Consider the following 113,183-nt stretch of genomic DNA (forward strand, 5'->3'; position numbering starts at 1 on the left):
GGAGGGTCGAACTGCTGTAGTCGGTGCAACACCGCCTCGACTTCGTCCATCTCGACATCCATGAACTCTTCAGGGTACTGCTCCTGACACTGCAGCAGAATATCGCCGCAGTCGGTTGTCAGGTAGCCGTCGCCGTCGATAGCATCAATGAAAGCCTCAGCGATAAAACGATCCAACTCGCTCATACGAGTCAAGTTGAGCTGCCAGCTTAGGTGATCTTGCAGCGTGTCTTGCAGCGTGTCGTTATCGCCGGGCGTCCAGTCATCGTCGCGCGTTGCCGTGCTTGTGGTGGTGCTGGTTTGGTAAGTGTCGTCCCATGAGCTATCTGTCGCCAGCTCATCGGGTATCCCCTCATTCCAGTCGCTATCGGTTTGACTAGAGTCCGGCTGATCATCCCAGTCATTGCTGCTCAGCTCGCTCTCTGCGGAGGAGTCAATTTCGTCACTGGCTTGCGTACTGACTTCGGCAGAGTCACTGCTGGCTACTGATTCTGATTCGCTGGAATTCGTTTGGACGTCGCCCTCATCCTCCTCAGCTACTTCAAGCAGCGGATTGGATTCAAGCGCATTCTGTATCTCAGTCTGTAGCTCCAGTGTGGAGAGCTGCAGCAGGCGGATCGCTTGCTGAAGCTGAGGCGTCATCGTTAATGACTGGCCTATTTTTAGCTGAAGAGACTGTTTCATAATTCTTTATTCACTTAAACGAGCCAGGACAATTACAGCCTAAACTCGTCCCCTAAATATGCCTGACGCACCTGCGGATTGGCTAATATCGCCTCAGCGTTGCCCTCAGCGAGAATGCGTCCCTCACTTACAATATAGGCGCGTTCACAGATATCGAGAGTCTCGCGCACGTTGTGGTCGGTAATTAGTACACCGATGCCGCGATCTTTCAGGTGGCGAATTGTCTGTTTTATGTCGCTGACTGAAATTGGATCGACGCCGGCAAAAGGTTCATCTAGTAAGATAAATTTCGGATCATTGGCCAACGCACGGGCTATCTCCACACGTCGGCGTTCACCGCCAGAGAGCACCATCCCTTTGGAGTCGCGTATATGGGTGATATGGAACTCTTCAAGTAGTGCTTGAGCCTTCTCTTCACGCTGCGCCTGAGTCAGATCTTTGCGTGTCTCCAGAATGGCCATTAGATTATCGTAGACACTTAGCTTGCGAAACACGGAAGCTTCTTGTGGCAGATAGCCGACGCCCAAGCGGGCGCGCTGATGTATGGGTAGGCGAGTGATGTCATCCTGCTGGAGTCGTATGGCACCTCGATCAGCAGAAATTAGACCGACGATCATGTAGAAACAGGTGGTTTTCCCAGCACCATTGGGACCAAGCAGCCCGATAATCTCGCCTTGCTCAACGCTGAGTGAGACATCTTTGATCACTTCACGGCCGCGGTAAGCTTTAGCCAGAGCGTTAGCTTCCAGTCTGATCATGAACCCGAATCACTGCGTGGCTGAATGACCATGCGAACACGTTTGTCGGATTTGCTGTCACTGAAGGCGTCTACCAGAGCTTTCTGCATATCGTAATTGATACGAGCACCGGTAAACTCATCGCCGGCCTGGGTTACCTTGGCGTCACCGATAATCTTCAGTAACTGCGTGCCGACCCCGTAATCGAGCTTATCGCCCGTCGCGACGGTGACGGCCTGCTCCTCAGAGGGCTGCTGCTCAAAATAGGCAGGTGTGCCATCTGAGATGATCTGATCCACATTGCCTTCGGCATCACGACGCAACTCAACGCGATCGCCTCGCAGGATCATGCTGCCTTGGGTTATATCAACATTGCCGGTGTAGACAGTGATGCCCGTATTGTCGTCGATACTGGCGCGGTCAGCTGCCACGTAGATCGGCTGGTCGCGATCGCTCTCAAGTGCGAAACTGCTGGCGCACAAACAGCCGAGAAGGGCAGCGGTAGAGAGTTTAACGGTTTTCAGTTGCAACATAGTTGCCCCTTACTGTTGATAACAGTTCCATGCGGTTCTCGGCAGTATAAAACTCCATACCAATTGCCCGCGTTTCACCCGAGCTACTGGTGATCTCTACAGGGTCTTCAGTGACCGCCAGCTCGCTATTCGGGAAATAGGTCAGGCTTGGCGTGAACATTGCAACAGCCTGATCTGTCTCTGGATTATGGTGAAGCTCCACCTGTTCCGCAAGGTCTAGGCGGCTGTTATCGTCCTGATAGGTTGCTCGCATCGCACTCAAGGTGTGCGTAACCTCTTGCGATGGCTTGAAACCGACAGAGTAGGGGCGTGTCAGTTCGCTTTCGCGCCGCCCCTCGAAATGGGTAATCGTCTGCGCATCAGTGACCGAGCTGCGTTTGCCGTTAAGGTCGTAGCGAGTTAGCAAAGCCTCGTTGACAAACCAGTCGATGCGTCGGTCGCTGTCTGTGAGGGTCTGCTGAGTCTCGCTACTTCGAAAGCCGAACTGCCACACCAGGAGCAGGGCAAGCACCAGCAGTGAGGCGACAATCAGACGCAGACGATTAAGTGAGATCAAAGATAGCGCTCCAGGGCTGCATCGAGCTTGCCTTGAGCGGCGAGGATTAGATCACAGAGCTCGCGAACAGCACCTGCTCCACCTGGTTTGTCGCTGATCCAGTCAGCATGTTGACGCACCAGCCAGTATCCATTGGGGACTGTTGCACCAAACTGACTCGCTCGAATGGCACTGAGGTCAGGAAGGTCGTCACCGATATAGGCGGTGTTACTGGCGCTGTAACCCGTACGCTCCCAGAGCTCCTGCAGTGCGATCAGTTTATCTTCACGGCCCTGCTGGGTGTAGTTGATCCCGAGGCTCTCAGCACGCAGTTTCACCTGCGGCGAGCTGCGACCGGTAATGATCGCTGTCTCAACACCGTTTTGCATCAGCAGTTTCAGGCCTAGGCCATCCAGAATGCTGAAGGTTTTCACCTCAGTGCCATCAGCTAGAAAACTGAGCGTGCCGTTGGTTAGTATGCCATCCACGTCCATAACAAGAAGTTTGATCGGCTCGAGTTTGGCCTTAAGTTCTGCGCTTACATCCATCAGATCACCCCTGCTGCGAGCATATCGTGCATGTTGAGCGCGCCCACCAGCTCGCCGCTGTCAGACAGCACAACCAGCGCGTTTATCTTGCGCTCCTGCATAATCTGGAGCGCTTCTGCGGCCAGAATATCCTGAGTCACGGTCGTGAAGTTGCGCGTCATAACGGTCTCAATCGATGTGCTGCTCAGGTCAATGCCCTGATCAATTGCGCGGCGAAGGTCACCATCAGTAAAAATACCGACAACTCTGTTGGCGTGGATAACTGTCGTCATACCCAAGCGTTTGCGAGTTACCTCGAGCAGCGCTGCAGGCACCAGTTCTGTTGGAGCCACCTGCGGAATCTCCTCACCCTGATGCATCAAATCGCTGACCTTGAGGAGGAGTCTGCGCCCCAGCGCACCACCTGGGTGGGAGAAGGCGAAGTCTTCAGCGCTGAAACCGCGTGCCTCTAACAACGCAGTGGCTAGCGCATCGCCGATAACCAGCTGCGCCGTAGTGCTTGACGTTGGCGCAAGGTTAAGTGGGCAGGCTTCGCGCTCAATCGGTATGTGCAGGACCACATCGGCAGCTTGCGCTAGCGGTGAACTATCACGCGCGGTAATTGCGATTAACTCAACTCCTTTGCGTTTGAGAAGTGGCAAAATCGCCACCACTTCGGCAGAGCTTCCGGAGTTTGACAGAGCTATAACGACATCATCGGGTGTGAACATCCCTAAATCGCCATGACTCGCCTCGCCCGGGTGAACAAAGAACGAGGGCGAGCCCGTGCTAGCGAGTGTTGCCGCTATTTTGGCACCAATATGTCCAGACTTACCCATGCCGGTCACCACTACGCGGCCTTTGCAATTCAGCATTAGCTTACAGGCCTCTGTGAAGGGTTCGCCGAGCGTATCGTGAAGGTCCTGTATCGCTTGGCGTTCTAGGTCGATAGTGCGTTTGCCGGCACTGACGAAATCAAAAGGGAGGTTCGGACTATTCATAGAAGCTGGGTTATACTCGTAGAATCTTAAGTTATTGTTAATCCGGCTGATCCTAAGATCGCGACTTAACCTAACAGAGCTGGTTCGAATGCCTACTAGTGTATCCAATCTCCAGCCAAGTGTCTCATCTCACTATCCATTCGTTATTCCACGACTTAGGTCGTTGGAGCGGGGATAGATTTGGAGCTGTAAAGCATAGCGAAGTGGAATTGTATTGAGCCAAATGAGTAACCCTGACTCACAAACTCACATCGAGGTACGCAACCTCAACTTCAGCCGCTCGGGTCGCCCGATTTTTCGCGACCTGAGTCTTAGTGTCGAACGCGGCAAAATTACCGCTATTATGGGGCCATCGGGCACCGGCAAAACGACCCTGCTGAAACTCATAGGCGGTCAACTGCAACCCGATTCGGGGCAGATCCTTGTGGATGATTTGGACGTTCACAAGCTTAACAGAAAGTGGCTATTCCATCTGCGTGCGCGTATGGGAATGCTGTTTCAGAGTGGCGCGCTCTTTACTGATATGTCGGTGTTCGAGAATGTGGCCTTTCCTCTTAGGGTGCATACTGACCTAGATGATGAGCTAGTGCGTGATCTGGTGCTGATGAAACTCAACGCAGTCGGACTGCGCGGTGCTGCAGAACTGATGCCGAGTGAACTTTCAGGTGGTATGGCCCGCCGTGCGGCGTTGGCGCGAGCCATCGCACTCGACCCAGATATCCTAATGTACGACGAGCCCTTTGCGGGGCAGGACCCAATCGCGATGGGTGTGCTGATCAAGCTGATTCGCCAACTTAATCAGGCGCTGGGCCACACCAGTATTATCGTGTCGCACGATATCAACGAGACCTTGTCGATTGCTGATTATGTCTATCTGATTGCCGACGGTGCGCTGCTGGCGCACGGCACACCTGACGAACTGGTAAATCAGGCAGATCCTCAGGTGCGTCAGTTCCTGCATGGCGAAGCGGACGGCCCGGTGCCTTTTCATTTCCCAGCGCCAGATTTGGCCACGCAACTCTTAGGAGGTGGTCAATGATCGATCAGCTTCAACGCATTGGACGTGGCACCCTTGATCGCCTTGCGGCGACCGGTCGCTCGGGGCAGATGCTGCTGCAGTCGCTCTTCGTGCCTCCCGCCCCGAAGGAGATGCTTCCGCTGCTGATTAAGCAGTTGCATTTTGTCGGGGTGCTGTCATTGGTGATTATTCTCGTCTCGGGTCTGTTTATCGGGATGGTGTTGGGGCTACAGGGTTACACGATCTTAGTTGATTATGGTTCCGAGCAGGCGGTCGGCCAGATGGTCGCGCTATCGTTGGTGCGGGAGTTAGCTCCTGTTGTTACGGCCCTGTTGTTTGCTGGGCGCGCAGGCTCGGCTGTGACCGCCGAAATAGGCTTGATGAAGGCGACCGAACAGCTCGCCAGCTACGAGATGATTGGCGTAGACCCCATGCGTCGGATTATTGCCCCGCGCCTGTGGGCTGGCTTTATCAGTTTGCCACTATTGACGATGATCTTTGCAGTCGTGGGTATTTGGGGAGGGTCATTGGTTGCCGTGGATTGGTTAGGTATCTATTCGGGATCCTTCTGGGCCAATATGCAGGCATCGGTGGATTTCTCCACTGATGTGCTCAATGGCATAGTTAAATCTCTGGTGTTTGGTTTTGTTGTTATCTGGATTGCAGTCTTCCAGGGCTATGACGCCGTACCGACTTCAGAGGGCATAAGTAAGGCGACCACACGTACAGTGGTCTACTCGTCGTTGGCTGTACTTGGCCTCGATTTTATTTTGACAGCAATGATGTTTGGAGAGATCTAGATGCAGATGCGGACCCTGGAAATTGGCGTCGGTGCACTAATTCTGGCTGGTGTGATTAGCCTAGTGACCTTAGCGATCAATGTGAGTGGGCTCAGCCTGACTGATCGTGCCGGCGGGTACACAATCTACGCGCGCTTTGAAAATATTGGCGGATTGACCGAGCGCGCAAAGGTGTCACTGTCCGGCGTACAGATCGGCGAGGTCAGCGCGATCCGTATAGATTCTCGTATGCTGATGGCTGATGTGGAGATGCGAATCTTCAGTGAGGTGGATTACCTCAGTATCGATAGTTCCGCGCAGATCCTGACGGCCGGTCTGCTGGGAGAGAAATATATTGGCATTACTCCAGGCTTCGAGGAGGAAACTTTGCAAGAAGGTTCTAGAATTGAAGATACCCAGTCGGCTCTGGTGCTTGAAGAGTTGATCGGAAAATTCCTGTTTAACAAGGTGAGTGAATAATGATGGAGCCACTTTCTCTGAAACAGCTGCTGAGCCCGGTAGCTAAAGCGTTCTTGGGTCTCTCTCTGCTGATTGCAGCGCTCGCGGCACCGCTGGCGCAGGCGAATTGGGAGAGTGCCAGCCAGTCGATGGAGAAGGTCACTGACCAGATGCTGGTTTTAGTTGCTGACGAGGAGCTGCGTAAACCCGAAAATATCGGGCCCCTGATGCAGGGTGTCGACGAGATTCTGGGGGAGCAAGTAGATTACGACTACATCGGTAAATCGGTAATGGGTAAGTATGTACGCCGTGCCTCAGATGAAGAGGTGAGCCGATTCTCTGGCGTGTTTAAAGATACGATTTTGCGCACTTTTGCCAAAGCGGTGTCAGGCTTTGATTTCAAAGGGTACGAGACCCTACCGCCCGTGTCTGAAAGTCCTGACCCGGACAAGCAGATTGTTAGCGTTAACCTAATGTCCAACAACGGTCAGATCTACTCGCTGGTTTTTTATGTGGTGCGTGACGGTGATAACTGGAAACTGGTCAATGTGCTGATTGATGGCATCAACTTGCGTGTTACCTTCCGCAATCAGTTCGCTAACTTGATGGAGAAGTACTCCAAGGTGGGTGCTGCGATAGAGCACTGGGAAGAGGCGATGAGCAGTGTCGCCGAGGGTGGTGCGTGATACACAAAGTCGAGGGTGAGTTGACCCGTGATACCTGTACTCATCAGATTGGATTGGCTCATATAGCGATAGAGCGCGGTGCTCGCGAGATTGATCTGTCAGAGGTAGATAGAGTGGATAGCACGGCGCTTGCTTACTGGACCTCTCTGCAGCGCTGGAGTCGCGCGCGCGATATCGAGTTAAGCTGGAGCGGTTTGCCGCAACAGATGCTCAGCATCGCCCAACTTGTCGGTGTTGATGAGTTGATTGGGGCTAGTTGAGCCTGTAAACAGCTAGATTACGGATATTAGGGCTCTGTTTGGATCGCCAACAGGGCCCTTTTTCGTTATCATACGCGGCCAAATTTAAACCCTTTTTTTGCTTAGAACGCTGGAGAGACGCGATGCACGCCGATGAGGTTAAACAGCTAGTAGAGAGTCAGTTAGAAGGCAGCACTGTTATTACCGCTGGCGAGGGCTGTGATTTTCAAATTACTGTCGTCTCAGATCAGTTCACTGGTATGAGCCCGGTCAAAAAACAGCAGGCAGTTTACGCCTGTTTGACAGAGCAGATCGCCTCAGGTGCCATTCACGCCGTCTCTATCAAAGCACTGACACCCGAACAGTGGCAAGCTCAGCAGGGCTAAGCAGCAAGGAACACTATGGATAGTTTAGTTATTGAGGGCGGTAAACGCCTAGATGGTGAAGTCTGGATTTCGGGCGCGAAGAACGCTGCGCTGCCAATCCTAGCCGCGGCGATTTTGCCAAGCGCGCCAATCACGATCTGCAATCTGCCCCACCTGCACGATATCACTACGATGCTGGAGCTGCTGCGCCGCATGGGTATCGAGCTAACCATTGGTGACAAGCTCAGTGTTGAGCTCGACCCAACAACCATCACTGAGTACGTGGCACCTTATGAGCTAGTGAAGACCATGCGTGCCTCAATTCTTGTGCTGGGTCCTCTATTGGCACGTCATGGCCGTGCACAGGTTTCACTGCCGGGCGGCTGTGCCATCGGCTCTCGTCCGGTGGATCTGCATATCCGTGGCTTGGAAGCGATGGGAGCGCAGATTACCGTAGAGAACGGCTACATTGACGCCCGCGTTGACGGTCGCCTCAAAGGTGGTCGAGTATTTTTCGACACGGTGACTGTCACAGGTACTGAAAATATCTTGATGGCTGCAGCACTGGCTGATGGAGAGACCATCATTGAAAACGCCGCGCGGGAGCCAGAGGTCGTAGATCTGGCTGAGTGTCTGATCGCCATGGGTGCCAAAATAGAGGGCGCCGGAACCGATACGATTCGCGTGCAGGGTGTTGAGAAACTGAACGGCTGTACCTTCTCAGTGATGCCGGATCGAATCGAAACCGGTACCTACCTCATTGCGGGTGCAATTACCTCGGGACGAGTGCGTACCCGTAACACCCGTGCAGACATCCTCGATGCTGTGTTGCAGAAGTTGCAAGAGGCGGGGGCCAAAATCACCACCGGTGATGATTGGATCGAGCTAGATATGGAGGGGCGCAAGCCTAAAGCGGTCAACATTACGACAGCGCCTTACCCGGCCTTTCCTACCGATATGCAGGCCCAGTTTGCAGCACTGAACTCAGTTGCCGAGGGGGTAGGACGGATCAAGGAGACCATCTTTGAGAATCGTTTCATGCATATGCAGGAGATGATTCGCCTTGGCGCTAAGGTCGCGATTGAAGGGAATACTGCGATTATTGAGGGTGTGGACAACCTCAAAGGTGCTCGAGTGATGGCTACAGACCTGCGTGCATCGGCGAGTTTGGTTCTAGCCGCTTTGGTTGCCGAGGGTGAAACGCCGATCGATCGGATTTACCACATTGACCGTGGTTACGAGTGTATCGAAGAGAAAATGCAGTTGATCGGCGCTCAGATTCGCCGTGTACCCGCTTAACTAGGATATCCCAGTTTTATGAAGGAACAGTTGACCATCGCTCTGTCTAAGGGGCGTATACTGAAAGAGACGCTACCGCTATTTGCGGCGGCGGGTATTCATCCTGCTGAGGATATCTTCAGTAGTCGTAAACTGATCTTTGACACCAACCATGACAATATCAAGCTGGTCGTAATCCGCGCCACTGACGTACCAACCTACGTTGAATATGGCGGTGCCGACATGGGTGTTGCTGGCAAAGATGTGCTGATGGAACACGGTGGTGCAGGGCTCTACGAACCGCTGGACCTTGAGATCTCCAAGTGTCAGTTGCGTGTCGCTGGTATGAAGGATGCGCAGCAGGTTGAGGGTCGAATGCGTGTTGCGACCAAGTTCGTCAACGTGACCAAGGAGTACTTTGCTCGCCAGGGGCGTCAGGTCGACATCATCAAGCTTTACGGTGCTATGGAGCTCGCGCCAATTATGGGGCTAGCTGATCGGATCGTCGATATTGTCGACACCGGCAATACCTTGCGCGCTAACGGTCTTGAGGCGATGGATCACATCGCCGATATCAGTTCGCGTTTAGTCGTTGGTCAGCCATCAATGAAGATGAAGTACGCCCAGATACAACCGATCCTTGATCAGCTAGCTGATGCGGTTGTCGCTAAACGCCAATAGAGCGTCAGAGAATAGTTTTTTAAAGTTTAAGAGATACAGACAGTGGGTGAGTCGTTGAACATTCGTCGCCTCAAAGCGGGACAAGCCGATTTTGACCAGCAGCTAAAAGTGATGCTGGCCTGGGAGTCAGTTTCAGACAGAGCGGTCAATGAGCGGGTCGATCAGATCCTGCAACAGGTGCGTGAACAGGGTGATGCGGCTGTGGTTGAATTGACCAACCGCTTCGATGCAACCCGTGCATCAACTATGGCGGATCTGGAGCTGTCTCAGGCTCGACTGCAGCAGGCGCTAGAAGCGATTACGCCAGAGCAGCGCTCGGCCTTGGAAACGGCGGCACAGCGCGTGCGCGACTATCACGAGAAGCAGCTGGCAACTTCATGGCAGTATGAAGAGGCCGATGGCACTCTGCTGGGCCAGCAGGTTACACCGATGGATCGTGTTGGTATCTACGTGCCGGGTGGCAAAGCAGCCTACCCGTCATCCGTACTGATGAATGCGATGCCTGCGAAAGTAGCCGGTGTCGAAGAGATTATCATGGTGGTGCCAACACCTCAGGGTGTTATCAATGAGATGGTGCTCGCCGCTGCGGCAATCGCAGGGGTAACACGGGTATTTACCATTGGCGGAGCGCAAGCTGTTGCGGCATTGGCCTACGGTACGGAGACAGTTCCTGCAGTCGATAAAATCGTGGGGCCGGGCAATATCTATGTTGCAACGGCAAAGCGCGCTGTCTTTGGTCTGGTAGGCATCGATATGATCGCCGGTCCATCAGAGATCCTAGTGATCTGTGATGGCGAGACTGACCCTGATTGGGTCGCGATGGATCTCTTTTCTCAAGCGGAGCATGATGAAGATGCACAGCCGATTCTGATTGCAACCAGTGGCGACTACATCGACCGGGTTGAAACGAGTATAGCTAAGCTATTGCCGACGATGGAGCGCCGCGACATCATCGCAGCTTCGATGATGAACAGGGCTCTGTTGATAGAAGTGGCTGACTTGGATGAGGCGGCTCAGATCTCAAATCGCATTGCGCCCGAGCACTTGGAGCTCTCGGTGGCTGATCCTAAAGCGATGCTACCTAAGATACGTCATGCGGGGGCAATCTTTATGGGGCGCTACACAGCCGAAGCTTTAGGTGACTACTGTGCCGGTCCTAATCACGTTCTGCCCACTTCGGGTACAGCACGCTTCTCATCGCCTCTGGGTGTCTATGACTTCCAGAAACGCTCGTCGCTGATCATGTTCTCAGCCGAAGGCGCATCTCAGATGGGCAAGGTAGCCTCCGTGCTTGCACGCGGTGAGGGATTAACGGCTCACGCTCGCTCAGCTGAATATCGCATTCTCGATAAAGATTAACAGACCGCGGGAGAGCGCCCTGTGGTTATCGGCTGCGCGGGCGTTCACTGGTCAGAATCTCGAGTCTCAGAGTCTCTCCAGCTCGGTACACAGTAAAGTAGGTGATCTCTCCCGGCGTGACCTTCGCAATATAGTTCATCGCCTCCAGACCATTGCCTTTTACCGGACGATCATTGATCTCTAGGATAACGTCGCCTGGTCTCAGGCCTGCGCGCTGTGCCGGGCTGTCGCGGAATATCCCGCTAATCATCAGCCCTGGCTGTGTCTCGGGTAGGCCAACATCCCTTGCTTCTGTTGCCGCCAGTCCGTGTGCTTCAACACCGACCCAACCGCGTACAACTCGGCCGTTACGGATCAGTTCGTTCATCACCTGTACAACCTGATCAGAGGGGATCGCAAAGCCTATTCCTTGAGAACCACCCGTCTTGGAAAAGATCGCGGTATTGATGCCCACTAGGTCTCCCCTCGCTGTGATCAGTGCGCCCCCAGAGTTACCCGGGTTAATGGCAGCATCAGTCTGAATGAAGTCCTCATAGGTGTTGAGACCGAGTTGGTTACGATCCAAGCCAGAGATAATGCCTTGAGTCACAGTTTGGCCAACACCAAAGGGGTTGCCGATCGCCAATACGACATCGCCAACCTTCAACGTGGTGCTGCTCACTAACTTTAGGCTGGGTAGGCCGTCGAGATCGACTTTTAACAGCGCTAAGTCGCTCTCTGGATCAGTGCCTACAATTGCAGCGACCCGTTCGCGGCCGTCTCGCAGCGATACGATCACCTTGTCGGCCGCCGCAACCACATGATTGTTAGTCACAATATAGCCATCTGCGGTGAGGATTACCCCTGAGCCTAGATTCAACAGAATCGGTGAGCTATTTGCCTCGCTGTTTGAATCTGATGCTTTAGATTGGGTGAACAGGCTGACCACCGATGGTGCAGCTTGCGCCACGGCGGCGGCAAAACTGGGGATGGCATTGGCCGCAATACGCTCGTCAGTTACATCAACGACTTCGAGACGACTAGCAGGTGCGCTCAGCAGTGTCGGAAACTGCTGCAAAATCAGAACAGCAGCCAGTATACCGGCCAGGCTCGGCCATATAAGTTGGGTGGGGCGTAGACTCATAACTCAATCATCCTATGCTGCATGGGCTGATTATATGAAGGACCGGCGGTAGAATGCGAGGAGAGTTGAGAATTTTTCTGGAGCTATAGCGATGGGCGTGCCGCTGCAACACCTTGTAACCTACACCGATACCGCGTTGGCGGTGGATAAGTTTCGTGACTACTGCCCTAATGGTTTGCAGGTAGAGGGGCGTACAGAGGTCAAAAAAATTGTTGCAGGCGTTACAGCCTGCCAAGCGCTTATTGACGCTGCTGTTGAAGCTCAGGCTGATCTGGTTTTAGTCCACCATGGCTACTTCTGGAAAGGTGAAGCCCAACAACTAACCGGCATCAAAGGTAATCGCATTCGCACGCTGATGCAGAATGGTCTTAGTCTGTTGGCCTACCACCTGCCTCTCGATGCACACCCTCAGTGGGGCAACAATGTGCAGTTAGCGCGCGTGCTTGGGATCGAAGTTGAAGATGGCCTTGAGAAGGGTAATCCTCTCAGTGTCGGCAACATTGGCACCCTAGCCCAGCCCACTGAAGCTGAGCTTTTTGCTCAGGAAGTTGGACAGGCATTAGGACGCGAACCTCAGTTTATCTCGGGTGGAGGTCGATTGGTGCACCGTGTAGCCTGGTGCACGGGATCTGCTGAACGCATGATTGAACAGGCCGATCAGCTGGGTGCTGATATGTTCATTAGTGGCGAGATTTCAGAACCTGTGGTGCACTACGCTCGTGAGGCGGGAGTTCACTACTTAGGTGCGGGACACCATGCAACGGAGCGGTACGGCGTTCAGGCGCTCGGCGAGCACCTTGCGTCGCACTTCGGGTTGGAGTACCAGTTTATCGATATCGATAACCCGGTCTGATCTACTGTGTGAGACGCATCAGGCTGGACGTTTGTCGTCCTCTTCGGCAAATTTTGGACGATCTGCTGGTTGCTCTTCAGCATCGTTTTTCAGACCAAAGCGATCCGACAGGGTACCTGGCTCGTCCGCTTCACGTTTAGGCGCGTAATCGAGCGGCATGCTGTAGCTGCTCTCAGACTCAGCCGCTGTCCCTGTAGCGAGAGTCTCAGGCTCAGCCGGCTGGCTCTGCTGCTCAATTCCCGCCTGACGCTGCAGACTCTCAACCAACTTCTCATCACGACAAAGCGTTGATGCGCTCGACGCCAGGTGTTGGTGAACTTTTTGGTACTGGTTGGTTAGGTCGTTAACCAGATCTGCCGTTACACTGAAGTGCTCGTTCACCTCATCACGGTATTTGGCCAGCTCCAGCTGAGTGCGATCAAGCTCTTCGGCGAGGCGCACTTCACGCGAGCCATTGCTGCCGTTGCGACCAAATAGAAAACCCAGCAATGCGCCAACGATAAGCGCAGCAATTGCGATAACCCAAACAGTATTCTGATCCACACTAACTCCAACAATCGATCTAGCTCTATGTCTCTTTATAGAATAAAACAAAGACTGACACTTGCACATGCTAGAATCGTCGAATTATAAAGTTAATCCCATTCATGTCATGAAGATCTGTTCGCTGCGCTACCTCTCTCTCATATTTGCTCTGTGCTGTGCACCTTCTCTAGCGCAGGAGCAATTGCGTTTAGTCTCGCTCGCGCCGGATATCACCCGCAATTTGATAGCTATCGGTGCAGAGTCACAGATCGTTGGAATTATTGAGCATAATCAGCTTCAGCTTGAGCTGCCGCAAGCTCAGGTGGTCGGTGATTACCAGTTGTTGAATATCGAAGCGATTTTGGCCCTGCAACCGGACTATGTACTGGTCTGGCAGGGCGGTAATCCAGAGGCTCAGCTCCAACGCCTTGAATCACTTGGGCTACAAGTCGTCAGGGTAAAGAGTGACCGCTTGGCCGATCTGCCGAACCAGTGGCGCCTGTTTGGCGAGCTATTAAATCGCGAAGATCAGGCTGAGAGTTTAATCGAGCAGTTCTCTAGTGCTCTCGAATCATATCGGGTTGAAGCTGAGCGCCCCGTACGAACCTTCTATCAGCTCTGGCATCAGCCGCTGATGAGCATCAACAATTCGGGTTATCAGGCAGAAATCCTGCAACTTTGTGGTGCCAACAATGTGCTAGCTGAGGCTTATGAAGCTTTTCCGCAGGTTGGTATTGAAGCGGTATTGGCGGCAGACGTAGAGCTGATCTTGGCCAGTGATGAGTTGCCGCAGGATTGGCGCGAAAGATGGAGTGATTGGCCCCAGATACCGGCAGTTAAGCGAGATCAGCTCTATACTGTAGAGGCTGACTACCTTCATCAACTGACCCTCGATACGCTGAAGGGTGTCTCTCAGGTGTGTAGCGCAGTAGAGCGGGCACGATAGTCACGTCTAAGCCCGCTCAAAATCTTGCGGGAGAAGTGCTTGGACTACAAACAGACGCTCAACGAGATCGTTAATCGACTGCACAAGCTCGGCGACTTGCCGGTGTTCAGTGCCACCGTCAATCAAATTCGGCAGCTCTCTAGCTCAGAAGAGGCCGACGCCATGGCGTTGGCTATGGCGGTGATGAAGGATGTGAACCTCTCTGTTCGCGTCTTGAAGCTTGCCAATACACCCATGTTTAATCCCAAGAATCGCGAGATTGCATCGCTCTCCCGAGCCGTTGTGCTGTTGGGGTTTGAGCGTATTCTAAATTTGGCGATGACAATCAAACTGGTAGAGAGTCTGCGCGCTGAGAAGCCGGATAAGGTGCTCGATCAACTGCTAGTGCAGGCCTTTCTGAACGCTTCTATCGCCAGAGAGCTTGCTGAGGCAGCAAATTTGAGGAAAGCAGAGGGTGTATATTTGAACGGGTTGCTGCATAACCTAGGTGAGATTTTAGTTGCATATACCCTACCTGATCGACACAAGCAGCTCCGCGATCTCTGGCTAAAGGGTGAAGCCGGCTGGTCCGAAGCTCAGCTTCAGCTTTTGGGTGCTGAGTTTTCTGACATTGGCCAGGAGTTTGCCGAGAGCTGGGGTTTCCCGGGTCCCCTAGTACAGTCGATGGACTCATACACTGCTAACAAACTAAAGGGGCGGGATAAGAGTGCCCATCAGATCGCGGTCGGCAGTTCAGAGGTACTGGCAAAGCTCTATCAGCAGGGTAGAAACAGTGGCGAGTCTCTAGGCCAGATTTTTAGCCGTTTGAGTGATCAGCTCGATATACGCGCCAATCAGGTTGAAGAGTCGGTGCATCAGGCCTACAAATTGGCAGCACACCTCGCGGAAGAGGTTGGGGTGCCTACTGCATCCCTTAAGCCCAAGCCGGCAGATGAGGATGACGATCAGTTGCAAGAGCTCGCCGAAGAGGTTGGGTTCTTTCTGCACTCGAGAGACGAAAAGCATCGAGCGGAGGCGGTTCATAGCCCCGCGCCCGCGGTATCTCAGCGCAGTTCCGTCGATCTTATTGAGGCACTCGCTGCATTTAACTCATTGATCGCCGAGGATACACCAGCGACTCCGTTAGTTGAGGCGCTGATGAGGGCAGTCCTAGCTAATTCGGGTTTGGAGCGCTCTCTATTTTTGATGAAGGACTCCAATCAAAAAGGCGTTTTCATACCACGGCTAGCTGCAGGAGTCGGAGTGCAGGCCCTAGGGGCTAAGCTAGAAAGATTAAATGATTCAACGACATCTAGACTGCTACAGGCAGTTGCGCAGAAGGGAACAACCTTGATGGTAAGTGACTTGAGCTCGGCCCAATGGCGTGATCGGCTACCCACTGAGTTGGTAAAATCTACAGAGGCGAGGGGCTTAATACTCAGCGGATTGAGTGTGAACGGTCGCTCGCTGGGGGTGTTATATTTCGATACTCAGTTAGAAGCGTTAGCAGATACCGATTATGCGATTTTAAACCAGTTTATGCTGCTGTTACGCAACGCTTTGGAAGCGCGCGCCAGAGCTTCAAGCTAACTGGCGCTCATTCAGGTAGGCCTCGGTTTGAGGCCGTCTGCTTCTGTTTCTTCACGTTCTACTTGGTCAGACCTTTAAAGAACGACTTGGTACCATCCCAAGCATCCTTACCAATCTCGACCGCTTTTCCTGCACCAACTGAGGTAGAGCAGGCAGCCCGTTGGCCCGCACATTTGGATTTGCAGCCCGCACGACCCGCTTTGTCGTTCGGGTAGAGGTTGTCGCAGTTAAGGTTGCACACCTCCTGCTGACGGTCACAGCCTATCGTTTTATCGACCACCTGAGACTCTTGGTAAACCTCTTTGCCTGTCTCAAGCGCCGACTCTGCCCCGGCTTTGGTGGAGCAGAGCGCGCGCTCGGCGACACAACGAGAGATGCACCCTGTGCGCGCTGCATCATCACCGACGTGACTTACCTTGCACTTGGTCTCGCACCAGGTTTGTTCGGTACCACAGTCCGCCCAAGCCGCAGAGCTAGCGGCAAGTGTCAGAAGCAGTAAGAGCTGTTTAATCATCACTCGATTCCTTATGCAGGCGTTTACGGGGCTTCCAGAATACCTCCTCATCGCCATCACGACGAGAAAGAACCCGTGCTATCACAAAGAGTAGATCAGATAGGCGATTAAGATAGGCGATCGCTTGAGGGTGTACATAGCTATGCAGCGCCAAGCCTACAAGCCGGCGCTCGGCTCGACGACAAATACTGCGTGCAAGATGGGTGCGAGCTGCCTCCATCGTACCACCCGGAAGGATAAACTCCTTCAGTGGCGGAAGAGCAGCGTTGTAACCATCGAGAGTCCGCTCAAGCTGGTCAATCATCTCCTGCTCGACTGCTTGGTAGTTAGTATCGGCAATAGCGACCTCGCCACCTAGGTCAAAGAGGTCATTCTGAATCTGGCGCAGCACCGGCGCGAGATCATCACTCGGACCAAGGGATGACTCAACCACACCAATGAGGCAGTTAAGTTCATCAATATCACCCAGCGCCTCGACGCGTGGGTGAGTTTTGTGTACCTCTTCACCAGTGGCCAGACGCGTAGTGCCGGCGTCACCGTTGCGGGTGTAGATTTTGTCTAGACGGTCTGTCATTTGTTCTCCAATAAATAAGGGGCACCAAAGCCCCTTCTACTGATTAACCATGCTTTCAGAAAGTATAGTTTAAACGCGCTTCAAAATAACGACTCCGACCTTTGTAACCGTCAAGTGTTTCGTACTCTTTGTCGAATAGATTATCGACGCGAAGATTAAAACCCAAACCTGACTTGAGACCGCGGTCATAGTTGAGTGCCCAAATAGAATACGCAGGCATCTCCGTCGTGGAGCCCCAGGTTAGGCCGGGCGTTCTGTAGTCGATCACCCGATCGAGGCTTAACGATATATTGGCATCGGAACCGATCGGAATAGTTGCAGCTGCCTTTAACATATGCGTTGGGCGGTTCAATAGCTGTATACCGCCTTCCGACAAGTTTTCCGTTTTAGTGTACGTGTAACTCGCCAATAGGTTCAGGCTGCCAAGGGTCGAATCGATAGCTACCTCGGTGCCCTCAGCATTGGCCTCACCTACGTTGTATGCCGTACCCAGCGTGTCATATTGGATGAGCTCTCGAAACTCGTTTTGGAACAGGCTGACCTGGACATTGCTAACTTCGCCAAGTGCACTCCTAATACCTATGTCTTTATTAGTCGAGTGCTCGGCTTTAAGGCTGGGATTGTTGCCGTATGCTACATCCTGATGGCTGGGGCCGGCGAATGCAGTTCTGTAGCTGGCAAAGAGTTGTGAGTTTTCGCTCAGTTGGTAAACATATCCTGCGCCCCAGGTGTTTTGAGTGCCATAACGGCTGTCTCGATCAGAACGAGCGGCCAGATCAACTGTGTGTGAACCCTGATTATATTTTAAGCCAGCAAAAAGGCCGGTGTTGAAATAGCTATCTGAAATATGAGCGCTCTCTGCAGTTTCATGGCGGTAGTCACTGCCGATCCAACTACTCCAGTTATCACTGAGTTGACTGTTAAGCAGCACACCTAGCTCGACCCGATTGAGTCGAGTCGTATCACCGCTAGACGGAGCCGCGCTGCTCAAGTAGTTATCATCTCGGTTTTGATTTTTTGCGGCCGACAAGCTCAGCGAGTGCTTTCCAAAATAAGCGCTAGCACGTGCATTGAGGTAACTAGATTGCGCACGCGATCGATCACCACCGAAGCTTGCGTCGTAATCTGTTACCCCTTTCCAGAGGCCGGTATTCAAGTCGTATTGCCAGTTCTTAACTGGCACCGAAAGGCTGAAATCAGCATGCGATCGCGAATAGCCATCGCTATCAGGCTGCATTGTGTTGCGCACATCGTAGCCGTCGCTGATTTCGCGTCCTACGGACAGAGAGATGCGTGAACCCGCGCCTAAATTATGGGTATGACTGAAAGTTCCTGTCTGGGTATCTTGGCTTCCAGCGGCTACTTCTATCCTGGACTCAGTGACTGAAGACCGAGTAGTGAAGATCTGAATTACGCCGCCAATGCCATCTGAGCCGTAGAGTGAAGACATTCCGCCGCGAACCAGTTCTATTCTCTCGACATGTGCCAACGGAATACGTTCGATTGCTGTTCTTCCATCAGTAGTTGAGGTCAGGCGCACACCGTCCAGCAGGATTATTGTATGGTTAGATTTAGCCCCGCGCAGGAAAATTGAAGAACTGCTTGATACAGATCCGTTTCTGGTGATGAAGACACCGGGTAACAAACCCAGGGCTTCATTGAGTGTAGATACACCGCTGGTTCTGATGGCTTGCTTGGTTAAGACACTGACAGAGGCGGAGGTGCGCTCTATTTTAGCCTCTTGGCGTCCGGCAGTAACCGTAACTTCCATGGGCTCAATAGCGAAAGTCGTTGTGGAAAATGTTGCGCTTACCAGCGCAGCTTTTACTCGCGTATGTTTTTTCATATGTAGTCCCTGCGCCCGCCGCGCAGTGTATGGATTGAGTTGCGATTCAGGCCGGTCTCCGGGCTTGGGTTTTGCGGCTGCACGCCTTCCCGGCTTGCGCCAGTGGCATGTGTGCAGTCAACACCCTTACCGTTGCGGGGGCAGCGTCGGAATTGTTTGAGATATTTCAAACGCACCGAACTTCCCGATTATCCCGTCAGCGTCACTGGCAGGCACCTGTTCGATTTAAGCGGCGCAGTCTAAGAGAGGGAAACTGGATTGGCAAACGAATACCCTTCAGGCAAAGCTGAGGTAGATTCAGTTGGTCGGCAGAAGTGTCGCTTCGAGTGCTCGTATCTGCTCGAGAAGTATACGGTTTTCGTTCAGATCGAGTTGTGCTGTATCAGCAAGACTCAGAATTGCTCCAGTAATCCACTCAATCTCTGATGGGCGCTGGTTGATCCGGTCTTGCAGCATTGATGAGCGATTAGCGGCGGTGGTGCGACAGACCTCTGTCGCAACGTTAAGTAGTGCATCGTCAAACAGCGGTTTGTTGAGTATCTCGGATAGCTCCTCGATTTCATCAGCCACTCGCGACATACGCATTAAGGCGGTAGAACTCTCTAGTAGCTCTCCATTCGTTAGCTGATAAAGCGCTGTGAGTGGATTGATACAGGCATTGACCGCAACCTTCTGCCACAAGGTAGTCTCTATATCCTTAGCTCGAGCGTGGCGCGGAAGATTCAAAAGAGGGCAGTCTGCCTCTGAAGCTAGGCGATTCAATGGTCCCAGTTCGGTTCTTCCATCACCGGCAAGAGTTAAGTGGAAGGGGGTAGCGCTATTCGCACCGCTGGTTGTGGAGGCGGCCCACACCCTGTGTGCAGTAGCGCTGTCTGACAGTTTCTGCTGAACGCCATAGCCGTTACAAAGCAGCACAAGATCAGCGCTGTCGACTAAACGATCACGTACGGCCTCATATGCCCCGATCAGCGAGTAGGACTTGGTGCATAGCAGGAGATTTTCAATCTGGAGCGTAGAATCGTCCAACGAAGTAGCAGGGAAGGGAACAAACTCCTCACCCAGGTGGCTGAGATAGCGAATACCTGAGCCTGCCGCGACAAAGTCTCGCAGTTTCTGCTCGTCACGGAGAATCAACGTCACAGATTCTCCTGCGAGCTTGAGCTTGCGCGCCCAGCGCATTCCAATCGCACCTACACCGAGAATATGCCACACACTAGTCAATCTCATGCCAGAAAGGGGTATCATATATGCCTTTGATAGTTCATAGAACAGGAGAGGCAGATGCCATCGTTCGATATTGTATCGGAAGTCGATACCCACGAATTGACCAACGCCGTTGACCAGGCTAACCGTGAAATCCAGACTCGTTTTGATTTTAAAGGCGTTGACGCGAGTTTTGAGCGTGATGGTGATGCTGTTAATCTCGCCGCGCCAGAGACTTTCCAGCTGCAACAGATGGTAGATATGCTTCGTGCGAAGCTCGTCAATCGTAAGATCGACCCAAAGGCGATGGATGTGCAGTCTGCTGAGAAGCTGGGGATGCAAGCACGCCAGAAGGTTATCTTACGCCAAGGGCTCGATCAGGCGCTGTGCAAAAAGATCAATAAACTGATCAAGGATTCTAAGATAAAGGTTCAGACCCAGGTGCAGGGCGAAAAGGTGCGTGTCACAGGTAAGAAGCGTGATGACCTGCAACAGGTGATGGCGCTTTTACGTGAGTCTGACGTAGAACTCCCGTTACAGTACAACAACTTCCGCGATTAAAATTCCCCTTCAATCGCAAAAACTAGTGAGGCGCCGGAAGGCGCCTCTTTTTTTCCACGAGTTGGAAATTACTTCTCGTTAGCCTCGTTATGTGCCTGGGTACGCTCCTGCGCTGCATCGAGCTTATCGCGCAGCAGCCACAGCATCACGAGCGACGGGATTACCATCAGCGTGGTGATGATAAAGAACATCGTCCAGTTGCCTCCCAGGCCATCAACCATAGTGCCGCTGAAGCTTGCTAGGGTTGTGCGGCCAAGGTTACCTAAGGAGGCCAAGAGTGCATATTGAGTTGCACTGAATGCTCGCCCAGTGAGTGCCGTCAGGAAGGCGACAAAGGCGACCGTTGAGAAAGCGGTGGTGAAGTTATCAACGATAATAGTCGCCGCGAACAGCCACTCAAGAGGACCGAGTTCCGCAATCAGGGCAAACATCAGGTTTGAGCCCGCCATCGCAATACCGCCGACCATCAAGCCACGCAGTACACCAAAGCGCACGTTAATGGCACTACCGATAAGAGTGAAGACCACGGTTGCGATCCAGCCTAGCATCTTCGTGTATTCGCCGATCTGCTCGTTGGTGAAGCCTACCTCTTTGTAGAACACCACAGACATACGACCGAGGAACGCCTCGCCAATCTTAAACATGAAGATGAAGGCGAGTAGCGTGATTGCGATGCCAAGACCGTTGCGACGGATAAAGTCGGCAAAGGGCTCAATTACAGTGACTGCTATCCATGAGGCAAAACGGCCGAGTCCATAGCGTTTCTGATAGGCGTCTTCCATCGAGTGCTGCAGATTCGAGCGTCGGTCTTCGGGCTCTTTAACGAGCAAGGTGAATACCATGAGTAGCGCCATGATAACGGCCATAACACCGTAGACACCTGCCCAGCCCATAGAATCTGCATTGACGAATGCGAGGTAACCAGGGAGTGAGTAACCGGTCCACCAGCCCACAACAGCCATTGCCGAGGCGGGTGGCATCTTGTCATGCTCGCTCGGTTTGAACTGATCGATACGGAATGCATCCACGGCAATATCTTGGGTTGCTGAGGCTATCGCGATCAGCAGAGCAATCAGGGAGACGTACATCATGCCCGGTACTTTGCCTGACTCCGTGGTCGGTTCCCCCATGGCTGCATAGGCGCCACCGGGATCGGCCTGAGTGATCGCCAGAATCATCAGTAGCATCAGACCCTGACAGAGGAAAATCCATGAACGGCGCTGTCCCAGGCCACCCAGCACAGGCAGCCGTACGCGGTCGACTAGCGGAGCCCAGAGAAAGTTAAATGCGTAAACGGCAAAGATCGAGCCGAAGAATCCGATCGCAGACCGTGAAAGCCCTTCGTCTTTCAGCCAGCCGCTCATGTTTGAACCGATCAATACCCAGGGGAAGCCACTGCTACAACCCATCAAGAATATCCAGAGTAGGCGGCGATCTTTGTAGGTTCTCAGAGTTTCTGCGAATGAGCTCTTCATAAGTGCGGGAGTCCATATTGTTATAGTTTGATCCGGTTAGACTTTAGCATCTGGATCTATATGGAGGAAGCACAAAAAAACCGACCTCAAGGGTCGGTTTTTTTAAGGATATTAGGTGCTTAGATGCGCAGACCACCGTCTACTTCGAAGCAGCGACCCGAGGCATAGTCATTCTCAAGAATGAAAACCGCGGTTGCAGCAATCTCGTCGGGGCGACCAAGCCGCTTCGCTGGAATACCCGCAGCAATCTTGTCACGTGCCTCCTGTTTCATGCTCATGACCATCTCGGTACCGATGTAGCCCGGTGCAATCGAGGCTGCACGGATACCGTAGCGAGCCAGCTCTTTTGCCCAGGTAACTGCCATCGCTTCAACAGCGGCTTTGGTAGCAGTGTAGTTTGTCTGGCCCATGTTACCGTGACGCGAGATAGAGGAGATGTTGATGATGCAACCCTCCTGCTTGTGCTCAATCATCTGTACAGCAGCCTCACGGCCGCAGAGGAAGGTGCCAGTAAGGTTTACATCCATTACCAAGTTCCACTGATCCATGGTCATCTTGGAGACGATTTCGCCCTCTTTAACTTTGATAAAGAGGCCGTCGCGGGTGATGCCGGCGTTGTTGATCAAGCCATTTATACCGCCTAGGTCACTGGGTATTGCTGCAAATACAGCTTCGACCTCAGTTTCCTGAGCGACGTTACAGATGTACGTTTTGCCGTCGCTTCCTGCCTCGCGTACCTGCTCGAGGGTGGTGTCTAGATCCTCTTGGTTGAGGTCTATAAGCGCGAGCTTCGCCCCTTTAGCTGCGAGTGTCAGAGCCATTGAGCGACCCAGGCCACGGCCTGCGCCTGTGATGGCGATCACTTTGTTATTCAGATCCATTACATACTACCTTTTGCTGTTGTTTGGACTTTCTTGTTGTTATTTGTCGGCATTGTTTGCTGCATAGCAGCTATTGCACTGCAACAACGCTAAGCCTCTATGAACGAAAAATCTATCCCTAAGTTAGTACTTGTGGTTATAAAATATCTGGCATAGCGAAAGTTATAAGTTAAATGGTCTATAAGTATTTGTTTTTAAATTTATATTTCTAGAGAGAATAAGATTAAACAGGACACCTAGACCTTAGGCTAAGAGGGGTGCACAAAACTGAAAAAGCTTTTGCGATGCAGCAAATCAGACTGTGCACGTGCGAAATTTTCTTAGTGAGATCACTCCTCACCTTCGTTGTGTCGAGGAACAGAAGGTTTGAGTTCCGATCCGCCACAGTGGTACCGTTAGCGCTCAATTCGGAGTTCGCTATGCCACTGTTTATCCTTCTTGTTGTTATACCTTTAATTGAAATCTTACTGTTGATCAAAGTAGGGCAAGCCATTGGCGGTTGGTACACCGTAGGGCTGGTACTGTTATCGGCGTTCATTGGTGTAAATATGCTGCGCTACCAAGGCTTGGCGACACTGACGCGCGCACGCTCAAAGCTTGATCAGGGGGAGATGCCCATTGGTGAGATGGGCGACGGTATCCTGATTGCAGTCGGGGGTGCCTTGCTGATCACCCCGGGGTTTTTCACGGACTTCTTGGGTTTCTGCTGTCTAATTCCACTAACGCGCCACCTGTTCATAAAGCGCCTGGGGAAAACATTTATGAGCTGGATGCAGCGCGGTGGTAAGGCAAACTTTCATTACTCGCACTTCGAGCAGAACGAGGGACGTTCTCATCAGCAGAGAGGCGGTTCAGATGATGTGATTGATGGTGAGTTCGTTGATCTTGATGAGCAAGGTCGCCCAAAAAACGATAACGGTCGTCTACCACCTCGCTAACACCCGGCCACTTACTCTTCCTTAGCGCTAGGTTTCAACTGGCGCTTCTCACCGACTTTGGTCGAGAAGTAAAAAAATTTTCCTTCGTACTGTTGAAAAGCGTTTTTCCTCACCCCATTAAGCTTTCACACAAAGAAATTGAGGGTTAGAGCCGTGCTCTGATCGTCATACAACAAACCAACATCACTATGGATCCTAGATTCAGGAGAATAACCAGATGAAAATTCGTCCACTTCAAGACCGTGTTGTTATTCGTCGCAGCGAAGAGGAAGCAAAAACTGCAGGCGGTATCGTGCTCCCAGGCTCAGCAGCCGAGAAGCCAAACCGCGGTGAAGTCGTTGCTGTAGGCCCAGGCCGCGTTGCTAACAACGGTGAGCTGATTGCGTGTGCAGTCAAAGTCGGTGATGAAGTTCTTTTCGGTCAGTACGCAGGTACTAACACCATCAAAGTTGAGGGTGAAGAGCTGCTGATCATGCAGGAGAGCGAAATCTACGGTGTGCTCGAGGCCTAATTTAGACTTCGCACTCACGAATTTTTAACTTATAGAAAACAGGATTACTCATAATGTCAGCTAAAGATGTACTTTTTGGTATCGACGCTCGCTCTAAAATGCTGGTAGGCGTCAACGTTCTTGCAGATGCAGTTAAAACAACGCTTGGCCCTAAAGGTCGTAACGTTGTTCTGGATAAGTCTTTCGGTGCGCCAACCGTAACTAAAGATGGCGTGTCAGTTGCGAAAGAGATCGAGCTCAAAGATAAGTTCGAGAACATGGGTGCGCAGATGGTCAAAGAGGTTGCCTCTAAAGCCAACGATGTAGCGGGTGACGGTACCACGACTGCAACCGTACTGGCTCAGGCGATCGTTAACGAGGGGCTGAAGTCTGTCGCTGCAGGCATGAACCCGATGGATCTGAAACGTGGTATCGACAAAGCTGCGGCGGCAGTCGTTGAAAAACTGGCTGCGATGGCCGTGCCTTGCGCTGATAACAAAGCGATTGCGCAGGTTGGTACGATCTCAGCCAACTCTGACGCTGAAGTCGGAAACATCATCGCGGAAGCGATGGAGCGTGTAACTCAGGAAGGTGTAATCACTGTTGAGGAAGGCTCTGGCTTCCAGAACGAGCTGGATGTAGTGGAAGGTATGCAGTTTGACCGCGGTTACCTCTCTCCGTACTTCGTAACTAACCAGGATGCGATGACAGCTGAACTTGAAGATCCGTTCATCCTGATCGTAGACAAAAAGATCTCGAATATCCGTGAACTGCTGCCAGCTCTGGAAGGTGTGGCTAAGTCATCACGCCCACTGCTGATCATCGCTGAAGATGTAGAGGGCGAGGCGCTGGCAACTCTGGTTGTCAACAATATGCGCGGTATCGTTAAAGTCTGTGCAGTTAAAGCACCTGGTTTCGGCGACCGTCGTAAGGCGATGCTGCAGGATATCGCTGTACTGACCGGTGGCCAGGTGATCTCTGAAGAGGTTGGTCTGTCACTCGACACTATCGAGTTGGAGCAGCTTGGTCAGGCTAAGCGCGTTCAGATCAGCAAAGAGAACACAACAGTTGTTGACGGTTACGGGGCTAAAGAAGATATCCAAGCACGCGTCCAGACTATCCGTGTTCAGGCTGAAGAGACAACTTCAGACTACGACCGTGAGAAAATGCAGGAGCGTGTTGCTAAGCTTGCTGGCGGTGTAGCTGTAATTAAAGTCGGTGCTGCGACTGAAGTTGAGATGAAAGAGAAGAAAGCGCGTGTAGACGATGCTTTGCACGCAACGCGTGCCGCGGTAGAAGAGGGCGTTGTGCCTGGTGGTGGCGTCGCACTGATTCGCGCTCTACAGGGTGTTGAGGGTCTGGAAGGTGATAACCACGATCAGACTATCGGTATTCAGTTGGCACTGCGCGCTATGGAGGCTCCGCTGCGTCAGATCGTTGCCAACGCGGGTGGCGAGCCGTCAGTGGTTGTAGCTAAGGTTCGTGAGGGTGCTGATAACTACGGTTACAACGCGGGTAACGAAACTTACGGCGACATGATGGAGATGGGTATCATCGATCCAGCTAAGGTAACTCGCTCTGCACTGCAGGCAGCTGCTTCAATCGCTGGTCTGATGATCACCACTGAAGCCATGGTTGCGGATATTCCAGAAGACAAGCCGGCTATGCCAGATATGGGCGGTATGGGCGGCATGGGCGGCATGATGTAATCAGCCTCTCTAGCGTCACACGAAACCCGGCCTTGGCCGGGTTTTTTATTTGTGCGCCTGCTTCTACACCATTGGTCTAGTTTAGCCAAAGGTATGGTTGTTCCACTTGATTGAAGCCAGTACTTTGTCGATTCCGCTGTTTTATAACAATAATCTTCAACGGAGTTACAAATGACTGATAAAACTAACGGCGTTTCACGTCGTACGGTCCTCAAAGGTACTGCCGCTTCTGCTGCAGCTATCGCTGTTCCAAGTTTCTACATCCCAAATGCTACTGCTGCTGGTGCGTTCCGTAACGACCCTGCTGCATCTGGCAAGTGTGTACTGGGCTTCAACGTCCCACAGACAGGTGCATACGCGGATGAAGGTGCTGACGAACTTCGCGCATTCAAACTGGCTGTCAAACACCTCAACGGTGAAGGCGACGGCGGTATGATGAACACCATGAAGCCAATGAACCTAAAAGGTAACGGCATCCTGGGTATGAAAGTTGAGTACGTAACCGGTGATACTCAGACTAAGTCTGACGCTGCACGTGCATCGGCTAAGCGTATGATCGAGAAAGACGGCGTAATCATGTTCTCTGGTGGTTCTTCATCAGGTGTAGCAATCGCTGTACAGGCACTGGCTGAAGAGATGGGTACCATCTTTATGGCGGGTCTGACTCATTCAAACGACACTACTGGTAAAGACCGTCGTCGTCACGGTTTCCGCCACATGTTCAACTGCCACCAGTCTGCACTGGCGCTGCGTCCTGTGCTGGACAAGGCTTACGGTAAAGACCGTCAGGTGTACCACCTAACTGCTGACTACTCTTGGGGTTGGTCACAGCAGGACTCTATTGAGAAAGGTATGATGGCTGAGTCTAACTGGCAGACAGTTGCCAATGTGAAGACTCCAGTTGGCGCGGGTGACTTCTCGCAGTACATCACACCGATCCTGAACTCTGGTGCAGATACTCTGGTACTGAACCACTACGGCGGTGACATGGTTAACTCCCTGACTCAGGCTATGCAGTTCGGTCTGAAAGACAAGCAGGTTAACGGTCGCGACTTCCAGATCATCGTTCCTCTATTCTCTCGCCTGATGGCGAAAGGTGCGGGCGACAACATGAAGGGTATTCTTGGTTCTACTAACTGGAACTGGAAACTTACTGACGAAGGTTCTAAAGCATTCGTTAAATCCTTCGGTCAGGAATACGGCTTCCCACCATCACAGGCTGCTCATACTTGTTACGTGCAGACTATGCTCTACGCTGACGCGGTTGAGCGTGCTGGCTCGTTCGAACCTGCTGCAGTTATTGCTGCGCTGGAAGACCACGAGTTTGACGGCATGGGTAACGGTGCATCTCTGTACCGTAAAGCTGACCACCAGGTAATGAAGAATGCCCTGGTTGTTGAGGGTAACACCAACCCAACTTCAGACTTTGACCGTCTGTCAGTGAAAGAGGTCGTTTCTCGTGAGCGTCTGACTTACGATCCAAACGAAGGCCCATTCGCTGGCGGTGCTCAGTGGTCTTAATCCAAGTGTAATTTCAGTTACACCTTGGCACGCGAAGGGGCCCAAGGGGCCCCTTCGTTTATCTAAAAGAATTTTTTTCGGAGATTCATAGCTGTGGATGCGATACTCCTCCAGATTTTGAACGGTCTAGATAAGGGGGGTGCTTATGCACTGATTGCCCTAGGTCTGACGTTGATTTTCGGTACTTTGGGTGTCGTGAACTTCGCACACGGTGCACTGTTTATGTTAGGTGCCTTCGTTGCGGTTTCGGTTCGCGAAGTTCTTACTATTTCTACCAAGGTCAAAGATGAGTCGGTGACCTTCTTTGAAGCCTTCAAAGAGATCCCTTACCTCGAGCTTTGGCTGGGTGATACAGGTAAAGCGATCATCGACTGGTCGGTACCGATCTCTATATTGATCGCACTGCCTGTCATGCTGCTGATCGGCTTGGTAATGGAGCGTGGCCTTATTCGCCACTTCTACCGTCGCGCACACGCTGATCAGATCCTTGTTACCTTCGGTCTGGCGATCGTTGTGCAGGAGATCATTAAAGCGATCTACGGCGCTAACCCAATTCCACAGCCTGCGCCTGAGATGTTCTCGGGTACTGCAAACATCGGCGCACTTTTCGGCCTAGGCGACAATATCGTTTACCCGAAATGGCGTATTGTTTACCTCTTCTTCGCACTCGGTGTCATCGGTTCGGTGTTTGCCTTCCTGCAGTTCACTACCTTCGGTATGGTGGTACGCGCGGGTATGGCCGATCGTCAGACAGTACAGCTGCTCGGTATCAATATTACCAAGCGCTTCAGTATCGTCTTCGGTCTTGCGGCAGTTGTGGCTGGGATGGCGGGTTTGATGTATACCCCGATACTCTCGCCGAACTACCACATGGGTATGGACTTCCTTGTGCTCTCATTCGTGGTGGTGGTTGTAGGTGGTATGGGCTCGCTGCCAGGTGCAGTCGCAGCCGGCTTCCTGCTGGGTATCCTGCAGTCGTTCGCCTCTATGAACGAAGTGAAGCAAATCATTCCAGGGATCGACCAGGTAATTATTTACCTCGTTGCCATGATCGTACTGCTTGTCCGTCCACGCGGTCTGATGGGTCGCAAAGGTGTGATGGAGGACTAAGATGCATATTGAAAAGTTTACCCCTAAATCTGACATCATGATGGTGCTGATCTTCTCAGCAGTAATCCTCTTGATGCCAATCTGGCTGCAACCGTTGGGCGCAGCTTACCCAGACCTAATGCAGCGTTTCGCGATCTTCGGTCTGTTCGCAATCGGCTTTAACATTCTGTTCGGCCAGACGGGTTACCTGTCATTCGGTCATGCAGCGTTTATCGGTGTGGGTTCCTACACCACGGTTTGGATCTTCAAACTGTTCACCCTGAACATCATCCCAGCGATGATTGCCGGTGTTGTACTCTCGGGTATTTTTGCGCTGGTTATCGGCTTTATCTGTCTGCGTCGTACAGGTATCTACTTCTCGATCCTGACGCTTGCGCTGGCTCAGATGAGTTACAACCTGGCGTACTCTGTACTGACACCGATCACCATGGGTGAGACAGGTCTGCAGGTTGAAGCGGCCGACCCACGCTCATGGGAAGCGCCTTTGGCGGCGGGTGAGGTGCCACGTACGCACCTGTTCGGTCTGGAGATGACTGACCTCGGTGGTCTCGCCGGCTTCTACATCTGTGCTGCCTTCTTGATCTTGGGCTTCTATGTAGCGCTGCGTATTACTCGTTCACCCTTTGGCTCGATGCTTCGCGGTATCAAAACCAACAACACACGTATGGCTTACACCGGCTTGAATGCGCGCCCTTACGCACTGGCCGCATTTGTGATCTCGGGGATGTATGCAGGTCTTGCAGGTTCGCTGATGGCGGCTATGGACCCGTTGGCAGGTGCAGAGCGCATGCAGTGGACAGCATCTGGTGAGGTGGTTCTGATGACCATCCTTGGCGGTGTGGGTACGCTGGTAGGCCCAGTAATCGGTGCTGCGGCGATCAAATACTTTGAGAACATCTTCTCGGCAATTGATGGCGCGGTACTTTCAAGTGCGCTGGATTTCTTGCCAGATGCCGTGCTCAGTGTGATTGTTCCAGTACTCTCACTGTTTGTGGGTAAAGGCTGGCACCTGACCCTGGGTCTGGTGTTTATGTTGGTCGTAATCTTCCTGCCAGGTGGCATTATGGAAGGTTACCGTCGAATCAAAGCTCGCTTCTCGAAAGCGGATGCCGAGTAACTCAAGCTAACAGGATATTGCTATGTCAGTTCTAGAAATTTCTGGCGTAAACAAAACATTCGGTGGCTTGAAGGCACTGGATGACGTCAACCTAAAAATTGAAGAGAAGACCGTACACGCGGTTATCGGCCCGAATGGTGCTGGTAAGTCGACACTGCTCAACGCAGTCATTGGTAAGCTCATTCCGGATAACGGCACGATTATGTTTATGAATCAGAGCATGATCGGCCTGAAGCCGCACCAGATTAACCAGCTCGGTATCTCACGAGTATTCCAGACGCCAGAGATCTTTGCGGATCTCTCGCTAATGGAGAATATGATGATCCCTCTGTTGGCGCATCGCGATGGTGAGTTCAAGCTGGCCGCTTGGAAACGCTCAGATATGGATTCTGAGATCCAAGACAAAGCGGCTCACTTCCTTGAGGATGTGAATATGCTTGAGAAAGCGAGTCTCCATGCAGGCAGCATGAGCCGTGGTGACAAGCGTCGCCTCGAACTGGCGATGTGTCTGTCGCAGGATCCAAAGCTGCTACTCTTGGATGAGCCAACCGCGGGTATGGCGCGTGCTGATACCAACAACACGATTGATCTGCTGTTGAAGATCAAGTCGCGCGGTATGACCAAAGTTATTATCGAGCATGACATGCACGTGGTGTTCTCATTGGCCGACAAGGTCAGTGTAATGGCACAGGGTCACGTAATTGTGGAAGGCTCGCCTGACGAGATTAAGGGTGATCCACGCGTTCGCGAGGCTTACCTTGGAGGTGCAGAAGTATGACGCATTCAAGCGTAACGAGCGATTCAGTAAAGAATCAAAACCTAGGTACACCTGTTGCCTACTGTTCCGTTCACGATATTCACTCTTACTACGGCGAGTCGTACATCGTGCAGGGTGTTTCGTTCAATATCCATGAGGGCGAAATCCTAGCTTTGCTCGGCCGTAACGGCGCGGGTAAGACGTCAACGCTGCGCACCATCGCACGCTGTGATGACCCTGAACTGAAATCTGGCGAGATCTCTCTTGATCACCAGGCAGTTCATAAGATGACAGCGTACGAGGCGTCGCAGGCTGGCATTGGTCTAGTGCCTGAGGATCGCTGTATCATTCCGGGCTTGACCGTTGAAGAGAACCTGCAATTGGCGCAGATCGCACCACCAATCGGTTGGAGCATCGAGCGTATCTACGAACTCTTCCCACGTCTTGGCGAGCGTCGCAACCAAGAGGGCACCACGCTCTCGGGTGGTGAACAGCAGATGTTGGCGATTGGTCGTGCGTTGGCGCGTGATGTCAAACTGCTGCTGCTCGATGAGCCGTATGAAGGTTTGGCACCGGTAATCGTACAAGAGATCGAGAAGACGCTGCGTGAGATCAAAGCGTTGGGTATCACAACTGTGATCGTAGAGCAGAATGCGATTGCTGCACTTAAGCTGGCTGACCGTGCTGTTATTCTTGATACCGGAACCGTGGTATTCGATGGCAGTGCGCAGGAAGTTCTAGACAACGAGCAGCTGCGTCACGACTACCTCGCGATCTAACCAAACTGTTGTAAAACGAGTGGTACTGCGCCCGAACTTAGTTCGGGCGCTTTTTTTTGTCTAACTTTTGATCTTTTGTGTGCTTCTTTTTGGGGTCTGGCCCTGTTTTATGCTAAAAAGAGGCTTAAATTTGATTACTTATTTGGTGTATTCCCCGCATGTCAGAGCGACGCGAGCCCGGCTTTAACCTAGATCCGATCCAAGATTCTGTTCCCACCCTTGATACCCCAGTTGGAAGACCCGCTGCAGCAGCCCAGCCCAGAGCCGCTGCTTCAGCAAAATCGAGCTCGGTCGCTACCGTTCTGCTAACGCTTCTTGTGTTGGTCTCCTTGAGTGCAGCCGGTGCACTGGGTGTTTGGGGGATGCAGCTCAAACAGCAGATGGAGGAGCAGCAGGTACTGGTAGAGCAGATGAATCTCTGGCTTGAGAGCACCGATGCGACGCTAACACAGACCTCTACGACAGCCTCGCGTTCAGGTGAGACACTGATGGGACGTGTTGAGGATATCAACACTCGCCTGGAAGATCGGATCAAACACTTTGACTCCGAGATCGCAAAACTTTGGACCGTATCCTTTCAGCGCAATAAGCCGCAGCTAGAAGAGCAGGGTAAAACGCTGGTCACCTTGGGTGAAACTGTTGTTGCTCAGGATGCTCGTATCGCTGAAGCGCTAGCGTCGCTGGGTGTGCTTCGCAAGGAGATCGAGTCTCAGGTGAGCGAACTGTCACAACTGAGTGCCGCCGATAAACAGATGGCGCAGCAGCTTGCTGGCACAGAAACAGCAGCTCAGGCACGTGATACTAAACTGAGTGCGCTAGAGACCCAGACGACAGCCTTGCAAACCGAGCTGGAAACGGTCGACGCGGCTTTAGCGACAGTCGAAGGGCGTGTTCTTCAGGTAGGTAGCGACATGGAGTTTCAGTTCTCGGTTGAGCGTGATGAGCGTACCAAGTTGGCTGCCGACTTGAATGCTAAAATCAATCAGGCGGCTCAGCCTCAGGGGACAAGCGTAGAGCTTGAACGCCGTTTGCGTACCATCGAAGAGCGCTTGAAAGCTATTGATGCCTCGCGTGCGTCACTTAATGCTGAGCTGCTTAAAGTGCAGGGCCAAGTGAACGGCCTAATGCTGGATCGCAGCGTTCGCTAATTTTGACTAAAATTTGATCAATAGGCACAATACGCGCCTTCGAGGATGGGAGTCTTTATCCGCGCATGAATGTACGCGCTTTCTTTGCACTTCGTGTACCCGACAGGGTAACGCGCAAGCTAGCTGACTATGCGGATGAGCTGTGCCAGTTTGACAAAGAGCTGCAGGTCGACTGGGTTGATTCGGGCAATTATCACCTGACACTCTGCTTCTTGGGGGATGTCTCGCTGGAGCAGGTCGAGTTGCTAGAGCAGAAGACGCGTGAGGTGCTGGATGCGAACCGTTTCTCAGTTTCGCTGGACCATATCGGCTACTATGCGGTCAGTCCGCGCTTCTCTGTTGTTGCAGCCATGGCCGCCGCGCAGGCGGAACTGGCAAACCTGCACCAGTGTTTAGTTGATATCGCGACAGCTTGTGGACTCTCCTACGATGAGAAAAACTTTCTTCCTCATGTCACTTTGGGGCGCGTACCCGCGGACGACGAATTTGAACTTGATACTGAGCAACTACCGGCACTTGATCTGAACTTGCCGGCAGATGCAGTAGTATTGATGCAGAGCAGGGTGGGTGAACAGGGCTCTATCTATACTCCACTGTTCGAGATAGACCTACCGCTCTTGCTGGCCAACTAAACTCCGAGATTGAAAATGCGACAACCAGAACTCCTCTCTCCAGCGGGCACGCTGCGGAATATGAAGTACGCTTTTGCGTACGGCGCAGATGCAGTTTATGCGGGCCAACCGCGTTATAGCCTGCGTGTGCGTAATAACGATTTCACTCATGCTAATCTGGAGGAGGGGATCAATATCGCCCACCAGATGGGTAAAAAGTTCTTTGTTGCCAGTAACATCCTGCCGCACAACTCTAAGTTAACCACCTATATGCGCGATCTCGATCCGGTAATCGAGATGGGTCCTGATGCGATGATTATGTCCGATCCGGGCCTGATTATGATGGTTAAGGATAAGTACCCTGACCTTCCTATTCACCTCTCTGTCCAAGCAAATACGATGAACTGGGCAACCGTTCAGTTCTGGGAACGCGCGGGTATAGAGCGCGTGATTCTGTCGCGCGAATTGTCGCTCGATGAGGTCGAAGAGATCCGTCAGCGCTGTCCAGATATGGAGCTGGAGGTGTTTGTCCATGGTTCGCTCTGTATCGCCTATTCAGGTCGTTGCCTGCTGTCGGGTTATATCAACCATCGCGATCCTAATCAGGGTACCTGCACCAATGCCTGCCGCTGGAAGTACGATGCGCATGAGGCAAAAGAGACCGATAACGGCGACGTTGCGCCGGTGCAGGATTTCGATCCAACGGTTGAGCCAGCGCTAGGCGAAGGAAAGCCAAGTGATAAGATCTTCTTGCTACAAGAGCAGACACGCCCGGGTGACTACATGCCGGCGTTTGAAGATGAGCACGGCACCTACATTATGAACTCTAAAGATCTGCGCGCGATTCAGCACGTGCACCGGTTGGCGGCGATGGGTGTGGACTCGCTTAAGATTGAAGGTCGCACAAAATCACACTACTACGTGGCACGAACTGCTCAGGCCTACCGTCAGACCATCGATGATGCTGTAGCCGGGCGTCCTTTCGACAAGGGTTTGATGGATGTGTTGGAGAACCTGGCCAACCGTGGCTACACGGAAGGCTTCTACCGTCGCCATGTGCACGATGAGTACCAGAACTACGAAACGGGCAACTCCGTAGGCGTACATCAACAGTTTGTTGGCGAGGTAGTCGAGCACAATATCGCCAACGGCAAGCTGACCATCGATGTGAAGAACCGTTTTGAAGTGGGTGATACGCTGGAGCTGATGACCCCCGTGGGCAATCGTCGCTTCAAATTGGGCGAGCTCTACAACAAGAAGGGCGCGCGTGTGGAGGCTGCTCCAGGTTCAGGCCACCGCGTAACCCTGCCACTCGATTTCGATACGGATATGCAGTACGCGCTGCTGATGCGGGACCTGCCCAACTCGCCGCGCAAGGTAGCCTGATTCTGACTTTTGTAGGAAATGAGATGGACCCACCCACTCTGTGCCAAGATTGGATTTCGCATTCAATCAAGTACGGCATCCAAGAAGGGGGTCCACATGAACAAGACTAGCATTATTGGTATCGATCTGGCGAAGAGTGTTTTTCAAGCTCACGGTATGACGAGCAGTGGTAAGCAGACGTTTGCGCGTCAGCTCAAGCGCGCGGAGGTCGCCAAGTTTATAGCTAAACAACCCAAGTGCATTATTGGTATTGAGGCGTGCAGCGGTTCTCACTATTGGGCCAAGTTATTCAAGCAGTATGGTCATGATGTGAAGATCATCCCGCCTAGCTACGTAAAGGCGTACGTGCGGGTTAATAAAAATGATAAACGGGATGCCGCAGCGATTGCAGAGGCAGCGTCCCGAGAGCAGGCGCCGGTAGTAGCTGTTAAAACGACGGAACAGCTCGACCTACAGGCTCTGCACCGAGTCCGCGAAGACTCGGTTAACAACCGTACGCGCATCGGTAATCGGATACGGGGACTACTTGCTGAACAGGGCGTCGTAGTTAAGCGTGGACATGCTGCAACTCGCTACGAGGTCGCGTTGATACTTGAGGACGCTTCGAACGGGTTAAGTTACGGTTTAAGAGAGATCATTGCCGATCTCAGAGAGGAGTGGCTACGCTGCGATGATCGAGTTGATTACTACACCTCACGGATCGAAAAGATCGCTAGGTCTGATGCGCGCTGTAAACGGTTGATGACGATACCTGGTGTAGGCCCAGTCATATCGACCTTGCTGGTTGCGTATGCGGGGAATGGTCAATCATACCGGGGCAGTCGCGACCTAGCCGCCTCGTTAGGCTTGGTGCCCGCCCAGCACTCAAGCGGTGGTAAAGACGTGTTACTGGGGATCAGTAAACGAGGAAATCGACAGTTGCGCAAGCAACTGGTACACGGCGCGAGGGCTGCATACCGCTCACTAGAGAAGTGGCCCGAAAGCAGTCGCCTTGGCTTGTGGGCACAAGGCTTGAGGGCTTCAGGCAAGCACGTAAACAAGATCGTGGTAGCGATCGCAAACAAGCTGGCCCGTATCGCCTGGAGCTGCTTAGTAAACGAGAGAGATTACAAAGCGTTGTAACCAACGCAGTACGGAGCCTGCCCAAGGCAGGATAAATAGAGTTAAACCCAACCAAAGAGTTGCGCAGAACGTTAAGACACGACAGATAAGATCGACTTGCTGAAAATCTGAAGATCCCTGTGGCTCATCAAGAAGCCGGGTAGGAGATAAGAACAGCAAGAGCACATCTCATAATGGCCCGGGTGGATACGCCCAAACTGAGAGGCCGGATATAAGCGTGCAATCTACTTCTATCGAGTCAAAACGGTCTTGCAACAAACGGGTGGGTCCATATAAGGGATGTAAGGCAAAGCCTTATTTCCCGACCGATGCTTAATTTTCGGGAAAGAGCACTGCGCGCTACATCCCTCCTACCGCTCCTCAATAAAAAGCACTTAGACCTTTTCTTAAGTCCACGGCCGAGCATTTTTGCTATAATCGAGCGCGTTTTTATACATATCTGTTTAATCCATTGAGGAACCCCTCCATGAGCGTGATTCGCCAAGACGACCTGATTAACAGCGTTGCTGATGCGTTGCAGTTTATCTCCTACTACCACCCGATCGACTTTGTGCAGAGTGTGCACGAGGCCTATCTGAAGGAGGAGAACCCAGCCGCTAAGGATGCGATGGCGCAGATCCTGATCAACTCGCGCATGTGTGCCGAGGGTAAGCGTCCGCTGTGTCAGGATACCGGTATCGTAACGGTATTCGTCAAGGTCGGCATGAACGTACAGTGGGATGCCACGATGAGCGTAACCGATATGATCAACGAAGGTGTACGCCGTGCGTACAACCACCCGGATAACGTTCTACGTGCATCGATCCTTGCCGATCCAGCAGGTAAACGTCAGAACACCAAAGACAATACACCCGCAGTGATTCACTATGAGATCGTTGAGGGTGACACCGTTGACGTGCAGGTTGCAGCGAAAGGCGGCGGTTCTGAGAACAAGTCGAAGATGGTGATGCTTAACCCATCGGACTCGATTGTCGATTGGATTGTTAAAACGGTACCCACCATGGGTGCGGGCTGGTGTCCACCGGGTATGCTCGGTATCGGTATCGGCGGTACTGCTGAGAAGGCCGCGGTTATGGCGAAAGAGTCGCTGATGGATCCTATCGATATTCACGAGCTACGCGAGCGTGGCCCGCAGAACCGTATCGAAGAGCTGCGCCTTGAGATCATGGATGCAGTCAACGATCTGGGTATCGGTGCTCAGGGTCTGGGCGGTCTGACGACTATCCTCGACGTTAAAATCATGGATTACCCAACGCATGCGGCATCTTTGCCTGTCTGCATGATTCCTAACTGTGCCGCGACACGTCACGCACACTTCACTCTGGACGGTTCAGGCCCAGCAGTGCTCACTCCACCGAGCCTTGATGAGTGGCCAGATGTCACCTTCGAGGTGGGCTCAAATACTCGCCGTGTAAATCTGGATGAGATTACGCCGGAAGACGTTAAAGAGTGGCAGGTCGGTGAGACCGTTCTGCTCAACGGTAAGATGCTCACCGGGCGTGATGCGGCTCATAAGCGCATGATTGAGATGCTCAACAACGGCGAAGAGCTACCAGTTGATCTCAAAGGTCGCTTTATCTACTACGTGGGGCCTGTTGACCCGGTACGTGACGAAGTGGTTGGTCCTGCTGGTCCGACTACATCAACGCGCATGGATAAGTTCACGCGCCAGATCCTGGAGCAGACGGGTCTGCTGGGTATGATCGGTAAGTCTGAGCGCGGTCCGATAGCACTGGATGCTATTCGCGATAACCAGGCTGTCTACCTCATGGCTGTTGGTGGTGCGGCTTACCTCGTATCGAAGGCGATTACCAATGCCGAAGTGCTGGCGTTCCCAGAGCTCGGTATGGAAGCTATTTACGAGTTCGAAGTTAAGGATATGCCAGTTACTGTAGCGGTTGATGTGAACGGCACTTCGGTTCACAACACGGGACCGGCTAAATGGCATGAGATTATCGCTTCTTCGAAAGCCTAATCCTGTTTTACAAGAGGGTCCGCTCCTGAGGGGCGGGCCCTTTTTTTATTGGGCGTGTACTGGAATTTGCTGATATTCTTCTTCGACACTTGTGAGAGCGCCCGACTCTGTCTAAATTCTGCTAAGGGTTGCGCTTGCTGCGCCCCGCACCACGCCCCTCTGTTAGGACGACAGTATGAGCAAAACAGTCGAGACCATTGACCTTCTCTCGTCGAGCCCTGGGGCTCGGCACCAACTCAAAGTTCACCGCTACGGTACTCCGGGCGCACGGCCAAAAGCGTATATCCAAGCGGCACTGCACGCTGATGAGTACCCTGCAATGCTGGTTGCCCATCATCTGATTGAGCGGCTCGATAAGCTAGAGAGCACTTCCCAGATCATTGGCGAGATAGTCCTGGTGCCAGTAGCGAATCCAATCGGGCTAGGCCAAAGAGTCAATGATCGTCATCTGGGGCGCTACGATTTGGCGGGTGGTGGTAACTACAACCGTAATTGGCCAGACCTAACGCCTTTTGTGGAGCAGGAAGTTGACGGCAAACTGACTTCTGACCCAAACCAAAACGTGATCAGAATTCGAGAGGCACTTCAGGAAGCGGTTGCTAACATCCAAGTGCGCAAAGAGTTAGATGACCTGCGCAAATCACTACTTGGGCTGTCGATAGGCGCCGATATAGTGCTGGACCTTCACAGTGACTCGCAGGCGCTATTCCACCTCTACGCGTCGGCACATCATCAGAAGCTGGCTGTTGAGCTTGGGTGTGATCTACAAGCACGGGCTGTTTTGATTGAAACTGAGGCGGGTGGCTCGCCCTTCGACGAATGCAATGCTGGCGTCTGGTGGAAGCTCAATCAGCGTCTCGGGGCTCAATACCCAATTCCTCTAGCCTGCTTCTCATCCACGGTTGAGCACCGAGGCGAGCAAGATGTTGAGGATGAGCTGGCAACTCAAGACGCAGATGGCCTAGTGCGGTTCCTGCAGCGGCGTGGAATTATTGATGGCAATCCCGGACCTCTACCCGAACCGCGATGTGAGCCCACGCCGTTGGAGGGAACAGATCTGATTTACGCGCCGGCCGCTGGGTTGGTTGTTTATCATAAGCAGTTGGGGGATTGGGTCGAGGCAGGCGAACGGATAGCAGAGCTAGTAGACCCGTTTGCCGCATCGGCCGATCAGGCTCGAACGCCCCTTATCAGCAAGGCAACAGGGCTGTTTTTCGCCCATATGGGTGATCGGATGGTGGCTCCCGGAGCTGCTTTGGCGAAAATTTGTGGCTCCACACCGTTAACACACCGCGAGCCGGGTAAACTGCTGGAGGCATAGTTGCGTACTCGTGCAATCTATTGCAAACCCGCCACGTTTGAACTTTACAGCGCTGTAACGGCTGGTTTACTCTGGCATAGATACTACTCGGAAATGAGATAACACGTTGACACAAAGTACCCCCGTCATTGAAGTTAAAGATCTGCACAAATCCTACGGCGATCTAGAGGTGCTCAAGGGCGTTGATCTGTGCGCTCACAAAGGTGACGTGGTTTCTCTAATTGGCTCCTCAGGTTCGGGCAAATCAACGCTGCTACGGTGCGTCAACCTGCTTGAGGACAGCCAGCAGGGCGATATTCTGTTTAGAGGCGAGTCGGTAAAGTGGAAGGGCAGTGCGAAAGTGCGCAGGCCGGCTGACAATAAGCAGGTTCTGCGGATCCGTACAAAACTTTCAAAAGTATTTCAGCAGTTCAATCTCTGGTCGCATATGACTATTCTTCAGAACGTGATGGAGGCACCGGTAACGGTCTTGGGCCACCCGCGTGACGAGGTTGAGAAGCGTGCGCGCATGTATCTCGATAAAGTCGGTATCGGTGATAAAGCGGATGCTTGGCCTGCGCAGCTTTCTGGCGGTCAGCAGCAGCGCGCTGCTATTGCGCGGGCGCTCTGCATGGAACCCGAGGCACTGCTTTTTGATGAGCCTACTTCAGCACTTGATCCTGAGCTTGAGCAAGAGGTCGTTAAGGTTATTAAAGAGCTCGCCGCTGAAGGCCGTACTATGCTGATCGTTACGCACGATATGAAGATGGCGGCGGATGTTTCGAGCCACGTCGTATTTTTGCATCAGGGCAAGATTGAGGAGGAGGGCCCTCCTGATCAGCTCTTCGGTTCACCTAAATCTGAGCGGCTGAGAGGGTTCCTCTCGGTCATTGAGCATTAACTAAATCAACAAAAAAGCAGGAAGTAATAACGATGAAAAGACTTCTAAGTACAGCTTTAGCGCTTTCCCTGAGCACTGGAGCAGCCTTTGCGGATACGGTTCGCTTGGGTACAGAGGGTGCATACGCGCCTTGGAACTTTCTTAATGATAGCGGTGAAGTTGCAGGCTTCGAACGTGATCTAGGTGACGAGTTGTGTAAGCGCGCAGCACTCACCTGTGAGTGGGTTACTAATGATTGGGACTCAATCATCCCTAACCTGGTATCAGGCAATTACGATGCAATCATCGCCGGTATGTCTATTACTGAAGATCGCGAAAAAGTGATCGACTTCACTCAAAACTACACGCCACCAGATCCATCGGCTTACCTCGCGATGTCAGACGATGTAGATCTAGCGGGCGCTGTGGTTGCAGCTCAGGCGACAACTATTCAGGCTGCGTTCGTGGCTGGACAGGGTTGGACGCTGGTTGAGTTCGCGACTCCTGAAGAGACTGTTGCTGCTGTACGTAACGGCGAAGCTGATGCAGTCCTGGCAGATAAGTCATTCCTCGATCCGTTTGCCGGTCAGGATGGCCTGACAATGCTTTCTCGCATGGAGCAGATCGGCGGTGGCGTCGGGATGGGCTTTAGAAAGAGCGATACCGAGCTACGAGCCAAGTTCGACGCGGCGATCCAGTCTATGAAAGACGACGGTTCGCTCAACGAGTTGATCGCCAAATGGGAGGTTGCGACTCAGTTCTAGTCGCAGAGGGCCTGCTCGCTGTTGCGGGTGGGCCACTCCTATAAACTTATGTTCGAATACTGCGCTAATCCTGACACACTCAGCGGTCTATCTTGGCTATCCTGTTATCTTTCAACAGGTAAACACCTCTCTTTTTACTACTCGTTCGGCACCGTGCTGGTTCTGTTGGCAATTACAGCGCCCGTAGCACTCGCGTTTGGCTTTGGTGGCGCGGCGTTGGCTCGCTCAAAAGTGACGCCGGCACGCTGGTTTGGCAAAACCTACATAGCAATTGTGCGTGGAGTACCCGATATAGCGTTTTTTATGTTTTTCGTGATCGCTCTGGATCAGGGCTTTGAGTATCTGAGACATCAGGTCAGTTGTCCTGATTGGGATCAGCCAATACGCCAGGGTAATGATTTCATTGTTTGTAGTGCCGCCAAATTGCCGCTGAGCACTTCGCCGCAGTGGGTCCATGAGATCTATGGTTTCTTTCTGGCGGTGCTTACCTTTGCTATCGTCTTTGGTGCTTTCGCTGCGAATGTGATTTTTGGGGCAATGAATGCGGTGCCCAAGGCGCAGATTGAGACGGCTGGCGCCTATGGTATGACGAGACGCCAGACCTTTTGGCGTATTATTGTGCCGCAGATGTGGGTTTATGCGCTCCCCGGGTTATCGAACCTGTGGATGGTGTTGATCAAAGCGACACCGCTACTCTTCCTGCTTGGTGTCGAGGATATCGTTTATTGGGCGCGTGAGCTCGGCGGTACCAAGCATGCGCGATTCACTGATTACCCCCATGGTGATTGGCGTATGTGGTATTTCCTTGTTCTGCTGGTTTTCTACCTCGGTTTTACCAAGGTGTCTGAGGTGGTGCTGGATCGGTTAATGAAGCGTTTGTCGCGTGGTCAGGCGACTGCGGGTGGCGAAGCGCTTCGGAGGGCTGCAGCATGAGTTGTATGCAGACGATGGCCGATTACGGGCTGCGCTCGATTGGTATCGGCGAGAGACTCCTGCCGACCACCGATTTCACCCTCTGTCAGCAGTTCACGCTGATTGGCTCGGGTATGATCTGGAACATCTACTTCGGTGTGCTGGCGTTAGCGGCTGGTTTTCTTTTGGCGACTGCGGTCGCTCTCGGCAAGGCATCCAGCAATAGATGGCTACGCAAAATTTCACAGTGGTTCATCTTTCTGTTTCGAGGGTCGCCACTGTTTATTCAGTTCTTCTTTGCTTACTTTCTCTTCCTCAACCTGAGGTCGAGTATTGAGTTCTTCGAACCCTTTACAGCAGCCTGGCTGGGCGCAACGATTGTCCTGTTTCTAAATACCTCAGCCTACGCGGGCGAGATTTTTTACGGGGCGCTGCAATCAATACCTAAAGGTGAGTCTGAAGCTGCGGATGCTTATGGTTTCTCGGGTCTGACCAAGTTTCGCAAAATCACCTGGCCAACAATGATGCGCTTGGCCTGGCCTGCCTATACCAACGAGGCGATTTTTCTATTTCATGCGACTACGCTGGTCTTCTTTTCGGGTTTTCCAGCTTGGCGTCAACAAGGCGATGCGCTCTACTATGCCAGTTACTTTGCTGATAAGACATTTAACCCGTTCATCCCTTATCCGATTCTGGCGGGTTACTTTATTCTGCTAACGCTGATCGTGATTAGCCTGTTTGGATTGATAAATGGGCGACTGAACCGCCACCTGCCTAAAGAGTCACGCCCTAAAATTCGCTACCGCCCTAAAATACTGCGCTAGCTGCGAAGTCTGAGGCTGCATAAAGTTTTGCTGCGCTGAATCAAATTCAGAGAACCCAAACCGCAGCTCAGGTATAATCGTCGCAGATTCAACCGGAGCTCTACATGGCGCAGTTAACCAGCCTCAATACTCAAGCAAATTTCCAACCCGCCCCGTTTTTGCCGATGTCTAAGGCAGAGATGCGCAAATTGGGCTGGACAGAGTGTGACATCATCATTGTCACCGGTGATGCGTATGTGGACCACCCCTCTTTTGGTATGGCGATTATTGGTCGTTTGCTGGAGTCGCAAGGCTTCAAAGTAGGCATCATTGCCCAGCCAGATTGGAAGAGTGCCGATGCCTTCAAGGCTCTGGGTAAACCTCGTCTGTTTTTTGGTGTTGCAGCCGGCAACATGGACTCCATGATCAACCGCTATACGGCGGATAAGAAGATCCGCTCGGATGATGCCTACACCCCAGGTGGCAAGGGCGGCTCACGGCCGGATCGCGCCAGTATTGTCTACAGTCAGCGCTGTCGTGAAGCGTTCAAGGATGTACCCATAGTTCTGGGTGGTATCGAGGCGTCACTGCGTCGTATCGCCCACTACGACTACTGGCAGGATAAGGTGCGTCGCTCAATTCTACTGGATTCGCGTGCCGATCTTCTGCTCTTTGGTAATGCCGAGCGTGCTGTTGTTGAAGTTGCTCGCCGAATGGATATGGGCGAAGCGATTACGGATCTGCGTGATGTACGCGGTACCGCCTTTGTGCGCAAGGATACGCCTGAAGGGTGGATGGAGATCGACTCTACGCGAATCGATCGCCCGGGCAAGATCGATAAGATCATTAACCCCTACGTCAATACACGCGATCTCGAGAGCTGTGCAATTGAGAACGGCTCCGAGGAGTCTGCAGCGCCCGAAGAGGTTGCAACTCAGCCGCTCCATTTAGAGAGCTTGAGCGAGAACAAGATACGTCTGAATCGTTCAAAAACGGTTATTCGTATTCCGTCGTTCGAGAAGGTCAGCGCTGATCCTGTGCTCTATGCGCATGCAAGTCGCGTGCTGCACTTAGAGACAAATCCCGGCAATGCACGTGCCCTAGTACAGATGCAGGGCGATCAAGAGGTGTGGCTCAATCCACCACCGATCCCGTTGACTACCGAAGAGATGGATTATGTCTTTGGGCTGGAGTACGCCCGTGTACCGCATCCAGCTTACGGCGATCAGGAGATTCCCGCCTACAAGATGATCCGTTTCTCGGTGAATATTATGCGCGGCTGCTTTGGCGGTTGTACCTTCTGTTCGATCACCGAACATGAGGGTAGGATTATTCAAAACCGCTCACAAGAGTCGATCATCAAGGAGATCGAAGAGATCCGTGACAAAGTTCCAGGCTTTACTGGCGTCATATCGGATCTGGGTGGTCCTACTGCCAATATGTATCGCATCGCCTGTAAGTCGCCAGAGATTGAAGCCTCGTGTCGCAAGCTTTCGTGTGTCTATCCGGGAATCTGCCCAAATCTTAATACCGACCACTCGGCGCTGACACAGCTGTATCGCGAAGCGCGGCAGTTAAAAGGGGTAAAGAAGGTGCTGATCGCTTCGGGTCTGCGCTACGACCTGGCCGTTGAGGATCCTGAGTATGTGCGTGAATTGGTGACGCATCATGTGGGCGGGTATCTGAAGATCGCGCCCGAGCACACTGAACGTGGGCCGCTGGACCATATGATGAAGCCCGGTATCGGCACCTATGATGAGTTTAAGAAGATGTTCGAGCGCTTCTCCAAAGAGGCGGGCAAAGGTCAGTATTTGATTCCCTATTTCATAGCCGCGCACCCAGGCACGACTGACGAGGATATGATGAACCTCGCGCTCTGGCTCAAGCGCAACGACTTCAAAGCCGACCAGGTGCAGGCGTTTTATCCCTCGCCTATGGCAACCGCTACCGCGATGTACCATACAGGCCGTAATCCGCTTAAGCGCCAGTCCTATAAGCGCAGTGCTGAGAAGGTAGAGTCGGTAAAAGGCGAGCGTCAGCGCCGCCTGCACAAAGCTTTCCTGCGTTGGCATGACCCCGATAACTGGCCCCTGTTGCGTGAGGCGCTGAAGCAGATGGGACGAGCCGATCTGATTGGCGACAAGCCTCATCAGCTGATTCCAGAGACTCAGCCAGATCAGCAGGAGTATCAAAGCCCAAGACGTAAAAACTCGGGTAAGGCAGTCAAAGCGCGTAAGGGTAGGGTGTTAACGCAGCATACGGGACTGCCGCCACGCTCGGGTAACGGCAGCAAAGCAAAACGCTCGCGCCCAAAAACTCGGCATCAGACAAATCTCTAATTTCTGAGCTAAATGCTTGTATTTAGGTTAGGTGTGTGTATAGTGCTGATTAACGATTAAACAACTCGTGCGTTTTAGACCGCACGGAGACACTGCTTGCAACACTCGATTCATCGCACTCAGCAGAGTGCAGCACACCGTAAAACGCGACTCTCTCGCGCCACCGTTTGCACTTCGATACGTGTTCCGAACTCTGATTCTCATGGCTCTTTGTTGGCTCCTTTGCGCCCGCTAAATTTCATTCATACGGATGAGATCTGATTGGGTTCCGGGCAGCGTACTAGAGACTAGTTAGTAAAATCCAAAAGTTTTCAACGTGTTGGTACGAAACCTGCATCGAGAAAAGTACCGCTCTAGCGGTTTCGCCCTTGGGCGGTATGGTAGATGCAGTTGCTGTATCTAATAACATCGGGTCAAAGACCCAAGAAAAATGGCCAATTTTTGGCTAGCAATAAGGAAAGAGGCAAATAATGTCACAGCTCGTAACTGGCACTGTTAAGTGGTTCAACGACGAAAAAGGTTTTGGTTTCATTCAGCAGGAAGGTGGTCCAGACGTATTCGTTCACTACCGTGCTATTAACGGCAACGGCCGTCGCACTCTGGCTGAAAACCAGACCGTTACTTTCGAAGTAACTCAGGGCCAGAAAGGTCCACAGGCTGACAACGTAACTGTTGTAGCTTAATCAGGGCTTGCCCCCGATAGGGTGGGAGCGCCGTAGCTTAAGCTAGACACTGCCATTCAAATTTATAGACCTCGCCTCGGCGGGGTTTATTATTTTATGCTTCACGTAAAGCGGTTCGTTAAACAGTAGGAGTATTAAACGTGGCGAAAGTCGTGATACTTGTAGGTACTATGTATGGCAACGCGATTGAGGCAGCCCGCGCCTGTAGCGCAGAGCTAGGTGAACGCGGTCATCAGGTGCGTATTGCAGACACACCCAGCTACGCCGACATCGCTGCTGACCCCGACGCAGTATTACTTATCTGTACCTCCTCTACCGGTATGGGCGATCTACCCGATTCGATCATGCCGCTCTACTGTCAGTTGCTGGATGACTCACCAGCGCTCTTTGGCCGCCAATATGGCCTGATTGGGCTAGGTGATTCGAGCTACGATAACTTTAACGGTGGCGCCAGAACCATTGATGCAGTATTCCAAGATTTAGGTGCAGAACGGCTAGGCGAACCGATCTTTATTGATGGTCGCATCGATTACGAGCCAGAAAAACCGGCGGCTGAATGGGTTAAAGGCTGGGCGAATTTTCTGAATTAGTCTCTGAATGAGCTGCTTAATTAGCTCTGAGTTGGCACTGAGTAGCCTGCTCAATCAGAGCTAAGTCAGATCAATTTCAGCCCCAGTTCTCAGTGTTTGGAACGCTCTTCGAGACCGCGTTTGATCTCCAGGTAGCGGGGCATATCGCCAATATCTTCATAGATCGGCTCATCATCCTCTACGCGAATCACTTTCGGACCCGGTTTATAGGGAATCCGCGCCTCGATCTGTTGGAGTATATCGCTCATCAGTAGGGCAGTTAGCTCCTCCATCGGGAGTTTATAGAGCTTACTGAGCGCCTGCAGGCGCAAAAGATCGTCTTCATCCACTGCGATGGTCAGTGGTGTGCGGGACGAGATCTCATCGCCGCGGTGCTTAAGTTTTACCAGAAGGGACTCAATGGATGAGTTGGGCATTTGGCTCTCCTCTGTACTGCTCATGGTTTAAGCATAGAACAGATCTGGGCGCTGTGGGGCTCAGCGCTCTATAATCTGCCGAAAGGTGAGGTTGATGCGTCCATCCTGGCAACGAGCGCGTTTGGGAACAGAGTGCTGCCAGCGATTTTGTACCCCTGACTCCATCAAAAGCAGGGAGCCGTGCTGCAGTTCAATGCCCCAGCTATCGCCACCACCTTTGGGGCGGAACTTGAAGCTGCGTTCTGCACCGAGCGTCAGCGAGGCGATAATGGGGGCTGGCCCTAATTCGGCTTCATCGTCGCTGTGCCAACCCATAGTATCGCTGCCATCGCGGTAGAGGTTGGCGAGCACCGCATTAAAATGTACTCCGAGGCGCTGCCGTATCTCTGTTTGAATAGCGGCTAGAACTGCAGGGAACCCGACTCCCTCGAGGGTCAGGCCGGAGTAGGTGTATCGCAGTCCGGGCTCAGCGATGAATGCCTGCAGTCTAGGGATGCAGACAGAACGTCCGTAAATATGAATCTGATCCTGACGCCACTCGAGCTCCTCGCGCAGCCTAGCGTAGAGCTGCGTTGCTTCGATACAACTATAGAAGTGCGGGTCGTAGAGAATGTGTTGGTCTTGCTCTAGGGGCTGCATGCTCAGTGAGTGTTAGGTCTGTGGTTATTGCAGACTCTCTACGAAGATCGGCAGAAGGTCGATCCTATTGCTGGGATGAGGAATCGAGTTGCAGGTTAACACTTCGCTCTTTTGCGCTAGTAACTCATAGGCATCACCGGCAAAGATACCGTGTACGCCTATAATCAGTGGGCGAGCTAAACCGGACGCCTCCAGGTGCTCTAAGGTGCGCAGCATGGTTCTACCACTCGAGATAATATCGTCGACGAGAACAGGACGATGATCAAGGTAAGGCTCTAGCTGAGGGCGCGAAACCTCCACCTGATAGTCGCCACTGCGGTGCTTGAGCAGAATCTGGAAAGGGAGGTTAGCAGCTCGTGCAATCGCGCCGACCCACTGCTCGCTCTCCTCATCAGGACCGATCAACAGCAACTTATCGTTCATCTGTTGCAGGTGTGAGGTAATCACTGACTGAGCCGTGAGCACTGTGCCCTCCAGTGAGTAGATCTCATCGAGGCTGCTGTAGCGGTGTAGATGAGGGTCCACAGTGATTAGCCTATCGAATGCCTGTGACAGGTGGCGGGCGAAATGACGAGAGGTGATCGATTCGCCCGGATTGAAACGCTTGTCTTGGCGCATATACGGCAGGTAAGCGCTGACTAGAGTCCGTTTTCTGGCACCGAGCTCCTCTAGGGTGTGGCCCAACGAGAGAAGTGTGAATAGTTGCATGTCCGGGTGGAATAGATCAGCGAATATAATGACCTCAGCACCCGCCACCTCCGTCGTAATTCGCTGGTAGAGCTCTCCGTCGGGAAAGTGGCGGGAATCAATATCGCCTAGCTTAGCTCCCACAGCCGCTGCTAGCCTCAGTCCAAGATCTGTGCGCTCGGCGAGGTTGAAGAGAATTCGATCCATCTTACTGAGCCTCCTTAATCTGGATAACGTTGGGATGTTCGAGTAGAAACTCGACAGCGTAGTTAAGCTCGCCGGCGTTTTCGGCATGTACTGTCAGCAGGGCTTGGTTCTGTTGGATTTGCTCGTTGAGTTTGATATGTATCTCGAGCCCCGCGGCAGGGTCTGCGGGTGCTCCAGCGAGTTTAGCGACCTTTCCTAGCAGTCGGTTGTCGATACCGTTCACGGTACCCGATTGGTGTGCCAGAAACTCATAGCGATAGGGCGCTACTGGCGGCGTTTTTAACCCCCCTTGGGCGCGGGCGATCGCTTGAAATTTCTCCCAAGCCGCACCGGACTCAAGCAGCTTGAGCGCCTGCTGTTCACCCGAGCCCTCATCAGCGGCACCGGCTAGCTCAAGCATTGAGCCCGCCAACATGGCAGCTCGCGCTCTTAAGTCCTGGGGTGCTTGGGTTCGGTTTTGTAGCACCGCTAGAATGTCTTCAGCCTCCAGTGCAGGTCCAACACCTCGTCCAACGGGTTGGCGGCCGTCTGTCAGCACGATTTTTAGCTTCAGTCCCAGGTTGTTGGCAACAGCAGTAAAGCTTGTTGCAAGGCGCTCGGCGGCCGCCTGACTTCGAACTTTGGCAGTCGGCCCCACCGGGATATCGATCAGTACGTGGGTTGCCCCGGCTGCGGCCTTTTTCGACAGCACTGAGGCAATCAACTGTCCCTCGCTGTCGATATCGAGCGCACGCTCTACTTGGATTAACAGGTCATCAGCAGGCGAGAGGCGCACCGATCCACCCCAAGCGAGACAGCCGCCCTCTTGCTCTACCACTTTGCGCATCTCGTCGAGGGATAGGCTGACACAGGTAAGGGTCTCCATGGTGTCGGCCGTACCGGCCGGTGAAGTGATAGCGCGAGAGGAGGTCTTGGGAATTGTCAGGCCGGCTGCTGCCAGTATCGGCACGACAATTGGGGTAGTGCGGTTACCGGGTAGTCCGCCAACACAATGTTTATCGACAACTAGAGGGAGCTTCCAGTCGATTCGGCTGCCAGCATTAATCATGGCACGGGTGAGGTAGGTGATCTCCTCATCGTTTAGCTTGTCATCGCCACAGGCTGTTATAAAAGCAGCCAGATGCACCTCGGCATAGCGTCCCTCGACGATATCGTTAATGATCGCTGTCATCTGCGCTTGATCGAGGCGTTGGTTATAAACTTTTGCACGGATGTAAGAGAGCGACTGCACCGGTTTGGGGTGAGAGAGCCAGACTTGATCGTCGTAGCGCATATCCATCATCTCCCAGGCAGCCTCTGAGAAACCGATGTGGCCCTCGGGAACGATATCGGACGTGACCATGTTGAGTGTAGCGATGATCTGGTGGCGCTCAGTATTAACGCGAACGCGAGAGAGGGCTTCAAACCCCTCTGACTTACAGACGTGACTGTCGCTGCGCAGGTAGATGTTTGGCTCATGATGGGTATCAATGCCTAAACGACAGGCCTTAAGTGGCATCATCTTTTCCGGTATCATGCGCGACCTCTTAGGGCGATGGCTGTTTGCTCTACTTTAACGTGAAATATAGTCCAGTATCGATTTTTGCCTGTCGAGATTTTTACAGCCCTGTTAAACTATTTTGAAATTACCCCAATCCTCAGAAAGCGATCTATGTCGAAACAGCTACTGCAACTTGATCCTGAACTCGCCGCCAGACATGGCGTAGAGGCAGCGCTACTGCTCGGTTTTTTGCAGCAACAGGCGCAGCTTAGCGGTGGACGTTTACGTACTGATCTGTCGCGCCTGCACGGCTTTTTTGGCTTCTGGAATGAGGCGCGCCTGCTACAAAACCTTGAAAGTTTGCAGGCGCAGTTACAGTTGCGTTTTCGTCTCTTGAACCGTGAATTAGAGATCGAGCTGAGTGGCGGACAGGCCAGCACGCCGATAGCAGAGCCGCGACGCCCTGATGCTAGCCCGCGTCCATCTAATGCCGCGCAGCGAACTAGGCTATCGCCTAATCAAGCACAGCAGCCAAGATCAGAGCCCCCTGCAGTGCAGCAGTTGCCAGTCGTCGATAATCCGCAACAGATACCGGCTGCAACAGGTCCGGCTCCATCTTTTGGACGGCGCAGTGCTTGGCGTCAACCAAGCGAACTGGATGATATTTTTGAGGCAGCAGAGCAGCGCCGCAAGCAGCTACGTGAGATGGATCTCAACTGGCGCCCGTCACAGACCTTTTTTGAACTGCTCAGCCGCACCCGTATAGAGGCGAATTTTGCCGAGCAGTGTATTGATGAATTTATCGCTTATTATGTTGAGCGTGGCAAAGCAGAATCCAACTGGGATCAGCGTTTCCTTGCTTGGGTGAAGCGTGCCTGGCCATCGGAGGAGAGCAAGCGTTCCGGTGGTTTTGAGCAACAGACAGGAGCCAAGTATGAAACGAGCCGACAGGATACTCGCGCAGCACGAAAACGGGTTACCCAAGCAGTCATGGACGTCAAGAACACCGACTGGTGATCTAGTCGACAGTGCACCCGCTATAGAGGCCGAGCCGGCCGCTCGCGCCATCTCCAATGAGACCAAAACCCTCATAAACGCGCTATTTGCGCGCTTTATGAGTATTTACGGGCACAAGTTTAAGAGCGCCTTTGAAACTGAGGATGAGCTTAGAATCGCTAAGCGCGAGTGGGCCCTGAGTCTGAGCGGCTTCGGTGAGAAAGAGCTGGTTCAGGCGGTTAATCACTGCAAAGAGAATCTCAGTTGGATGCCTAGCATTGCGGACTTTCTCAAGATTCTGCGTGAGTACACCACAGACCTGGGTATCCCTGACCTTCGTTCGGCCTATCAGGAGGCGTGTCGCCATGCACATCATCCACTAGAGCATCCATGGAGCCATCCAGTGGTTTATTGGGCAGGACGCCGTGTCGGTTGGTTTGAGCTGCGCAATCTTACAGAGAACGAGACCTTCGGCCCCTTTGAGTATCAGTATCAACTCAATATTCGCAAGTTGCGCGAGGGTGAGTCGCTGGAGGTGCCAAATCCGATCGCAATTGAGCAGAAGTCAGAGCTGACTCAGGCAACCCTGATGCTGAACTTTGCCAAAGAGCATAAACTAGATGAATCGGTTGCCTGCCAGATGCTCTACTACCTTACACTGCCTGCTGGTAGTCGCTCTCGGTCTCGGCAGTACGCTCAAGCCCAGCAGCAGGCTGCCGAGCTCGGTCTCTCTCTGCCTACGCCGAACTAATCCGCGTTAAAAGCTCCGCCAAACATCGCGGCGGTTGCCGCTCTAAGTTGCTTGGAGTTGCTCTCATGGCGCAGCGCTTGGAGGATCAGTATTCGGTGGACCGGCAGGAACATTAGGTCTACCAAGATACGACTGAACCCTAATTGTCCGGCCTCGCCGCGTGCAAGCGCCTCCAGAAAGTGCTGCAAGAGTTGTGCATCCATAAGCCAGTTTTCGCAGCGCGTAGCCAGAGCTGATAGCACTTCAGGATGCTCCCCGATTTCTGTCTGCAACATATGAATTAGCTGGGCTTTGAGCTCGGGCGTAAGTTCTGAAGGGGAGAGCGCACGCAGGCAGAGTGCGACGCGAATTGCGTTGCAATTTGCATCACCTAGAGAGTTATTGAGCTGCTGTTGCAGCGCTTGAGCCAACACCTCTGAGTATTTGCTGTGCTCAAGTAATCCAAGCAGTAGGGCTGCCATCCCTTGCGGAAGTTCATCCAAACGCTGAGCTAATCGCTCTTCGTTGTCAGCTTGATCGATACGTACAATTAGATCTGCTAATCCTTGAAGCGCAAGGTTCTGCCACAGCTCTGTTAATTCATCGGCTTGAAGATAAGCCTGAACAGCCTCGTAATATTCCGAAGCACTCTGCTGGCTCTCGCGCGCAGCAAGCGCATGGAATACCGCCATCTTCTCATCCGAGGGTTTGAACGCATAGGGGTTCTCTTTGAGTGCATCCTCTTGTGGAACGCCAGCGACGCTCGCCTCGACGTTTTGAAGTAGTCGCCCAAGAATGTCGTCACGCACAGCACCGATTAGATAACCCTGCTCATCGAGCGGTAGCTTCAAAAACCATACCGCATTCTGGGCCCGGTTATCCGGGTTGAGTAGCAGTAGCGCTAACCATGCATGTTGCTGATAGGGTGTGGGGTAGGGGGTCTGCATCTGCTCGATCCGCAGAAACTCATCAGCGGATAGCGCACGAATTCGTCGTCCCAGGTCGTAGATTTTTAGTTCGGTACCCGCCTGCTCAAACAGGCCTGTTAGCGTAAGGTTTGCGTCGCTCATAACTACTCATTAAAAGGCGTGGAAGGGAGCATCAGTATGGCGGCGCAGTTTAACACGAATTGCTAGCCGATCAGCAGTGACTCCTCGGCGGCCTCTATTGCCGGAGGGGAGCCACTGACAATGAGTGTGTCGCCTTGCTGGAGTTCCAGCTCGGTATCTGGCAGCTCTATCTCCTCACCATCGCGGCGCAACACACAGACCTCAACACCCAAGTCGATCTCGTCCAGACGACGATTACAGGCAAAGGCGTTCTCGGATAGAGTGATCGCGGCGCGTTGCACCACAGCCTCTCCACTGTCAGAGAACTTAGTTGAGTTCTGCCCATGGAGGAAACCGTGGAGTAGCTGGTAACCGCCCTCGCGGGCCTGGTTAATGCTACTTTTGATCTGACTGGATTCGACACCAAGTTGGGCCAGTACATGCGAAACCAGCATCAGGCTCCCCTCAAGGGCCTCAGGGACGACTTCGGTAGCGCCGGCCTCCTGGAAACTGTGTAATTGGTTATCATCTTGAGTTCGCACCAGTACCGGCAAACTCGGATGTTCTCGTTTGATGTTTCGTAGCGCTCTTAATGCCTCTTTCTCATTCGGTAGCGTCAATATCAGCAGTCGCGCTCGGTCAGCTCCCAGTGCACGCAGCAGATCGGAGCGGTTAGCGTCGCCATAGTAGGCGGGCTCGCCGGCCTGTGCCGCCTCTCGTATACGCACCGGATCTTGATCGAGCGCGACATAACGAATTCCGTTACGACTCAGGAAACGGCAGACAATCTGGCCAACGCGACCAAAGCCACAGACGATAACGTGACCCTTCAACTCCTCAAGCTGCGCTTCGGCTGAGACTGCATCTGGTAAATCGTCTGTCTTCTCTGGCTGCTGCTTGCTGCCGAGAAGCCTGTTACTAATCGCACCGTTAAAGTTAATTAGTGCTGGGGTTAAGATCATGCTGAAGATGATTGTCGAGATAATCAGTGCGTTTAAACTGCTCTCAATCAGGTTGTAGCTAAAGGCCAGTGCCAGTAGCGCAAAACCAAATTCGCCCCCTTGGGCCAAACTGAGTCCTGCTCGAAGCGCGCTAGGATAGTCGCGCCGCATACGTCCAGCGATGACTAAAATCAGTGCTGTTTTCGCTGCCATCAGCGCTGCTGTCATCAGCAGCACCCAGTACCAGTTCTCGAGCACTGCCCAGACATTAAGTTGCATGCCTACCGTGACGAAGAAGAGCCCCAGTAGTACATCTCTGAAGGGTCGTATGTCGCTCTCTAATTGATGTTTAAAGTGGCTCTCACCCAACATCATGCCTGCCAGGAAGCCCCCCAGAGCCATCGATAGACCGGCTGCGTGGGTTAGCCAAGCGGCTGCGAGTGCAGTGACTAGCGCAACTAAGACAAAGAGCTCCTCGGAGCGCGAATGACCGATCTCGTGAAACAGCGCTGGAAGTAGTGTGCGTCCCAGCAGCATTAACAGCAGAAGCAGGCCAGCACCTTGCAGCAGTGCTAGCCAGAGCGGCAACGATGCTTCACTGCTGGTTTGAGCTAGGCTGGGTACCAAAATTAGAAAGGCAACCGCGGCGATATCCTGGAACAGCAAGATACCAAAAGCGAGCTGACCATGTTTTTCGCTAAGCTGACCCAGGCGCATCAGCTCGCGCGTGACGATGGCTGTGGAGGAGAGGGCAAGTGCGCCCGCAATCACAATCGAGGTGCTGAGCGTCAAACCAAAAGCCAGACAAACAGCTATCAGTAGTGCAGTAGTTAGCAACACCTGCATGGAACCCACGCCCAAGACGGTATGGCGCATGGCGATCATCTTCGGTAGAGAGAACTCAAGACCCAGCATAAAGAGCAGAAAGACAACGCCAAGCTCCGACATCAGGTGCATCTCGTGCGGGTCGGCGTAGCCAAGTGCAAAGGGACCGATCAGCGCGCCAATACTCAAATAAGCGAGGATCGGCGGGAGGTTGATGCGTCTGAACAGGGTGGTCGCGACAACCGCAGCAACCAATATGAGCAAAAGCTGTTCAAACAGAGAGTGTTCCATCTATATCCGTATCGAAGCGGTTAGTCGCGATGTTAACCCTGGGGCTCTTCTCGTTGAGCGGAGCGTATACCTTTGAGGGTCTTAAAGCTGACGTCGCGTGCAGTGTTTAGGAAGTCTTGCATAAATTCGCTGCCAATTTGATCTTCGCGAATCGCTGCATAGAGCGTACACCAGAGACCTTTCTCACCCAGCGGGCGCGACTGTATAAAGTCACGCTCGAGATATTCATGCATAGCCCAGTTAGGCAGAGCGGCTACACCGCGCCCGCTCGCAACCAGCTGTACCATCATCACTGTCAGCTCAGCGGTGCGAATCTCGCTTGGCTCCACGTTTGCCGGATCAAGGAAACGGCTGAATAGATCTAAGCGGCCGGTATCGACCGGGTAGGTGATCAGTGTCTCTTGAGCGAGGTCCTGAGCTTCGATGTGTTTGCGGGCCACCAAGCGGTGCTGACGGCTGATCGCCAACAAAGACTCGTAACTGAAGAGCGGCTCATAGTGAATGCCGGTGCGTGGTTCAGGGTCTGATGTAATAACCAAGTCTAGATCGCCACGCGCCAGTGCCGGTAGCGGCTGGAAGCTAAAACCTGTCGACAGGTCCATCTCTACCTCGGGCCAGTTTTGGCGGAAGTGATCGATGGTTGGCATTAGCCAGTCGAAACAGCTATGACACTCAATGCAGATATTGAGGCGGCCAGTTTCACCGCCGGCGAGACGCGCGATGTCACGCTCGGCGTTGCGGATCATGGGCAAAATATCGTCCGCTAGAGTCAGTAGGCGCTGGCCGGCGCTGGTAAAGCAGATCGGTTTTGTCTTGCGGATAAACAGCGAGCAGTCGAGGCGCTCTTCGAGGTCCTTGATCTGGTGCGACAACGCTGATTGGGTCAGGTGAACTCGATCAGCAGCATCGACCAAGCTTCCAGCATCACGAAGGGCAGCGAGCGTTTTCAGGTGGCGAAGTTCAATCATTACCGGCGTTCCGAGTTAATCCTTGGAAGCCAGTATAGTACAGAGCGGCACTTTGAACATCTCTATATTAGTTTCATTCAAGTGCCGCACCTGTGCGGTAAGTTTGAGTTAGATCAGTGCGTTAGCAGGAACTCAAGCAGCGCTTTCTGCGCGTGTAGACGGTTTTCAGCTTCAGGGAAGGCAACGCAGCGAGGATCTTCCATCATCTCATCCGTCACCTCTTCACCGCGGTGCGCGGGCAGACAATGCATGAAGAGCGCATCGGAGTGAGCCAGGTCCATCAGTTCTGGTGATACCTGGTAACCGCGGAACTCGCGGAGGCGTTCGCGGGTCTCATCTTCCTGACCCATCGAAGCCCAGACGTCGGTCACAACCAGATCAGAGCCTTTAACGGCGTCCTCAGGATTTTCGAAGATGGTTACACGATCAGCGTTTGCATCAACCAGCGCCTGATCGGGTGCAAAGTCGGCAGGGCAGGCAACATTGAGTTTGAAGTCCCACTGGCGCGCAGCATTGATGTAGGAGTGGCACATATTGTTGCCATCACCGACCCAAGTGACTGTTTTGCCTTTAATGGAACCACGAAACTCAAAGTAGGTCTGCATGTCGGCGAGAAGCTGACAGGGGTGGTACTCATCGGTCAGTGCATTGATGACAGGTACGCGTGAGTGCTTGGCAAAGGTTTCGACAGTTTCATGGCTAAAGGTTCGGATCATCACCACATCAACCATGCTAGAGATAACCCGAGCACTATCTTCAATCGGCTCGCCGCGGCCCAGTTGGGTATCGCGGGGTGATAGGAACATGGCGTGGCCGCCAAACTGGGCCATGCCCGCCTCGAATGAGACGCGAGTGCGGGTAGAGGCTTTCTCGAAGATCATCGCCATTACGCGATTCTTTAATGGCTCGTAAACTTCGCCAGCGTTGCGCATGCGCTTAAGTTCAACTGCGCGCTCGATAAGGCCCTGGAGCTCTTCAGGTGTAAGGTCTAGCAGCGTCAGAAAGTGTCTGGTGCTCATAAAATAATTTACCCGCCAGTCCCTTATGGCTGGCGGTTCCCAAGGTTGTTAGTGTTTAGTTCTGTTTTGAAGCAAACAGCTGCTTAACCAGATCGCTGAGGCGATCGACTAGCTCCTGTGCTTCTTCTGCAGAGATGATGAGTGGAGGCAACAGACGAATAACCTTGCCTCCACCATTAATGTTGATCAATAGCTGGTTATCTACTGCAATCTTGCCGAGCTCAGTAATCGTCTCATTAAAGACAATACCAATCATCAATCCTTTACCGCGCACCTCAACCAGTTGCGGTATATCTGCCAGCTTTTCGCGCATGGCGTTGCGGATGAACTCACCCTGAACTGCGGCGTTTTCAGCCAGTTTGTCCGCTTTGATTGTATCGAAAACAGCCAGGGCTGCTGCCGATGCAAGGGGGTTGCCGCCGTAGGTAGAGCCGTGCGTGCCGGGACCGAGGACCTTAGCTGCTTCACCGCGAGCGAGGCAAGCACCAATCGGCATGCCGTTTCCGAGACCTTTAGCGGTGCTCAGCACGTCCGGCACTATACCCTCTTGCTGGAAGGCAAAGTAACTACCGGTGCGACCGTTGCCGGTCTGCACTTCGTCGAGCATTAGTAGCCAGCCGTTAGCATCACAGATTTCGCGCAGTCCTTTTAGGTAACCATCGTGCGGGACGTGTACGCCGCCTTCGCCCTGTACTGGCTCAACCATTACAGCGACAACGCTGGAGTTGTTCTCGGCAACTTTGCGCACCGCTTCTAGATCGTCGAAGGGTACACGCACGAATCCACTTACCAGTGGCTCGAAGCCAGCCTGAATTGCACGGTTACCGGTGGCGCTTAGCGTCGCTAAGGTGCGTCCGTGGAACGACTGCTCCATCACAATGATGCTCGGATTAGTGATACCGCGATCATTACCCCATTTGCGCGCCAGTTTGATCTGCGCTTCGTTAGATTCTGCGCCTGAGTTGCAGAAGTAGATCGCATCCATACCCGCTTCACTGCAGAGCTTGTGTCCGAGCTCTTGCTGATGCGGAATCTCATAGAGGTTGGATGTGTGGATCAGCGTACCCGCCTGATCGCAGATCGCTTTGGTGACCGCAGGGTGTGAGTGGCCAAGGCCTGTCACCGCAATGCCGGTCAGTGCGTCCAAGTAGCGTCGGCCGTCGGTATCGTAGATCCAGATACCTTCACCGCGCTCAAACGCGACAGGAAAACGTGCGTAAGTGGGCATTACCGGGGTCATAGTCATTGCGGTTTCTTTTCTCCTAAACAACGCAAAAAGGCAGCTCCGTAAGCTGCCGCAAAGTGTGGATTGTAGGGGCAGATTCAGGGTTTGGCAATTTCTTCTCAACCTACAGAATCTGAATGGGTTCGGGCCGGCGGCGATCGGTGCTCTAAATCGTCTCAGGCAGGCGTAAATAGAGCATCTCTTTTTCCGAGTTTTTTAGTCAGAATTAGGTTAAAATGCGCGGCAAGTTTTAGTAATACCGAATTGAGGACAGGCTGTAATGAGCACTATCGATACCATTAAAGAGCAGATCGAAAGCAACACTATTCTTCTCTACATGAAAGGCACCCCACGTTTTCCTCAGTGTGGTTTCTCATCTCGCGCATCTGAAGCGTTGATCAACTGCGGTGAGCGCTTCGCGTTTGTGAACATTCTGGAGAACCCTGATATTCGCGCTGAGCTACCTAAGTACGCTAACTGGCCGACCTTCCCGCAGCTGTGGGTGAACGGTGAACTCGTGGGTGGTTGTGACATTATTTGTGAGATGTCGGAAAACGGCGAGTTGAAAACGCTGGTTGCTGAAGCAGCTGCAGCTGCCGGCGATGCTGCTGAGTAACAGTCAAGGCTGGTAAAAAGCCAGCTAAAACAGCCCTGATCGGTTGCTCTTAACTCAAAAGCCGCTCAGGGCTTTTTTACGTCTGTTTTTGTATTCGCTTTTACGGCTAGTGCCTTACGACTCTTCCCGGGTCGCTAGCACCAAGTCCCAGCCGCCCAGCTCTTTCCACTGATTGACGATCTGGCAGAAAAGTTCAGCCGTTTTGGTGGTGTCATAGAGCGCTGAGTGTGCCTGCTTGTTGTCGAAAGGGATCCCGGCAATTTCACAGGCCTTGGCCAACACAGTATGGCCATACGCCAAGCCTGCTAGTGTCGCAGTGTCAAAGGTCGAGAAGGGGTGAAACGGGTTGCGTTTTATGTCGGCTCGATCGGTGGCCCGACACAGGAATGAGTGGTCAAAGTTGGCGTTATGTCCCACGAGAATGGCGCGTTTACAGTCGTGCGCCTTGATCGCCTTGCGGATCGGCTTGAAGATGCGTTCAAGCGCCATTACCTCGGGCTCAGCCTCTCGGTCAGGGCTCCAAGGGTCGATTCCAGTGAACTCCAGCGCCGACGCTTCGAGGTTTGCACCTTCAAAGGGTTCGATCTGCGCCTCGAACGACTGGTCAATCACCAGATATCCCTCCTCATCCATCGTCAAGGTGACAGCCGCCAGCTCGAGCAGTGCATCGGTGTTGGCATTAAAACCTGCCGTCTCAACATCTACGACGACAGGGAGGTAACCACGGAAACGATCCGCCATTGGGTGGCGGGCGGAGTTTGAGGACAAGACTTTTCCTTAATTCATCTCGAATATGCTGGGCGCAGTGTATCAAATCAACCTCGCTGAGACACCCGTTCAGCACGTTTTACTGCTTGGTCACTAGTGTGGATATTCATGCCGCTAATCGGTGGCAAGAAGCGGTGCTAAAGAAATTCAGGTCGTCGCCGTTATACAGGGAATACATCGGCATAGATACGCTCGTTGACCTTATGAAATTACCACTGAAGATCGCACTTCTTGCCAGTTTCACCGGCCTTAGCTCGTTAGCACCGGGGGCTCTCTATCAGGTTCAGATCGATCAATCGACTTGGCAGCTTGAAGCGTCTCCATTTGCCTGTCGTCTGACGCATCAAGTACCGCAATTTGGCACCGCAGTGCTCGAGCGAGGTGCTGGAGAGGCTCTCAGTTTCTGGCTCGAGCCGTATCAGCCGGGTCTAGTGACAGGCACGGCCGCAGTCTATGCTGCAGCTCCAGCCTGGCGTGCAACTCAAGCCTCGCAGCAGGTGGAGTCTCTGGATATCCGTTCGACATCAAGTAAGCTTGAGCTCTCTGAGACCGGATCTGCAAAAGTGCTGGCGGCGCTGCGCGCTGGTATGCAGCCTACGTTAAAAGCGACAGACCCTGGCGGACAGCAGGCTCAGGTAGCAGTCTCTGCAGCCAATTTTACGCCCGCCTATGCGCAGTACACCGAGTGCCTAGCGCAGCTGTTACCGGTCAACTTCAATCAGATCGCCCGTACCGCGATTCTCTATCCCCCGGCTCAATGGGAGCTATCTCAAGCCTCGCGCGAGCGTTTGGAACTGGTCAAAACCTATGTTGAAACCGACAGGCAAGTGGGAAAGATCTATGTTGATGGTCACTCAGACAATCAGGGTCGTCGACTACTGAATCGCGACCTATCTAAGCGCCGCGCCGAAGAGGTGAGTCGTTATCTGATGCAGCTAGGCATCAGCGAGGATATGTTGGTGACCCGCTATCACGGTGAACGCTACCCTGTGGTGGAGAACAATTCACCGGAAAACCGCACGCGCAACCGTCGCGTCACGGTGCGTTTAGAACGTATCGAATAGTTATCAGTCTGCGCCTCGCTGTACTCCCTTTAAAGCGTGGATTCTGCTATACTGCGCCGCCATAAATTTCTACCCACTCACATCTAGGTGTTGGAGTCTCTAAATGTCCGATATTAAAAAGGTTGTACTGGCGTACTCAGGTGGTCTTGATACCTCTGTAATAGTGCGTTGGTTGCAGGATGAATATAACGCTGAGGTTGTCACCTTCACCGCTGACATTGGCCAGGGTGAAGAGGTTGAGCCAGCGCGCGCTAAGGCCGAAGCGCTGGGCGTTAAAGAGATCTACATCGAAGACCTGCGCGAAGAGTTTGTGCGCGACTACGTCTTCCCGATGTTCCGCGCAAACACCATTTACGAAGGTGAATACCTGCTCGGTACCTCAATCGCACGCCCGCTGATCGCGAAGCGTCTGGTTGAGATCGCTAATGAGACTGGTGCTGATGCGATTTCTCACGGTGCTACAGGTAAAGGTAACGATCAGGTTCGTTTTGAACTTGGTGCCTACGCCCTCAAACCTGGCGTGCACGTAATTGCACCTTGGCGTGAATGGGATCTCAACTCACGTGAGAAGCTGATGGCGTACTGTGAAGAGCGCAATATCCCCGTCGACTTCTCCAACAAGAAGAAAAAGTCTCCGTACTCAATGGACGCCAATCTGCTGCACATCTCCTACGAGGGTGGCATTTTGGAAGATCCTTGGGCTGAGGCTGAGGCGGATATGTGGCGTTGGTCTGTTGCTCCTGAGGATGCACCGGATCAGCCAACCTATCTCGAGCTCGCTTACCGTCAGGGTGACATCGTCGCAATCAACGGTGAAGAGATGTCGCCAGCCACTGTTTTGGCTTACCTGAACAAGGTTGGCGGTGAGAATGGTATCGGCCGTCTAGATATCGTAGAGAACCGTTTCGTGGGTATGAAGTCACGTGGATGTTACGAGACTCCTGGGGGCACCATCATGCTGCCGGCGCACCGTGCAATTGAGTCCATCACTTTGGATCGTGAAACAGCTCACCTCAAGGATGAGCTCATGCCGCGTTATGCGAAAACCATCTACAACGGTTTCTGGTGGTCTGAAGAGCGTAAGATGCTGCAGACCATGATTGATGAGAGCCAGAAGTACGTTAACGGTGAAGTGCGTGTGAAACTCTATAAAGGCAACGTGACTGTTGTAGGCCGCCGTTCGGACGATTCACTGTTTGATGAAAGCATCGCGACCTTCGAAGATGATGCAGGTTCGTACGATCAGAAAGATGCTGCTGGCTTTATCAAACTGAACGCTCTGCGTATGCGCATTGCTGCGAGCAAAGGTCGCAAGTTTGACTAAGTTTTGACCGTCTAAAAAGAACCCGCACTTTTGCGGGTTTTTTATTGCCTCAGTTTTGCTGATTAGCGGCCGCTAAACTAGATTTAGATGTAAGTATGGAACGTCTAAATGTCTGAAACTGTCGAGCCTCGCTCAGTTCTTATTGTCGACCACATGTTGGAGGACCTTCAGTCCTTGCGCAGCATCATTTCTGTGTTGGGCTACAAACAGGTGCAGGTCGCATCCAGCGTGAATATGGCGCTGAGCCTATTTCGCGAGCTCAAATTCGACCTCTGCTTTGTCTGCTACGATCTTGGCCAAGATGAGAAAAATGGCCTGCAGCTACTGCAAGAGCTTCAATTTGAGGGGCTACGGAAGTATCAGCAGTGTTTTGTTCTGATTGTCGATCAGGATAAGTCTGAGCTGCTGTTTGGTTCACCTGAAAACGCCCCCGACACCTATATCTCCAAACCCTTTGACCCGCATCACATCCGTCAGCGTGTGGACAAGGTGATGCGTGTGAAGGCCAGCATTAAGCCGCTCGAGGTGTTACTCGACAAGGGCGAGTGGGATGAGGCTCTGCAGGTGAGCGTTAAACTCGCGCAACTCTACCCTGGTTTAAAAATATTTCTCGAGCGTTTGCGCGGCTTAATGCTGTTGCAGCTCAAGCGTTACGAAAAAGCCTTTGAGCTCTTCAGCGCGCTGCTAAAAGTGAAGGATGAGAGCTGGGTTAGGGTGGCGGTCGCCGTGGCCGCCTATGGCTGCGGGAAGTTCAAAGAGGCGCAGACTCAACTAGATCATGTGCTTAATCGCCAGCAGGTCTGTCTGGAGGCCTTTATTTGGCGCTCTCGGTTGCACCGTCTGGAAGGCGAGTGGAATCAGGCGCTGTCGCTGATGCGCCGCGCTGTCATGTTGCAGCCCACCGTATCGATTCTGCAGTCAGATTTGGGTGATCTGGCAAGCTACAACGAAGATTGGACGCTGGCGGCTGAAGCGTTCAAGGCGTCGGTTAAGTATGCGCGCTACTCCGCGTTCCAGAATCCCGATGCCTATTTTGCACTGGTCTATTCTCTCTTGCGCCAAGTCAGTTCGGATGTTGGGCTTTCGCAGGAAGCACAGGGTGAGGCTGTCAGAATTATGGAGCAAGCCCAGCGCGACTTTATGGATGAACCTGTTATTCAGTTCAAAAGCCGGTTGCTGAGCGCTGAAATCTATCGGTTGGCTGGGGACGCAGAACGCTCCAGTTCAATGGCAAATCTGGCCCTCGGTGCATTTAAGGGTTTGCCAGTTGATGATCAGGCGATGTGGATCGATCTACTGACAGATTCACTAGAATCAACCCCGTTGGAGGAACAAGCGGGAGGCTACAAACAAGAGCTGACGCGGCAAATGGCTAATCTGACCTGGGGACGCCACAACCTCAAAGGGATGATGGATTTTCGCAAAGGGGATCTCAAAGGTGCTCGTACGCAGTTCCGTACTGCACTCAAAGAGCGTCCCGATAACCCAAGCATTGCGCTGAACCTCGTGCAGGTTGCACTGGAACTCTGTCGCAGAGTAACGGGTGACTCGGTTCACAAGCTATTGCACGAGAGCGACCAGACCCTCTACGAACTACAGTTCGCAGCGTTGACTGAGCGTCAGCAGAAACGCTTCAAGAGTCTATCTACCCGGATGACGGACCAAGTCAACAAGCAAGCCTAGGACCGGTTGCAGGGGTCTTGTGTTGAGGTAGATTGCGGTTTCATTGATCAGAGACTGCTCACTTCGCGTAAACTCTGGTAAACCATAAAAGGTCTCTCTACTTGAAACAGATACGCGCGCTCGTCTTCGATCTAGACGGCACTCTTGTGACATCTACTTTGGACTTTGCTCTTATTCGTGAAGAGTTGGGCTGCGCCGACGAAGTTGATGTTTTGGCCTATGTTGATAGCCTCTCAGACGTAGAGCGGGCAGAGGCGGAAGCGATTATTCATCGACATGAAGTTGAGGATGCAGAACAGTCCGAGTGGTTGCCCGGTGCGCAGGAGTTTGTTCAGCGATGCCGAGAACAGCAGATTCCATTAGCAATATTGACGCGCAACTCGGATTTTTCGTCTCGCATCAAAATCGCGCGCAATGAGATCCCGATCCCCTATTTGATTACGCGAGAAAACTCCAAGCCGAAGCCCGACCCCAGTGCATTAAACGAGATCGCCAACCAGTTTTCGTTGCGAAGCGAAGACGTGTTGATGGTTGGGGATTATAAATATGATCTACAAGCAGGGCGTAATGCCCGTATGCCGACCTGTCTGCTGCACTATGAAGGCGAACCAGACTATCTGCATCTAGCGGACTACAAGTTCCATAACTTTGTTGAATTTCATCAAGCGTTTTTCGAACAGCGTTGATGCAATCCTCATAGCCGCCGTCGCTGCTTGCGTTGCCACTCTATGTGTTTCTGCAGCTGTTCGGATGCGAGCAGCGCCTCCAGCGAACTAAACTCTTTAGCGAGCGTCAGCTCATCATAAAATCGGTGGACGGTTCTGTGGCAGTCGCGACAGATCCAGATACCGCGGTTGAGCTCTTCGCGTGTGTAGGCTTTCTTGAATCTTGGCCGCGAGTGAACTTTGCGCGGTATTAGGTGGTGGAAAGTAAGACCGATTTTTCGCTGGCAGAGTTGGCACTCGGTCGGCTTGTTGCGTGAGAGGGGCACTAGAAGATCTTATCATCCGATAGGATAAATTCGTCCTCTGGCTCAGGCAGCCCCTTCTCTTTACGAACCATTTTGCGGAGCATCTTACGCTCGAGTAGACGCTGTTGAGCGGCCTCAGGCAGGTCAGTAAAGATGAGTGTTCCACGATCCACCAGTACATCAATCAAATCCTCGAGGATACGGATGCTGGCGCCGTCCAACGCCTCTAATTGGCTACTAGCGCTGAGGCTAGGGTCAGCCAGTTCAAGGAAAGCGCGTAGCGAAGGATCTTGAGGGTCAGCGGGCTCGGCTCCGACGGTTTTGGTCAGGGAGAGGCCGGTGATCTTTCCGCTCTCATCTTTAATGACATACATCTTTGTTAATCCTGATTGGCACTTTTATTGCTAACTTGCTGAGTGTAGTTGGGCAAATAGTGAAATGTGTGACTATAGTTAATTTTAGTAATAACACAGACTGTGAGAAATTCAATTAATGGCACTCAAGGATGATCCGCTGCTTGGCTGTTTGGTGTCCCTGACACACCATTACCACAAGCCCTACAGCGCGGAGGTTCTGGTAGATGGACTACCGCTGGCCCACAATCGGTTAACCCCCGACCTGTTTATACGTGCTGCTGAGCGAGCATCGCTCGCAGCCCGTGTTTCTGAGCGAAAACTAAACGACATCTCACCCCTGCTGTTTCCCGCAGTGTTGCTGCTCACTGACTACAAAGCCGCTATCCTGCGCGAGCGTAACGGTGACGAGTTTGTTATAGAACAGCCTGAGAGTGGTGGGGTTATCACCCTCGATATCAAAGAGCTGCGAAAGATCTACACAGGCTATGCAATCTTTGTGCGCCCAGAGTACCAGATCGGTGATAAGAGCTCGCGCGAACTTGATGGCCGCAAAGGCCACTGGTTTTGGAGCACGCTCTGGCGCTCACGCTCCATCTATCGAGATGTGCTGGTCGCTAGTTTCTTGATAAACCTTTTTGTCTTGGCGAATCCGCTGTTCGTTATGAACGTCTATGACCGGGTTGTGCCCAATGCCGCGGTGGATACGCTTTGGGTGCTGGCTGCAGGTGTCGGTATCGTTTATCTGTTCGATTTCGGACTGAAAATGTTGCGCAGCTACTTTCTGGAGGTTGCCGGTAAAAAATCCGATGTGCTGATCTCGTCAATGTTATTCCGTAAAGTGGTGGGCTTGCGTTTTGACGCTATGCCGAGCTCGGTAGGGGCTTTCTCCAGCAATTTGCGTGAATTTGACTCCATTAGAAATTTCTTCAGCGCTGGTACCCTAGCGTTGTTGATCGATATTCCATTTATGGTGCTATTTATCTTCGTGATTAGCATCATTGGCGGGCCGCTTGTCATTGTACCTGCGGTAGCCGTTCCACTGATTTTCCTCTATTCGCTGATCGTTCGTCCCTCCCTACGCGGTGCTGTTGAGAAGACCTTTGCCTCGACCGCACAGAAGAACGGTGCGCTGGTTGAAACGCTCACGGCGATGGAGACCGTAAAGACTCAACGCGCGGCGACACCACTATTGACCAAGTGGGAAGAGTCGGTTGGTTTTATTGCGCGTTGGAGCTTAAAAGCCCGCATGCTGTCGACATCAGTAGCAACCTTTTCTGCATCAGTGCAGCAACTTTCGTCGGTCGCGCTGATTATTTTGGGCGTCTACATGATCATGGATCAGCAACTCACAATGGGTGCGCTGATTGCCTGTAATATTCTGGTCGGTCGAGCAATTGCGCCGATGGCGCAGGTCGCCAGCTTGGTAATTCAGTACGAACAGTCTGCCAAAGCGCTGCGGACACTTGATGAGATTATGAATCTGCCCGAGGAGCGTGAACCGGGCAAACACTATGTGCACCGTGACCGTCTTGATGGCGCCATCGAATTTAAAGATATCAATTTTGCCTACCCGGGCACCGAGCATAATGCGCTGAAGAGTGTCAGCTTCAAGATGAAGGCGGGCGAGCGCGTGGCGCTGATCGGCCGTATCGGTTCGGGTAAATCGACGGTCGAGAAGTTGCTGGCGGGTCTATATAAGCCGCAGCAGGGGGCGATCACGATTGATGGGATCGACCTCAATCAGATCGATCCCGTCGATCTGCGTCGCAATCTAGGTTATGTGCCTCAGGATGTACTGCTGTTTGCCGGTACCTTGCGCGAAAACATCCTAGTCGGTATGCCGTTTGCGTCAGATGAGCAACTGCTTCGCGCAGCGAAACTCGCCGGTGTGGATCAGTTCGCCAGTACCCACCCAATGGGCTTTGATATGCCTGTGGGTGAGCGCGGTGCGGCGCTCTCGGGTGGCCAGCGTCAGGCGGTGTCTCTGGCCCGCGCGCTGTTACACAATCCCAATTTACTTGTGCTCGATGAGCCGAGCAACTCCATGGATAACGCCAGCGAGGAGCAACTCAAAGCCCAGCTAGAAGCCTACGTTAAGGGCAAGTCTCTGGTGTTGATTACGCATAAGGTTGCACTTTTGAGCCTAGTTGATCGCATCATTGTTATCGATCAGGGGCAGGTTGTGGCTGATGGTCCGAAGGATACGGTGCTCGATGCACTGCGCCAGGGCCGCTTGCAGGTGAGGAGATAAGCTGATGTCGGATATGTATTCGAAGATCAAGCCTGAGGACCTCGCCTACATTAACAGTGTGAACGAGGCGGTGCTCGAAAAGACGCCGCGCGGAGCTAGCTTACTGCTCTGGTTAATGGCGCTGTTTATTGCAGCAGCAATCGCCTGGGCTTACTGGGCAGAACTGGATGAGCTAGTGCGCGGCGATGGCGAAATTATCCCCTCCAGCCAGCTGCAGGTGGTACAGAACCTAGAGGGCGGTATCGTCTCGGAGATACTCGTGCGCGAAGGTGATCTTGTGGAGGCGGGGCAGGTACTGCTGCGTATAGAGGACAAGCGCTTCACCAGCTCTGTTAAAGAGAACGAGGTGCGCGCTTACGAGCTGCAAGCAAAGCTTGCTCGCCTGCGTGCAGAGTCTGATGGCGCGGCCTTTGTTGAGCCTGAGGGTTTTCCTGATCAGTACAAAGACTTCATTGCGCAAGAGATGAATCTCTTTATGTCGCGCCAGGATGAGTTAGATGCCAACCAAGCTGTGTTGTCAGAGCAGCTTGCCCAGCGTCAACAGGAGTTAGTCGAGGCAAAATCCCGCTTAGAGCAGGTACGCCGCTCATACAATCTGTTGCTGCGCGAGCTAAATATCACTGAACCCCTGCTAAAAGAGGGGGTGATCTCTGAAGTGGAGTTTCTACGCCTCAAGCGTCAGGTCAACGACCTTCGCGGCGAGCGCTCTTCGATTGAGCTGAGCCTACCGCGCATCGAGTCGGCCATTGAGGAGATAGCCGGTAAGCAGGGTGAGATGGAGCTGCAGTTCCGCAATATCGCTCGGGCGGAGTACAACGAACTGCTGGCTGAACGCACTCGTCTAAATGAGGCGCTCAGTGGTATGCAGGACCGTATCAGCCGAACCGAGGTGCGTGCGCCTGTCAAAGGTACTATTAAAGAGTTGTTGATCAACACCATAGACGGCGTTGTTCGACCGGGTGATCAGTTGCTTTCAATCGTTCCTTGGGAGGATAAGCTGTTGATTGAGGCGCGCATCAAGCCCTCAGATATTGGTCGCTTGAGGGTTGGGCAGACCGCAACGGTTAAAGTCAGCGCCTATGATTTCGCCATTTATGGCGGTATGGATGCGTATCTGACGTTTATCTCTCCGAGTACTTTTCTTACCGAACAGAACGAAGCTTACTACCTGGTGCGTCTAGAGACTGATTCCCCTTATCTGGACTCTGAGAATGAAACCATGCCGCTGATCGCCGGTATGACAGTAAGTGTGGATGTGTTGACTGGTAAGAAAACCTTGCTGAATTACCTGCTCAAGCCAATTATCCGTGCCAAAGCTAACGCGCTGACTGAGCCCTAGGAGCCCACACCGAATGGAGTTAGCACTTTACGCGCAGAATGCGGGCTTACTTGATCGCTGGAGTCGATCGCTGAGTGATCATCAGTGCCAGGCGATCAACTGGTCGCAGATCGATTCACTGCCAGCGATGAAGCCTTTGCTAATTCACTGGCAGTCCTTGAGTGCGTCTCAACGGGAGCAGGTTAACAAAATTACGCCGGAACGCGCTGTGGTGGTTTTGACTGACACGCCCGAGGTGGAGGAGGGACGTCGGCTGATTCTTGCCGGCGTTCGTGGCTATGCGAACTCCTATATCCACGAGACGCTTTTGCCTGATCTGATGGCTGAAATTCAGAAGGGAAATATTTGGGCTGTTCCGGAAATCCTGCAGGCGATTCTGAAAAATTTTCTACAAAGTAAGCCGGCCCAGACACGAGTTGAATACGATATAACTCAGTTAAGTGACAGGGAAAGTGAGGTATATCAAGAGCTTATGAAAGGCTCGAGTAACAAAGAGATTGCTCGGAATCTTAGCATAACTGAACGAACAGTTAAGGCGCACGTTGCGGCGATTCTGCGCAAAACCGGAGCGCCAGATCGTGTCCATTTAATTGTACATGGCGTCTCATAAATCTTGGACTATCCTGAAAGATGCCAGACTATTTTGGTTGGGGAAAAGAGAATGAAGAACAACAGGCTTTCCGCGCTAGCGCTCGCAGTTATGCTAGCCACACCGTCGGTTCATGCCGCCGGCTTGCGCCAAAGCATCGCTGAAAGTATCAACGAAAATCCAGTCGTAAAACGTGCGCTTAAGTCTTATGAGGCGGTTAGCGAAGAGGTTCGCGAAGCTGAGGGTGGTTACTACCCCACAGTTGATGCGACGCTTGGCTACGGTTACGAGTGGACGAAAACCTCCGGGAATAGCGATGAAGAGCTGACTCGCCGTGAAGTGCGCCTTAACGTGAATCAGATGATCTTCGACGGTGGTGCAACCACGTCTGAAGTTGAGCGCCAAGAGGCCCGCATGCGCTCAGCGCAGGCCAATCTGAGAGACGTGTCTGAAGACTTTGTACTTGAGGCGGGTCGCGCCTACCTTGAGTTACTTCGCCGCGAACAGCTGCTCAACTCGGCCAATGATACCTTGCTCAATCATGTGAAGATCTATGAGCAGATCAAACGTCGCTCTGAGTCGGGCATGGGCTCTCTGTCATCTATCCAACAGGCGGAGGGGCGTTTAGCCTTGGCCGAGGTCAATGCGCTGGCAGCCGAAAACAACATGCGTGATGCCAAAGCGAATTACGAGCGTATTTTTGGCATGGTGCCCGATGAGCAGCTCGAAGCGGTCGACAAGATGATTGCACCTCTGCCTGAGTCTTTGGAAGCTGCACAAGCTCAAAGTTCAACCGAGCACCCTGTGATGTCAGTGGCTCAGGCTGATATCGAAGCGGCAATTGCGCAGCGTGAGGCTGCGGAAAGTCGTATGTATCCACGTCTCGACCTGGAGATCGAACGCCGTTGGGACGACAATCTTGATGGTCAGCCGGGCCCGAATGAGGATCTTACGGCGATGCTACGTCTGCGCTACAACCTCTACAACGGTGGTGAAGATTCAGCGCGGATCCGCCGCTCTGAGCATCAGTTGGGTGAGGCTCAATCGATTCAACGCGATGCGTTACGTCAGGTACGTCAGTCACTGGAACTTTCCTGGAACGCGTATGAGATTCTGGGCCGACAGATGGAGTTTCTTAGTGAGCACTTAAGCGCGAGTGAGCAGACCCGCGATGCTTACCAGAAACAGTTTGATATCGGCCAGCGTACGTTGCTTGACCTGCTCGATACGGAGAACGAAGTTTTCAGTGCTCGCAATCAGCTAGTTGAAGCGCAGATCGATCATCAGATTGCACAGTTGCGTGTGCTTAACTCGACGAGCGGGCTTCTCACGGCATTAGAAATCCCGGTTCCGATACCAGTGCCGCAGAGCTAATAAGCCGATTGTTAATTGCATCGGTAGGGAGGGCCAGATAAAATCTCGCCATCCCGACATCCACATATGAAGGGTTGCTTAGAGCAACCCTTTTCTATTTTGGAACGCGCATCGATGAAAGCTCATAAAATTACCCAAGCACCGATACCGATGCGTTGGGTTGGCCCGCTAAAACTGACTGGCCATCTGATCAATGAGAAGATCAGCGTTCCACTAGCAACGTATGAAACACCACTGTGGCCCTCGGTGGGGCGCGGTGCGCGCGTTTCTAACCTGGTTGAAGAGGGTATAAAGGTCAGTGTGCTGGATGAGCGCATGACACGCTCGATTCTACTTGAAGCCGAAGATGCTTTTGCAGCGCAGCAGGCAATCAACTCTTTGAAGTCGCGTATGGCGGATTTGAACGAAGTTGTGTCTGGTAGTAGCCGCTTTGCTAACCTGATCGATCTGAACTCTCAAGTGGTCGGTAATCTGATCTATCTGCGCCTGGAGTTCACCACCGGTGACGCCTCCGGCCACAATATGGTAACCAATGCTGCCGATAAGATTATTCCATGGATCCTGAGCAGCTACCCTAATCTGCGTTACTCCTCGATCTCAGCTAACTACTGCTCGGATAAAAAAGCGACAGCGGTAAATGGCATCCTAGGGCGCGGTAAATACGTCGTCTGTGAAATTACGATTCCACGCGATATTTGCGAACGCCGCTTGAGTACCACACCGGAGAAGGTCGTGGATCTCAACATCAAGAAGAACCTGATCGGTACATTGATGGCGGGCGGTATGCGCTCGGCCAATGCGCACTTTGCCAATATGCTGCTCGCCTTCTATTTGGCCACAGGTCAGGATGCAGCCAACATCATTGAGGGCTCTCAAGGTGTAGTACACGCCGAAGTGCGTAATGGCGACCTCTACTTCAGCTGTACAATGCCGAACCTGATTGTTGGCAGTGTCGGTAACGGCAAAGGTATAGACTTCGTTGAAGAGAATCTGGCGCGTTTGGGTTGTCGTGAAGCGCGTGAACCCGGCGAGAACGCCCGTCGTCTCGCGGCGATCTGTGGTGCTACTGTGCTCTGCGGTGAACTGTCGCTATTGGCGGCACAGACTAACCCAGGGGAGCTAATGCAAACTCACTTAAAGTTGGAGCGTTAATGTCCGAGAAGACCAACGCCCGCAAAATAGAGCACATCAATGCGATTTTGAACGATCCGCTAACGGATCGCTCTGCCCGCTATTTCGACCGCATCCAGCTGACCCATCGCGCCTTGCCTGAGATCGATCTGGCACAAATCGACACCAGCATAGAGTTTATGGGGAAACGTCTGAGCTTCCCGTTGCTGATCTCTTCAATGACTGGAGGGGATCATGAGGTTGTACGCAAGATCAATCGCAACCTGGCTGAAGCGGCGCAACGTACCGGCGTTGGCCTAGCCGTCGGCTCGCAACGTGTGATGTTCAGCGATACAGCAGCGCGTGCGAGTTTTGACCTGCGCTCGCTGGCTCCCGATGCTCTGTTGCTCGGTAACATTGGCGCTGTGCAGCTGAATTACGGTGTCGGTGTTGAGCAGTGCCAGCAAGCCGTTGACCTACTGCAGGCCGATGGGCACTACCTGCACCTAAACCCGCTGCAGGAGGCTGTGCAGCCGGAAGGAGACACCAACTTCACTGATCTATCGCAACGCATCGCTGAAGTGGTTCGCGGTATAAAGGTACCGGTGCTGCTTAAAGAGGTCGGTTCTGGGCTTTCGGTGCCCGATATTGAGTTGGGGATTAAAGCTGGTGTGCGCTACTTCGATGTGGCTGGTACCGGTGGCACTTCATGGTCACGTATCGAACACCACCGTCGTGATCAAGATGAACTGGGTCTTGTGTTCCAAGACTGGGGTCTACCAACACCGGTCGCCCTACAGCAGGCAGCGGCTATGAAAGCGGGTATCACCTTAGTCGCAAGCGGCGGTCTGCGAGATGGGATAGATATGGTTAAGTCTGTTATACTCGGCGCCGCTCTGTGCGGGGTCGCAGCACCGTTTCTCGAACCCGCAATGGAGTCTGCCGATGCAGTCGTTGCGCAAATTGAACGGCTGCACCGAGAGTACCGTACAGCAATGTTCCTGCTGGGCGTTGCCAGCACCCAAGAGCTACATGGAGCTAGCTCACTTATTGCAGATTTAGGTTAAGGATCAGATTCACATAATGTCTGTGGGTATCGACGAGATCAGTTTCTACACGTCTGGCCAGTATCTGGACCTTAAGACGCTAGCTGAGCACCAAGGGATAGACTCCAACAAGTATTACGACGGCATCGGTCAAGAGAAGATGGCGATGGCGGCTGTGGACGAGGATGTAGTCACCCTTGCTGCGAACGCGGCGCTACCCATCGTTGAGCGTGTTGGCCGTGACTCTATCGCAGCGGTACTCTTCGCAACTGAGACTGGTATCGATCAATCCAAGGCGGCGGGTGTTTATGTGCACCGTCTGCTTGATCTGAACTCTAACTGTCGTGTTGTTGAGCTAAAACAGGCCTGCTACAGCGCGACTGCTGCCATTCAAATGGCCTGTGCGTTGGTTGCGCGTCAGCCAGCACGCCCTGTTCTAGTGATCGCTTCAGATGTGGCGCGTTACGACCTAGAGTCACCCGGCGAAGCGACTCAGGGCTGCGGTGCCGTCGCCATGTTGGTAAGCGCTAATCCACGTGTGCTCGCAATCGATCCAGAAGTGGGAAACCACACTGAAGACGTAATGGATTTCTGGCGCCCTAACTATCGAACTAACGCGCTGGTTGATGGTAAGTACTCCACTAAGATCTACCTCAAGTCACTGAAGCGTAGCTGGGAAAATTTCCGCGAGCAGAGCAGTGTGGATTACAGCGATATTGATTACTTCTGCTACCACTTGCCGTTCGGCAAAATGGCGCAGAAAGCGCACTCTCATCTGGCCCGAGTTAACAAAAGCGGCCAAACTCCAGAACAGCTAGAGCAGCAGATCGAACCGACCTTGCAGTACAACCGACTGATCGGCAACTCCTACACGGCATCCATGTATATCGGGCTCTGCTCGTTGTTGGAAAACAGCAGTGAGAACCTGGTAGACAAGCGTGTCGGCCTGTTTAGTTATGGTTCGGGATGCGTGGCTGAGTTCTTCACCGGTGTTGTCCAGCCCGGCTATCAGGATGCACTCAACAAAGAGCGCCATCAGGCACTCTTGCGTGAGCGCACAGAGCTGAGTTTCGACGAATACATCAAGCTCTACCACTATCCAAACCCAACTGATGGTGGTGAGCACATCCTGGCTGAACAGACGCAAGGCGCCTTCCGTCTGGCGGCGATCACAGATCACAAGCGCGAGTACGTCGCGCGCTAGCCCTATGCAGGTAGCCAGCGCTCCAGGCAAGGCAGTCCTATCGGGTGAGCACTCTGTTGTGCACGGCTCACCGGCACTAGTGATGGCGCTCGAGCAGCGTCTGACAGTGCGCTACCACCCTGACACGCTTCCCAGACTTTCGTGGTTAGCCCCCGACCGAGCTCACGAGATGGCGCTGGAGAAGTTCTCTAGCTTACGTCATCGTTTGGACAACGCTTTTGAGTCTTACCTTAAAGGCGAGCGCTCTATTAAAGAGATCCTCAACCGCCCAGCGGAACTGCTGTTTTACACTGTTGATATGGCCCACCTACTAGGTGAGGTTAAGCAGTTACCGCGTGGCAAGGTTGAGATCAATTCGGATATTCCAATCGGTGCAGGCATGGGCTCATCGGCTGCCCTACTTGCAGCCCTTTTGACGCTCTTTACCCGCATAGAAGGGAAGGATGAGATGATCCGCCAGGTACGCCACTGCGAGCGGTTGCAGCACGGGCGCGGCTCATTGATGGATGCATCTGCCGTTGTTCTTGGTGGATTGGTTAAAGTAGAGGGTGATGTTTCATCCCGTGTCGATTTTGTGCCGAGTGAGTTTGATGAAGATTGGTACTGGATTCATACCGGCACCCCAACGGTATCAACGGGTGTCTGTGTTGATCAGGTGCGACGCCACTTTGGTGATTCTGATATCTGGAGCGAGTTCAGCGCTGTCACCGATGCGATGCATGATAGGCTGAGCCAAGGCGACTCAATCGATGAGCTGGTTAAGCAGAACCATCGTCTGCTCAATCGTATCGGTGTCGTACCGGCGCAAGTGGCCGCACTGATCGAACGGATTGAGGAGCGCGGCGGTGTCGCTAAGGTATCTGGCGCTGGCAGTGTGCAGGGTGATGCAGCAGGTCTTGTGCTCACGCACTTGCCGGGAATGACGCCTGATACATTGGATCTGCCGCGTGAGTACCGTTGGGGGCAGTTGCGGATAAGTGATCAAGGAGCCTCTGTTGAGTCTTAAAGTTCGGGTTCCGGGCAGTCTAATGCTGATGGGCGAGCACGCGGTACTTCACGGCGAACTGGCAATCGCAATGGCGACGGCCAATTTTGTTGAGATCTCGTTAACGCCGCGCGTTGATCAGCGCATTTCGATTGACTCAGAATTGGCGCAGTATTCGAGCGAGCTTGATAAGCTTGAGGACGAGCCCAAACTGAGTTTCGTGCTCGCGGCCATTCGTCAGCAGCAGACTCAATTGAAAGCGGGTTTTGATCTATCGATTCGCAGTGGGTTCTCTCACACCGTCGGCCTAGGTTCTTCGGCAGCGGTTACCGCGGGTGTAGTGGCTCTACTAGCAAAATATGGCGGCGAAGAGCTTGCACCTGAAGCCCTGTTTGAGCGCGCGTTAGCGGTTGTGCACCAGGTGCAGGGTGGCCGCGGCTCCGGCACAGACTTAGTTGCGAGTATCTTCGGTGGTCTGGTTGCTTATCGTGTCCAGCCTCGAGAGATTCGACGGCTTCCGGGTCTGCCTCCCGTGGATCTTTACTACGTCGGTTACAAGATGAAGACACCTGAGGTTATCGCTCGGGTCGAGGCTTCTGCGCACAAAGCGCCGGCGCTATACCAACAGCTCTACCGCCTAATGGGGCAAACTAGTGAAGCTGCAGAAGCAGCTATAAACGCGAGCGATTGGTCGCTGCTGGGGCAGTTGATGAACAGCTATGCCGGCCTGATGGATGCTTTAGGAGTCTGTGATACAAACTTGGCTCAGCTGCAGTTTAAACTCAGAGATTGCGCCGGTGTTGAGGGTGCAAAGATATCTGGCTCCGGTTTGGGCGACTGCGTGATCGCTCTTGGCCGAGCAGACCCTGATCAAATAGGATATACCCATATCCCCGTGTCGGTCTCAAAGCAGGGACTGGTCTTTATTGCAGAGAGCGCTGGATCCAGCTCCTTAGCGTCAATCGGAGAGAGTAATGAACAGGTTTGAGGTCGTGGCTGCGATGCTGCCTGCGGCAGAATTAAAGTCCAAACTACCGATAGCGACACAGGAGTACTTCGCACCGAGCAATATCGCTCTGTGTAAGTACTGGGGTAAGCGCGATGCAGAGCTTAACCTGCCGATCAATCCCTCTCTCTCTGTCTCGCTCAATCATTTGGGTACACGCACGCGTGTTGAACCGATTGATGGCCCCGTCGATGATATCTGGCTCAACGGGCTGCAGATGCGCCCCGATACCATTTTTGCTAAACGTCTGAGTCGCTATATCGATCTATTTCGTCAGGATCAAACCCAAGCTTTTAGAGTGGAGACCCGCAACAACATCCCGACCGCTGCGGGGTTGGCCTCATCCGCCTCCGGCTTTGCCGCGTTGACTCTGGCACTAAATGACTCTCTGCAACTTGATCTAGAGCCCGCTGCGCTGTCGATGCTGGCACGCTTGGGTAGTGGCAGTGCCTGCCGCTCGATATACACCGGTTTTGTTGAGTGGCACATGGGGCACCGCGAGGATGGGGCAGACTCTCATGCACACCCCATTGATGCTGAATGGCAGGGCCTGGCGATTGGATTGATCAAGGTGGATGAGGGCGTAAAGTCTGTCGATTCGCGCTCTGGTATGGCACGCACGGTTGACAGCTGTCATCTCTACCAGAGCTGGCCACTGCAGGCGAACACCGATTTGGTAAAACTACATCAGGCGATAGAGACCCGGGACTTTACACTGCTAGGTAGTACGGCAGAGCAGAATGCGCTGTCGATGCATGCGACTATGATCGCGAGCTGGCCGCCGTTGGTCTATTGGCAGCCGGATTCATTGGCCGCAATGCAGAAAATTTGGGTGCTACGCCAGCAGGGGTTAGAACTCTACTTCACCATGGATGCTGGGCCCAACCTTAAACTGCTCTTCCTCGAGCAAGACCGGGATGCGGTGCTGTCGCACTTCCCAGATCTAGAGATCGTTCTACCCTTCGGGAGCTAGAGCTTGGTCGGCTTTCCGCTCACTCGTCAGCAACGCGATACGCCTCAGGGGCTTGAGCTGCGTTACTGGCTGGTGGGTGACTCTGGTGCTCACGAAGTGCAGATCAGCAACAGTGAAGCGATCTTCTTTGTGCGCCAGCAGGATCAGCAAGCGATTACGCGCTCGTTAGAGGACCTATCCGGGTGGCAGCTCAAACCACTCGAGCTGTTGAGCCTGAAGGGCGATCCCATTGCAGGCCTCTACTGTAGTTCCTTGGCGATATACCGTGAGGCGATTGAACGCCTGCAAGCCAACTCTATCGCCGTTATGGAAGAGGATATTCGACCGACTGATCGTTATCTGATGGAGCGTTTCATACGCACGGGTGCTACCGTAGTACAAACCCACCAGGGCATTGAACTGCGCCCAGTTGACTACACCCCACAGCTAAAACTTCTGTCGCTGGATATCGAAACAACCCTGACGACCAACAAAATTCTCAGTATCGCTATGCAGATAGGCGATCAGCAGATAGTGCTGCTCAATAGCCAGCAGGCAGAGGCGCCCTGGATCGAGTGTTTCGGTACTGAGAAGGCGATGCTGCAGCGGTTTGTCGAGCTGGTACAGTTATGGGACCCCGATATCTTTATTGGCTGGGCGGTAATCGGCTTTGATCTGCGGGTGCTGCTGCGCCGAGCGAAGGATCTGGGCGTGCGCCTTAAATTGGGGCGCGATCAGGAGACCCTGTTTGTTGAGCAGGGGCAAGCGGGTCGTTGGTTTGCTCGCATCGGTGGGCGCATCGTTCTGGATGGCATCGAGACCCTCAAGGCGGCGAGCTGGCATTTCGAGCGGTATGGCTTGGAGTATGTCGCTCGAGAGTTGCTGGGGCGGGGTAAGAAGATTGATCATCCTGAGGATCGGGGGGAGGAGATACAGCGCCTCTATCGCGAGGAGCCGCTGGCACTCTGCCAGTACAATCTTGAAGATTGTCGCTTAGTCACAGATATCTTTGTTAAAGCAGGCCTACTTGAATACCTCATCGAGCGTGCGCGCCTAACTGGACTGGCGCTGGATAAGGTAGGCGGCTCACAACAAGCTTTTGATAATCTCTACCTGCCCAAACTTCACCGTGCAGGGTATGTTGCGCCAGAGTACGCCTCAGGACAGGATGATCTGGAGGTGCCGGGCGGCTTCGTGATGGAGTCGGTGCCGGGCCTGTTCTCTAATGTGTTGGTGTTCGATTTCAAGAGCCTGTACCCCAGTATTATTCGCACCTTCAGTATCGATCCGTTGGGCTTGGCACTTGCTGAACAGGTTCCCGAAGAGCGGCGCGTGGCGGGCTTCTTTGGTGCGCAGTTCAACCCGGATGTGGCTATCTTGCCCGGTATTATTTCGGAGCTCTGGCAGGCGCGTGATCGGGCGAAAGCCGAAGGGAATGCGGCCTTCTCGCAGGCGATAAAGATACAGATGAATGCCTGCTATGGTGTGCTCGGTTCTAAAGTGTGTCGTTTCTTCGATCAACGCCTTTCAGGGGCTATTACGTTGCGTGGTCATGAACTACTGCAGCGCAGCGCTGAATTTATCGAGCGTACGCGAGGTCACCGTGTCATCTATGGCGATACGGATTCCGTGTTTGTCTGGCTGGGTGATGATTGGCAGCACGAGGATACACCGGCTTACGGTTTGCAGTTAGCCACCGAGGTTAACCGCTGGCTTACCTATATGTTGCAAACTGAATATGGAGTGCAGAGTGCTCTGGAGTTGCAGTTTGAGAGTGAATTTAGCCGCTTTTTGATGCCGCGCATGCGCCACTCCGATAAAGGGAGTAAGAAGCGTTACGCGGGCCTTAAGCGGGTGGGACAGGGCACCGAGTTAGTATTCAAAGGACTCGAGTCTGTTAGAACAGACTGGACACCCGCTGCGCGTGAGTTCCAACAGGCGCTCTACCAGCGCGTGTTTCACGATCAACCCTGGGAAGAGTATGTGCGCGAGTATGTGGCGTCCGTCTATGCGGGTGAGCGGGATGAGGCGCTGCTGTATCGCAAATCGCTGCGTCGCTCTCTGGAGGCTTACGACGCCTCAAATCCGCCCCACGTGAAAGCGGCGCGTAAGCTGCAGCGTTATCTTAAAGAGCGCAGCTTGCCGTCAAACCTAGGGCGCGGTGATCGGGTAGAGTACTGGATCACCGTACAAGGTCCAGAACCCCGTGTCTGCGCCCGCTCTGCGATAGATTATCAGCACTACATCGATAAACAGCTAAGACCCGTTGCTGATTCGCTGCTACCCTTTTTGGGTGCGCATTTTGATCAGCTAATAGCGCCGCAGATCGATCTGTTTTAGCGCGAATTTACCTTGGGATCGGGGTCAAGTGGGATTGGGGTCAGACCCCTTTAAGAATTAAAGGGGTCTGACCCCATCTCAACCAACGCAGGTAAGCAACTCAGAACTATGGATACCCCTAAACGCATGGCCCGCCTCTCAGCCCACCTGACCTGGATTATCGGGTTGGGTCTGCTGACACTTTTCTTCAACTCTTGGTTGGAACAGAAGAACAATCCGAACGCACATCTGGCGGCGTCGATGAGTGGCCAGCGCGTTGTGTTGGCCTCAGATGGTCGGGGGCACTATACGGCGCCCGGCTGGATCAATGGTTCGCCGGTACGCTTTATTGTCGATACTGGCGCGACCTATGTTTCGTTATCCGACGATCTGGCGGTCCGACTCGGACTGAGTTCACTGGGGACGGGCGTTGCAGATACAGCGAATGGTCGCGTGAGTGTGGATTACACACGCCTGGGTAGCGTACAGCTGGGTGGCATTGAGATGTCTAATGTCGATGCGCTGATCACCCCGGGGATGCAGGGTGATAGTGTGCTCTTGGGGATGAGCTTTCTGCAGCATTTACAGCTCACCCAACAGCAGGGTGAGCTGACTTTAGCAGTGCCTTAGAGCTCGGTGTACGAGGGTTGTACGCCGAAGGCGTATTACCCGATACGGCCGGTAAAGGTCGCGAACCTGTGCTTTGCGCAGATCGCCCCTACAAATCTTTTACAGCTCGCCTTTGATAACGATATCGTCGGCGCACACCTTTTCGATTTCGCGATGACCCATAAACGCCATTGTCAGCTCGGCCTCTTCGTGGAAGATCTCGAGCATGCGAGTGACACCCTCTTTGCCCATCGCGCCCAAGCCGTAAACGGTGGGTCGACCGACCATAACGCCCTTAGCCCCTAACGCACGGGCACGGATCACGTCCTGACCACTGCGGATACCGCCATCCATCCAGACCTCGATCTGATCACCCACGGCGTCCACAATCTCAGGCAGAACAGAGATTGATGAGCGCGCGCCATCTAGCTGGCGTCCACCGTGGTTGGAGACAACGATCGCATCGGCGCCGAGTTCAACACACTTACGTGCGTCCTCGGGTTCCATGATGCCCTTGATGATCAGTGGGCCATCCCACATCTCGCGGAAGAATTTCAGATCGTCCCAGTCGAGATTTGGATCGAAGGAGCTGGCCGTCCACTTCATCAGATCATTCATATCATCCACGCCGGTTGCGCAGCCTTGGATGTTGCCGAACTCACGGTTCTTAGTGCCAAGCATGCCGAAGGCCCAGCGAGGGCGGCGAGCGATATCAATGATGTTAGGAATCGTCAGACGCGGTGGCGCGGTCATCCCATTGCGGTGATCCGCATGGCGCTTACCGATAACCTGCAGGTCCAGTGTTACAACCAGCGCAGAGCAGTTTGCCGCTTTGGCACGCTCGATCAGCGCTTTGGTGAACTCACGGTCCTTCTGGACATAGAGCTGGAACCAGAAGGGCTTAGTGGTTGCCGCTGCTACCGCCTCGATAGAGCAGATACTCATCGTAGAGAGGGTAAACGGGATTCCGAAGGCCTCGGCTGCCTGTGCTGCTTTGATCTCACCATCGGGGTGCTGCATACCCAACAGCCCAACCGGCGCGATTGCAACGGGCATCTTCACGTCCTGGCCAACCATTTGGGTGCCTAATGTACGTGGGGCAAGATCACGTGCTACACGCTGGCGAAAAAGGATCTTGTTGAAGTCAGACGTGTTCATACCCAGTGTCTGCATCGACCAAGAACCCGACTCACAGTAGCCCTGGAACATTTTAGGCACACGTTTGTGGTAGATGGCTCGTAAGTCGCTAAGTTCACAGATTGGACGCATTTAGTGAGATCCTCTTTGGGTTTAGGTTCGTATGTGCTGAAGAGTAGTTTTAACTCGAGCGCCGAGCGCTATAATCCACAATACTGGCCTGACCAAAATAAGAGATGAACTCAAAAACGGAAGCACTCTACAGGACGTTGTTGCACCCTCTTGCCGTTGGTGAAGTTCGGCCGGGCGAAAGATTGGCATCTGAGCGAGATCTGGCAAAAGAGCACGGCGTTTCGCGCGATACCATAAACAGAGCGTTAACCCAGCTCGCAGCGGATGGGTTTCTGGAGCGCTCGGCGGGTCGACGTGCCGTATATGCTAATCCTTTCACTGCGCTGGCTGAAGACCTACCAGCTGAGTTCAACCCGACCGTCGATCACCTGAAAGCAGTTTTACTTTTGCGCGCGGAACTCGAGTCTCAAGCAGCCTATTACTGTGCCCAACGTGCAACGGCTGAAGAGTTGATGGAGATTGATCGCGAGTTTGCCCGCATGTGCAAACGTCGTCAGGGAGAGACGACGCTGACCAAAGCGAAAGCGGATCTGAAGTTCCACACACTGGTTGCCGAGTCCAGCCACAATCTTCCGGTCACCGGCCTTTCCCAGATCTTTTACGCGCGTTTCTTCGGTGCCATCTATGCGGTACTCGATCTGACGCTTAAACGCTACGGGCGTTACCCAGAGGGTATCGCCAGTCAGCACAACGCCATCCACGCCGCACTGCTAGCACGTGATGCAGATAAAGCGGCTGCGGCGGCCAAGGAGCATGTGCTCTACACCCGTTCGCTACTCTCCTAATCGGCCCAGCACGTCTTGGGCTCACGCCATACTCCCGCTTTGCTGCTCCATTACCCTCGCGTGAACTTTATGAACTTTATGCGCAGAAGTTTCTGAAAAACCTTTATCTTCTAAAACTTGGTTATAACCAGTTCATTTTTTAGAGTGTCGGTCAGCTACAGGACTGTAGCAACACTGTCATCTTCGGAGATAAGAATAATGAAACTTTCAAAACTGAAACTGATGGTCGCTGGTGCGACTCTCTCTATCGCTGCCTCTTCAAGCTTTGCTGCTGAATGTATCGCTCCTGCTAACCCAGGCGGCGGTTGGGACTTCACTTGCCGCCAGATCGGTAAAATCATGCACGACATCGGTGCAGTTGCAGATCCTATTCAGGTTACCAATATGGCTGGCGCTGGTGGCGGTCTGGCGTACGCTCACGTTGTTAACGAGCGTAACGATGATGAGGACGTAATCGTTGCGGCATCGACTGCCACTGCAACTCGTCTGGCACAGAACGCTTACTCAGGTATGACCTCTGACCAGGTTCGCTTCCTCGGTGCTATCGGCGCTGACCCAGGTGTAATCGTTGTTGCTAAAGACTCTCCATACAAAACGCTAAATGACCTACTCGACGATGTAATTGCTAACCCAAGCAAGCACGCGTTTGCGGGTGGTTCAGCTGCGGGCGGTTACGACCACCTGAAAGTTCTGATGGCACTGAAACGTAAAGGCTTTACTGACATCCGTAAAGTTAAGTACATCGCAGTTGACGGTGACGCTGATGCGATCACTCAGACTGTAGGTGGCTTCACTTCAGCAATGACGGGTGACATCTCTGGTGTTGTAAGCTTCATCAAGAACGGCGACGTTCGCGTACTGGCTTCATTCACTGACGAGCGCATTGAGATCCCAGGCCTGAACGCCGAAATCCCTACTGCAAAAGAACAGGGTATCGACGTTGTAGCGGTTAACTGGCGTGGTCTCTACACTCCAAAAGGCGCTTCAGAAGCTTCATACAAGAAGTGGTCTGACGCTCTGGCACAGGTTGCTGCGTCTAAAGAGTGGGCTGATGCTATGGAGGCAAATGGTCTGGTTAAGTTCACCAAAGTGGGCCCTGACTTCCAGAACTACCTGAACGGTGTAATGCAGGAAGTTCAGGACATGTCTAAAGAGCTGGGTGTTCTGAAGTAATGACTGATCGCATAACGGGCTTTATTGTCGTTGTGCTGGCGCTCGCGTATTTCGCGGGCGCCACTACTTTGTCAGAGCCATTCTTTGCTGACCCTCTAGGTCCAAAAGCATTCCCGATGGGAGTCGCCTTCGTTGCTGCAGTCTGCGGTGTGGTGATGTTGCTGAAACCGGATGAGGAGCCAGCTTGGCCGGGTCTTACGACTCTGCTTCACATTGGCTATGCAGTTGTAGCATTGGTGCTTTACGCCTATGGCCTGAAACCTCTGGGTTTCCTTGTATCAACGGCACTCGTGGGCACAGCTATCTCTTACCTTATTAGTCCCAACGTACGCACGTCCGTACTCACGGGTATTGGTATGTCAGGTGGTCTGTTCCTGTTGTTTAAATTTGTCTTTGGTTTGAGTCTGTTCGCGTTTCCGCGTTGGCTCATGGGGTAAGGGCGCATGGATCTATTTGCCAATCTGGCGCTGGGCTTCGATGTCGCCCTCACGCCGTTTACACTGGCCCTTGCGGTGGCTGGTTGTATTATTGGAACCATGGTTGGTTCGCTACCGGGGCTTGGCCCATCTAACGGTGTAGCGATACTGATACCGCTAACATTCTCATTCGGGTTGGATGCAACCCAGGCATTGGTACTGATGACCAGTGTCTACTATGGCGCCATGTATGGTGGCCGTATCTCCTCAATTCTCTTGAATATCCCTGGCGATGAGCCTGCCATGATGACCTGTCTGGACGGTTATCCAATGGCGAAGAAAGGCCGCGCGGGCGATGCGCTGGTGCTCTCAGGTGTAGCTTCGTTTGTAGGCGCACTGTTGGCAACCATCGGCTTGATGCTGCTCTCGCCGCTTTTGGCGCGCGTCGCGTACCTCTTCGGTCCGGCAGAGTACTTTGCACTCTACATGTTGGCATTCGCAACGCTGGGTGGTATCGGTTCAAACAACCAGGCTAAAGCGGCACTGGCCGTCTGTATTGGTCTGGGCATTGCGACCATCGGTGTCGATGCCACAACCGGTATGACACGCTTTACCGGCGATAATATGCATCTGTTCGACGGTATCGACTTCCTCGTCGCAATCGTGGGTCTGTTTGCCGTGTCTGAGGTGCTTGTCTTCATTGAGTCGCACGGTAAAGACTCCGCGATTGGCGTGAAGCTGGAGAAGATCAGCATCCCTTGGGCGGACATCGTGCGTACCAAGTGGACCATGCTCAAGGCTACGGCGATCGGCTTTATCGCAGGTCTACTACCAGGCGCTGGCGCGTCACTGGGCTCATTCCTTGCCTACATGCAGGAGAAGTCTTCGGTACGTGACAACTCTGAGTTCGGTAAGGGTGACCCTCGCGGTATCGCCGCACCGGAAGCGGGTAACAACGCTGCAGCAGGTGGCGCACTGGTGCCGATGCTGACTCTGGGTGTCCCAGGGTCAGGCACCACAGCGGTACTACTGGCACTGCTGATGACACTGAATATCACTCCAGGTCCGACGCTGTTTAATGACCGTCCTGAAGTCGTTTGGGGTTTGATTGCATCGCTGTTGATCGCCAACGTTGTCCTGCTGATCCTCAACGTGCCGATGGTGAAGATGTTCAGTAAGGTGCTGCAGGTGCCGCCAGCCATTCTTCTACCGGGTGTTACACTGGTCTCATTCGTGGGTATCTACTCGCTGACAGGCAGCTACTTTGACCTGCTGTTGATGATCGGCTTTGGTGTGTTGGGTTACCTCTTGCGTAAGATGGATATCCCGTCCGTGCCAGTAATCCTCGGTATTCTTCTGGGCGGTCATATGGAAGTGAACTTGCGTCGCGCTATGGTGCTGTCGGATGGCGACTGGACTTACCTATTCCAGAGCAATATCTCGATTGGCCTATGGGTGGTCGCGGTCTTGGGCTTCATTGCACCGTTTTTCCTGCGCAGCAAGCTGAAAGTACCCACTCAGAGCAGTTAAGCGGGTAGGCGCACAGATAAAAAAGGGGCCCTGTGGCTCCTTTTTCGTTTTTTGCTTGTGCGATCCTAATCGAGCGGCCTGTGAGTGAGTCTCGTGGGTTTAATCACGCCCAATCAGTCGCCATGAGAGCTTATGACCGGCTCTGGACATTACAAGAAGGACTTTTTGCGACTTGAGCTCGTTCAGTTTGGCGTTGAACTCTGCGCTATCGATACCCGTATCGATGATTGAGAGACCATCGATTGATGCCAAGGCGGCCTTGATGAATACATTGACCCTCGAATCGCAGGATAGATCGGCGCGTTGAGCTGACAGGTATAATTTATCGTCGATCTGTGTAGATTGAATATCAAAGTCATCCAGGTAATGCATCTTTCGCTCGGCCCGCAAATGTTATTCAAATTTGCATTTTAGGTGCGAGATTACGTTAAGTTGTCACTTTCAGATCTTAAAACGAGGCCAAGCCGATTTACGCAGGCATAGCGACTAATCTCTTCGGCGGTAAGGTCGCGTTGGTAGATGCTAATTCTCAGTTATCGTTATTAGATTCGACAGTAGAATTGCTCGACGAAGTCGTAAAGCAGATTCTCACTGCTCAATTGCCAGAGGCGGCTCTGTACGTTTTGGCTGTCTGTCCAGTCAGGCGCTTGAAGAAGCGTGAGAAGTACGCCGGATCCGCAAAGCCAAGCTCAAAGCAGACCTCCCTTATCGACTGCTCGGTCATTGTGAGGAGCAGCTTCGCTTCTTGAATTGTGCGGTCCTGAATAAGGCGTTTTGGTGCACGTCCAGAGATATTTTGGCAGAGCTGGTGCAGCCGAGTCTCAGATATCCCCAGCACGGAAGTGTAACCTCGAAGAGCCCAGTGCTCCTTGTAGTGCTGCTCAATGAGATCGCTAAAACGGTTGAACAGGTAGAGGTCTTTGTTGCTTATTTGATCACCGGTATTACCGCGGCTCGACAGGCGGCTGATCAGAATCAGTACCAGGCGGATCAGGCTTTCTATCGCCAACGGCTTACCCGGCTGATCGGCGTTCCACTCCTGCTGCAGTGACTCTATCGCCTGTACTAATCTATCCCACTCAGTGCGCTGGTTGTCGCTGAGCCTAAGCGCCGTTATACAGCTGGGCTTTGCAAGGTCGGTACTGATGTCACGCCCCAAACCCTCTTTAAGTAAACGCCAGATGATCGATTGATGGATTGTCAGTACATGCCCAGTGGTATTCGTTTCAGTGCGGAACGAGTGGGGGATAGAGGCCGGGGTGAAGAAGCAGGCAGGACCTTTAACCTGGAAAAGCTCGTCATCAATGTGAAAACTGATGTCGCCTTGATTGAGGAAATGGATTTGGGCGTACTGAGCATGCCTGTGTACCGGCATATCACGGCCAAAGAAGTCGGCGAGGTTGCCGTGCTCATCATAATGAACAAGCGCATCCGCGTAACGGTTATCGTACTCCTGACCGATAACAATATTGGGGATCCAGTTTTCCATCGCGCATTATCAAAAGTGAAAGTATAAAAGTACAACAATTAGCTTAATAATTGCATTTATATATTTTAATTAACATGTGAAACTGATGCTTGGACTCCGTCCTGACAAGAATCACAACAGAGGTCTACGCAATGTCGATGCAGTATCACCTGAACGGATTTAAACCGGGTAACTATGAGGTGCTCGATGAGGCACGCAAACCCTACCCAAATCCGCCGATTGAGGATCTGCCCTCAGAAGTTGACGTGCTGATTGTCGGTACCGGCCCTGCGGGCTTGACCATGGCACGTCAGCTCTCGGTGTTCGCTAATATCAAGACCGCTATTGTTGACCTGATGCCTGGGCCGCTGCTCTTCGGACGTGCAGATGGTATCTCTTGCCGTACTCAGGAGATCATGGAGGCGTTTAACTGCAGTGAGATGGTGGTTAAAGAGACCTACCACCTGATGCAGAACACCTACTGGGAGCCGGATCCTGAAAACCCACAGAATATCCGCCGTCTTTACAAAATCGATGATGCGCGTCTAGGCCTCTCTGAGTTTAAACACGGTATTGTTAACCAGGCTCGTCTGCATGAGCTGCTAGCCGATGGTATGGCGAACTCTGTGACAGGGTTAAAGCCTCACTACAGCCGCAAGCTGATCTCGCTCGATATCGATGAGTCCCTGACTCAGGATCTCAATGCACACCCAATCACCGCGGTGTTTGAGCGTGTGGATGAGGCGGGTAAGGGTATTCGCGAAACTGTCAAAGCTCGTTTTGCGGTCGGTTGTGATGGTGGACGCAGTAGCGTGCGCCGTAATCTCGGTATTGAGCTGCAGGGCGACTCCGCCAATAAGGCTTGGGGTGTCATGGACATCCTGCTCAACACCGACTTCCCCAATATTCGCGTTAAGGCCTTCATCCAGTCGCAGGATCACGGCGCGGTAATGACTATCCCGCGAGAGGGTGGTTACCTGATTCGCTTCTACGTCGAGCTGGATCTGCTAGGCAAAGATAAGCGCGCTGCCGATGTTGCCCTGACTGAGAAGGATCTAATCGCCAAAGCGCAGAAGATCTTCCACCCCTACACCCTGGATGTGAAAGAGGTCGCTTGGTGGTCGATTTATGAGGTTGGCCAGCGTATCGCTGAACGCTTTGATAACCGTCCTCTGGGAAGCGGCGAGGATGTAATCCCACGCGCATTCCTTGCAGGCGATGCCTGTCATACACACAGTCCGAAAGGCGGTTGGGGCCTGAATACCTCACTGCCCGATACCTTCAACCTGGGTTGGAAGATGGCGCACGTGCTACAGGGCAAAGCGCAGCCTAAGCTGCTGCACACCTACGAAACAGAGCGTCGTAAAGTCGCTCAACATTTGATTGATGCCGATCGCGAGCTCTCCAAACTGGTGGCAACCCGTCCAAGCGCCGATGATAACTCTGCTGCAGCGAAAGTAGATGCAGCTAAGATCGAAGCCTTCATGAAGCGCCAGAGCGGCTTCGTAGCGGGCACCTCAATCGAGTACAACCCATCCTACCTGGTCACGGGGCAAGAGAATCAGCAACTGGCGACTGGCTATCACATTGGCCAGCGTTTCCACTCGGCGGAAGCATCTCGCGTAGCGGACGGTCGGATCGTGCATCTGGGCCATCTGGTTAAAGCCGATGGCCGCTGGCGTATATTTATCTTCGGTGGCAAAGATGACCCGCGTAATGCCACCTCTAACAGCAACAAGCTGATCGAATTCCTCGGCAACGATGCGAACTCGCCGGTGGTTAAGTACACCCCAGAGGGTGCTGATGTTGATTCGGTTGTCGATACCTACGCGGTCTTTCAGCAGCAGGACCTTGAGATGCACGAACTTCCCAAGTTCCTCTGGCCAGCCAAGGGCAAATATGGGTTGAACGACTATGAGAAGGTGTTCCAGAGCATCGAGTCAAACGACCTGTTTGATCTGCGCGGTATCAACCGAGACCAGGGTTGTATGGTGATTGTGCGCCCGGATCAGCATATTGCGAATATCCTGCCGCTCGGTGCGCACGAGGAGCTATCTCACTTCTTTGCCGAGTTTATGGTTGGTCAATAGACGACTCAAACGTTCCTCCTTTCTGAGCCCCTGTGCTTACCCCAAATTGTTTTGGGGAAAGTCAGGGGCGTTTCTGTTTCTAGAGGGTTAGACATTCGTCGCGACGAATAGGTCTGAAAGTTGACATATCAACAAATGATAAATAACCTCTGCTGAGTCACTAAAAGCAGGGCGCAATTATGTCACTCGAAACAGATCAGGTTCATCTCGAACAGCCATACCGCAATACGCCATTTATGGGCCAGCAGATAAAAACCTTGCCACTCGCCTCTTCAATGGGTGGCGAAGTGCTGGATATACAGCTGAAGGATCTGGATGATGAAGCTTTCGAAGAGCTGAAACAGGCGCTTTGGCATCACAAGATGCTGTTTCTGCGCAAACAGGATCTTACGCCGGGTGAGCAGTTAGCTTTTACCAAGCGCTTTGGTGAACTCGGTACTGATGCCTACACCAAGGGCTTGCCCGACTTCCCCGATGTACAGCCGGTGTTGAAAGAGGCTGATACCAAGTCGAAAATTATCTTCGGCGGTGGTCACCACACCGACTCCGCGTTCCTTGAGCGTCCGCCTTCAGTCAGTGTTCTCCATGGGATCGATATTCCGCCCTACGGTGGCGATACAATATGGTATAACGCCGTAATGGCCTATGAGAGTCTCTCGCCAACTATGCGGGAGATGATTAAACCACTGAAAGTACATATGGCAGCCGAGCGCATTATTGCGGGCATGAAAGACTCCATCGAGCAGACCAACAACGGCAAGACGATGACCGATATCGAGCTGGAGCTGGATATCGAGAAGATGCTCAAGGGGAGTTTCCATCCACTGGTGCGCAAGCACCCTGAATCGTGTGAGCTTTCGCTCTATGTCGATGGTGTCTATGCAGTGAACATTGAGGGTATGGATCGCCGTGAATCCAAACCACTGCTGGAGTTCCTGCACGCGCATGCCACACAGGAGTTTTTTGCCTGTCGTCTGCGTTGGGAAGCTGATACGGTAGCGATCTGGGATAACCGCATCTGTCTGCACCGCGCGTTTAACGACTACGACGGCTTCCGTCGTGAGCTGCACCGCACCACGGTTATGGGTGAGCGCCCGCTCTCGGCATTTGATTGACTAGGAAAAGCACCACCGAATGAAAATCACGCAGCAGCGCGATGACCGCGAGGTTCTCGATTACGAGTTTTACACTCAGCATCTGCTGACTGTGCTGTACAACCGCATTACCGCTTTCTCTTCGGGGCAGTATCTGAGCAAATTTGGGTTAGGTTCGGTGGAGATGCGGGTGTTGGCTTCGATCGGTGGTCAGCCGGGGTGCAAAGCTAGCGTGATTAGCGCGCTGATATCGCTGGATAAAGCTGCAGTCAGCCGAGCCATAGCTAAGCTCGAGAGTGCCGGTTTTGTGCTTGGGAGCACAGAGACACCTGCGGCCAAACAGAAGCGCTGGTCATTGAGCGAAGAGGGCTGGACGGTGCACGACCAATTTTTAGACGCGGTGAAAGCGCGCCACGCCAAGGTGACAGACGGTATCGATGAGGCGGAGCTTTCTGCTTTCACGGCCACGCTACATAAGCTGATCGCCAACGTTGATCAGCTTCAAGATAAGTAACGATTAGAACAAAAGAGAAGGGTAGAGCAATGAGTACGGATCCACGCTTTCAGGTAGAACTGCCACCAGCACCAGAGGGTATGAGTGATGTGGAGTGGCAAGCGCGTCTTCAGCTAGCCGCAACCTACCGCATGGTGGACCATTTCGGCTGGACCTTTATCGTCTACAACCATATCAGCCTGCGCATCCCCGGTACCGAAGAGTTTCTAATTAACCCCTTCGGCGTGCGCTACGATGAGTTGCGCGCGAGCGACCTAATCAAGATTGATATCGATGGCAATGCACTCTCTAAGAGTGAGTGGAACGTCAACAAAGCGGGCTATAACATCCACTCAATACTACACAAAGCACGCCCTGATCTGCACTGTATTCTGCACACCCATGAGTCCATCTCTCAGGCGCTTTGTGCAGTGGATTCTCCGGTAATTCCTGTGACTCAGGAGGGTTGCCAGTTCTTTGAACGTACCGGCTATCATGATTTTGAGGGGATAGTGCTCGACGGTTCAGAGGGTCCCCGTCTGGTTGCTGCGCTGGGTGAGACCAACCACACGCTGGTACTGCGTAACCACGGTCTGCTGACCGCTGGCGCTGACTGCACCTGGGCCTTCGTGCGTCACTTCGCCTTTATCCGTAATGCGGAAGTACAGCTCAAAGCTATGGCGGCGGGGCCGCTCAATCTAATTGATGAAGAGATCATGCGTAAAACTCGCCAGCAGTTTGAGGGTGGGGAAGCACAGGCGAATGCTAAGGTTCGCCATCCTGAGTGGCCTGCATTGATTCGATTGATTGATCAGAAAGATCCGAGCTGGAAACTCTAAGCATGGTATCTTAGCCAAAAATTCCTGCGGAGCATCGAAAGCGTATGACTGACCCAATCGTAACTGTTGACTGGCTGGCGAATAACCTTGGTGACGTCGTGGTGCTCGATGCTAGCTACGTTTTGATGGCTGACCCCGCGACGATCCGCAGTGAGTTTTTGGCAGAGCATATCCCCGGTGCTCGTCTCTTTGAGATTGATCAGGTTGCCGATCATAGCTCTGACTTACCGCATATGCTGCCGACCGAGGCGCAATTCGCTACAGCGATGTCTGAGTTTGGTATTGATGGTTCACGCCCGGTTGTTATCTACGATCGCAGCGCAAATCACTTCAGTGCTCCACGTGTCTGGATGACGCTGAAACTCTTTGGCGTTGAGGCGTGCTATGTACTCAACGGAGGACTGCAAGCTTGGAAAGTAGCCGGTCATGCAATCGAGTCCGGCGACCCAGCTAAAGCATCGGTAGCGGCAAAAGATTGGGCGCTCGATCGCAGTCGTGTCCTAAGCGGTGCGGATATGGCCGAGTGCGTTAAAGCGGGCAGTGAGACTATCATTGATGCACGTGCCAATAATCGCTTTATTGGCGAAGCACCTGAGCCTCGCCCTGGTTTAACCTCGGGCCACATGCCAGGCTCAAGCTGTGTTCCTTTCACCGGCCTAACTGATGTGGACGGTAACTTTCTCGACCCAGCAGCGCTTAGTGAACTTTTCAAGGGCCTTGCTACCGCTAATCCAATTGTCTCCTGTGGCTCTGGTATTACTGCCTGTGTACTCGCACTCGGACTGGAAAGAATGGGTATCAAAGCGCGCCTGTACGACGGCTCGTGGACTGAGTGGGGGCAGGGTAAATTGGGACCTATCGCTACCGGCGCTTAATAACAGCCGATATCTCGGGCTCATGGGTCGGCTTTCGACCGAGGCTGTGTGAAAACTCTCTTCCATTTATAATAAGTACCCGTTCCGATTTATGACGTTGGAGTGGGTGTGTCAGGATTTATAGCTGAAGCGAGTCGCAGTCAGACAACGCTGTTTCCAGAGAGTTTGGACGATTACATCGATGTGGATAACCCTGTTCGCGTTATCGATGTTTTTGTAAACCAGTTAGACCTCCAGTCATTGGGTTTTGAGCGCACGGATCATGCGCAGACTGGCCGTCCAGGCTACCATCCATCGACTCTTTTAAAGCTCTACATCTATGGCTATCTAAACCGTATTCAGTCGAGCCGCCGACTTGAACGCGAGAGCCGTCGCAACCTAGAACTGATCTGGCTAATTGGTCGTCTCTCGCCAGACTTTAAAACGATCGCTGATTTTCGACGTGATAACGGCCCAGCCATCAAGAAGGTATGTGCTCAGTCGGTCGTGATCTGCAAGAACATCGGTATGTTCAATAACTCGGCCTTGGTCATCGATGGCAGCAAGTGCAAAGCCGTCAATAGCAAAGATAACAACTACACAGTTGCTAAGCTCAAGGCACGTATGGAGCAAACCGAGAAGCGGATCGCTTGATATCTGGATGCTTTGGATTTTGCTGACCGTCGCTCAGAGGTCTTTCCTAAGGAACGGGTTGATCACCTCCAGCGTCGCCTGACAGCTGCGGTTACTTTGTTGGAGCGGCTCAAAGTAATAGAAGGCCAGCTACCGGATGCACCGGATAAACAGATATCGATGACGGACCCTGATGCGCGAGCCATGGCAACCAGCGGCAAAGGAACCGGCTTAGTTGGTTATAACGTTCAGACCACAGTTGACGACCAGCATCACCTTATCGTTGCCCATGAAGTGAGGATGGAAGGGCATGATCGTTACGCCCTCGCACCGATGACTGAGCAGGGCCAAGCAGTAACTGGACCGCGCGTAGATTGTGAGTGCGTGTGTAGATCAGCGACGCCTTGGTGCGACGCAGGCTATGAGTGCCGTAATCTTCTGGATCTAAACCAATCGACTTAATCCAACCGTTGACGATACGCGCATATTGACGGGTGGATATATGGTCCGAGTGCTTGGTGCGACTTTGGAAGAGAAAATCGTGGAAACCTAGTTGTGCCTCCTCGATCCAGAGCGTCAGACTTTTGCGAGCCTTAGTCGCTATCTCAAAGGTAACGGGCTTGCCTGTCTTCTGTTGGATAACAGTTGCGCGTTTTGAAACACGGCCGCCATGCGTAACAGCGCTTACTCGCAGTTTGACCAAATCACAGCCGCGCAGTTTGCTATCGATCGCTAGGTTAAACATTGCGAGTTCTCGCGCGCAAGGTTTCAGTTCTAAGTGAAATCGAACTTTCAGAATCTCGGGCAGTTTCAGTGCCTTTTTCTGACCAGTAAGTCGCCCCTTGTTCCATGGAATCTTTTCAATTTGTATATCTGTGCTCATCACATACCTCCTTTGGGCAGTTTGATATGACGCAAACAATGCCTAAAGTCATAGCTAAAGTTTCGAGCTGTACAGAATTAAATTTCGGAGTAGTACCCTGTTAGACCGAATTAACGAATCCACAGTAAAGACTGGGCGACACATCAGCCCAGGTTTGTAATCGCGATCTATTGTTGATAACGAATATAGAGTCCTCCGAGGAATAAATGACGGCACCTACATACGAGCGGATAATGGCAACTGAACAGTCAGAGGTCAGCGGCGTTGTGTATGAAGTTGAGAAAGCGGAGCTGCGCGAGCTTCATTTGGCTGCACTGAAAGAGCAGATGAACCTGACCCAATCTGAGCTAGCCAATGCTCTCGGCGTGAAGCAGCCAACTGTCTCTGATATGGAAAAGCCGGGGCGTGATATTCGATTATCGTCACTCAAGCGTTACGTAGAGGCCGCTGGTGGCAAGTTGCAAGTGAACGTGGAGTTACCGGACGGCACGCGCTGTCAGCTCTCGATTTAAATGTAACTCGCAGTCGGCATGCCCAGGCTGAACTTTTACCTGTCAAAGCTGGCGAAAGTTATGTTTGCGACTATAGTGACAGCGTATGGCTAGAGCGATGATTTGTGAATTTCGACCCACAAAAGGCATTTCATGGGCACCGCGTTTAACTGATACCAACTCCCAAGTGGCGCACTTGGGACTATAGTCGTTAAAAAACATAGCGAAGATTCTTTCTAGAAGACCCAAGGGATTCATCTTCATGTGGTCTTTGTATTGCAAGGATTTGCGCGGTAAGCGCTGTGGAAAGGACTGTTGAAATGAATTCGGAAGACTTTACTGATGATGCCGCGCAGAGGTTGGCGTTAGTTCTCAAAGGAACAGGACTCGGGCTTTGGGATTGGAATCCGCAGACGGGGGACGTGGTTTTTGATGAACGATGGTGCCAGATGTTGGGCTACCACCTCGATGAAATAGAGCCCAGCGTAGAAAGTTGGTCGTCAAGAGTTCATCCCGACGACCTGGATCAATGCTACGCTGACATTACCGCTCACATTGAAGGGCGCACTGAGTTCTACACAAATACTCATCGTATGCGTCATAAAAACGGCTCGTGGCTCTACATTTTAGATCGCGGTCAGGTAATGGAACGTGATTCAGACGGAATGCCGGTAAGATTTACTGGTTCGCATGAGGACGTAACCCTTCTGGTCCAAGCAAGCAAAGAGCTGGAAGTGAAGACCGAACAGCTTGAATTGGCCAACCGACATAAAAACCAATTTCTAGCGAATATGACACACGAACTCCGCACACCCTTGAATGGCGTATTCGGTGCACTTCAGATTATTCAGGGAAGTCTTGAGGATCAAAGCACTGTAGAGCGTTACGCCAACATAGCAATGCAGAGCTACCACTCAATCATTTGTATCGTGAATGATGTATTGGATCTTTCCAAGCTGGCCGAGAACAAAGTTGAAATATACCCTGAACCCAGTAACGTTGCGGAATTGGTGTCTCTCGTTTCTTCGGAAATGAGTGCGGTAGCCTTGAATAAGGGTATCGATTTATCAAGCTCTTGCGTGCCCGAGCTAGCTAGCCAGACTCGCTTGATTGATCGCACCCGTGTCACTCAGGTTCTTCGAAATCTCCTCTCTAACGCGGTCAAATTTACCAGCTCAGGCTCGGTCAGCATCGACGCTCAGACAGGTGATAACTCCGATGAGGTGGTAATTAGGATCACTGATACAGGTGTAGGTATTCCCGAAGATAAGCAGGCGGCCATATTTGAGCCGTTCGAACAAGTTGAAGGCTCGCGCACCGTTGAGCGCAGCGGCACAGGGTTGGGCTTGCCAATCGCTAAGCATTTGGTGGAGTTAATGGGCGGTTCGATTGCACTTACGTCCACTCAGGGCGTAGGAACCACTTTTACGGTGGCCTTAAGGTTGCCCCAAACCTCTCTAGCCCGCACGGACAAGCGCGGCGCAATCGATATATCGAAGCTCCAGCCAGCCCGCATCCTATTAGCTGAAGATGTTATGACGAATCGGATGATCTTCCACGCTCTCCTCAAAGATTGCCCTTATACCATCGATGAGGTCGAGAATGGTGAGCTAGCCGTTCAGCGAGCACTGTCTCAGGACTACGACCTTGTGTTTCTCGATATACAGATGCCTGTCATGGATGGTCTATCGGCTCTCCATGCGCTGAAGACTGTTGATTATCCCAAACCCATAATCGCCTGTACGGCAAATGTAATGATAGAAGACGTTGTGGAGTACATGGATGCGGGGTTCGATAGCGTCATGGGCAAGCCCTACCTGAAAGAGGATCTGGTGGCGTGTATACAAGCAGCTGTTACCCGAGGGAGCTTCGCTTCCACTGATCGTTAGAAGACGATTCTGTCCCAAAATAGATGCTTAGTTTCGCAGTGACTAACGGCGACTTAATGACTCCTAAGTGCCGACTGGAGCGGTGGGGCATGTAAATTGGCGTTCCCGACCCTCAATAGACATTTCAGGCTGCTTGATAGCAACGCATTAAGTCCATTATGGTGCCCGCCAGGTTTGCTGTTATGACTAGTCAAAGGTAATCCATTGGATTACAGTCGAAGGATGCTTACGACCGTTACCGAATTGCCAGAGTACATCAAACGATCGAAGTCTTTGCTCAACGAGTTTGAGTGCAGGCTGTCATCGACTATTTGGCAGAGCACCCCAAGTCTGGTGATTTATTGGAAGGCACCGGCGGCATTCGCAAACTTCGCTGGGGTCGCAGTAATAAGGGCAAGAGCGGCGGGGTAAGAGTAATTTACTACTACCACGATGAGCGAATACCGCTTTATCTTCTGACCATTTTTGGAAAAGGAGAGCGAGCAAACTTGAGCAAAGCCGATCGAAATGCATTAGCAGGTCTGGTTGATTTGCTGGTAGAACGAGCACTGGAGAAGAATCATGTCTGAAGCATTCAAAAGCATCGCAACGGGCCTTCAAGAGGCCATAGATCTGAACAGCGGAAAGAGTATTGCTGCGCGCACTCACCGTCCTGCTGAAGTTAACGTAGCCGAGCTGCGGCACCAGCTAGGCCTCACGCAGATGGAGTTCGCTTCAAAGTTCTGTATCAGCGTTTCTACATTGAGACATTGGGAGCGCGGCGATCGCAAGCCGCACGGTCCTGCGCTGGCTTTGCTCAATGTGGTAGCAAAGGAACCAAAAGCAGTTATGCGTGCTTTGGCCTGAGTCGTAGTCCAGAAAATACTGGGTAGTAGAAAGTTGTAAACTGGCGCTCTCGACCCCAAGCAGACCTAAGCATGTTCTTTACTTTGTGCTGCGGTTCACCAAAACTGCGTCGTTTATCTGATTCAAATCACCCAAAAGCAGACCTTTGATCTCGTAGCGAAGCAGAGATTCAAATGCTCATCAATACTTTTTCCTGATACTTACGAGGATAAGATCATGAGCGAAGAAATCCAAAATGTACCCTGGAATAAAGGTAAGCTGCTCGGGCAGAAGCGCCCCTTGAAGCTGAAAGAGATATGGGGAATCCGTATACGCCTTGAGCTCGCAGGACAGAACCGCGACCTTGCGATGTTCAACTTAGCGATAGACAGTAAGCTTAGAGGCTGTGATTTGGTCGGGCTGAGAGTGAAGGATATTAGCCACGGAAATACCATTCAGCGCAGAGCCATTGTCGTTCAAAAGAAAACTGGGCGGCCGGTGCAATTCGAAATCACTGAGGAGACGCGTAAATCTCTTCGTGTATGGATCGATGAGAAGGGGTTGGGCAGCAATGATTTCTTGTTTCCGAGCAGGATAAGTCGTGGCCGCCCAATATCTACGCGGCAGTACGCGAGAATCGTCGACAAATGGGTCGAGAGCGTCGGGCTCGATCCTTGCGATTATGGAACACATACGATGCGAAGGACTAAGCCCACTCTGATCTATCGCCGCACTCATGATCTGCGTGCGGTACAGTTGCTTCTGGGGCACTCTAAGTTGGATAGTACCGTTCGGTACTTGGGCGTAGAGCTGGATGACGCGTTAGTTTTAGCTGAGCAAACAGACGTATAAGCCAGTAGAAGGGCTGGCGATTAGCGTTGGCCCTGTTCTGTTATTCAAAAGATCAACCAAGGGTGCAGATGTTGGCCCACTTTTTAAAAAATTGAGCGAGGGGTTACTGGATAAATGGTTATGGTGTACTATGTACACTTAGCTTAAGGTAGAGCAATGTGACTAGAGCGATAGAATTTATAGAGACCAGTATCTTTACAAAGCAGATCAATGAAATCGCTTCGGATGATGAGCTAAAGGATCTCCAGAAAGAGCTAATCGCAAACCCAGACGCGGGCGATTTGATTGTTGGCACGGGTGGTCTGCGAAAGATACGAATGGCTACGGGCGTCAGGGGTAAAAGTGGTGGTGCTAGGATTATCTATTTTATCGCCACGGACGAAGTTATTTACCTTGTTCTGGCATACCCAAAATCAACGAAGGTCAGTCTCAGTGCAGCTGAGAAAGCTAGCTTGAAGGAACTGACCAAAAAGCTCAAAGGTGAGGAGCGGATATGAATGTGTTTGATGACTTAAAAGCTTCACTGGAAGAAGCTATTGAGATTAAAGAAGGCCGAAAGAGCGCCTCACGGACTACGCAATACGAGGTTGCTGATGTGAAAGCCATTCGTGCGAACCTGAATGTATCGCAGCAAGAGTTTGCGGATGCATTAGGTACCAGCCTCGATACCGTTAAAAGTTGGGAAGGGCGTCGCCGAAATCCGACGGGTTTAGCCGCTAAGGTACTAGCTACCATTCAGGATGACCCATCTGTTTACCAGCAGCTATCGATGCACTGATGTTATAAGGCTCTGCCTCCTTTAGCTTGGGCGTTTTTCTGTCATTTACATGCGTGTCGATAGGCGAGCATTAAGTCTATCCACAGTTGGGGCTGCGATACAAAGCGGACGGACGAATTTGAATCGACTGCGGCGAGTGCTGGCCCTTTCCGGACCTTCAATTTATTCAATCAAAGAGGCTTTGAATGACAAAATTTTGAGAAAGGTGGACTCCCACATTTTATGGCTGATACGTTATACATCTAGTTTGGTAAGTTACGAATTCCACTTTTGATTAGGCGATAGCTGTTCCTCATTTCTAATTCTTCATGAATCAACTAGGGGTAGTAGCCTGAAGTTCAATTCTGTTGACTCGTTGAATCTCTGTTTTAATCGCAGTTTAAAGCGCATCATCATATTTTGGTGCTTCAACTTTAAACCACAATGCATACATAGCTGGGACAAACAGCAGTGTTATAAATGTCCCCATCATAACCCCGCCAATTAATACATAGGCCAGAGGTCCCCAGAATAGGTCGAATGTAAGCGGGATAAAAGCGAAGATGGCCGCGAGTGCTGTCAGAATTAGGGGGCGAGCTCGTGAGACGGTTGCCTCGATGATCGCCTTGCCTGCTGCCAACCCTTCTTCTAAATTATCCTGTACCTGCTGAGTCAGGATCATGGTGTTACGCATCAAAATACCGCCTAGTCCGATCAAGCCTAACAGGGCGGTAAAGCCAAAGGGTTGGTCAAATATAAAGAGTGCAACAGCAGCACCAATTAACCCGAGCGGTGCAGTAAAAAACACCATGAAGGTTCCAGAGAACGATCGCATTTGTAGCATAATAAATATCAGCATTAATGCGAGCATCAGCGGTTGCAGCTTCTGGATAGACTGATCGGCTTTGCCGGATTGCTCTACTGATCCCCCCAATATCAATTCGATAGCCGGCCGGCAAATCATCTCTAATCTGCTGCATCGTATCCCAAATTGCTTTAGTGACATCAGGCGGCTGCGCCCCCTCGACATCGGCATGCACGGCTAGAAAGGGTTCGCGATTGTAGCGTTTGATAACAGGTTCTTCGTATTGAATGGTGAGTTTGCCCAACTGCCTAACCGGAATTTTCTTTCCATCCTGAGTCTTGATTTCTAACTGTTCGGGTAAGAGTATAGTGTCGCGTGAACTACGCGCGACCACTTGAACACTTCTTATATCCTGTCGTACCTCGGCAACTTCGACTCCGTTTAGTTGAAACTGAAGTTGCTGTGACACGTCGTTAGGTGTGAGTCCCATTAATAGAAGTCGCTCTAGATCCATATCAAGATGGAAGCTTGGAGCACGCTCATCCCACTCTAGGTGCGGAATTACAGTGTGTGGGTTAGATGCGATTTTATCTCTGACTTTATAGGCAATATCGCGCAATATCTGTTGATCAGGACCTACGACACGGAAGCTGACAGGCCAGACAACCGGTGGCCCGAACAGCAGGCTTGTTACACGGATTCGAGCTTCTGGAAACTCGCCGTTGGCAATTCTCTGCTTAAGTGCGGCCATGATTCTATCGCGTCCTGCTGCATCATCACCTATTGCGATAATCTTAGCGAAGGATGGATCAGGTTGCTCAGGGTTTGCTGAAATGAAGAATCGTGGAGCTCCCGCCCCGATGTAAGAGGAGAGGCTCTTAACCTCCGGTAGCTCAGATAACGCACTCTCTAATTTTTGTACTGTAGCATCCGTTGTTTTAATTGAACTGCCTTGAGGTAGATAGACTGAAACCAATACCTCGGGTCGGTCAGAACTTGGGAAGAACTGTTTATCAACAAGTATCGCCATCACAGCTGCGCTCATAACAAGCGCTGCAACGGTAACTAGAATAACTGTCTTACGAAAGCGTACACAGTAAGTGATGATTGCCCGTAGTTTAGTGTAAATCGGGGTTTGATAGAGGCTCGCTGCATCGTGTTTCTGATAGTTAGGGAGTAACTTCACCCCGAGGTAGGGCATAAAGGTGACGGCGACGACCCAAGATATCAGCAGTGAAAATGCCAGTACCCAGAAAATGTTGCCGGCGTATTCTCCGACTCCCGATTGAGCAAAACCGATAGGGACAAAGCCAGCAGTCGTAACTAGGGTCCCAAAGAGCATAGGGGCTGCGGTAACATTCCATGCATGGCTTGCAGCACGAATTCGATCCCAGCCCTCTTCCATTTTTACGATCATCATCTCTATGGAGATAATTGCATCGTCGACTAGCAGTCCCAAGGCGATAATCAACGCACCAAGTGTGACCCTGTCGAGGTTGATATCAACCATTTTCATGATGAGGAACGTCAGACCGATAGTGATCGGTATTGCGATGCCGACAACAAGACCTGCTCGGAAGCCAATAGCGATGACAGTGACCGCCATCACCACAAGTACAGCCACTAGAAATTTTACCTGGAAAAGGTCAACAGCCTGGCTTATGGCATCCGTTTGGTTGGTGAGCACCTGTAGCGAAACACCTAAAGGAAGGTTGGAGCGCTCTTTATCGAGAAAGTTTGCGAGGCTTTCACCAAAGGCCAAGCCATTTTCACCTTTGTTCATGACCACGCCTAACAGAATCGCATCTTCGCTATTGGCCCGCACTAGATAGGTTGGCGGATCTTCATATCCACGACTCACCTCTGCGATGTCGGAGAGGCGTATCAATGCATTACCAACTCTGAGCGGTAGGTCTGCTAGCTTGTCTGGGTCGCTTAAATCAGAGTGTGTACGAAGATAGGCACGCGGCCCGTTTAGGTCCAAAGAACCCTCAGGAATGAGTGTGTTACTTGCATCGATCGCTGCAAAAATCTGTTCGGGCGTTACTCCTAGGTTATTTAAACGGTCCATATCGAAATCGATAAACACACGTTCAGGTCGATCACCAAGTATCATCGCCTTTTGAACGGCTGGGAGCTGTTGTAACCGATCCCTGATTGTCTCAGCTTCCCGACTAAGATCCCTCATAGGCATGCCGGGAGCTGTTAGAGCTATAAGGGAGAAGTACACATCGGAGAAATCATCGTTTACTATCGGCCCTATGACACCTGAGGGTAGGTTGTGCGCCTCATCCTGCATTCTTTTTCGTACTTGATAGAAAAGATCAGGCACAACTTCACTAGGTGAGAAATCCTCAAACTCTATCTGTAAGTCTGCTCGACCAGGTCTAACCGTGGTCTCGATCTTACTTAAGTATTCGACCTCTTGGATTCGCTTCTCCAAGCGGTCGACGACTTGATTTTGTAAAACCTCAGGTTCAGCTCCTGGCCATACAACGGAGACAACCATAACCCGCACTGTGAAAGCCGGATCTTCTGCGCGCCCCAAAGAGAAGAATGCAAAAACACCAGCCAGGACAGAAAGTATTATAAAAAACAGAGTAATTGAGCGTTCACGTACAGCAAGCGCTGAGAGGTTGGGGAAACTCATCGCGCCTGCTCCCTAACCGCCATTCCAGGTTCCAATAGATGGGTGCCAACGGCAATGACGCGACTTTCGCTGTTTAGTGGCGCGCGAATAGTCGCATACTCTAATTTCAATTCCAGTACTTCAACTGAGACTGGTTGAGCTGTATTGCCTACAACCTGCCAAATCTGAGGGCCCTGGTTGCGTTCATCAAGCGCGCCCAGGGGAACCTCGAAGGTGACATCTGATGTGTTACGGTTAAGCGCAACCTGCACAACAGTCCCTATGTTCAACGCCTCTGTCACGGCTTCTATTCTGTACCTAGCTTTCCAGCTTCTACTCTCTGGGTCTGCTGCACCAGCTACCTCACGTAGACGAAGCGGCAAATCTTGCTCTTGTAGCTTTAATACACCTGATTCTGGAGCTTGGTTGCCGTCGGATAGGAACACTTCGACCTCTAGATCACCATCTTCTACGAGGAGTGCCACAGGTTGCCCCACTCCAACAACCATTCCCGGTTCACCTGTAACCTCGGCTAATACACCGGATTTATCTGCACGTAGCTCAGCATAACTAAGCCCGTTTTGGGCTTGAGATAATACAGCTTTGGCGGAATCACGACGGCTTTCCGCGTTCTGTAGTGCGAGCTCAAATGCTTCTAGAGTTTGTCGGCTAACAAAGTTGCGTTCAATTAACTGGCGTTGACGGTCGAGCTCATTTTGAGCGATCGCGAGGGCGACCTGTGCAGTTTGAAGTTCCGCTTTGGCAACTTGCATAGTAGCCTCTAAGTCACGTTTATCGAGTTCAAAAAGCAGAGCGCCACTCGCTACCTTCTGACCAGCATCCACCTCTCGCTTGAGAATGCGCCCAGAAACCTGAAAAGAGACAGGAGTCTCATAATGCCCTCTAATGGTTCCCGATGCTCTGATTTCGTCGTGGTCGTCCGTCTTAACCGCCACCGTGCGTACCCAAGGTGCATCGGTCGTTGGCGTTTCAGTTGGAGTGGTGTCGCCACAGCCGACGAGAAGAAGGGCTAGTATAAGCGGCGGCAGAACCTTGCGCATATTTGCTATTCTCATTTGATTAATATTTACTGTACGGTATCGTACATTAAGTTATTCGGAAAATAAATTGATTACCAATAGTCGAGTCGGCCGGCCTTTAGATCACTCCAAAGATACAGCGATTCTTGATGCAGCCTGCGCTCTTATGTTCGCTAAGGGGCCAGCTAAGATGTCAATGGAAGCGATAGCTCGGCAAGCAGGTGTGTCGAAAGTAACGCTTTATAAGCGCTTCGCGGACAAAGAAACATTAATTGATGCCGTGATACAACAGCTGTCGCAAAGGATAAACGGCACGTTGACAGTGTCACCGAATGACTATAAAGATTGTCACCATGCTTTATCAGAGTTTGGATTATTGCTCCTTAATTTTATCGTCAGTCATGAGCACATGAATCTGATGAGAATGATGGCATCTATCTCCGAGGAGCATACGCAGATACTCCATAATATCTACAGTGGCGGAGTGATGGCCGCGCACCAAGCGTTAAGCGAATGGTTGACGCTGAAACACAAGGGTTTGATCAACTGCGCGGATCCCGACTTCGGAGCAGAGATGTTTCTCAGTATGATTACTGGATTAGATATCGTGCGGGCGTTTCATCGTATACCTCCGCGTAGCGTCGAAGGGGAAACCAGATTACATGTAGAGAAGGTAGTGAGCTCTTTTTTGAAGCTCTGGCAATTGGAATAGATTCTTTGGAAGTAGCGGTATATCACAGCGATATACTATCACTGTCCAGCAGATCAGAAGACCAAGCTCAGAATTGAAAATAGCCCAATTTTGGGTATACGGATTTAATGGTTGATGGGGCACCTTCACCCCATCAATCTGATACCACCCTCAGATGGTTGATAGATCGACTCCGTAGTTGAGTTCCTCTGCGAAGTCCGGCAGTCCGTAACCGATGGTTTTCTTGTAGAAAGGAGAGACCTTCGCAGTCGGTGCCTTCTTCTTGTGCTTCGTGGTGTAGAGCATTCGTGCCCGCATCACCTCGAAGGAGTAACCGCGCCCTTCACGGTTCTTGTCCTTGGCCAGTCGGTTGATGGACTCCGTGTAAGCGTTGGTGACGGGCATGTCCGTCTCGAAGTAGGTCATGGTCTCTTCGCGCCAGTTTCCCACTGCCCTGACCAGATCGCTCCAGACTTCCTTTTGGCCCTTCGGGATGGTGGCTATCCACTCGTCCAGGGCGGCTTCTGCCTGGAGCCGTGTGGTGGCGTCCCAGATGCCGTAGAAGCGCTCCTTGTGCTCGTAGGCGGCCAGCAGTTGCGGGAACGCGCCTGTCCAGGTCTCCATGATGAGGCGCTCCCGGTCTGAGACTTCGTGAGCGCGTTTCAGCAGGATTTTCCGGTCTCCCTTGAGAGTCCGGCTCTGGGACGGTTTCAGCTCCTTTCTGAGGCCCTTGCGCACTTTCTCTAGGGCATCGTTGGCCATGCGCACCACATGGAACTTATCGACCACGATACGGGCCTGGGGCAGCACAGCCTTGACCGCTGCCCGGTAGGGGTTCCACATGTCCATGCTGACGATCTCGACCTTCTGCCGGTCTTTCAGCTTCATCAGGTAGTTGGTCACCACGTCCTGGCGGCGGGTGGCCAGCAGGTCGAGCAGGGTTCGCTCCTCAATGTTGGTCAGAATGCAGCGGTAGCGCTTGTTCAGGTTTAGCTCGTCAATGCCCAGGATGCGGGGCGTCTCGAAGCGGTGCCAGCGCCCCAGGAACTCGGCGCGGGCGTTGAAGATGTCGCGCACCGTCTTCTCGTCCAGGCCGGTCTGTGCCGCCACAAAGGTGTAGGGGTGGTTGAAGGATTCCTTCTCCACGTACTCATGCAGCCGCAGTGTCATACGGAATCCGTCCACCATCTCCGGTAGCTGGGGCCTGAATGTTGTCTTGCAGGCCCGGCAGGTGTATCGGCGGCGGACCACCCAGAGAGTGACCCGCTTGCCGTGGATGGGCAGATCACGATAGGGAACGTCACGCTTGCCGAACCGTACGAGCTCACCCTGCACGCCGCATTCCTCGCAGGCGATGGGATCGGGCACGTCCACCTGGAAGTGCATTTCGTCGTCGGTTGATTTGCAGCCCAGTACTTGGTATTGCGGCAGGTGAAGGATGTTGTCGGGAAGTTCGGTCATGGTGTTGTATAGGCGTAGGTGTCAGTCAGATCCATCCGGCTCGGCATTGGTGTTTGCTTTTTTACCCAACAAGCTGCTGGAAACGAAAAGTAAGGCACCGAGGACAATTGCAATATCAGCCAGGTTGAAGGCCGGCCAATGCCAGTCTCGCCAATAGAAATCAAAGGAATCCACAACATAGCCGCGAAAGACCCGGTCAATCAGGTTGCCCATGGCGCCACCGAGGATAAGACTGTAAGCGATGGCTTCTCCTTTATGACGATTTTCAAGGATCAGCTTGATCAGAAAAATCGTGACCACTACCGCGATTCCGATAAAAAAGTAGCGCTGCCAGCCTCCACCATTCGCAAAAAGACTGAATGCGGCACCGGTGTTCCATAGGTGCACCCAGTTAAAGAACGGGGTCACCGAAACATACTCGCCATAGGCCATTGATTGCTGCACCAGCCACTTTACAGCCTGATCAGACGCTGCCAGCAGGCCCGATATGGACAATAGGGCATACGGCGAGAGCTTTTTGCCAATAATGAGCATTATTTAACCCTTCAACGCCAAAATGCGTCTGGCACCGTTAAGTACAATGCCCCCCGCGATGGTGCCGATAATCAGATCCGGATAATTGGAACCGGTCCACGCGACCAGGGCGCCGGCGGTGATGACCCCCAGGTTGATCACCACGTCGTTGGCCGAGAATATCCAGCTTGCCTTCATGTGCGCCCCGCCTTCCCGATGTTTGGATATGAGCAGCAGACAACTGGTATTGGCAATCAATGCGACGAATGCGATAGCCATCATCACCAGCGATTCAGGCTCACTACCGAATACAAAGCGTCTCACCACCTCTACGAGCACGCCCACAGCCAAGATCAGTTGCAGTACACCAGCAAGATGCGCGGCACGTACCTGCATTTTCACGCTATGTCCAACCGCATAAAGGGCAAGCCCGTACACCGCCGCATCGGCAAAATTGTCCAGGGATTCTCCAATCAGGCCGGTGGACCGGGCGATCAGACCGGCAGTCATTTCCACCACGAACAGAAGTGCATTGATGCCGAGCAACCAGCGCAGGGTCCCGGATTCTTGCTTAGCAGAAGCTGCCGAAAACTCGGCGGCCTTGATGGTCTCCGGATTTGCAGCGACGGTTTCCTGAAGCGAGGCGCCTAGCCCCAAGGTCTTCAGTTTCGAGGTGACGGGCTCGACCTCGCCGTCATGCACGACCTTCAGCCGGCGGTTCGACAAGTCGAAGGACAGCGCCCGAATCTCCTCAAAGCCGTTCAGGGCTAGGCGAATCATTCGTTCTTCTGATGGACAGTCCATCTTCGGCACGGCATAAACACTGACCCATCTCCCTGGCGCCTCGGAGGAGGCCTGTATATCGGTATCCGCTGCGGACGTTGCATCACCGCCACAGGCGCCACCACAGGATTTGCTCATGATACGACTCCACTTGAACAATGTTGTGGTACCATTTAAAACTATAAAGCTACTATAAGGTCAATAGAGTAAAGAATCCGTTGGGGAGGAGACTGATGCGCATTGGTCAGTTGGCGCAGTTGGTAGGGGTCGAAACACAGACGATCCGCTTCTATGAACAGCAGGGCTTGTTGCCGCCGCCTGATCGGCAGGACAACGGTTACCGTGTCTATACCGAGAAGCATGGTGAGGGGCTGGCCTTCATCCGTCGCTGCAGAATCCTGGGCCTGTCACTGGCTGAGATTCACGAACTACAGAGCTATCAGGACGACCCTCATCAGCCTTGTACCGCCGTCAACACCTTGCTCGATGATCACATCTCTCATGTGCGGTCGCAGATAACCGCTCTGCAAGCGCTTGAGAAACAACTCGTTTCACTGAGAGCGAGTTGCAACGATGACCGGGAAGTTGAGGCGTGTGGGGTTCTTGCTGGAATTAGCGAAGGAAACATGCACCAGCAGTAGGTGAAGCATCAACCAGATAATCCGATGAGATGCCGGTCTGTCTCACTCTCATGCAAAGGTAAGATCAACCATTTAATCCGCTTACCCTAAATTTTAATGGGAACTTATTGTGCTCGAATCCACACTTCCACCCCGGCGTCGCTACACGCCAGAAATGAAGCTTGAGATAGTCCAGGAAGCTATTCCGGGAACTTTGCCCTTCCGCTTGACAAGCGTCATGTCCGCTTCAGGGAAAATACCTTCGATCTTTACATTGGATTAACGTCAGGAATGTGCGCTTTGCAGCTCTGAAAAAATTGGAAGCGAATGTCCGAAATTTCGCAGTCGTTCACAAAGTTATTGGAATCACTTGTTCACGCGGCTCTAGAGAGAAAAGCACAACCTTCAATTTCCTCCAGCTAAATACTAATCCCGATACTTGTAGTCAATTGTTCCTCTACGTTCGTTAGTTCGGCTAACGTCTGCTTCTGGGAATTCTATTCAGCAGCCTTTGGGTCGCTGTTTACACTTTGTAGCTCTTCATCGTTTTGAGGCTAGGGTCTGGAAGGTGCCGAAAGCAGTCGCGCAATACGCTTCGCGCGTAGCTCTCGTGCACTGTAAGAGGTAAAACAAAGGGAGCCGCCGGCTCCCTTTGTCGTTTCGATGGATTAGATCCCACCCATGCAGAGATACTTGATCTCTAGGTAGTCATCTAGGCCGTACTTGCTGCCTTCGCGCCCCTGGCCGCTCTGTTTGATACCGCCGAAGGGTGCCATTTCGCTGGATATAATTCCTTCGTTGATACCAACAATGCCGACTTCCAGCGCTTCAGCGACGCGCCATACACGGCCGATATCGCGGCTGTAGAAGTAGGCTGCCAGGCCAAACTCGGTGTCGTTAGCTAGTGCGACTGCCTGCTCTTCGGTCTCGAACTTGTAGATCGGTGCGACGGGGCCGAAGGTCTCTTCGTAGGTCACGCACATATCTGTTGTGACGTCCGCCAGAATGGTTGGCTCGTAGAAGGTGTGGCCGAGTGCGTGTGGCTTACCACCCAGAATAACGCGAGCACCTTTTTCTACCGCATCTTTCACGTGGCGCTCAACCTTCTCAACGGCAGCTGCGTTAATCAGCGGGCCCTGCACGGCGTCGGCAACTTCCAAACCGTTGCCCACTTTGAACTGGGATACGCGCGCCGCGAGTTTCTCCAGGAAGGCTTCGTAGACACCAGCCTGAACGATAATACGGTTAGCACAGACACAAGTCTGCCCGGTGTTGCGGTACTTCGATGCGATCACTCCGTCGATAGCTGCGTCGATATCGGCATCGTCAAACACGACGAATGGTGCGTTCCCGCCTAGCTCCATGCTCACCTTTTTAACGCTATCGGCAGCCTGTTTCATCAGAATTTTGCCAACAGCTGTTGAGCCGGTGAAGGAGATCTTACGAACTTTGTCCGAACCGGTTAGTGCACCGCCAACGTCCGCTGCATTGGCACGCGAACTGGTAACGATGTTGATCAGGCCCGCAGGAATACCGGCACGTTCTGCCAGCTCGGCCAGCGCCAGAGAGGAGAGTGGAGTGTCCTCAGCAGGTTTGGCGACAACTGGGCAGCCGGCAGCCAGTGCTGGCGCGATTTTGCGCGCGATCATGGCATTGGGGAAGTTCCAAGGTGTAATCGCACCGACAACACCAACAGGCTGTTTGATAACGACTAAACGTTTGTCACCCGTCGCAGCGGGAATGGTGTCGCCGTAGATGCGTTTGGCCTCTTCCGCGAACCACTCGATGTAGCTTGCGCCATAAGCAACTTCGCCACGCGCTTCCGCCAAAGGCTTGCCTTGTTCGGCTGTCATCAGACGCGCCAGATCCTCTTGCGCAGCCATAACCAGGTCAAACCAACGGCGCAGCAGCGCAGCCTTCTGTTTGCAGGGAGTCTCACGCCAAGCCGCCCAGGCGGCATCAGCTGCATCAATCGCTCTCTGCGTATCTACCGCATCCATATCAGGGACTTCAGCCAGTAATTCACCGGTAGCTGGATTAGTGACAGCGAAGGTCGCTCCAGTGTGCGAGCCAACCCACTGGCCATTGATGTAGGCCAGATTTTTTAACAGTGCAGAATCGTTTAACTCAAATGACATGGGGTTCAGTTTCCTACTAAAACTACTTAAATAGCGGGTGGATGTTGTTTTTGTTGAACTTCAACACCGGCTCTAATTCGGACATCTCGAACGATATCATTACGTAATTGTTATCGGTAATCGGTCGCATCCACTCTGTGAAAATTTCGAATACACGCTTGGCCACGGTTTCGCGCAGCTCAAAGGGGCGTCCTGCACCTATTTTTAGGGTCAGGTTGATGTAGGCGAACTCCTCGCGACCATCGGCTACACGGTAGTCATCACAGCGAATAGCGCGGCTGCGAGCACCGCCAATAGGGAACTCGCCCGTTGATACAACATAGTCGTGCAGGTCTTTAAATAGCGTCTGAAAATCGAGGCGATCGTGTAGATTGGCAGAGTAGTCGACAACAAAGTGCGGCATGGGATGGCTATCCAAATAAAAGTTAATATATGAACAAATATTAGTTTACATGTTAATGAATCTTCTGCAAACTAATTCACAATCAAGTAGCCGTATTCTAGAGGAGTCCAGTCGTGCTGACCAAAGAACAACAGATTGAAGCAGCTAACCGCCTGCACAAAGCCGAAGTAGAACGCAAACAGATTCCTGCGTTGACGCTCGACTACCCCGATATGGACATGAGTGACGCCTACGCTATCCAGAAGACCTGGGTTAATCAGAAGCTTGCATCGGGTCGCAAAGTCATTGGCTACAAAGTGGGTCTGACTTCACGCGCGATGCAGATGGCCGTGAATATCGATGAGCCCGATTACGGTGTGCTGCTTGATGACATGCTGTTTGAAGATGGTGACACACTCAAAGCCGCAGATTTCCTCGATCCACGTATCGAAGTTGAACTGGCGTTTGTACTGAAGAAGCCACTCTTTGGTGAAAATGTCTCGATCACTGACGTCTACAACGCGACAGACTATGTTATCCCATCCCTCGAATTGATCGCGGCACGCTGTATGCGTACCGATCCAGAAACCGGCTACACCCGCAAGGTGTATGACACCATCTCTGACAATGCGGCTAATGCCGGCATTATCTTGGGTGGTCGCCCAATCAAACCGACAGAGATGGATCTGCGTTGGGCGGGCGCCATGCTCTACCTCAACGGCAAGATTGAAGAGACGGGTCTGGCCGGTGGTGTGCTTGGCCATCCAGCAAAAGGTATCTCTTGGGTCTGCAAACGTTTTGCTCCGCACGGTGTTGGCCTGGAACCAGGTCAGGTCATTCTGGCGGGCTCATTTACGCGCCCAGTACCGGTAAAGGCTGGCGATACCATCCATGCAGACTTCGGCCCACTGGGCGGAATCGGCTTGAGCTTCGAGTAAGGGGTAGGGCATGGAACTGCAGAAGAACAAGTTCGTCCAAAAGCTCAATGAAAAGCCTGTCGCTTACGGCTGCTGGCTAGGTCTGCCAGATAACACCTGTGCCGAAATTATGGCCGGCGCTGGTTTTGATTGGTTGCTGATTGATAACGAGCACGCACCCTATGACCTGCGCACGACAATGTCACATCTGCAGGTGATGGCTGCATACGATGTGGCGCCGATAGTTCGTCCGGTGGTGGGTGACACTGCGCTGATTAAACAGCTCCTCGATATTGGTGCACAGACGCTGCTGGTGCCAATGGTGGATACCGCCGAACAGGCGCGCGAACTGGTGCGTGCTACGCGCTACCCGCCGCAAGGTATTCGTGGACTTGGTGCGTCGCTGGCTCGCGGAGCGCAGTGGAACCGCACACCGGGTTACCTGCACAAAGCGAACGATGAGATCTGTCTGATTGTGCAGGCTGAAACAGTGACTGCGATTGAGAATCTTGACGAGATCATTGCAGTTGAGGGTGTGGATGGCGTCTTTATTGGCCCATCGGATCTCTCCGCCTCTATGGGGCATGTTGGCAACGCTGGCCACCCCGATGTTGTGAACACCATCAAAGAGGGTCTTAAGAAGATCAAAGCAGCCGGAAAGTTTGGCGGGCTACTGAACATGGATCCTTCACTGACGCAAGCCTACATCGATGCGGGTGCAACCTTTGTGGGTGTCGGCGTCGATACCTCCATGTTGGCTCAGGCAAGCAAAGCCCTAGCAGACAAGTACTGCAACCCAGAGTCTGCCGCCAACGCACCCGCCAAGCCTTCGGCTGGTTATTAAGAATTCACTGATTTATTGGGAAGATAGAAGATGTCTCAACCCCTTTTGGTAAAGAGCAAACTAATCTGTGTAGCACTCAATGATGCTGCGCAGCTAAAACAGCTCGACGCAACCTTTAATGAGAAGCCTTATGGTAAACCACCGACTGAACCGGTGCTCTACTACAAGCCGCGCAACACCTGGGCTGCAGATGGCGCTACCGTAGAGTGGGCGGTCGATTTTGATGGCAACTCGGTGGACTCGATGGTCGTTGGAGCAAGCCTCGGTGTTGTTATTGGTATGGAGGCCTGTCGTGTCACTGAAGTTGAGGCGCTGGATGCTGTCGCGGGCTACACAATCGTTGGTGACTACTCGCTACCCGAGCAGACTTATTTCCGTCCCGATATCAAAGGCAAATGCTTAGATGGCAGTGCGCCAGTGGGGCCAGTAGTAGCGGAGGTTGCTACACCAAACGCGGTTGAGGTGATCATCAGCGTAAACGGTGCTGAGCAGAGCCGCTTCAGCTACGCCAATCTTGAGCGCAGTGTAGAAACCCTGATCTCTAAGCTCTCTTACATCATGACCCTACAGCCCGGTGAAGTGATTGCTGTCGGTTTTGCCGGTGAGCGTACTCCGGTTTCACCGGGTGACAAGGTCGAGCTGTCGATTGATGGTATCGGAACGTTGACGAGCACACTGGGAGCAAAAGGCTAATGAAACACGCGCGTATACTCCTTGATGGCCAGGAGCTCGAGATCTCTGTTGATGCACAGGGCAACGTCACTGATGCAGCGGGACAGACACTCGCTATTGATCTAAATTCGGACGCGATCACCTGGCTGCCGCCGGTGAAAGAGCCGGGCACTATCTTTGCGCTGGGCATTAACTACGCCGATCATGCGACTGAGTTGGCGTTTGAACCCCCTAAAGAGCCGCTGATCTTTATTAAGCATGCCAACTGTCTGACCGGTCACAAGCAGGTGAGCTACCGTCCAGACAATATCGACTACCAGCACTATGAGTGTGAGCTGGTTGCTGTGATTGGTAAAAGCGGCAAGAACATCAAAGCCGAGGATGCGCTGGACTACGTTGCGGGTTACACCGTTTGTAACGACTTCGCCATCCGCGACTACCTCGAGAACTACTACCGTCCTAACCTGCGCGTAAAGAGCCGCGACTCGCTGCTGCCAATGGGGCCATGGCTGGTGGACACCGCCGATATCGCCAACGCTAATGGGCTGCGCCTGACGACACGCGTCAACGGCAAGTTGACCCAAGAGGGCAGCACCAAGGACATGATCTTTAATGTGCCGTTTGTGATCGAGTATCTCTCTAAGGTCATGACACTCAACCCTGGCGATATGATCTGCACCGGCACGCCACATGGCATTGTCGATTGTCAGCCGGGCGATGTGATTGTGTGTGAAATTGAAGATGTTTGTGCGCTAGAGACCCGCATGGTCAGCGAACAGGAATATTACGGCGACAAGTACTGAGCCCAGAGAGCCGTACCTCAGCTAAGGAGTTGAATATGAGCGATACACTACAGACTAACCTTGAGCGTGCTACCGGCTATTTGGAGCGCTTCAAAGCAAACCCAATTGGCCACTTTATCAATGGTCAGTTTACGCTGGGTCAAGATGGCACAGCCTATGACAACCTGACGCCGACAGACAACACCAGCCTGGGTCAGGTGATTGCTGGTTCAGTGGCCGATGTTGATGCTGCCTGTGAAGCTGCCGAGAGCGCCGCTGAAGCCTGGGCGGATATGCCCGGAGCACAGCGTCGTGCTCTACTGCACAAATTTGCTGATGAACTGGAGCGCCGTGCAGACGAGATCGCCTTAGTAGAGTCGATGGACTGTGGTCAGCCAATTCGCTTTATGAAGCAGGCGGCTGTGCGCGGCGCGGCTAACTTCCGCTTCTTTGCCGATAAAGCAGCTGAAGCGCAGAACGGGTTGGCGCTGCATCAGGCGGAGCACACTAACTACACCATCCGAGAGCCGATTGGTCCTGTGGGCATCATCACGCCTTGGAATACGCCGTTTATGCTCTCGACCTGGAAGATTGCTCCAGCGCTGGCAGCAGGCTGTACAGTGGTGCACAAACCGGCAGAACTGACACCGCTGAGTGCTTACATTCTGGCTGAGATTGCCGAGAAGGTTCTCCCTGCAGGTGTATGGAATATGGTGAACGGCTTCGGTGAGAGCGTTGGTAAGCGTCTGACTGAGCACCCCGCGATCAAAGCGGTCGCACTGGTGGGTGAGTCCGCCACTGGTTCACACATCATGCGCCAGGGTGCAGCAACGCTTAAGCGCATGCACTTTGAGCTCGGTGGTAAAAACCCAGTTATCGTATTTGATGATGCGGACTTCGAGCGCGCACTGGATGCTGTTGTCTTCATGCTTTATAGCCTGAATGGTCAGCGTTGTACCTCTTCAAGCCGTCTGCTGATTCAGAACGGAATCAAAGAGAAGTTCATTGCCGCGCTGGAAGCGCGCGTGGCTAATCTGCGCGTGGGTCACTCACTGGATCCAAACACCGAAGTGGGCCCACTGGTTGCTACCGAACACTTCAATAAGGTGATCAGCTACTTCGATATCGCTAAAGAGGATGGCGCTAAGACAGCTGTAGGCGGCTACCGCATCACTGAGCCGACCGGCGAATACTCTGCTGATGGTAACTATGTCTGCCCAACGCTCTTCACTGAGGCAAGTAACTCTATGCGTATAGCGCAGGAGGAGATCTTTGGCCCCGTACTGACTGCTATTGGCTTCGAGAATGAAGAGGAGGCGATCGCAATCGCCAACGACACCATCTACGGTCTGGCAGGCTACATCTGGACGGAGAACACCGGCCGTGCGATGCGCATGGGGCGCAAGGTTAAGGCGGGTATGCTCTGGGTTAACTCCGAGAACAACCGCAACCTGCCATCGCCATTTGGCGGCATGAAGATGTCGGGCATTGGTCGCGACGGTGGTGACTGGAGCTTCGACTTCTACATGGAGACCAAGAACGTCTGTGTCGCCCACGGCACACACCGCGTTCCGACTCTCGGTAAGTAAAAGGTAAATAGACGCTATGCGTGATTTTGACGATTCGCTACCGCTGAAGCTACT

Annotated in this window: 116 protein-coding genes and 1 riboswitch (2 of these 117 only partly in view); of the genes, 78 read left to right on the forward strand and 38 right to left on the reverse strand. The window is 52.6% G+C overall.

The features are described from left to right. The 6 genes in view from AC1WNR_RS05355 to AC1WNR_RS05380 are tightly spaced (at most 32 nt apart) and all read right to left on the reverse strand, a layout consistent with a single transcriptional unit that may run on beyond the window. On the reverse strand, positions 1-683 hold the beginning of the coding sequence (locus AC1WNR_RS05355; RefSeq protein WP_481643496.1) for an RNA polymerase factor sigma-54. Its footprint begins 877 nt before the window's first position; 683 of the gene's 1,560 nt are visible here — the first part of the coding sequence; it begins with the start codon at positions 681-683; the stop codon falls past the left edge of the window. Between the two features lie 32 nt (positions 684-715). Next, positions 716-1,441 carry an LPS export ABC transporter ATP-binding protein gene (gene lptB, locus AC1WNR_RS05360; protein WP_481643497.1) on the reverse strand — a complete coding sequence of 242 codons (726 nt, stop codon included), beginning with the start codon at positions 1,439-1,441 and terminating at the stop codon, positions 716-718. Beyond that, positions 1,438-1,953, reverse strand: a complete 516-nt coding sequence (gene lptA / locus AC1WNR_RS05365; RefSeq protein WP_481643498.1) for a lipopolysaccharide transport periplasmic protein LptA — start codon at positions 1,951-1,953, stop codon at positions 1,438-1,440. The genes lptB and lptA overlap by 4 nt, the downstream gene beginning before the upstream one ends. Beyond that, positions 1,931-2,509, reverse strand: a complete 579-nt coding sequence (lptC, locus tag AC1WNR_RS05370) for an LPS export ABC transporter periplasmic protein LptC (RefSeq protein WP_481643499.1) — start codon at positions 2,507-2,509, stop codon at positions 1,931-1,933. The genes lptA and lptC overlap by 23 nt, the downstream gene beginning before the upstream one ends. Beyond that, a complete protein-coding gene (locus AC1WNR_RS05375) occupies positions 2,506-3,036 on the reverse strand; it encodes a KdsC family phosphatase (protein WP_481643500.1) in 531 nt (176 codons plus the stop codon). The genes lptC and AC1WNR_RS05375 overlap by 4 nt, the downstream gene beginning before the upstream one ends. After that, entirely contained in the window at positions 3,036-4,016 is a 981-nt protein-coding gene (locus AC1WNR_RS05380; protein ID WP_481643501.1) for a KpsF/GutQ family sugar-phosphate isomerase, read from the reverse strand. The genes AC1WNR_RS05375 and AC1WNR_RS05380 overlap by 1 nt, the downstream gene beginning before the upstream one ends. A gap of 223 nt (positions 4,017-4,239) precedes the next feature. Between AC1WNR_RS05380 and AC1WNR_RS05385 the strand changes: the two genes are divergently transcribed. The 9 genes from AC1WNR_RS05385 to hisD all read left to right on the forward strand — a co-directional run bounded on the left by AC1WNR_RS05385 (position 4,240) and on the right by hisD (position 10,880). Then, positions 4,240-5,055: an ATP-binding cassette domain-containing protein gene (locus AC1WNR_RS05385; protein WP_481643502.1), complete on the forward strand. Its 816-nt coding sequence runs from the start codon at positions 4,240-4,242 to the stop codon at positions 5,053-5,055. Further along, positions 5,052-5,834 (forward strand): lipid asymmetry maintenance ABC transporter permease subunit MlaE, encoded by a 783-nt coding sequence (gene mlaE / locus AC1WNR_RS05390; RefSeq protein ID WP_481643503.1) that lies wholly within the window; start codon positions 5,052-5,054, stop codon positions 5,832-5,834. The genes AC1WNR_RS05385 and mlaE overlap by 4 nt, the downstream gene beginning before the upstream one ends. After that, positions 5,835-6,293 (forward strand): outer membrane lipid asymmetry maintenance protein MlaD, encoded by a 459-nt coding sequence (gene mlaD, locus AC1WNR_RS05395; protein ID WP_481643504.1) that lies wholly within the window; start codon positions 5,835-5,837, stop codon positions 6,291-6,293. Further along, on the forward strand, positions 6,293-6,958 hold the full coding sequence (locus AC1WNR_RS05400; RefSeq protein ID WP_481643505.1) for an MlaC/ttg2D family ABC transporter substrate-binding protein: 666 nt from the start codon (positions 6,293-6,295) through the stop codon (positions 6,956-6,958). Before mlaD ends, AC1WNR_RS05400 begins: the two co-directional genes overlap by 1 nt. Continuing rightward, positions 6,955-7,218 (forward strand): STAS domain-containing protein, encoded by a 264-nt coding sequence (locus AC1WNR_RS05405; RefSeq protein WP_481643506.1) that lies wholly within the window; start codon positions 6,955-6,957, stop codon positions 7,216-7,218. The genes AC1WNR_RS05400 and AC1WNR_RS05405 overlap by 4 nt, the downstream gene beginning before the upstream one ends. A 122-nt stretch (positions 7,219-7,340) precedes the next feature. Further along, positions 7,341-7,583 (forward strand): BolA family protein, encoded by a 243-nt coding sequence (locus AC1WNR_RS05410; RefSeq protein WP_481643507.1) that lies wholly within the window; start codon positions 7,341-7,343, stop codon positions 7,581-7,583. A gap of 15 nt (positions 7,584-7,598) precedes the next feature. Next, positions 7,599-8,861, forward strand: coding sequence for a UDP-N-acetylglucosamine 1-carboxyvinyltransferase (gene murA / locus AC1WNR_RS05415; protein WP_481643508.1), 1,263 nt, complete (start codon positions 7,599-7,601; stop codon positions 8,859-8,861). Between the two features lie 18 nt (positions 8,862-8,879). Further along, complete coding sequence (hisG, locus tag AC1WNR_RS05420; protein WP_481643509.1) at positions 8,880-9,521, forward strand: ATP phosphoribosyltransferase; 642 nt, start codon at positions 8,880-8,882, stop codon at positions 9,519-9,521. 111 nt (positions 9,522-9,632) lie between these two features. Beyond that, entirely contained in the window at positions 9,633-10,880 is a 1,248-nt protein-coding gene (gene hisD, locus AC1WNR_RS05425; RefSeq protein WP_481645363.1) for a histidinol dehydrogenase, read from the forward strand. 25 nt (positions 10,881-10,905) lie between these two features. On the opposite strand, the gene AC1WNR_RS05430 is transcribed toward hisD, so the two are convergent. Next, positions 10,906-12,003 carry a S1C family serine protease gene (locus AC1WNR_RS05430; RefSeq protein ID WP_481643510.1) on the reverse strand — a complete coding sequence of 366 codons (1,098 nt, stop codon included), beginning with the start codon at positions 12,001-12,003 and terminating at the stop codon, positions 10,906-10,908. A gap of 91 nt (positions 12,004-12,094) precedes the next feature. On the opposite strand from AC1WNR_RS05430, the gene AC1WNR_RS05435 reads away from it, so the two are divergent. Next, entirely contained in the window at positions 12,095-12,856 is a 762-nt protein-coding gene (locus AC1WNR_RS05435) for a Nif3-like dinuclear metal center hexameric protein (RefSeq protein WP_481643511.1), read from the forward strand. 18 nt (positions 12,857-12,874) lie between these two features. Here AC1WNR_RS05435 and AC1WNR_RS05440 read toward each other — a convergent pair whose 3' ends face one another. Then, positions 12,875-13,399 carry a Z-ring associated ZapG family protein gene (locus tag AC1WNR_RS05440; protein ID WP_481643512.1) on the reverse strand — a complete coding sequence of 175 codons (525 nt, stop codon included), beginning with the start codon at positions 13,397-13,399 and terminating at the stop codon, positions 12,875-12,877. Positions 13,400-13,466: 67 nt separating this feature from the next. Between AC1WNR_RS05440 and AC1WNR_RS05445 the strand changes: the two genes are divergently transcribed. Both AC1WNR_RS05445 and AC1WNR_RS05450 read left to right on the forward strand, forming a co-directional pair. Further along, on the forward strand, positions 13,467-14,327 hold the full coding sequence (locus AC1WNR_RS05445) for an ABC transporter substrate-binding protein (RefSeq protein WP_481645364.1): 861 nt from the start codon (positions 13,467-13,469) through the stop codon (positions 14,325-14,327). A 39-nt stretch (positions 14,328-14,366) separates the two neighbouring features. Next, positions 14,367-15,896, forward strand: a complete 1,530-nt coding sequence (locus AC1WNR_RS05450; RefSeq protein WP_481643513.1) for an HDOD domain-containing protein — start codon at positions 14,367-14,369, stop codon at positions 15,894-15,896. A 58-nt stretch (positions 15,897-15,954) separates the two neighbouring features. Here AC1WNR_RS05450 and AC1WNR_RS05455 read toward each other — a convergent pair whose 3' ends face one another. The 4 genes from AC1WNR_RS05455 to AC1WNR_RS05470 form a co-directional block, all read right to left on the reverse strand. Next, positions 15,955-16,410, reverse strand: a complete 456-nt coding sequence (locus AC1WNR_RS05455; protein WP_481643514.1) for a hypothetical protein — start codon at positions 16,408-16,410, stop codon at positions 15,955-15,957. Continuing rightward, on the reverse strand, positions 16,403-16,984 hold the full coding sequence (locus AC1WNR_RS05460) for a cob(I)yrinic acid a,c-diamide adenosyltransferase (RefSeq protein WP_481643515.1): 582 nt from the start codon (positions 16,982-16,984) through the stop codon (positions 16,403-16,405). Before AC1WNR_RS05460 ends, AC1WNR_RS05455 begins: the two co-directional genes overlap by 8 nt. Before the next feature lie 55 nt (positions 16,985-17,039). After that, positions 17,040-18,830 (reverse strand): TonB-dependent receptor domain-containing protein, encoded by a 1,791-nt coding sequence (locus tag AC1WNR_RS05465; protein WP_481643516.1) that lies wholly within the window; start codon positions 18,828-18,830, stop codon positions 17,040-17,042. A 32-nt stretch (positions 18,831-18,862) separates the two neighbouring features. Next, a riboswitch (cobalamin riboswitch) is annotated at positions 18,863-19,062 on the reverse strand. Between the two features lie 65 nt (positions 19,063-19,127). Then, positions 19,128-20,057 (reverse strand): ketopantoate reductase family protein, encoded by a 930-nt coding sequence (locus AC1WNR_RS05470; protein WP_481643517.1) that lies wholly within the window; start codon positions 20,055-20,057, stop codon positions 19,128-19,130. Between the two features lie 54 nt (positions 20,058-20,111). On the opposite strand from AC1WNR_RS05470, the gene AC1WNR_RS05475 reads away from it, so the two are divergent. After that, on the forward strand, positions 20,112-20,594 hold the full coding sequence (locus tag AC1WNR_RS05475; protein WP_481643518.1) for a YajQ family cyclic di-GMP-binding protein: 483 nt from the start codon (positions 20,112-20,114) through the stop codon (positions 20,592-20,594). 68 nt (positions 20,595-20,662) lie between these two features. Here AC1WNR_RS05475 and AC1WNR_RS05480 read toward each other — a convergent pair whose 3' ends face one another. After that, the gene (locus AC1WNR_RS05480) at positions 20,663-22,069 is read right to left on the reverse strand and encodes an AmpG family muropeptide MFS transporter (protein ID WP_481643519.1); all 1,407 of its coding nucleotides are present in this window, start codon (positions 22,067-22,069) and stop codon (positions 20,663-20,665) included. Positions 22,070-22,188: 119 nt separating this feature from the next. Beyond that, positions 22,189-22,950 carry an SDR family oxidoreductase gene (locus tag AC1WNR_RS05485; RefSeq protein ID WP_481643520.1) on the reverse strand — a complete coding sequence of 254 codons (762 nt, stop codon included), beginning with the start codon at positions 22,948-22,950 and terminating at the stop codon, positions 22,189-22,191. A gap of 419 nt (positions 22,951-23,369) precedes the next feature. Between AC1WNR_RS05485 and AC1WNR_RS05490 the strand changes: the two genes are divergently transcribed. The 21 genes from AC1WNR_RS05490 (at position 23,370) to AC1WNR_RS05590 (ending at position 45,884) form a co-directional block, all read left to right on the forward strand. Beyond that, positions 23,370-23,888, forward strand: coding sequence for an FxsA family protein (locus tag AC1WNR_RS05490; protein ID WP_481643521.1), 519 nt, complete (start codon positions 23,370-23,372; stop codon positions 23,886-23,888). A 217-nt stretch (positions 23,889-24,105) separates the two neighbouring features. Continuing rightward, entirely contained in the window at positions 24,106-24,399 is a 294-nt protein-coding gene (locus AC1WNR_RS05495; protein WP_481643522.1) for a co-chaperone GroES, read from the forward strand. A 53-nt stretch (positions 24,400-24,452) separates the two neighbouring features. Then, on the forward strand, positions 24,453-26,087 hold the full coding sequence (gene groL / locus AC1WNR_RS05500; RefSeq protein WP_481643523.1) for a chaperonin GroEL: 1,635 nt from the start codon (positions 24,453-24,455) through the stop codon (positions 26,085-26,087). Between the two features lie 171 nt (positions 26,088-26,258). After that, positions 26,259-27,608, forward strand: a complete 1,350-nt coding sequence (locus AC1WNR_RS05505) for a substrate-binding protein (protein ID WP_481643524.1) — start codon at positions 26,259-26,261, stop codon at positions 27,606-27,608. A 93-nt stretch (positions 27,609-27,701) separates the two neighbouring features. Then, a complete protein-coding gene (locus AC1WNR_RS05510; protein WP_481643525.1) occupies positions 27,702-28,718 on the forward strand; it encodes a branched-chain amino acid ABC transporter permease in 1,017 nt (338 codons plus the stop codon). 1 nt (position 28,719) lies between these two features. Continuing rightward, positions 28,720-29,835, forward strand: a complete 1,116-nt coding sequence (locus tag AC1WNR_RS05515; RefSeq protein ID WP_481643526.1) for a branched-chain amino acid ABC transporter permease — start codon at positions 28,720-28,722, stop codon at positions 29,833-29,835. A gap of 22 nt (positions 29,836-29,857) precedes the next feature. Further along, positions 29,858-30,613: an ABC transporter ATP-binding protein gene (locus AC1WNR_RS05520; RefSeq protein ID WP_481643527.1), complete on the forward strand. Its 756-nt coding sequence runs from the start codon at positions 29,858-29,860 to the stop codon at positions 30,611-30,613. Further along, a complete protein-coding gene (locus AC1WNR_RS05525) occupies positions 30,610-31,371 on the forward strand; it encodes an ABC transporter ATP-binding protein (protein ID WP_481643528.1) in 762 nt (253 codons plus the stop codon). Before AC1WNR_RS05520 ends, AC1WNR_RS05525 begins: the two co-directional genes overlap by 4 nt. A 158-nt stretch (positions 31,372-31,529) precedes the next feature. After that, entirely contained in the window at positions 31,530-32,519 is a 990-nt protein-coding gene (locus tag AC1WNR_RS05530; RefSeq protein WP_481643529.1) for a hypothetical protein, read from the forward strand. Between the two features lie 65 nt (positions 32,520-32,584). Continuing rightward, entirely contained in the window at positions 32,585-33,151 is a 567-nt protein-coding gene (gene thpR, locus AC1WNR_RS05535) for an RNA 2',3'-cyclic phosphodiesterase (protein ID WP_481643530.1), read from the forward strand. A 15-nt stretch (positions 33,152-33,166) separates the two neighbouring features. After that, positions 33,167-34,516 (forward strand): prephenate-dependent tRNA uridine(34) hydroxylase TrhP, encoded by a 1,350-nt coding sequence (gene trhP / locus AC1WNR_RS05540; RefSeq protein ID WP_481643531.1) that lies wholly within the window; start codon positions 33,167-33,169, stop codon positions 34,514-34,516. Between the two features lie 96 nt (positions 34,517-34,612). Then, positions 34,613-35,638, forward strand: a complete 1,026-nt coding sequence (locus tag AC1WNR_RS05545) for an IS110 family RNA-guided transposase (RefSeq protein WP_481643174.1) — start codon at positions 34,613-34,615, stop codon at positions 35,636-35,638. A 466-nt stretch (positions 35,639-36,104) separates the two neighbouring features. Then, complete coding sequence (locus tag AC1WNR_RS05550) at positions 36,105-37,613, forward strand: fumarate hydratase (protein ID WP_481643532.1); 1,509 nt, start codon at positions 36,105-36,107, stop codon at positions 37,611-37,613. Positions 37,614-37,788: 175 nt separating this feature from the next. Continuing rightward, a complete protein-coding gene (locus tag AC1WNR_RS05555) occupies positions 37,789-38,934 on the forward strand; it encodes a succinylglutamate desuccinylase/aspartoacylase family protein (RefSeq protein ID WP_481643533.1) in 1,146 nt (381 codons plus the stop codon). A gap of 106 nt (positions 38,935-39,040) precedes the next feature. After that, the gene (locus AC1WNR_RS05560; RefSeq protein ID WP_481643534.1) at positions 39,041-39,814 is read left to right on the forward strand and encodes an ABC transporter ATP-binding protein; all 774 of its coding nucleotides are present in this window, start codon (positions 39,041-39,043) and stop codon (positions 39,812-39,814) included. A 32-nt stretch (positions 39,815-39,846) separates the two neighbouring features. Continuing rightward, positions 39,847-40,557 (forward strand): transporter substrate-binding domain-containing protein, encoded by a 711-nt coding sequence (locus tag AC1WNR_RS05565; protein ID WP_481643535.1) that lies wholly within the window; start codon positions 39,847-39,849, stop codon positions 40,555-40,557. A gap of 165 nt (positions 40,558-40,722) precedes the next feature. Continuing rightward, positions 40,723-41,490 (forward strand): ABC transporter permease, encoded by a 768-nt coding sequence (locus tag AC1WNR_RS05570; RefSeq protein ID WP_481643536.1) that lies wholly within the window; start codon positions 40,723-40,725, stop codon positions 41,488-41,490. Next, complete coding sequence (locus tag AC1WNR_RS05575) at positions 41,487-42,293, forward strand: ABC transporter permease (protein WP_481643537.1); 807 nt, start codon at positions 41,487-41,489, stop codon at positions 42,291-42,293. The genes AC1WNR_RS05570 and AC1WNR_RS05575 overlap by 4 nt, the downstream gene beginning before the upstream one ends. 104 nt (positions 42,294-42,397) lie before the next feature. Continuing rightward, on the forward strand, positions 42,398-44,611 hold the full coding sequence (locus AC1WNR_RS05580; protein WP_481643538.1) for a YgiQ family radical SAM protein: 2,214 nt from the start codon (positions 42,398-42,400) through the stop codon (positions 44,609-44,611). A gap of 470 nt (positions 44,612-45,081) precedes the next feature. Next, on the forward strand, positions 45,082-45,294 hold the full coding sequence (locus AC1WNR_RS05585) for a cold-shock protein (RefSeq protein WP_481643539.1): 213 nt from the start codon (positions 45,082-45,084) through the stop codon (positions 45,292-45,294). 140 nt (positions 45,295-45,434) lie between these two features. Next, the gene (locus tag AC1WNR_RS05590) at positions 45,435-45,884 is read left to right on the forward strand and encodes a flavodoxin domain-containing protein (protein WP_481643540.1); all 450 of its coding nucleotides are present in this window, start codon (positions 45,435-45,437) and stop codon (positions 45,882-45,884) included. 89 nt (positions 45,885-45,973) lie between these two features. Here the strand turns inward: AC1WNR_RS05590 and AC1WNR_RS05595 are convergent, their stop codons facing one another. The 4 genes from AC1WNR_RS05595 to AC1WNR_RS05610 are packed head-to-tail and all read right to left on the reverse strand — an operon-like array spanning position 45,974 to position 49,349. Then, a complete protein-coding gene (locus AC1WNR_RS05595) occupies positions 45,974-46,300 on the reverse strand; it encodes a hypothetical protein (RefSeq protein ID WP_481643541.1) in 327 nt (108 codons plus the stop codon). 60 nt (positions 46,301-46,360) lie between these two features. Next, a complete protein-coding gene (locus AC1WNR_RS05600; protein ID WP_481643542.1) occupies positions 46,361-46,939 on the reverse strand; it encodes an alpha-ketoglutarate-dependent dioxygenase AlkB family protein in 579 nt (192 codons plus the stop codon). A 24-nt stretch (positions 46,940-46,963) separates the two neighbouring features. Next, a complete protein-coding gene (locus AC1WNR_RS05605; protein ID WP_481643543.1) occupies positions 46,964-47,833 on the reverse strand; it encodes a ribose-phosphate diphosphokinase in 870 nt (289 codons plus the stop codon). 1 nt (position 47,834) lies between these two features. Continuing rightward, positions 47,835-49,349, reverse strand: a complete 1,515-nt coding sequence (locus AC1WNR_RS05610) for a thymidine phosphorylase family protein (protein ID WP_481643544.1) — start codon at positions 49,347-49,349, stop codon at positions 47,835-47,837. 135 nt (positions 49,350-49,484) lie between these two features. On the opposite strand from AC1WNR_RS05610, the gene AC1WNR_RS05615 reads away from it, so the two are divergent. Continuing rightward, a complete protein-coding gene (locus AC1WNR_RS05615; RefSeq protein WP_481643545.1) occupies positions 49,485-50,330 on the forward strand; it encodes a DnaT-like ssDNA-binding domain-containing protein in 846 nt (281 codons plus the stop codon). Continuing rightward, positions 50,248-51,060 carry a replication protein P gene (locus AC1WNR_RS05620; protein ID WP_481643546.1) on the forward strand — a complete coding sequence of 271 codons (813 nt, stop codon included), beginning with the start codon at positions 50,248-50,250 and terminating at the stop codon, positions 51,058-51,060. The genes AC1WNR_RS05615 and AC1WNR_RS05620 overlap by 83 nt, the downstream gene beginning before the upstream one ends. Here AC1WNR_RS05620 and AC1WNR_RS05625 read toward each other — a convergent pair. The 5 genes from AC1WNR_RS05625 to AC1WNR_RS05645 form a co-directional block, all read right to left on the reverse strand. Further along, on the reverse strand, positions 51,057-52,109 hold the full coding sequence (locus tag AC1WNR_RS05625) for a DUF3549 family protein (RefSeq protein ID WP_481643547.1): 1,053 nt from the start codon (positions 52,107-52,109) through the stop codon (positions 51,057-51,059). The genes AC1WNR_RS05620 and AC1WNR_RS05625 overlap by 4 nt on opposite strands. 62 nt (positions 52,110-52,171) lie before the next feature. After that, a complete protein-coding gene (locus AC1WNR_RS05630) occupies positions 52,172-54,145 on the reverse strand; it encodes a monovalent cation:proton antiporter family protein (RefSeq protein ID WP_481643548.1) in 1,974 nt (657 codons plus the stop codon). Between the two features lie 32 nt (positions 54,146-54,177). Then, entirely contained in the window at positions 54,178-55,113 is a 936-nt protein-coding gene (locus tag AC1WNR_RS05635; protein WP_481643549.1) for a LysR family transcriptional regulator, read from the reverse strand. 113 nt (positions 55,114-55,226) lie between these two features. Then, on the reverse strand, positions 55,227-56,132 hold the full coding sequence (gene argF / locus AC1WNR_RS05640) for an ornithine carbamoyltransferase (RefSeq protein WP_481643550.1): 906 nt from the start codon (positions 56,130-56,132) through the stop codon (positions 55,227-55,229). A gap of 55 nt (positions 56,133-56,187) precedes the next feature. Beyond that, a complete protein-coding gene (locus AC1WNR_RS05645; protein WP_481643551.1) occupies positions 56,188-57,378 on the reverse strand; it encodes an acetylornithine transaminase in 1,191 nt (396 codons plus the stop codon). Positions 57,379-57,637: 259 nt separating this feature from the next. Here AC1WNR_RS05645 and grxD point away from each other — a divergent pair, with 259 nt between their 5' ends. Next, entirely contained in the window at positions 57,638-57,973 is a 336-nt protein-coding gene (grxD, locus tag AC1WNR_RS05650) for a Grx4 family monothiol glutaredoxin (RefSeq protein ID WP_481643552.1), read from the forward strand. 114 nt (positions 57,974-58,087) lie between these two features. On the opposite strand, the gene rnt is transcribed toward grxD, so the two are convergent. After that, positions 58,088-58,714, reverse strand: a complete 627-nt coding sequence (rnt, locus tag AC1WNR_RS05655) for a ribonuclease T (RefSeq protein ID WP_481645365.1) — start codon at positions 58,712-58,714, stop codon at positions 58,088-58,090. A 230-nt stretch (positions 58,715-58,944) separates the two neighbouring features. Between rnt and AC1WNR_RS05660 the strand changes: the two genes are divergently transcribed. The 4 genes from AC1WNR_RS05660 to AC1WNR_RS05675 all read left to right on the forward strand — a co-directional run bounded on the left by AC1WNR_RS05660 (position 58,945) and on the right by AC1WNR_RS05675 (position 63,498). After that, on the forward strand, positions 58,945-59,805 hold the full coding sequence (locus AC1WNR_RS05660; protein ID WP_481643553.1) for an OmpA family protein: 861 nt from the start codon (positions 58,945-58,947) through the stop codon (positions 59,803-59,805). 103 nt (positions 59,806-59,908) lie between these two features. Further along, the gene (locus AC1WNR_RS05665) at positions 59,909-61,129 is read left to right on the forward strand and encodes an argininosuccinate synthase (protein ID WP_481643554.1); all 1,221 of its coding nucleotides are present in this window, start codon (positions 59,909-59,911) and stop codon (positions 61,127-61,129) included. Positions 61,130-61,237: 108 nt separating this feature from the next. After that, positions 61,238-62,812: a response regulator gene (locus AC1WNR_RS05670; protein ID WP_481643555.1), complete on the forward strand. Its 1,575-nt coding sequence runs from the start codon at positions 61,238-61,240 to the stop codon at positions 62,810-62,812. Positions 62,813-62,913: 101 nt separating this feature from the next. Then, positions 62,914-63,498, forward strand: coding sequence for an HAD family hydrolase (locus tag AC1WNR_RS05675; protein WP_481643556.1), 585 nt, complete (start codon positions 62,914-62,916; stop codon positions 63,496-63,498). Between the two features lie 8 nt (positions 63,499-63,506). Here the strand turns inward: AC1WNR_RS05675 and AC1WNR_RS05680 are convergent, their stop codons facing one another. Both AC1WNR_RS05680 and AC1WNR_RS05685 read right to left on the reverse strand, forming a co-directional pair. After that, positions 63,507-63,803 (reverse strand): hypothetical protein, encoded by a 297-nt coding sequence (locus AC1WNR_RS05680; RefSeq protein WP_481643557.1) that lies wholly within the window; start codon positions 63,801-63,803, stop codon positions 63,507-63,509. Further along, positions 63,803-64,156 (reverse strand): hypothetical protein, encoded by a 354-nt coding sequence (locus AC1WNR_RS05685; protein ID WP_481643558.1) that lies wholly within the window; start codon positions 64,154-64,156, stop codon positions 63,803-63,805. The genes AC1WNR_RS05680 and AC1WNR_RS05685 overlap by 1 nt, the downstream gene beginning before the upstream one ends. A 118-nt stretch (positions 64,157-64,274) precedes the next feature. On the opposite strand from AC1WNR_RS05685, the gene AC1WNR_RS05690 reads away from it, so the two are divergent. The 12 genes from AC1WNR_RS05690 to AC1WNR_RS05745 all read left to right on the forward strand — a co-directional run bounded on the left by AC1WNR_RS05690 (position 64,275) and on the right by AC1WNR_RS05745 (position 78,943). Then, positions 64,275-66,389 (forward strand): type I secretion system permease/ATPase, encoded by a 2,115-nt coding sequence (locus AC1WNR_RS05690; RefSeq protein ID WP_481643559.1) that lies wholly within the window; start codon positions 64,275-64,277, stop codon positions 66,387-66,389. 4 nt (positions 66,390-66,393) lie between these two features. After that, a complete protein-coding gene (locus AC1WNR_RS05695; RefSeq protein ID WP_481643560.1) occupies positions 66,394-67,728 on the forward strand; it encodes an HlyD family type I secretion periplasmic adaptor subunit in 1,335 nt (444 codons plus the stop codon). Positions 67,729-67,741: 13 nt separating this feature from the next. Continuing rightward, entirely contained in the window at positions 67,742-68,338 is a 597-nt protein-coding gene (locus tag AC1WNR_RS05700) for a helix-turn-helix transcriptional regulator (RefSeq protein ID WP_481643561.1), read from the forward strand. 51 nt (positions 68,339-68,389) lie between these two features. Continuing rightward, entirely contained in the window at positions 68,390-69,691 is a 1,302-nt protein-coding gene (locus AC1WNR_RS05705) for a TolC family outer membrane protein (RefSeq protein ID WP_481643562.1), read from the forward strand. A 114-nt stretch (positions 69,692-69,805) separates the two neighbouring features. Next, positions 69,806-70,843 carry a hydroxymethylglutaryl-CoA reductase gene (locus tag AC1WNR_RS05710; protein ID WP_481643563.1) on the forward strand — a complete coding sequence of 346 codons (1,038 nt, stop codon included), beginning with the start codon at positions 69,806-69,808 and terminating at the stop codon, positions 70,841-70,843. Continuing rightward, positions 70,843-71,868, forward strand: coding sequence for a type 2 isopentenyl-diphosphate Delta-isomerase (gene fni, locus AC1WNR_RS05715; protein ID WP_481643564.1), 1,026 nt, complete (start codon positions 70,843-70,845; stop codon positions 71,866-71,868). Before AC1WNR_RS05710 ends, fni begins: the two co-directional genes overlap by 1 nt. A 16-nt stretch (positions 71,869-71,884) precedes the next feature. Continuing rightward, on the forward strand, positions 71,885-73,051 hold the full coding sequence (locus tag AC1WNR_RS05720; protein ID WP_481643565.1) for a hydroxymethylglutaryl-CoA synthase: 1,167 nt from the start codon (positions 71,885-71,887) through the stop codon (positions 73,049-73,051). Positions 73,052-73,055: 4 nt separating this feature from the next. After that, positions 73,056-74,057 (forward strand): mevalonate kinase family protein, encoded by a 1,002-nt coding sequence (locus AC1WNR_RS05725; RefSeq protein ID WP_481643566.1) that lies wholly within the window; start codon positions 73,056-73,058, stop codon positions 74,055-74,057. After that, positions 74,047-75,024, forward strand: a complete 978-nt coding sequence (locus AC1WNR_RS05730) for a mevalonate kinase family protein (RefSeq protein WP_481643567.1) — start codon at positions 74,047-74,049, stop codon at positions 75,022-75,024. The genes AC1WNR_RS05725 and AC1WNR_RS05730 overlap by 11 nt, the downstream gene beginning before the upstream one ends. Beyond that, complete coding sequence (gene mvaD / locus AC1WNR_RS05735; protein WP_481643568.1) at positions 75,011-76,015, forward strand: diphosphomevalonate decarboxylase; 1,005 nt, start codon at positions 75,011-75,013, stop codon at positions 76,013-76,015. The genes AC1WNR_RS05730 and mvaD overlap by 14 nt, the downstream gene beginning before the upstream one ends. 3 nt (positions 76,016-76,018) lie before the next feature. After that, complete coding sequence (locus AC1WNR_RS05740; protein WP_481643569.1) at positions 76,019-78,334, forward strand: DNA polymerase II; 2,316 nt, start codon at positions 76,019-76,021, stop codon at positions 78,332-78,334. A 108-nt stretch (positions 78,335-78,442) separates the two neighbouring features. Then, positions 78,443-78,943 carry a retropepsin-like aspartic protease family protein gene (locus AC1WNR_RS05745; RefSeq protein ID WP_481643570.1) on the forward strand — a complete coding sequence of 167 codons (501 nt, stop codon included), beginning with the start codon at positions 78,443-78,445 and terminating at the stop codon, positions 78,941-78,943. Between the two features lie 99 nt (positions 78,944-79,042). Here AC1WNR_RS05745 and AC1WNR_RS05750 read toward each other — a convergent pair whose 3' ends face one another. After that, the gene (locus AC1WNR_RS05750; RefSeq protein WP_481643571.1) at positions 79,043-80,191 is read right to left on the reverse strand and encodes an alpha-hydroxy acid oxidase; all 1,149 of its coding nucleotides are present in this window, start codon (positions 80,189-80,191) and stop codon (positions 79,043-79,045) included. Between the two features lie 104 nt (positions 80,192-80,295). On the opposite strand from AC1WNR_RS05750, the gene AC1WNR_RS05755 reads away from it, so the two are divergent. From AC1WNR_RS05755 to AC1WNR_RS05770, 4 genes are all read left to right on the forward strand, one after another. After that, the gene (locus AC1WNR_RS05755) at positions 80,296-80,976 is read left to right on the forward strand and encodes a FadR/GntR family transcriptional regulator (protein WP_481643572.1); all 681 of its coding nucleotides are present in this window, start codon (positions 80,296-80,298) and stop codon (positions 80,974-80,976) included. Between the two features lie 198 nt (positions 80,977-81,174). Then, positions 81,175-82,149, forward strand: a complete 975-nt coding sequence (locus tag AC1WNR_RS05760; RefSeq protein ID WP_481643573.1) for a Bug family tripartite tricarboxylate transporter substrate binding protein — start codon at positions 81,175-81,177, stop codon at positions 82,147-82,149. Further along, entirely contained in the window at positions 82,149-82,586 is a 438-nt protein-coding gene (locus tag AC1WNR_RS05765) for a tripartite tricarboxylate transporter TctB family protein (RefSeq protein ID WP_481643574.1), read from the forward strand. Before AC1WNR_RS05760 ends, AC1WNR_RS05765 begins: the two co-directional genes overlap by 1 nt. Positions 82,587-82,592: 6 nt before the next feature. Further along, on the forward strand, positions 82,593-84,095 hold the full coding sequence (locus AC1WNR_RS05770) for a tripartite tricarboxylate transporter permease (RefSeq protein WP_481643575.1): 1,503 nt from the start codon (positions 82,593-82,595) through the stop codon (positions 84,093-84,095). Between the two features lie 99 nt (positions 84,096-84,194). Here the strand turns inward: AC1WNR_RS05770 and AC1WNR_RS05775 are convergent, their stop codons facing one another. Next, on the reverse strand, positions 84,195-84,467 hold the full coding sequence (locus AC1WNR_RS05775; RefSeq protein ID WP_481643576.1) for a hypothetical protein: 273 nt from the start codon (positions 84,465-84,467) through the stop codon (positions 84,195-84,197). 223 nt (positions 84,468-84,690) lie between these two features. Further along, entirely contained in the window at positions 84,691-85,584 is an 894-nt protein-coding gene (hpaA, locus tag AC1WNR_RS05780; protein ID WP_481643577.1) for a 4-hydroxyphenylacetate catabolism regulatory protein HpaA, read from the reverse strand. 131 nt (positions 85,585-85,715) lie between these two features. Here hpaA and AC1WNR_RS05785 point away from each other — a divergent pair, with 131 nt between their 5' ends. The 6 genes from AC1WNR_RS05785 to AC1WNR_RS05810 all read left to right on the forward strand — a co-directional run bounded on the left by AC1WNR_RS05785 (position 85,716) and on the right by AC1WNR_RS05810 (position 91,587). Continuing rightward, on the forward strand, positions 85,716-87,653 hold the full coding sequence (locus tag AC1WNR_RS05785; RefSeq protein WP_481643578.1) for an FAD-dependent monooxygenase: 1,938 nt from the start codon (positions 85,716-85,718) through the stop codon (positions 87,651-87,653). 179 nt (positions 87,654-87,832) lie between these two features. Next, positions 87,833-88,768: a TauD/TfdA dioxygenase family protein gene (locus tag AC1WNR_RS05790; RefSeq protein WP_481643579.1), complete on the forward strand. Its 936-nt coding sequence runs from the start codon at positions 87,833-87,835 to the stop codon at positions 88,766-88,768. A gap of 19 nt (positions 88,769-88,787) precedes the next feature. After that, positions 88,788-89,261: a MarR family winged helix-turn-helix transcriptional regulator gene (locus tag AC1WNR_RS05795; RefSeq protein ID WP_481643580.1), complete on the forward strand. Its 474-nt coding sequence runs from the start codon at positions 88,788-88,790 to the stop codon at positions 89,259-89,261. A 29-nt stretch (positions 89,262-89,290) separates the two neighbouring features. Beyond that, positions 89,291-90,079: a class II aldolase/adducin family protein gene (locus AC1WNR_RS05800; protein ID WP_481643581.1), complete on the forward strand. Its 789-nt coding sequence runs from the start codon at positions 89,291-89,293 to the stop codon at positions 90,077-90,079. 44 nt (positions 90,080-90,123) lie between these two features. Further along, a complete protein-coding gene (locus AC1WNR_RS05805) occupies positions 90,124-90,954 on the forward strand; it encodes a sulfurtransferase (protein WP_481643582.1) in 831 nt (276 codons plus the stop codon). Between the two features lie 108 nt (positions 90,955-91,062). Then, entirely contained in the window at positions 91,063-91,587 is a 525-nt protein-coding gene (locus AC1WNR_RS05810) for a transposase (protein ID WP_481643583.1), read from the forward strand. A 256-nt stretch (positions 91,588-91,843) separates the two neighbouring features. Here the strand turns inward: AC1WNR_RS05810 and AC1WNR_RS05815 are convergent, their stop codons facing one another. After that, a complete protein-coding gene (locus tag AC1WNR_RS05815; protein ID WP_481643584.1) occupies positions 91,844-92,449 on the reverse strand; it encodes a tyrosine-type recombinase/integrase in 606 nt (201 codons plus the stop codon). A gap of 233 nt (positions 92,450-92,682) precedes the next feature. Here AC1WNR_RS05815 and AC1WNR_RS05820 point away from each other — a divergent pair, with 233 nt between their 5' ends. The 7 genes from AC1WNR_RS05820 to nadS all read left to right on the forward strand — a co-directional run bounded on the left by AC1WNR_RS05820 (position 92,683) and on the right by nadS (position 97,284). Continuing rightward, on the forward strand, positions 92,683-92,961 hold the full coding sequence (locus tag AC1WNR_RS05820; protein WP_481643585.1) for an XRE family transcriptional regulator: 279 nt from the start codon (positions 92,683-92,685) through the stop codon (positions 92,959-92,961). A gap of 299 nt (positions 92,962-93,260) precedes the next feature. Further along, positions 93,261-94,829 (forward strand): hybrid sensor histidine kinase/response regulator, encoded by a 1,569-nt coding sequence (locus AC1WNR_RS05825; RefSeq protein ID WP_481643586.1) that lies wholly within the window; start codon positions 93,261-93,263, stop codon positions 94,827-94,829. A 290-nt stretch (positions 94,830-95,119) separates the two neighbouring features. Next, complete coding sequence (locus AC1WNR_RS05830; protein ID WP_481643587.1) at positions 95,120-95,398, forward strand: type II toxin-antitoxin system RelE/ParE family toxin; 279 nt, start codon at positions 95,120-95,122, stop codon at positions 95,396-95,398. Further along, positions 95,391-95,675: a helix-turn-helix domain-containing protein gene (locus AC1WNR_RS05835; protein WP_481643588.1), complete on the forward strand. Its 285-nt coding sequence runs from the start codon at positions 95,391-95,393 to the stop codon at positions 95,673-95,675. The genes AC1WNR_RS05830 and AC1WNR_RS05835 overlap by 8 nt, the downstream gene beginning before the upstream one ends. Before the next feature lie 216 nt (positions 95,676-95,891). Next, positions 95,892-96,506: a tyrosine-type recombinase/integrase gene (locus AC1WNR_RS05840; RefSeq protein ID WP_481643589.1), complete on the forward strand. Its 615-nt coding sequence runs from the start codon at positions 95,892-95,894 to the stop codon at positions 96,504-96,506. Positions 96,507-96,664: 158 nt separating this feature from the next. After that, positions 96,665-97,003, forward strand: a complete 339-nt coding sequence (locus AC1WNR_RS05845; RefSeq protein WP_481643590.1) for a type II toxin-antitoxin system RelE/ParE family toxin — start codon at positions 96,665-96,667, stop codon at positions 97,001-97,003. Beyond that, a complete protein-coding gene (gene nadS, locus AC1WNR_RS05850; RefSeq protein ID WP_173508223.1) occupies positions 97,000-97,284 on the forward strand; it encodes a NadS family protein in 285 nt (94 codons plus the stop codon). Before AC1WNR_RS05845 ends, nadS begins: the two co-directional genes overlap by 4 nt. Before the next feature lie 379 nt (positions 97,285-97,663). Here the strand turns inward: nadS and AC1WNR_RS05855 are convergent, their stop codons facing one another. The 3 genes from AC1WNR_RS05855 to AC1WNR_RS05865 are packed head-to-tail and all read right to left on the reverse strand — an operon-like array spanning position 97,664 to position 101,758. Beyond that, complete coding sequence (locus AC1WNR_RS05855) at positions 97,664-98,122, reverse strand: efflux RND transporter permease subunit (protein WP_481643591.1); 459 nt, start codon at positions 98,120-98,122, stop codon at positions 97,664-97,666. Then, complete coding sequence (locus AC1WNR_RS05860; RefSeq protein ID WP_481643592.1) at positions 98,013-100,718, reverse strand: efflux RND transporter permease subunit; 2,706 nt, start codon at positions 100,716-100,718, stop codon at positions 98,013-98,015. The genes AC1WNR_RS05855 and AC1WNR_RS05860 overlap by 110 nt, the downstream gene beginning before the upstream one ends. Then, complete coding sequence (locus tag AC1WNR_RS05865; RefSeq protein ID WP_173480188.1) at positions 100,715-101,758, reverse strand: efflux RND transporter periplasmic adaptor subunit; 1,044 nt, start codon at positions 101,756-101,758, stop codon at positions 100,715-100,717. Before AC1WNR_RS05865 ends, AC1WNR_RS05860 begins: the two co-directional genes overlap by 4 nt. Positions 101,759-101,825: 67 nt before the next feature. Between AC1WNR_RS05865 and AC1WNR_RS05870 the strand changes: the two genes are divergently transcribed. Continuing rightward, positions 101,826-102,449, forward strand: a complete 624-nt coding sequence (locus AC1WNR_RS05870) for a TetR/AcrR family transcriptional regulator (RefSeq protein WP_481643593.1) — start codon at positions 101,826-101,828, stop codon at positions 102,447-102,449. Positions 102,450-102,599: 150 nt separating this feature from the next. Here AC1WNR_RS05870 and AC1WNR_RS05875 read toward each other — a convergent pair whose 3' ends face one another. The 3 genes from AC1WNR_RS05875 to AC1WNR_RS05885 are packed head-to-tail and all read right to left on the reverse strand — an operon-like array spanning position 102,600 to position 105,323. After that, positions 102,600-103,889 carry an ISL3-like element ISPpu12 family transposase gene (locus AC1WNR_RS05875; protein ID WP_481643594.1) on the reverse strand — a complete coding sequence of 430 codons (1,290 nt, stop codon included), beginning with the start codon at positions 103,887-103,889 and terminating at the stop codon, positions 102,600-102,602. Between the two features lie 21 nt (positions 103,890-103,910). After that, the gene (lspA, locus tag AC1WNR_RS05880; RefSeq protein ID WP_173480186.1) at positions 103,911-104,423 is read right to left on the reverse strand and encodes a signal peptidase II; all 513 of its coding nucleotides are present in this window, start codon (positions 104,421-104,423) and stop codon (positions 103,911-103,913) included. Between the two features lie 3 nt (positions 104,424-104,426). Then, positions 104,427-105,323: a cation efflux transmembrane domain-containing protein gene (locus AC1WNR_RS05885; RefSeq protein ID WP_004364974.1), complete on the reverse strand. Its 897-nt coding sequence runs from the start codon at positions 105,321-105,323 to the stop codon at positions 104,427-104,429. Between the two features lie 95 nt (positions 105,324-105,418). On the opposite strand from AC1WNR_RS05885, the gene cadR reads away from it, so the two are divergent. Beyond that, positions 105,419-105,826, forward strand: a complete 408-nt coding sequence (gene cadR / locus AC1WNR_RS05890) for a Cd(II)/Pb(II)-responsive transcriptional regulator (RefSeq protein WP_007148576.1) — start codon at positions 105,419-105,421, stop codon at positions 105,824-105,826. A gap of 647 nt (positions 105,827-106,473) precedes the next feature. Here the strand turns inward: cadR and AC1WNR_RS05895 are convergent. Together AC1WNR_RS05895 and AC1WNR_RS05900 are read right to left on the reverse strand one after the other, a co-directional pair. Then, positions 106,474-107,943 (reverse strand): NAD-dependent succinate-semialdehyde dehydrogenase, encoded by a 1,470-nt coding sequence (locus AC1WNR_RS05895; RefSeq protein ID WP_481643595.1) that lies wholly within the window; start codon positions 107,941-107,943, stop codon positions 106,474-106,476. A 22-nt stretch (positions 107,944-107,965) separates the two neighbouring features. Further along, entirely contained in the window at positions 107,966-108,346 is a 381-nt protein-coding gene (locus tag AC1WNR_RS05900; protein ID WP_481643596.1) for a 5-carboxymethyl-2-hydroxymuconate isomerase, read from the reverse strand. Positions 108,347-108,459: 113 nt separating this feature from the next. Here AC1WNR_RS05900 and hpaH point away from each other — a divergent pair, with 113 nt between their 5' ends. The 6 genes in view from hpaH to hpaR are tightly spaced (at most 35 nt apart) and all read left to right on the forward strand, a layout consistent with a single transcriptional unit that may run on beyond the window. Beyond that, complete coding sequence (gene hpaH, locus AC1WNR_RS05905) at positions 108,460-109,263, forward strand: 2-oxo-hept-4-ene-1,7-dioate hydratase (protein WP_481643597.1); 804 nt, start codon at positions 108,460-108,462, stop codon at positions 109,261-109,263. Positions 109,264-109,273: 10 nt separating this feature from the next. Next, on the forward strand, positions 109,274-110,086 hold the full coding sequence (gene hpaI, locus AC1WNR_RS05910) for a 4-hydroxy-2-oxoheptanedioate aldolase (protein ID WP_481643598.1): 813 nt from the start codon (positions 109,274-109,276) through the stop codon (positions 110,084-110,086). Positions 110,087-110,116: 30 nt separating this feature from the next. Then, positions 110,117-110,779 carry a fumarylacetoacetate hydrolase family protein gene (locus AC1WNR_RS05915; protein WP_481643599.1) on the forward strand — a complete coding sequence of 221 codons (663 nt, stop codon included), beginning with the start codon at positions 110,117-110,119 and terminating at the stop codon, positions 110,777-110,779. Next, positions 110,779-111,561: a fumarylacetoacetate hydrolase family protein gene (locus AC1WNR_RS05920; protein WP_481643600.1), complete on the forward strand. Its 783-nt coding sequence runs from the start codon at positions 110,779-110,781 to the stop codon at positions 111,559-111,561. Before AC1WNR_RS05915 ends, AC1WNR_RS05920 begins: the two co-directional genes overlap by 1 nt. A gap of 35 nt (positions 111,562-111,596) precedes the next feature. Next, positions 111,597-113,129, forward strand: coding sequence for a 5-carboxymethyl-2-hydroxymuconate semialdehyde dehydrogenase (gene hpaE / locus AC1WNR_RS05925; protein ID WP_481643601.1), 1,533 nt, complete (start codon positions 111,597-111,599; stop codon positions 113,127-113,129). Between the two features lie 16 nt (positions 113,130-113,145). Beyond that, on the forward strand, positions 113,146-113,183 hold the 5' portion of the coding sequence (hpaR, locus tag AC1WNR_RS05930) for a homoprotocatechuate degradation operon regulator HpaR (RefSeq protein WP_481643602.1). Its footprint extends 391 nt past the window's final position; the window shows 38 of its 429 coding nt (coding positions 1-38); the start codon lies at positions 113,146-113,148; its stop codon lies off the right edge, out of view.

This window comes from Marinobacterium marisflavi (assembly GCF_982447095.1).

Bases quoted from the DNA above. Each gene is read 5' to 3' on its own strand.
- lptB (WP_481643497.1), bottom strand. From the start codon at position 1,441: ATGATCAGACTGGAAGCTAACGCTCTGGCTAAAGCTTACCGCGGCCGT.
- lptA (WP_481643498.1), bottom strand. From the start codon at position 1,953: ATGTTGCAACTGAAAACCGTTAAACTCTCTACCGCTGCCCTTCTCGGC.
- AC1WNR_RS05375 (WP_481643500.1), bottom strand. From the start codon at position 3,036: ATGGATGTAAGCGCAGAACTTAAGGCCAAACTCGAGCCGATCAAACTT.
- AC1WNR_RS05380 (WP_481643501.1), bottom strand. From the start codon at position 4,016: ATGAATAGTCCGAACCTCCCTTTTGATTTCGTCAGTGCCGGCAAACGC.
- AC1WNR_RS05385 (WP_481643502.1), top strand. From the start codon at position 4,240: ATGAGTAACCCTGACTCACAAACTCACATCGAGGTACGCAACCTCAAC.
- mlaE (WP_481643503.1), top strand. From the start codon at position 5,052: ATGATCGATCAGCTTCAACGCATTGGACGTGGCACCCTTGATCGCCTT.
- mlaD (WP_481643504.1), top strand. From the start codon at position 5,835: ATGCAGATGCGGACCCTGGAAATTGGCGTCGGTGCACTAATTCTGGCT.
- AC1WNR_RS05400 (WP_481643505.1), top strand. From the start codon at position 6,293: ATGATGGAGCCACTTTCTCTGAAACAGCTGCTGAGCCCGGTAGCTAAA.
- AC1WNR_RS05410 (WP_481643507.1), top strand. From the start codon at position 7,341: ATGCACGCCGATGAGGTTAAACAGCTAGTAGAGAGTCAGTTAGAAGGC.
- murA (WP_481643508.1), top strand. From the start codon at position 7,599: ATGGATAGTTTAGTTATTGAGGGCGGTAAACGCCTAGATGGTGAAGTC.
- hisG (WP_481643509.1), top strand. From the start codon at position 8,880: ATGAAGGAACAGTTGACCATCGCTCTGTCTAAGGGGCGTATACTGAAA.
- hisD (WP_481645363.1), top strand. From the start codon at position 9,633: ATGCTGGCCTGGGAGTCAGTTTCAGACAGAGCGGTCAATGAGCGGGTC.
- AC1WNR_RS05430 (WP_481643510.1), bottom strand. From the start codon at position 12,003: ATGAGTCTACGCCCCACCCAACTTATATGGCCGAGCCTGGCCGGTATA.
- AC1WNR_RS05435 (WP_481643511.1), top strand. From the start codon at position 12,095: ATGGGCGTGCCGCTGCAACACCTTGTAACCTACACCGATACCGCGTTG.
- AC1WNR_RS05445 (WP_481645364.1), top strand. From the start codon at position 13,467: ATGCTAGAATCGTCGAATTATAAAGTTAATCCCATTCATGTCATGAAG.
- AC1WNR_RS05455 (WP_481643514.1), bottom strand. From the start codon at position 16,410: ATGATTAAACAGCTCTTACTGCTTCTGACACTTGCCGCTAGCTCTGCG.
- AC1WNR_RS05460 (WP_481643515.1), bottom strand. From the start codon at position 16,984: ATGACAGACCGTCTAGACAAAATCTACACCCGCAACGGTGACGCCGGC.
- AC1WNR_RS05465 (WP_481643516.1), bottom strand. From the start codon at position 18,830: ATGAAAAAACATACGCGAGTAAAAGCTGCGCTGGTAAGCGCAACATTT.
- AC1WNR_RS05470 (WP_481643517.1), bottom strand. From the start codon at position 20,057: ATGAGATTGACTAGTGTGTGGCATATTCTCGGTGTAGGTGCGATTGGA.
- AC1WNR_RS05475 (WP_481643518.1), top strand. From the start codon at position 20,112: ATGCCATCGTTCGATATTGTATCGGAAGTCGATACCCACGAATTGACC.
- AC1WNR_RS05480 (WP_481643519.1), bottom strand. From the start codon at position 22,069: ATGAAGAGCTCATTCGCAGAAACTCTGAGAACCTACAAAGATCGCCGC.
- AC1WNR_RS05485 (WP_481643520.1), bottom strand. From the start codon at position 22,950: ATGGATCTGAATAACAAAGTGATCGCCATCACAGGCGCAGGCCGTGGC.
- AC1WNR_RS05490 (WP_481643521.1), top strand. From the start codon at position 23,370: ATGCCACTGTTTATCCTTCTTGTTGTTATACCTTTAATTGAAATCTTA.
- AC1WNR_RS05495 (WP_481643522.1), top strand. From the start codon at position 24,106: ATGAAAATTCGTCCACTTCAAGACCGTGTTGTTATTCGTCGCAGCGAA.
- groL (WP_481643523.1), top strand. From the start codon at position 24,453: ATGTCAGCTAAAGATGTACTTTTTGGTATCGACGCTCGCTCTAAAATG.
- AC1WNR_RS05505 (WP_481643524.1), top strand. From the start codon at position 26,259: ATGACTGATAAAACTAACGGCGTTTCACGTCGTACGGTCCTCAAAGGT.
- AC1WNR_RS05515 (WP_481643526.1), top strand. From the start codon at position 28,720: ATGCATATTGAAAAGTTTACCCCTAAATCTGACATCATGATGGTGCTG.
- AC1WNR_RS05520 (WP_481643527.1), top strand. From the start codon at position 29,858: ATGTCAGTTCTAGAAATTTCTGGCGTAAACAAAACATTCGGTGGCTTG.
- AC1WNR_RS05525 (WP_481643528.1), top strand. From the start codon at position 30,610: ATGACGCATTCAAGCGTAACGAGCGATTCAGTAAAGAATCAAAACCTA.
- AC1WNR_RS05530 (WP_481643529.1), top strand. From the start codon at position 31,530: ATGTCAGAGCGACGCGAGCCCGGCTTTAACCTAGATCCGATCCAAGAT.
- thpR (WP_481643530.1), top strand. From the start codon at position 32,585: ATGAATGTACGCGCTTTCTTTGCACTTCGTGTACCCGACAGGGTAACG.
- trhP (WP_481643531.1), top strand. From the start codon at position 33,167: ATGCGACAACCAGAACTCCTCTCTCCAGCGGGCACGCTGCGGAATATG.
- AC1WNR_RS05545 (WP_481643174.1), top strand. From the start codon at position 34,613: ATGAACAAGACTAGCATTATTGGTATCGATCTGGCGAAGAGTGTTTTT.
- AC1WNR_RS05550 (WP_481643532.1), top strand. From the start codon at position 36,105: ATGAGCGTGATTCGCCAAGACGACCTGATTAACAGCGTTGCTGATGCG.
- AC1WNR_RS05555 (WP_481643533.1), top strand. From the start codon at position 37,789: ATGAGCAAAACAGTCGAGACCATTGACCTTCTCTCGTCGAGCCCTGGG.
- AC1WNR_RS05565 (WP_481643535.1), top strand. From the start codon at position 39,847: ATGAAAAGACTTCTAAGTACAGCTTTAGCGCTTTCCCTGAGCACTGGA.
- AC1WNR_RS05575 (WP_481643537.1), top strand. From the start codon at position 41,487: ATGAGTTGTATGCAGACGATGGCCGATTACGGGCTGCGCTCGATTGGT.
- AC1WNR_RS05580 (WP_481643538.1), top strand. From the start codon at position 42,398: ATGGCGCAGTTAACCAGCCTCAATACTCAAGCAAATTTCCAACCCGCC.
- AC1WNR_RS05585 (WP_481643539.1), top strand. From the start codon at position 45,082: ATGTCACAGCTCGTAACTGGCACTGTTAAGTGGTTCAACGACGAAAAA.
- AC1WNR_RS05595 (WP_481643541.1), bottom strand. From the start codon at position 46,300: ATGCCCAACTCATCCATTGAGTCCCTTCTGGTAAAACTTAAGCACCGC.
- AC1WNR_RS05600 (WP_481643542.1), bottom strand. From the start codon at position 46,939: ATGCAGCCCCTAGAGCAAGACCAACACATTCTCTACGACCCGCACTTC.
- AC1WNR_RS05605 (WP_481643543.1), bottom strand. From the start codon at position 47,833: ATGGATCGAATTCTCTTCAACCTCGCCGAGCGCACAGATCTTGGACTG.
- AC1WNR_RS05610 (WP_481643544.1), bottom strand. From the start codon at position 49,349: ATGATACCGGAAAAGATGATGCCACTTAAGGCCTGTCGTTTAGGCATT.
- AC1WNR_RS05615 (WP_481643545.1), top strand. From the start codon at position 49,485: ATGTCGAAACAGCTACTGCAACTTGATCCTGAACTCGCCGCCAGACAT.
- AC1WNR_RS05620 (WP_481643546.1), top strand. From the start codon at position 50,248: ATGAAACGAGCCGACAGGATACTCGCGCAGCACGAAAACGGGTTACCC.
- AC1WNR_RS05625 (WP_481643547.1), bottom strand. From the start codon at position 52,109: ATGAGCGACGCAAACCTTACGCTAACAGGCCTGTTTGAGCAGGCGGGT.
- AC1WNR_RS05630 (WP_481643548.1), bottom strand. From the start codon at position 54,145: ATGGAACACTCTCTGTTTGAACAGCTTTTGCTCATATTGGTTGCTGCG.
- AC1WNR_RS05635 (WP_481643549.1), bottom strand. From the start codon at position 55,113: ATGATTGAACTTCGCCACCTGAAAACGCTCGCTGCCCTTCGTGATGCT.
- argF (WP_481643550.1), bottom strand. From the start codon at position 56,132: ATGAGCACCAGACACTTTCTGACGCTGCTAGACCTTACACCTGAAGAG.
- AC1WNR_RS05645 (WP_481643551.1), bottom strand. From the start codon at position 57,378: ATGACTATGACCCCGGTAATGCCCACTTACGCACGTTTTCCTGTCGCG.
- grxD (WP_481643552.1), top strand. From the start codon at position 57,638: ATGAGCACTATCGATACCATTAAAGAGCAGATCGAAAGCAACACTATT.
- rnt (WP_481645365.1), bottom strand. From the start codon at position 58,714: ATGGCGGATCGTTTCCGTGGTTACCTCCCTGTCGTCGTAGATGTTGAG.
- AC1WNR_RS05660 (WP_481643553.1), top strand. From the start codon at position 58,945: ATGAAATTACCACTGAAGATCGCACTTCTTGCCAGTTTCACCGGCCTT.
- AC1WNR_RS05665 (WP_481643554.1), top strand. From the start codon at position 59,909: ATGTCCGATATTAAAAAGGTTGTACTGGCGTACTCAGGTGGTCTTGAT.
- AC1WNR_RS05670 (WP_481643555.1), top strand. From the start codon at position 61,238: ATGTCTGAAACTGTCGAGCCTCGCTCAGTTCTTATTGTCGACCACATG.
- AC1WNR_RS05685 (WP_481643558.1), bottom strand. From the start codon at position 64,156: ATGTATGTCATTAAAGATGAGAGCGGAAAGATCACCGGCCTCTCCCTG.
- AC1WNR_RS05690 (WP_481643559.1), top strand. From the start codon at position 64,275: ATGGCACTCAAGGATGATCCGCTGCTTGGCTGTTTGGTGTCCCTGACA.
- AC1WNR_RS05695 (WP_481643560.1), top strand. From the start codon at position 66,394: ATGTCGGATATGTATTCGAAGATCAAGCCTGAGGACCTCGCCTACATT.
- AC1WNR_RS05700 (WP_481643561.1), top strand. From the start codon at position 67,742: ATGGAGTTAGCACTTTACGCGCAGAATGCGGGCTTACTTGATCGCTGG.
- AC1WNR_RS05705 (WP_481643562.1), top strand. From the start codon at position 68,390: ATGAAGAACAACAGGCTTTCCGCGCTAGCGCTCGCAGTTATGCTAGCC.
- AC1WNR_RS05710 (WP_481643563.1), top strand. From the start codon at position 69,806: ATGAAAGCTCATAAAATTACCCAAGCACCGATACCGATGCGTTGGGTT.
- fni (WP_481643564.1), top strand. From the start codon at position 70,843: ATGTCCGAGAAGACCAACGCCCGCAAAATAGAGCACATCAATGCGATT.
- AC1WNR_RS05720 (WP_481643565.1), top strand. From the start codon at position 71,885: ATGTCTGTGGGTATCGACGAGATCAGTTTCTACACGTCTGGCCAGTAT.
- AC1WNR_RS05725 (WP_481643566.1), top strand. From the start codon at position 73,056: ATGCAGGTAGCCAGCGCTCCAGGCAAGGCAGTCCTATCGGGTGAGCAC.
- mvaD (WP_481643568.1), top strand. From the start codon at position 75,011: ATGAACAGGTTTGAGGTCGTGGCTGCGATGCTGCCTGCGGCAGAATTA.
- AC1WNR_RS05745 (WP_481643570.1), top strand. From the start codon at position 78,443: ATGGATACCCCTAAACGCATGGCCCGCCTCTCAGCCCACCTGACCTGG.
- AC1WNR_RS05750 (WP_481643571.1), bottom strand. From the start codon at position 80,191: ATGCGTCCAATCTGTGAACTTAGCGACTTACGAGCCATCTACCACAAA.
- AC1WNR_RS05755 (WP_481643572.1), top strand. From the start codon at position 80,296: ATGAACTCAAAAACGGAAGCACTCTACAGGACGTTGTTGCACCCTCTT.
- AC1WNR_RS05760 (WP_481643573.1), top strand. From the start codon at position 81,175: ATGAAACTTTCAAAACTGAAACTGATGGTCGCTGGTGCGACTCTCTCT.
- AC1WNR_RS05765 (WP_481643574.1), top strand. From the start codon at position 82,149: ATGACTGATCGCATAACGGGCTTTATTGTCGTTGTGCTGGCGCTCGCG.
- AC1WNR_RS05770 (WP_481643575.1), top strand. From the start codon at position 82,593: ATGGATCTATTTGCCAATCTGGCGCTGGGCTTCGATGTCGCCCTCACG.
- AC1WNR_RS05775 (WP_481643576.1), bottom strand. From the start codon at position 84,467: ATGCATTACCTGGATGACTTTGATATTCAATCTACACAGATCGACGAT.
- hpaA (WP_481643577.1), bottom strand. From the start codon at position 85,584: ATGGAAAACTGGATCCCCAATATTGTTATCGGTCAGGAGTACGATAAC.
- AC1WNR_RS05785 (WP_481643578.1), top strand. From the start codon at position 85,716: ATGTCGATGCAGTATCACCTGAACGGATTTAAACCGGGTAACTATGAG.
- AC1WNR_RS05790 (WP_481643579.1), top strand. From the start codon at position 87,833: ATGTCACTCGAAACAGATCAGGTTCATCTCGAACAGCCATACCGCAAT.
- AC1WNR_RS05795 (WP_481643580.1), top strand. From the start codon at position 88,788: ATGAAAATCACGCAGCAGCGCGATGACCGCGAGGTTCTCGATTACGAG.
- AC1WNR_RS05800 (WP_481643581.1), top strand. From the start codon at position 89,291: ATGAGTACGGATCCACGCTTTCAGGTAGAACTGCCACCAGCACCAGAG.
- AC1WNR_RS05805 (WP_481643582.1), top strand. From the start codon at position 90,124: ATGACTGACCCAATCGTAACTGTTGACTGGCTGGCGAATAACCTTGGT.
- AC1WNR_RS05815 (WP_481643584.1), bottom strand. From the start codon at position 92,449: ATGAGCACAGATATACAAATTGAAAAGATTCCATGGAACAAGGGGCGA.
- AC1WNR_RS05820 (WP_481643585.1), top strand. From the start codon at position 92,683: ATGGCAACTGAACAGTCAGAGGTCAGCGGCGTTGTGTATGAAGTTGAG.
- AC1WNR_RS05825 (WP_481643586.1), top strand. From the start codon at position 93,261: ATGAATTCGGAAGACTTTACTGATGATGCCGCGCAGAGGTTGGCGTTA.
- AC1WNR_RS05835 (WP_481643588.1), top strand. From the start codon at position 95,391: ATGTCTGAAGCATTCAAAAGCATCGCAACGGGCCTTCAAGAGGCCATA.
- AC1WNR_RS05840 (WP_481643589.1), top strand. From the start codon at position 95,892: ATGAGCGAAGAAATCCAAAATGTACCCTGGAATAAAGGTAAGCTGCTC.
- nadS (WP_173508223.1), top strand. From the start codon at position 97,000: ATGAATGTGTTTGATGACTTAAAAGCTTCACTGGAAGAAGCTATTGAG.
- AC1WNR_RS05855 (WP_481643591.1), bottom strand. From the start codon at position 98,122: ATGCTGATATTTATTATGCTACAAATGCGATCGTTCTCTGGAACCTTC.
- AC1WNR_RS05860 (WP_481643592.1), bottom strand. From the start codon at position 100,718: ATGAGTTTCCCCAACCTCTCAGCGCTTGCTGTACGTGAACGCTCAATT.
- AC1WNR_RS05865 (WP_173480188.1), bottom strand. From the start codon at position 101,758: ATGCGCAAGGTTCTGCCGCCGCTTATACTAGCCCTTCTTCTCGTCGGC.
- AC1WNR_RS05875 (WP_481643594.1), bottom strand. From the start codon at position 103,889: ATGACCGAACTTCCCGACAACATCCTTCACCTGCCGCAATACCAAGTA.
- lspA (WP_173480186.1), bottom strand. From the start codon at position 104,423: ATGCTCATTATTGGCAAAAAGCTCTCGCCGTATGCCCTATTGTCCATA.
- AC1WNR_RS05885 (WP_004364974.1), bottom strand. From the start codon at position 105,323: ATGAGCAAATCCTGTGGTGGCGCCTGTGGCGGTGATGCAACGTCCGCA.
- cadR (WP_007148576.1), top strand. From the start codon at position 105,419: ATGCGCATTGGTCAGTTGGCGCAGTTGGTAGGGGTCGAAACACAGACG.
- AC1WNR_RS05895 (WP_481643595.1), bottom strand. From the start codon at position 107,943: ATGTCATTTGAGTTAAACGATTCTGCACTGTTAAAAAATCTGGCCTAC.
- AC1WNR_RS05900 (WP_481643596.1), bottom strand. From the start codon at position 108,346: ATGCCGCACTTTGTTGTCGACTACTCTGCCAATCTACACGATCGCCTC.
- hpaI (WP_481643598.1), top strand. From the start codon at position 109,274: ATGGAACTGCAGAAGAACAAGTTCGTCCAAAAGCTCAATGAAAAGCCT.
- AC1WNR_RS05915 (WP_481643599.1), top strand. From the start codon at position 110,117: ATGTCTCAACCCCTTTTGGTAAAGAGCAAACTAATCTGTGTAGCACTC.
- AC1WNR_RS05920 (WP_481643600.1), top strand. From the start codon at position 110,779: ATGAAACACGCGCGTATACTCCTTGATGGCCAGGAGCTCGAGATCTCT.
- hpaE (WP_481643601.1), top strand. From the start codon at position 111,597: ATGAGCGATACACTACAGACTAACCTTGAGCGTGCTACCGGCTATTTG.